Source organism: Bradyrhizobium sp. CAR08 (assembly GCF_052871955.1).
Map to the genome: position 1 here is coordinate 1 of NZ_JBIXJX010000026.1, position 93,114 is coordinate 93,114.

At 64.1% G+C, this 93,114-nt stretch carries 83 protein-coding genes and 1 pseudogene; 35 read left to right on the top strand and 49 right to left on the bottom strand.

The features are described from left to right. Positions 1-250 precede the first annotated feature (250 nt). From ACIPUD_RS34975 to ACIPUD_RS35005, 7 genes are all read right to left on the bottom strand, one after another. On the bottom strand, positions 251-2,956 hold the full coding sequence (locus ACIPUD_RS34975; RefSeq protein ID WP_446482468.1) for a nitrate reductase: 2,706 nt from the start codon (positions 2,954-2,956) through the stop codon (positions 251-253). Positions 2,957-2,971: 15 nt separating this feature from the next. After that, positions 2,972-4,189, bottom strand: a complete 1,218-nt coding sequence (locus ACIPUD_RS34980; RefSeq protein WP_085385885.1) for an NAD(P)/FAD-dependent oxidoreductase — start codon at positions 4,187-4,189, stop codon at positions 2,972-2,974. A gap of 10 nt (positions 4,190-4,199) precedes the next feature. Then, complete coding sequence (locus tag ACIPUD_RS34985) at positions 4,200-4,628, bottom strand: globin family protein (protein WP_026233298.1); 429 nt, start codon at positions 4,626-4,628, stop codon at positions 4,200-4,202. Between the two features lie 119 nt (positions 4,629-4,747). Further along, entirely contained in the window at positions 4,748-6,127 is a 1,380-nt protein-coding gene (locus ACIPUD_RS34990) for an MFS transporter (RefSeq protein WP_018457089.1), read from the bottom strand. Positions 6,128-6,465: 338 nt separating this feature from the next. Then, positions 6,466-7,260, bottom strand: coding sequence for an ABC transporter ATP-binding protein (locus tag ACIPUD_RS34995; RefSeq protein WP_085362269.1), 795 nt, complete (start codon positions 7,258-7,260; stop codon positions 6,466-6,468). 11 nt (positions 7,261-7,271) lie between these two features. Continuing rightward, positions 7,272-8,168, bottom strand: a complete 897-nt coding sequence (gene ntrB / locus ACIPUD_RS35000) for a nitrate ABC transporter permease (protein ID WP_085352122.1) — start codon at positions 8,166-8,168, stop codon at positions 7,272-7,274. Positions 8,169-8,228: 60 nt separating this feature from the next. Then, the gene (locus ACIPUD_RS35005) at positions 8,229-9,548 is read right to left on the bottom strand and encodes a CmpA/NrtA family ABC transporter substrate-binding protein (protein WP_085352121.1); all 1,320 of its coding nucleotides are present in this window, start codon (positions 9,546-9,548) and stop codon (positions 8,229-8,231) included. A gap of 676 nt (positions 9,549-10,224) precedes the next feature. On the opposite strand from ACIPUD_RS35005, the gene ACIPUD_RS35010 reads away from it, so the two are divergent. Both ACIPUD_RS35010 and ACIPUD_RS35015 read left to right on the top strand, forming a co-directional pair. Continuing rightward, a complete protein-coding gene (locus ACIPUD_RS35010) occupies positions 10,225-11,064 on the top strand; it encodes a formate/nitrite transporter family protein (protein WP_018457093.1) in 840 nt (279 codons plus the stop codon). 55 nt (positions 11,065-11,119) lie between these two features. Further along, complete coding sequence (locus ACIPUD_RS35015; protein ID WP_446482469.1) at positions 11,120-12,856, top strand: protein kinase domain-containing protein; 1,737 nt, start codon at positions 11,120-11,122, stop codon at positions 12,854-12,856. Between the two features lie 23 nt (positions 12,857-12,879). On the opposite strand, the gene ACIPUD_RS35020 is transcribed toward ACIPUD_RS35015, so the two are convergent. Together ACIPUD_RS35020 and ACIPUD_RS35025 are read right to left on the bottom strand one after the other, a co-directional pair. Beyond that, positions 12,880-13,554, bottom strand: coding sequence for an NAD(P)-dependent oxidoreductase (locus ACIPUD_RS35020; protein WP_377827721.1), 675 nt, complete (start codon positions 13,552-13,554; stop codon positions 12,880-12,882). Between the two features lie 42 nt (positions 13,555-13,596). Continuing rightward, positions 13,597-14,466 (bottom strand): SDR family oxidoreductase, encoded by an 870-nt coding sequence (locus ACIPUD_RS35025; RefSeq protein ID WP_018457096.1) that lies wholly within the window; start codon positions 14,464-14,466, stop codon positions 13,597-13,599. A gap of 100 nt (positions 14,467-14,566) precedes the next feature. On the opposite strand from ACIPUD_RS35025, the gene ACIPUD_RS35030 reads away from it, so the two are divergent. Further along, positions 14,567-15,460 carry a LysR family transcriptional regulator gene (locus ACIPUD_RS35030; protein ID WP_446482486.1) on the top strand — a complete coding sequence of 298 codons (894 nt, stop codon included), beginning with the start codon at positions 14,567-14,569 and terminating at the stop codon, positions 15,458-15,460. A gap of 31 nt (positions 15,461-15,491) precedes the next feature. Here the strand turns inward: ACIPUD_RS35030 and ACIPUD_RS35035 are convergent, their stop codons facing one another. Next, complete coding sequence (locus tag ACIPUD_RS35035; protein WP_085352119.1) at positions 15,492-16,409, bottom strand: intradiol ring-cleavage dioxygenase; 918 nt, start codon at positions 16,407-16,409, stop codon at positions 15,492-15,494. Between the two features lie 170 nt (positions 16,410-16,579). Here ACIPUD_RS35035 and ACIPUD_RS35040 point away from each other — a divergent pair, with 170 nt between their 5' ends. After that, positions 16,580-17,854, top strand: coding sequence for a serine hydrolase domain-containing protein (locus ACIPUD_RS35040; protein WP_018457099.1), 1,275 nt, complete (start codon positions 16,580-16,582; stop codon positions 17,852-17,854). 49 nt (positions 17,855-17,903) lie between these two features. Here ACIPUD_RS35040 and ACIPUD_RS35045 read toward each other — a convergent pair whose 3' ends face one another. From ACIPUD_RS35045 to ACIPUD_RS35060, 4 genes are all read right to left on the bottom strand, one after another. After that, positions 17,904-19,223 carry a TRAP transporter large permease gene (locus ACIPUD_RS35045; protein ID WP_018457100.1) on the bottom strand — a complete coding sequence of 440 codons (1,320 nt, stop codon included), beginning with the start codon at positions 19,221-19,223 and terminating at the stop codon, positions 17,904-17,906. Further along, positions 19,220-19,735: a TRAP transporter small permease gene (locus tag ACIPUD_RS35050; RefSeq protein ID WP_446482470.1), complete on the bottom strand. Its 516-nt coding sequence runs from the start codon at positions 19,733-19,735 to the stop codon at positions 19,220-19,222. The genes ACIPUD_RS35045 and ACIPUD_RS35050 overlap by 4 nt, the downstream gene beginning before the upstream one ends. A gap of 84 nt (positions 19,736-19,819) precedes the next feature. Beyond that, the gene (locus tag ACIPUD_RS35055; protein WP_018457102.1) at positions 19,820-20,818 is read right to left on the bottom strand and encodes a TRAP transporter substrate-binding protein; all 999 of its coding nucleotides are present in this window, start codon (positions 20,816-20,818) and stop codon (positions 19,820-19,822) included. 374 nt (positions 20,819-21,192) lie between these two features. Beyond that, positions 21,193-21,426: a hypothetical protein gene (locus ACIPUD_RS35060; protein ID WP_026233301.1), complete on the bottom strand. Its 234-nt coding sequence runs from the start codon at positions 21,424-21,426 to the stop codon at positions 21,193-21,195. Between the two features lie 137 nt (positions 21,427-21,563). Here ACIPUD_RS35060 and ACIPUD_RS35065 point away from each other — a divergent pair, with 137 nt between their 5' ends. The 3 genes from ACIPUD_RS35065 (at position 21,564) to ACIPUD_RS35075 (ending at position 24,862) form a co-directional block, all read left to right on the top strand. After that, a complete protein-coding gene (locus tag ACIPUD_RS35065) occupies positions 21,564-21,908 on the top strand; it encodes a DUF1236 domain-containing protein (RefSeq protein ID WP_018457104.1) in 345 nt (114 codons plus the stop codon). Between the two features lie 346 nt (positions 21,909-22,254). After that, a complete protein-coding gene (locus ACIPUD_RS35070) occupies positions 22,255-23,712 on the top strand; it encodes a sensor histidine kinase (RefSeq protein WP_247300326.1) in 1,458 nt (485 codons plus the stop codon). Between the two features lie 13 nt (positions 23,713-23,725). Continuing rightward, entirely contained in the window at positions 23,726-24,862 is a 1,137-nt protein-coding gene (locus ACIPUD_RS35075; RefSeq protein WP_204510576.1) for a mandelate racemase/muconate lactonizing enzyme family protein, read from the top strand. Here the strand turns inward: ACIPUD_RS35075 and ACIPUD_RS35080 are convergent. After that, complete coding sequence (locus ACIPUD_RS35080; RefSeq protein ID WP_083926459.1) at positions 24,859-25,590, bottom strand: cytochrome c biogenesis CcdA family protein; 732 nt, start codon at positions 25,588-25,590, stop codon at positions 24,859-24,861. The genes ACIPUD_RS35075 and ACIPUD_RS35080 overlap by 4 nt on opposite strands. A 206-nt stretch (positions 25,591-25,796) precedes the next feature. Next, a complete protein-coding gene (locus tag ACIPUD_RS35085) occupies positions 25,797-26,063 on the bottom strand; it encodes a hypothetical protein (protein WP_018457109.1) in 267 nt (88 codons plus the stop codon). Positions 26,064-26,578: 515 nt separating this feature from the next. On the opposite strand from ACIPUD_RS35085, the gene ACIPUD_RS35090 reads away from it, so the two are divergent. From ACIPUD_RS35090 to ACIPUD_RS35110, 5 genes are all read left to right on the top strand, one after another. Beyond that, complete coding sequence (locus tag ACIPUD_RS35090; protein WP_446482471.1) at positions 26,579-27,625, top strand: LysR family transcriptional regulator; 1,047 nt, start codon at positions 26,579-26,581, stop codon at positions 27,623-27,625. 29 nt (positions 27,626-27,654) lie between these two features. After that, a complete protein-coding gene (locus ACIPUD_RS35095; protein WP_026233304.1) occupies positions 27,655-28,026 on the top strand; it encodes a helix-turn-helix domain-containing protein in 372 nt (123 codons plus the stop codon). Between the two features lie 374 nt (positions 28,027-28,400). Further along, positions 28,401-29,750 carry a L,D-transpeptidase family protein gene (locus ACIPUD_RS35100; protein ID WP_018457113.1) on the top strand — a complete coding sequence of 450 codons (1,350 nt, stop codon included), beginning with the start codon at positions 28,401-28,403 and terminating at the stop codon, positions 29,748-29,750. 111 nt (positions 29,751-29,861) lie between these two features. Continuing rightward, on the top strand, positions 29,862-30,683 hold the full coding sequence (locus ACIPUD_RS35105) for an enoyl-CoA hydratase (protein ID WP_446482472.1): 822 nt from the start codon (positions 29,862-29,864) through the stop codon (positions 30,681-30,683). Positions 30,684-30,827: 144 nt separating this feature from the next. Further along, a complete protein-coding gene (locus ACIPUD_RS35110) occupies positions 30,828-31,112 on the top strand; it encodes a hypothetical protein (protein WP_085352111.1) in 285 nt (94 codons plus the stop codon). A gap of 33 nt (positions 31,113-31,145) precedes the next feature. Here the strand turns inward: ACIPUD_RS35110 and ACIPUD_RS35115 are convergent, their stop codons facing one another. From ACIPUD_RS35115 to ACIPUD_RS35125, 3 genes are all read right to left on the bottom strand, one after another. Continuing rightward, positions 31,146-32,225: an isocitrate/isopropylmalate dehydrogenase family protein gene (locus ACIPUD_RS35115; protein ID WP_085352110.1), complete on the bottom strand. Its 1,080-nt coding sequence runs from the start codon at positions 32,223-32,225 to the stop codon at positions 31,146-31,148. Positions 32,226-32,356: 131 nt separating this feature from the next. Next, complete coding sequence (locus ACIPUD_RS35120; protein WP_446482473.1) at positions 32,357-33,424, bottom strand: alcohol dehydrogenase; 1,068 nt, start codon at positions 33,422-33,424, stop codon at positions 32,357-32,359. A 184-nt stretch (positions 33,425-33,608) separates the two neighbouring features. Continuing rightward, the gene (locus ACIPUD_RS35125; protein WP_317244789.1) at positions 33,609-34,805 is read right to left on the bottom strand and encodes a CaiB/BaiF CoA transferase family protein; all 1,197 of its coding nucleotides are present in this window, start codon (positions 34,803-34,805) and stop codon (positions 33,609-33,611) included. Between the two features lie 195 nt (positions 34,806-35,000). On the opposite strand from ACIPUD_RS35125, the gene glgA reads away from it, so the two are divergent. Continuing rightward, positions 35,001-36,416 carry a glycogen synthase GlgA gene (gene glgA / locus ACIPUD_RS35130; RefSeq protein ID WP_039799962.1) on the top strand — a complete coding sequence of 472 codons (1,416 nt, stop codon included), beginning with the start codon at positions 35,001-35,003 and terminating at the stop codon, positions 36,414-36,416. Positions 36,417-36,544: 128 nt separating this feature from the next. On the opposite strand, the gene ACIPUD_RS35135 is transcribed toward glgA, so the two are convergent. The 3 genes from ACIPUD_RS35135 to ACIPUD_RS35145 all read right to left on the bottom strand — a co-directional run bounded on the left by ACIPUD_RS35135 (position 36,545) and on the right by ACIPUD_RS35145 (position 39,609). After that, entirely contained in the window at positions 36,545-37,543 is a 999-nt protein-coding gene (locus ACIPUD_RS35135; protein WP_249799825.1) for an oxygenase MpaB family protein, read from the bottom strand. Between the two features lie 36 nt (positions 37,544-37,579). After that, entirely contained in the window at positions 37,580-38,725 is a 1,146-nt protein-coding gene (locus ACIPUD_RS35140) for a patatin-like phospholipase family protein (RefSeq protein ID WP_446482474.1), read from the bottom strand. 68 nt (positions 38,726-38,793) lie between these two features. Next, positions 38,794-39,609, bottom strand: coding sequence for a 3-hydroxybutyrate dehydrogenase (locus ACIPUD_RS35145; protein WP_018457122.1), 816 nt, complete (start codon positions 39,607-39,609; stop codon positions 38,794-38,796). A 177-nt stretch (positions 39,610-39,786) separates the two neighbouring features. Between ACIPUD_RS35145 and ACIPUD_RS35150 the strand changes: the two genes are divergently transcribed. Then, positions 39,787-40,674, top strand: a complete 888-nt coding sequence (locus ACIPUD_RS35150) for a LysR family transcriptional regulator (protein WP_018457123.1) — start codon at positions 39,787-39,789, stop codon at positions 40,672-40,674. A 24-nt stretch (positions 40,675-40,698) separates the two neighbouring features. Here the strand turns inward: ACIPUD_RS35150 and ACIPUD_RS35155 are convergent, their stop codons facing one another. Further along, positions 40,699-41,415 carry a peroxiredoxin-like family protein gene (locus tag ACIPUD_RS35155; protein ID WP_085362251.1) on the bottom strand — a complete coding sequence of 239 codons (717 nt, stop codon included), beginning with the start codon at positions 41,413-41,415 and terminating at the stop codon, positions 40,699-40,701. Between the two features lie 80 nt (positions 41,416-41,495). Further along, positions 41,496-41,780, bottom strand: a complete 285-nt coding sequence (locus ACIPUD_RS35160) for a hypothetical protein (RefSeq protein ID WP_018457125.1) — start codon at positions 41,778-41,780, stop codon at positions 41,496-41,498. Positions 41,781-42,022: 242 nt separating this feature from the next. Between ACIPUD_RS35160 and ACIPUD_RS35165 the strand changes: the two genes are divergently transcribed. Together ACIPUD_RS35165 and ACIPUD_RS35170 are read left to right on the top strand one after the other, a co-directional pair. Beyond that, positions 42,023-42,505 (top strand): cupin domain-containing protein, encoded by a 483-nt coding sequence (locus ACIPUD_RS35165; RefSeq protein ID WP_018457126.1) that lies wholly within the window; start codon positions 42,023-42,025, stop codon positions 42,503-42,505. Between the two features lie 100 nt (positions 42,506-42,605). After that, on the top strand, positions 42,606-43,808 hold the full coding sequence (locus ACIPUD_RS35170) for an MFS transporter (RefSeq protein WP_085352100.1): 1,203 nt from the start codon (positions 42,606-42,608) through the stop codon (positions 43,806-43,808). Here ACIPUD_RS35170 and ccoS read toward each other — a convergent pair. The 10 genes from ccoS to ACIPUD_RS35220 all read right to left on the bottom strand — a co-directional run bounded on the left by ccoS (position 43,805) and on the right by ACIPUD_RS35220 (position 53,216). After that, on the bottom strand, positions 43,805-43,972 hold the full coding sequence (ccoS, locus tag ACIPUD_RS35175) for a cbb3-type cytochrome oxidase assembly protein CcoS (protein ID WP_007594007.1): 168 nt from the start codon (positions 43,970-43,972) through the stop codon (positions 43,805-43,807). The two genes, ACIPUD_RS35170 and ccoS, sit on opposite strands and share 4 nt — an antisense overlap. Continuing rightward, complete coding sequence (locus tag ACIPUD_RS35180) at positions 43,972-46,164, bottom strand: cation-translocating P-type ATPase (protein ID WP_446482475.1); 2,193 nt, start codon at positions 46,162-46,164, stop codon at positions 43,972-43,974. Before ACIPUD_RS35180 ends, ccoS begins: the two co-directional genes overlap by 1 nt. A gap of 11 nt (positions 46,165-46,175) precedes the next feature. Next, a complete protein-coding gene (locus ACIPUD_RS35185) occupies positions 46,176-46,661 on the bottom strand; it encodes a FixH family protein (protein ID WP_085352098.1) in 486 nt (161 codons plus the stop codon). 15 nt (positions 46,662-46,676) lie between these two features. Continuing rightward, positions 46,677-48,143: a cytochrome c oxidase accessory protein CcoG gene (gene ccoG / locus ACIPUD_RS35190; RefSeq protein ID WP_446482476.1), complete on the bottom strand. Its 1,467-nt coding sequence runs from the start codon at positions 48,141-48,143 to the stop codon at positions 46,677-46,679. A 110-nt stretch (positions 48,144-48,253) separates the two neighbouring features. Further along, the gene (ccoP, locus tag ACIPUD_RS35195) at positions 48,254-49,129 is read right to left on the bottom strand and encodes a cytochrome-c oxidase, cbb3-type subunit III (protein WP_247300295.1); all 876 of its coding nucleotides are present in this window, start codon (positions 49,127-49,129) and stop codon (positions 48,254-48,256) included. A gap of 6 nt (positions 49,130-49,135) precedes the next feature. Further along, a complete protein-coding gene (locus ACIPUD_RS35200) occupies positions 49,136-49,300 on the bottom strand; it encodes a CcoQ/FixQ family Cbb3-type cytochrome c oxidase assembly chaperone (RefSeq protein ID WP_018457132.1) in 165 nt (54 codons plus the stop codon). Positions 49,301-49,313: 13 nt separating this feature from the next. Next, complete coding sequence (ccoO, locus tag ACIPUD_RS35205) at positions 49,314-50,048, bottom strand: cytochrome-c oxidase, cbb3-type subunit II (RefSeq protein WP_247300297.1); 735 nt, start codon at positions 50,046-50,048, stop codon at positions 49,314-49,316. 10 nt (positions 50,049-50,058) lie between these two features. Further along, positions 50,059-51,708: a cytochrome-c oxidase, cbb3-type subunit I gene (gene ccoN / locus ACIPUD_RS35210; protein ID WP_446482477.1), complete on the bottom strand. Its 1,650-nt coding sequence runs from the start codon at positions 51,706-51,708 to the stop codon at positions 50,059-50,061. Positions 51,709-51,918: 210 nt separating this feature from the next. Then, positions 51,919-52,344: a CBS domain-containing protein gene (locus tag ACIPUD_RS35215; protein WP_085362242.1), complete on the bottom strand. Its 426-nt coding sequence runs from the start codon at positions 52,342-52,344 to the stop codon at positions 51,919-51,921. A 38-nt stretch (positions 52,345-52,382) separates the two neighbouring features. Further along, on the bottom strand, positions 52,383-53,216 hold the full coding sequence (locus ACIPUD_RS35220; protein ID WP_446482478.1) for a universal stress protein: 834 nt from the start codon (positions 53,214-53,216) through the stop codon (positions 52,383-52,385). Between the two features lie 205 nt (positions 53,217-53,421). Between ACIPUD_RS35220 and fixL the strand changes: the two genes are divergently transcribed. From fixL to ACIPUD_RS35240, 4 genes are all read left to right on the top strand, one after another. Beyond that, entirely contained in the window at positions 53,422-54,939 is a 1,518-nt protein-coding gene (gene fixL, locus ACIPUD_RS35225) for a sensor protein FixL (protein ID WP_446482479.1), read from the top strand. Between the two features lie 3 nt (positions 54,940-54,942). Then, positions 54,943-55,560 (top strand): response regulator FixJ, encoded by a 618-nt coding sequence (gene fixJ, locus ACIPUD_RS35230; protein WP_446482480.1) that lies wholly within the window; start codon positions 54,943-54,945, stop codon positions 55,558-55,560. A 59-nt stretch (positions 55,561-55,619) separates the two neighbouring features. Further along, positions 55,620-56,042, top strand: coding sequence for a response regulator (locus ACIPUD_RS35235; RefSeq protein ID WP_018457138.1), 423 nt, complete (start codon positions 55,620-55,622; stop codon positions 56,040-56,042). Positions 56,043-56,145: 103 nt separating this feature from the next. Beyond that, positions 56,146-56,844, top strand: a complete 699-nt coding sequence (locus tag ACIPUD_RS35240; protein ID WP_026233309.1) for a helix-turn-helix domain-containing protein — start codon at positions 56,146-56,148, stop codon at positions 56,842-56,844. Between the two features lie 38 nt (positions 56,845-56,882). Here ACIPUD_RS35240 and ACIPUD_RS35245 read toward each other — a convergent pair whose 3' ends face one another. Genes ACIPUD_RS35245 through ACIPUD_RS35260 form a run of 4 tightly spaced genes read right to left on the bottom strand, consistent with a single transcriptional unit; the run spans position 56,883 to position 62,788 of the window. Further along, entirely contained in the window at positions 56,883-58,196 is a 1,314-nt protein-coding gene (locus ACIPUD_RS35245; RefSeq protein ID WP_446482481.1) for an MFS transporter, read from the bottom strand. A gap of 23 nt (positions 58,197-58,219) precedes the next feature. Continuing rightward, complete coding sequence (locus ACIPUD_RS35250; RefSeq protein ID WP_026233310.1) at positions 58,220-58,741, bottom strand: PRC-barrel domain-containing protein; 522 nt, start codon at positions 58,739-58,741, stop codon at positions 58,220-58,222. A gap of 22 nt (positions 58,742-58,763) precedes the next feature. Then, on the bottom strand, positions 58,764-60,968 hold the full coding sequence (locus tag ACIPUD_RS35255; protein ID WP_446482482.1) for an amylo-alpha-1,6-glucosidase: 2,205 nt from the start codon (positions 60,966-60,968) through the stop codon (positions 58,764-58,766). A gap of 56 nt (positions 60,969-61,024) precedes the next feature. Beyond that, the gene (locus ACIPUD_RS35260) at positions 61,025-62,788 is read right to left on the bottom strand and encodes an ABC transporter ATP-binding protein (RefSeq protein WP_026233312.1); all 1,764 of its coding nucleotides are present in this window, start codon (positions 62,786-62,788) and stop codon (positions 61,025-61,027) included. On the opposite strand from ACIPUD_RS35260, the gene ACIPUD_RS35265 reads away from it, so the two are divergent. Both ACIPUD_RS35265 and ACIPUD_RS35270 read left to right on the top strand, forming a co-directional pair. Next, positions 62,711-62,956: a hypothetical protein gene (locus ACIPUD_RS35265; RefSeq protein WP_446482487.1), complete on the top strand. Its 246-nt coding sequence runs from the start codon at positions 62,711-62,713 to the stop codon at positions 62,954-62,956. The genes ACIPUD_RS35260 and ACIPUD_RS35265 overlap by 78 nt on opposite strands. 110 nt (positions 62,957-63,066) lie before the next feature. Continuing rightward, positions 63,067-64,137 carry a glycosyltransferase family 4 protein gene (locus ACIPUD_RS35270; RefSeq protein ID WP_018457145.1) on the top strand — a complete coding sequence of 357 codons (1,071 nt, stop codon included), beginning with the start codon at positions 63,067-63,069 and terminating at the stop codon, positions 64,135-64,137. Between the two features lie 133 nt (positions 64,138-64,270). Here ACIPUD_RS35270 and ACIPUD_RS35275 read toward each other — a convergent pair whose 3' ends face one another. The 5 genes and pseudogenes from ACIPUD_RS35275 to ACIPUD_RS35295 form a co-directional block, all read right to left on the bottom strand. Beyond that, positions 64,271-66,202 (bottom strand): alkyl/aryl-sulfatase, encoded by a 1,932-nt coding sequence (locus ACIPUD_RS35275; protein WP_204510562.1) that lies wholly within the window; start codon positions 66,200-66,202, stop codon positions 64,271-64,273. A gap of 124 nt (positions 66,203-66,326) precedes the next feature. Then, complete coding sequence (locus ACIPUD_RS35280; protein ID WP_409363702.1) at positions 66,327-67,619, bottom strand: TRAP transporter large permease; 1,293 nt, start codon at positions 67,617-67,619, stop codon at positions 66,327-66,329. Positions 67,620-67,826: 207 nt separating this feature from the next. Next, a pseudogene (locus tag ACIPUD_RS35285) lies at positions 67,827-68,387 on the bottom strand (TRAP transporter small permease); the annotation flags it as partial. A gap of 67 nt (positions 68,388-68,454) precedes the next feature. Further along, entirely contained in the window at positions 68,455-69,456 is a 1,002-nt protein-coding gene (locus ACIPUD_RS35290) for a DctP family TRAP transporter solute-binding subunit (protein ID WP_018457148.1), read from the bottom strand. Between the two features lie 210 nt (positions 69,457-69,666). Then, positions 69,667-70,437, bottom strand: a complete 771-nt coding sequence (locus tag ACIPUD_RS35295; RefSeq protein ID WP_018457149.1) for a methyltransferase domain-containing protein — start codon at positions 70,435-70,437, stop codon at positions 69,667-69,669. 163 nt (positions 70,438-70,600) lie between these two features. On the opposite strand from ACIPUD_RS35295, the gene ACIPUD_RS35300 reads away from it, so the two are divergent. Continuing rightward, positions 70,601-71,344, top strand: coding sequence for an SDR family NAD(P)-dependent oxidoreductase (locus ACIPUD_RS35300; protein WP_085352088.1), 744 nt, complete (start codon positions 70,601-70,603; stop codon positions 71,342-71,344). A 110-nt stretch (positions 71,345-71,454) separates the two neighbouring features. Here the strand turns inward: ACIPUD_RS35300 and ACIPUD_RS35305 are convergent, their stop codons facing one another. Together ACIPUD_RS35305 and ACIPUD_RS35310 are read right to left on the bottom strand one after the other, a co-directional pair. Beyond that, positions 71,455-71,808: a UBP-type zinc finger domain-containing protein gene (locus tag ACIPUD_RS35305; protein ID WP_081747934.1), complete on the bottom strand. Its 354-nt coding sequence runs from the start codon at positions 71,806-71,808 to the stop codon at positions 71,455-71,457. Between the two features lie 237 nt (positions 71,809-72,045). Beyond that, on the bottom strand, positions 72,046-73,107 hold the full coding sequence (locus ACIPUD_RS35310; RefSeq protein ID WP_204510560.1) for an isocitrate/isopropylmalate dehydrogenase family protein: 1,062 nt from the start codon (positions 73,105-73,107) through the stop codon (positions 72,046-72,048). Positions 73,108-73,276: 169 nt separating this feature from the next. Here ACIPUD_RS35310 and ACIPUD_RS35315 point away from each other — a divergent pair, with 169 nt between their 5' ends. Further along, positions 73,277-74,665 (top strand): MFS transporter, encoded by a 1,389-nt coding sequence (locus tag ACIPUD_RS35315; RefSeq protein WP_018457152.1) that lies wholly within the window; start codon positions 73,277-73,279, stop codon positions 74,663-74,665. A 4-nt stretch (positions 74,666-74,669) separates the two neighbouring features. On the opposite strand, the gene ACIPUD_RS35320 is transcribed toward ACIPUD_RS35315, so the two are convergent. Further along, on the bottom strand, positions 74,670-76,289 hold the full coding sequence (locus tag ACIPUD_RS35320) for a B12-binding domain-containing radical SAM protein (protein WP_018457153.1): 1,620 nt from the start codon (positions 76,287-76,289) through the stop codon (positions 74,670-74,672). Positions 76,290-76,546: 257 nt separating this feature from the next. Here ACIPUD_RS35320 and ACIPUD_RS35325 point away from each other — a divergent pair, with 257 nt between their 5' ends. From ACIPUD_RS35325 to ACIPUD_RS35370, 10 genes are all read left to right on the top strand, one after another. After that, positions 76,547-76,996 (top strand): (2Fe-2S)-binding protein, encoded by a 450-nt coding sequence (locus tag ACIPUD_RS35325; RefSeq protein WP_007594050.1) that lies wholly within the window; start codon positions 76,547-76,549, stop codon positions 76,994-76,996. A gap of 11 nt (positions 76,997-77,007) precedes the next feature. Then, positions 77,008-79,194: a xanthine dehydrogenase family protein molybdopterin-binding subunit gene (locus tag ACIPUD_RS35330; RefSeq protein ID WP_085352085.1), complete on the top strand. Its 2,187-nt coding sequence runs from the start codon at positions 77,008-77,010 to the stop codon at positions 79,192-79,194. 54 nt (positions 79,195-79,248) lie between these two features. After that, positions 79,249-80,520 (top strand): FCSD flavin-binding domain-containing protein, encoded by a 1,272-nt coding sequence (locus ACIPUD_RS35335; RefSeq protein WP_446482483.1) that lies wholly within the window; start codon positions 79,249-79,251, stop codon positions 80,518-80,520. Continuing rightward, positions 80,513-80,965: a sulfur oxidation c-type cytochrome SoxX gene (gene soxX / locus ACIPUD_RS35340; protein ID WP_247367075.1), complete on the top strand. Its 453-nt coding sequence runs from the start codon at positions 80,513-80,515 to the stop codon at positions 80,963-80,965. The genes ACIPUD_RS35335 and soxX overlap by 8 nt, the downstream gene beginning before the upstream one ends. An 8-nt stretch (positions 80,966-80,973) precedes the next feature. Further along, positions 80,974-81,441, top strand: a complete 468-nt coding sequence (locus tag ACIPUD_RS35345; RefSeq protein ID WP_026233314.1) for a SoxY-related AACIE arm protein — start codon at positions 80,974-80,976, stop codon at positions 81,439-81,441. Continuing rightward, entirely contained in the window at positions 81,441-81,758 is a 318-nt protein-coding gene (soxZ, locus tag ACIPUD_RS35350) for a thiosulfate oxidation carrier complex protein SoxZ (RefSeq protein WP_018457158.1), read from the top strand. The genes ACIPUD_RS35345 and soxZ overlap by 1 nt, the downstream gene beginning before the upstream one ends. Beyond that, complete coding sequence (gene soxA, locus ACIPUD_RS35355) at positions 81,755-82,534, top strand: sulfur oxidation c-type cytochrome SoxA (protein WP_446482484.1); 780 nt, start codon at positions 81,755-81,757, stop codon at positions 82,532-82,534. Before soxZ ends, soxA begins: the two co-directional genes overlap by 4 nt. A 78-nt stretch (positions 82,535-82,612) precedes the next feature. Next, entirely contained in the window at positions 82,613-83,935 is a 1,323-nt protein-coding gene (locus tag ACIPUD_RS35360) for an ABC transporter substrate-binding protein (protein ID WP_026233315.1), read from the top strand. Beyond that, positions 83,932-84,870 carry a carbohydrate ABC transporter permease gene (locus ACIPUD_RS35365; protein ID WP_018457161.1) on the top strand — a complete coding sequence of 313 codons (939 nt, stop codon included), beginning with the start codon at positions 83,932-83,934 and terminating at the stop codon, positions 84,868-84,870. The genes ACIPUD_RS35360 and ACIPUD_RS35365 overlap by 4 nt, the downstream gene beginning before the upstream one ends. After that, the gene (locus ACIPUD_RS35370) at positions 84,867-85,691 is read left to right on the top strand and encodes a carbohydrate ABC transporter permease (protein WP_204510551.1); all 825 of its coding nucleotides are present in this window, start codon (positions 84,867-84,869) and stop codon (positions 85,689-85,691) included. Before ACIPUD_RS35365 ends, ACIPUD_RS35370 begins: the two co-directional genes overlap by 4 nt. Here ACIPUD_RS35370 and ACIPUD_RS35375 read toward each other — a convergent pair whose 3' ends face one another. The 3 genes from ACIPUD_RS35375 to ACIPUD_RS35385 all read right to left on the bottom strand — a co-directional run bounded on the left by ACIPUD_RS35375 (position 85,692) and on the right by ACIPUD_RS35385 (position 89,222). After that, positions 85,692-87,347, bottom strand: a complete 1,656-nt coding sequence (locus ACIPUD_RS35375) for a regulator (RefSeq protein ID WP_085362231.1) — start codon at positions 87,345-87,347, stop codon at positions 85,692-85,694. 10 nt (positions 87,348-87,357) lie between these two features. Then, positions 87,358-88,059: a cysteine hydrolase family protein gene (locus ACIPUD_RS35380; protein WP_085352077.1), complete on the bottom strand. Its 702-nt coding sequence runs from the start codon at positions 88,057-88,059 to the stop codon at positions 87,358-87,360. 197 nt (positions 88,060-88,256) lie between these two features. Then, positions 88,257-89,222, bottom strand: a complete 966-nt coding sequence (locus ACIPUD_RS35385; RefSeq protein WP_446482485.1) for a hypothetical protein — start codon at positions 89,220-89,222, stop codon at positions 88,257-88,259. Positions 89,223-89,397: 175 nt separating this feature from the next. On the opposite strand from ACIPUD_RS35385, the gene ACIPUD_RS35390 reads away from it, so the two are divergent. Next, positions 89,398-92,874: an indolepyruvate ferredoxin oxidoreductase family protein gene (locus ACIPUD_RS35390; RefSeq protein WP_085352076.1), complete on the top strand. Its 3,477-nt coding sequence runs from the start codon at positions 89,398-89,400 to the stop codon at positions 92,872-92,874. The last annotated feature ends 240 nt before the right edge of the window (positions 92,875-93,114 follow it).

Below are 93,114 nucleotides of genomic sequence, written 5' to 3' on the forward strand. Positions count from 1 at the left end.
GACTGATCCCGAACCGCCGGCACAACTCCCGCCGGTTCGCCCCTTCCTGCAACGCAAGCCGCACAAACTCCCGTCGCTGATCCATCACCGACACCTCGTTCCAGGGCATGGAAGGCCTCCCGAATCGACCATTCCAGCCCAGTTTGAAGTGTCAGCTATGTCTCCGAACACCTGTCAGTGATCTGTCCGGTCTAAACATCAAGCCCGGCGATGACGGCGGAGCATGCAGCGGCGACCGAGAAAGTCGCGGCTACCCGGCAGCGCCCGCGACCTTCGCCCGCATCGCCGGAGCCACCTCCGTTGTCGCGATCAGGCGCTTCAGCTCGGGGATGCAGGAGCCGCAATTGGTGCCGGCCTTGAGCTTTGCGCCGATCTCGGCGGCTGTGCGCGCGCCTGCGGCGATGGTGTCGCAGATGGTGCCGCGGCCGACGCCGAAGCAGGCACAGACGACAGGACCGGTCGAAGCCGCGCCCTCGCTCGACTTGCCGGACAGCAGCATGCGCCGCTGCTCATCGGTGACGTGGTCGGCCACGAACAGGCTCTTCACCACCTCCCAGTCCCCGGCATCATGCGCGGGGCCGACGAACAGGCAGGTTTCGATGCGGTCGCCGGCAAACGAGGCCGCGCGATAAACGCCGCCGCCGAGGTCGCGATAGTCGGCGACGTCCTCGCCGGCAACGCCACCGAGCCAGGCCGGCCAGCGCGACAGGTCCGCATTGTCGGCGAAGAGGTAGCCGAAGCCGCCGGTAACAGTGACGCGGGTCCACATCAGGTTCGGCGGCAGCTCCAGCTGCTTGCGCGACAACGCAAAGCCGCGGAAGACGTATTCATAAGGCGAAATCGCCGCCGGTGTCGCCTTCGACTCCGGCTGCCCCGAGAACGGATCGGTGAACGGTGCGACCAGCGCCCCCACGCGACCGTGCGAGGCGTTCATCGCACTCCAGTGGATCGGCGCGAACAGCGTGCCGCGCTGCTGGCGGTCGCTGACGACGACCTTGAGGGTGCACTGGCCGTAGTCAGTGGTGATGCGGGCATAGCCGTCATGAACGACGTTGTATCTGCCGGCGTCATCGGGATGAATCTCGACGAACGGCTCGGGCAGATGCGCGCCGAGCCGCTGGCTGAGGCCCGTGCGCGTCATGGTGTGCCACTGGTCGCGGATGCGCCCGGTGTTGAGCCGCAGCGGCCGCGACGGCCCGGTCTCGCCGCGCAGCGCCGGCACCTCCGGCGCGACGAAGCGGCCCTTGCCGTCATTGGTGAAGAACCCGCCGGCCGCGAAGAAGCGCTCGCCGGGCGCCTGGCCTTCGCGCGCGGGCCACTGCACGGGCTTCAACGCGTCGAAGCCCTCGTCGGACAGCGAGGTCAGCGCGCCGATATCGAAGTCGCGGCTGCCATCGTTCTCGAACGCCGAGAGCGCGGCGTGCTCGCGAAAGATGTCGGCTGCGGATTTGTAATTAAAACTGTCGCCGAAGCCGAGGCGTTTTGCGGTTTCGCTCAGGATCCACCAGTCCGGCCGCGCCTCGCCGGGCGCCGGCAGGAACGAACGCTGGCGCGAGATCCGGCGCTCGGAATTGGTCACGGTGCCCGACTTCTCGCCCCAGGCCAGCGCGGGCAGCAGCACGTGCGGCCCGGCATCGACCGTGTCGTTGGAGAGCACGTTCTCGGAGACCACGAACAGCTCGAGCTTCTTCAGCGCCTCGCGCACGAAGTCCGCGTCGGGCAGCGACACCGCGGGGTTGGTGCCCATCACCCACAGCGCCTTGACCTCGCCGCGGTTGATGGCTTCGAACAGCTGCACCGCCTTCAACCCTTCATGGGTCGCGATACGCGGCGCCTTCCAGAACCGCCGCACGCGATCGATGTCCGGCGGCGTGAAGTTCATGTGTGCGGCGAGCTGGTTGGCGAGGCCGCCGACCTCGCGGCCGCCCATCGCGTTGGGCTGGCCGGTGAGCGAGAACGGCGAGGCACCGGGCTTGCCGATGCGCCCCGTGGCGAGATGGCAGTTCAGGATCGCGTTGACCTTGTCGGTGCCCTGCGCCGACTGATTGACACCCTGCGAGTACAGCGTGACGACGCGGGGCGTGTCACGGAACATCTTGAAGAAGGTGGCAACGTCCTGCTCGGAGAGGCCGGTCGCCAGTGCGGTCGCGGTGATGCTGCCGGCGATGCTGCGTGCGCGCGCCAGCGCGTCGTCAAAGCCCGACGTGTTTTGCCCGATGTAGTCCTGATCCAGGGCACCATTGTCGGCGAGGTGAACGAACAGGCCGGAGAACAACGCCGTGTCGGTGCCGGGCTTGAGGCCGAGGAACAGATCGACGTCGGTCGCGGTGTCGGTGCGGCGCGGATCGATCACGATCATGCGCGCGCCGCGCTCCTGCCGGTTCTTCAGCATGCGCTGGAACAGCACGGGATGGCACCAGGCGGCATTCGAGCCGACGAACACCAGAAGATCGGCCTGGTCGAGATCCTCGTAGCAGCCGGGCACGGTGTCGGCGCCGAAGGCGCGGCGGTGACCGGCGACCGATGACGACATGCAGAGCCGCGAATTGGTGTCGACGTTCGCAGTGCCGACAAAGCCCTTCATCAGCTTGTTGGCGACGTAATAGTCCTCGGTCAGCAGCTGGCCCGAGAGATAGAATGCGACCGCGTCGGCGCCGTCGCGCGCGACGATGTGCTGCATGCGGTGGGCGACGTGATCGAGCGCATCGCTCCAGGCGACGCGTTCGAGCACGCCCTTGCAGCGGATCATCGGATAGAGCAGCCGGCTTTCGAGCCCGACCGTCTCGCCGAGCGCCGAGCCCTTGGAGCACAGCCGGCCGAAATTGGCAGGATGATCGGGATCGCCCGCGATCGCCGCGCCGCCCTTGCCGTCTGGCGTCGCCAGCACGCCGCAGCCGACGCCGCAATACGGACAGGTCGTTTTGGTAGCGCGGAGCGTGGGATCGATCGCCGTCATATCGAGCCGCCTCAATCAAGCCGCTTTGGAGGGACGCGCGAGCGCGCGGCCGAACATCATGTCGGTGCGGATCGCCGCCACCTTGTCACGATTGCGGATCAGCTCGAGATACCAGAGCGCATCAACGGTATCGCCGATCAGCACCGCGCCGGTGAGCCGGCCGTCGGAGATGACGAGCTTCTTGTAGGTGCCGCGCCTGCGGTCTGACAGCACGAGGCTCTCGCTGCCCTCCCCGCCCATGAAGTCGCCCGCGGAGAATACGCTGACGCCCGACACCTTCAGATTGGTCGAGACCACGCTGCCCTGATAGGCCGCGGGACGGCCCGCGAGATGCCGCGCCAGCACGCGCGCCTGCTCGTAGGCAGGCTCGACGAGGCCGTAGCAGGTGCCGCGATGCTCGGCGCATTCGCCAAGCGCGTAGATATCGGGTGACGCCGTCTGCATCTCGTCGTTGACGACGATGCCGCGGTTGACTGCGATGCCGGCGTCCTTTGCGAGCGCAATGTTGGGCCTGATGCCGGCGGCGAAGATCACCGCATCGGCCTCGATGCGGCTGCCGTCGGCAAGCTCGACCGCTTGGACATGACCTTCGCCGTGGATGCGCGCTGTGGATGCATTGAGCAGGATACGAATGCCCTTGCGCTCGACCAGTGTCTTGAGCAGGTCCGCGGCGGAGGCATCGAGCTGGCGCTCCATCAGCCGGTCCATCAGGTGCAGCAGCGTCACCGGCGCTCCGGCCTTGGCGAGGCCGTAGGCCGCTTCGAGTCCGAGCAGACCACCGCCGACCACGACGACGCGCTTCCTGGCGGCCGCGAGCGTCAGCAGCAGGTCGACGTCGCGGGTATCGCGAAAGGTGTGCACGCCGGCGAGATCGGCGCCGGGCACGTTGAGCCGTAGCGGCGTCGAGCCGACGGCGAGCACGAGCTTGGAATATTCCATGCTCTCTTCGCCTTCGATCTTGAGCTCGCGTCGGCCGGTGTCGATCTCGGTGACCCGATAGCCGTAGCGCACCGTGACACCGCGATGGCGCCACCAGTCGGCGGGTCGGAGCTCGATCTCGTGCGAGCCGGTCTCGCCGGCCAGCACGGAGGAGAGCAGAACACGGTTGTAAGCGAGCCGCGGCTCTTCGCCGATGACGGCGACCGCGTAGCGGCCGAGTGCGGTCTTGGCGAGCTCGTCGACCAGACGCGCGGCCGCCATACCGTTTCCGACAATGACCAGCGGTTCACTCACAACGCATCTCCTATTCAGCGGCCTGCGACTGTGCGCCGTAGGCCTCGGACATCATGTAGCCGGACAACACGCCGTAGGCGTCGGTCCAGGCGGTAGCGAGTTCGGGCGTCCAGGCCTCGCCAAGGCCCTTCTCCAGGGTCCACAGCAAGGTCGCGCCGACCACGGGGTAGTGCTCGGCCTTGGCGCCGTAGCCGACGTGACGCTTCGCAAGCGCGGAGGCCGCCGGAAGAATCGAGTCCAGATTCGACAGACCGCCGACGACGGCGGCGAGCATGCCCATCAGCTTCTTGCGCTGCTCGGTCATGTCCTCGGGGAACATCGCGCGCACGGATGGCGCCACCTCGAACAGGCGATCGTAGAACAGCACCGCGGCCTGCGCGGAAATCGGCGCGACCTTGGCAAAGCTCTGCTGCACGAGGGTGATCTGTTCCGGCGTCATGATGTTCTCCTGCCTGTTGGGTTTGCCTTGGTGCGCGCCATTGCGAACCAGGTTCATTGTCAAACTGTCGGGCAATGCTTCTCCCCGCGTATGGGGAGAAGCGAGATTCGTACCAAGTATTAGACACGCGCGCCGGCGAGGCTTGACGCGCCTTCGCCCTGCGGGCTGCGACGCAGATAGAACCACCAGGTCAGCGCGAGGCAGGAGGCGTAGAAGCCGAGATAGATCGCGAGCGCGAGCTGCGGCCCGCCGGTCAGCGCGATCGACTTGCCGAACCCGGTCGGGATCAGATAGCCGCCAACGGCGCCGACCGCGCCGATGAAGCCGACCGCAGCACCGCTCTCGATGCTCGCCGTCTTCAAGGCGACCGCGCGCTCCGCATCGCCCTTGCCGCGCACCCTGAACAAATTCTGCTCGCGGAAGATCGAGGGGATCATGCGGTAGGTCGAGCCGTTGCCGATGCCCGTCGTCACGAACAGGACCAGGAACATCGACAGAAAGCCGATGAAATCCTTGTGCCCGACGAAGTAGAGCACGCCGATCGTCGCGCCTGCCATCACGATGAAATTCCAGAACGTGATCACCGAGCCGCCGATCCTGTCGGCAAGCCAGCCGCCGAGCGGCCGCGACAGCGAGCCGACCAGCGGCCCCAGGAACGCGATCGCAATGGTGACTTGCGGGAACTGGGTCTTGATCAACAGCGGAAATGCAGCCGAGTAGCCGATGAAGGAGCCGAACGTGCCGATATAGAGATACGCCATGATCCAGGTGTGCTTGCGCCTGACCACGGCGAGCTGGTTCTTGATCGACGACTTGGCCGTGGTCAGGTTGTTCATGAAGAACACTGCGCCGAACACCGCGATCGCGATCGGCAGCACCCACATCAGGCCGGCGTTCTGGAGGAAGACGCCGTCGACGGGCGATGCCTGGAACAGGTTGATGACGGCGAGCGTCATCAGGATCGGGGTCAGGAGCTGCACGCTGGAGACGCCGATATTGCCGCCGGCCGCATTCAGTCCGAGCGCCCACCCCTTCATCCGGTCGGGGAAGAAGAACGAGATGTTCGTCATGCTGGAGGCAAAATTGCCGCCGCCGAGACCGGCGGTCGAGGCAATCAGCAGCATCAGCCAGAACGGCGTGTCGGGCTGGCCGACGAAATAAGCCAGCGAAAGCGTCGGAATGAGCAGGATCGCCGCGCTGAAGATGGTCCAGTTGCGCCCGCCGAAGGTCGTCACCGCGAAGGTGTAGGGAAAGCGCATCAACGCGCCGATCAGCCCGGGCACCGCGACGAGCTGGAACAGCTGGTCGGTGGTGTAGTGGAAGCCCGCCTGCGGCAGCTTGGTGGTGACGATGCTCCAGATCAGCCAGACCGAGAAGCCGATATGTTCGGCCACGATCGACCAGATCAGGTTGCGTCGCGCGATAGTCTTGCCAGTCGCATTCCAGAACGCCTCATCTTCGGGGCGCCAGTCTGAAATCCAGGTTGGATTCTTCGTCATTGAGTATCCCTTCTTGCCTCACCGCTGCGTCGTTGCAGGCTCAGCCTCCGGCCACGGAGGCGCGCGCCGAGGCCAAGCCCCGGTGGCGAGTTCACGATGCTGATTGATGATGTTGAGGGACGTCGTCGTTGGCGTCGCGGTCGGTGTTTCAATTTCCGTGCCAACTGCGCGCATTCCGGAAACGCAGGAAATTCAGGAGCTTGTTCGTCGTGCCCCAAATTCTTGCAGCACTATTTCGCACGCAAATTTTGCGATTCGCTCAATCCCTGTGCGCCGCACAAGGATTGAGCTTGATGATTCAAAATTAGGCGTTGCGTGAGCATCTGTTGGTGACGCGCCTACGCGGCTTCGACGAAGCGATGACGCTCATAGAGGAATTCGAGCACGCGCTGCCGGCACTTCAGGTAAGTGACGTTGGTCGCGAGTTCGAGCCGCTTGCGCGGCCGCGCCAGCGGCACCTCCAGCACCTCGCCGATGCGCGCGCTCGGCCCATTCGTCATCATGACGATGCGATCGGACAGCAGCACCGCCTCGTCGACGTCGTGGGTGATCATCAGAATGGTGTTGCCGAGCTTCTGATGCAGCGCCATCACCGAATCCTGCAAATGCGCGCGGGTCAGTGCGTCGAGCGCGCCGAAAGGCTCGTCGAGCAGCAATACTTTCGGCTCCATGGCAAGCGCGCGGGCAATGCCGACGCGTTGCTTCATGCCGCCGGAGATTTCCGAGGGCCGCTTGTCCTTGGCATGGGCCATCTGCACGAGGTTGAGATTGTGCATGACCCAGGCGTCGCGTTCGGCGCGCTTCTTGGTCTTGGCGAAGACCTTGTCGACGCCGAGCCGGACGTTCTCGTACACGGTCAGCCATGGCAACAGGCTGTGGTTCTGGAACACCACCGCGCGATCCGGTCCCGGCGAGTTCACCTCGCGGTTCTCGAGCAGCACGCCGCCCATGGTGGCGTTGGTCAGGCCTGCGATGATGTTGAGCAGGGTCGACTTGCCGCAACCGGAATGGCCGATGATCGAGACGTATTCGCCCTTGTCGATGGTGAGATTGATATCCTTCAGCACCTCCGTGGAGGCTGCGCCGCGGGTGAAAATCTTGTCGATATGGTCGAGCTTCAGATAAGCGGTCATGTGCTTCCCCTTTAATTCAGCGCGGTGCCGCGGGTGACGATCTTGCCGGCGCCCGCGATCAGGCGGTCGAGCACGAAGCCGATGATGCCGACATAGAACAGCGCCAGGATGATTTCGCTGATATGCGAGGAGTTCCAGGCGTCCCAGATGAAGAAGCCGATGCCGACGCCGCCGATCAGCATTTCCGCGGCGACGATCGCGAGCCATGACAGGCCGATGCCGATGCGAAGTCCCGTGAAGATGTAGGGCGCGGCGGCAGGGATCATGATCTTGGCAAAGAACTCGAGCGGGTTGAGCTGCACCACTGCGGCGACGTTGCGATAGTCCTGCGGAATGTTGCGGATGCCGACCGCGGTGTTGATGATGATCGGCCAGACCGAGGTAATGAAGATGACGAAGATCGCCGACGGCTGGCCGTCACGGAAGGCCGCGAGCGAAAGCGGCAGCCAGGCCAGCGGTGGGATCGTGCGCAAGACCTGGAACAGCGGATCGAGCCCGCGCATGGCCCAGACCGACTGGCCGACCAGGACGCCGAGCGCGATGCCGGCGATGGCGGAGAGCGAATAGCCGAGCGCGACGCGCTGGAGACTGGCGGAGAGATGCCAGAACAGACCCTTGTCGATGCCGCCATGGTCGAAGAACGGATCGAGGATCAGCTCCTTGGTGTCCTTGAAGACTTTTGACGGCGGCGGCAGCGCCGAGCCGGCGCGACGGCAGACCAGCTCCCATATCAGCATGAGCAACGCGACCACGACGAGCGGCGGGATAACGCGCACGGCGGTCTCCCGCGCCATCCGCGCGTAAGTCTCCGATCGCGGCGGCCGCTTCGGTGTCATCGCGACGACCGGCGCGGCAGCGCTCGCAGGCTTCGCGGTCTCAACCTCGATCTTCGTGGCGGGCATGTTCATCGCAATATCTCTCCGGCTGCAAAAGACGATGCGGCCGCCCGGAGGCGGCCGCTGGCTCCATCAGACTTCGACGCGCTTGATCGCGAGCGACTTCAGATAGGCAGCGGGATTTTCCGGATCGAACACCTTGCCGTCGAAGAAGGTCTCCTTGCCGCGCGACGTAGAGGCCGGGATCTCCGCACTTGCGACGCCGAGCGTCTTGGCCGCATCGCGCCACATGTCCTCGCGGTTGACCTTGGCGATCAGCGCCTTGGTGTCGAAATTCGCCTCGTACTTGCCCCAGCGGATGTCCTCCGTGAGGAACCAGAGGTCGTGGCTCTGGAACGGATAGGAGGCGAAGTCGCGCCAATACTTCATGATGTGCGGGGAGTTCTCGACCACCTTGCCCGGGATGCCGTAGTCGAACTTGCCAGCGGTGCGGTCGAGCACGTCTTCGACGGGGCAGTTCATCCACTGCCGCTTGCCCATGATGGCGGCAAGCTCGGCCTTGTTCTCGGCCTTGTCCGACCATTGCTGCGCTTCCATCACCGCCATCAGCAGCGCCTTCGAGGCCTTTGGATATTTATCGACGAAGGCGGCGCGCATGCCGAAGGATTTTTCCGGATGCTTGTTCCAGAGTTCGCCGGTGTTGATGGCGGTGTAGCCGATGTTCTGATGGATCAATTGCAGATTCCAGGGCTCGCCGACGCAGAAGCAATCCATGGTGCCGACCTTCATGTTGGCCACCATCTGCGGCGGCGGCACCACGATGGTCTCGATGTCCTTGTCGGGATCGATCCCGCCGGCGGCGAGCCAGTAACGGATCCAGAGGTCATGCGTGCCGCCGGGGAAGGTCATCGCGGCCTTCACGGCCTTGCCTGAGGCCTTCTTCTTCTCCAGCGCCGCCTTGAAGGGCGTGGCGTCGACGCCGAGCTTCAGGTCGGCATATTCGTTGGCGACGGAGATGCACTGGCTGTCGAGATTGAGCCGCGCCAGGATGTACATCGGCGTCGGCTGATTGTTCTGCGTCACCTTGCCGGCCGAGATCAGATACGGCATCGGGGTGAGGATGTGCGCACCGTCGATGCCGTTGCCTTCTGAGCCGAGCACGAGATTGTCCCGCGTGGTGCCCCAGGAGGCCTGCTTCTGCACGTCGGTGTCGGGCATGCCGTATTTGGCGAACAGGCCCTTGTCCTTGGCGACGAACAAGGGGCCGGCATCGCTCAGCGCGATGAAGCCGAGCTTGGCACCCTTGACCTCGGGGCCGGCGTCCTGCGCGAAGGCGCCAGCGGGGAAATTCAGTTTTACGGCGGCCAGGAGTGCGGCGGTCGAGCCGGCGGCCTTCAACAATTGACGGCGGCTGAGGCCAGTGTCCGACGGCCGGCGGGTGCGCTTGGTCATGGGCGATATCGTCCTTTGCGTCGTTGCAGAATGATTGCGTCAGTGCACACGAGCAGCCCATCCGGTCCGGCGACGCCTGAAGCTGCGCATGCGAACGCGCGGCGGGGAGACCCCCGTCTGGTGGCGTCGGCAATTCGGATGAGAAGTCTCGCGGGACGGCTTCAATGGCGTCGGGCTGGAACTATTCAAGCTTCGTGCCAAGCGCCGCAACGTAGAAAATCTCGAAAGATCAGTATGCTACAGGCAGCGCGCCAGTCTGTCGCAGGCCCGTTCCGCTCGCGAAATTTGCGGCTTGCCCAATAATTGTGCGGCGCACAAAAGTTGTGCAGCAGCTCAAGCAAAAAGGCCGCATCAAGCGCAAAAGCCGGGGCAGCCAAAGCTCTATCAGATTGATGTTGCTTGCTTTTTATGAGCCCAGCACACGGCACGCAAATTGCTTCTCCATTTACGTCAATGAAGACTGCGGCTTTGCCGCATTGATGCAGGCGCTGGCGGCTGCATCCCGGAAGCTCAACTGCTTCGCGGCCCTCCTCGGCTCGGTCGTCGTGACGCAATCCCAAAGGCTTCCAACTCTCCATCGCCTCGTGCGCGGCAGGTCAGCCCGCACGGGCAGTGACGTTCAATCGCTCTCGCAGGAGGGCGAGATCTCTTTCTTAGGAAGCAAAAGGAACCATCGATGTCGTATCTCGCGCCTTCGGAATTCGTCACCAAGATGGTGGATGCGGGCGAGTCCAAAGTCTTCATGTCCACCCGGGATACCATCATCCGCGCCTACATGGCCGGCGCCATCCTGGCGCTCGCGGCATGGTTCGCCGTCACGATCAACGTGAACACGGGGCAGCCGCTGATCGGCGCGCTGCTGTTCCCGGTCGGCTTCGTCATGCTGTATCTGCTGGGCTTCGACCTCCTGACCGGCGTGTTCGTGCTCTCCCCGCTCGCCCTGATCGACAAGCGCCCCGGCGTCACCATCGGTGGCGTCTTGCGCAACTGGGGCCTCGTCTTCGTCGGCAACTTCGCCGGCGCCTTCACCGTGGCCTTCATGATGGCTTTCGTCACGACCTTCGGCTTCACGCAGGACCCCGATAAGATCGGCACCGCGATCGGCAATATCGGCGAAGGCCGAACGCTGGGCTACGCTGCGCATGGCGCGGCCGGCATGGCGACGCTGTTCCTGCGCGGCATGCTTTGCAACTGGATGGTCTCGACCGGCGTGGTCGGCGCCATGATCTCGACCTCGGTCCCCGGCAAGGTCATCGCGATGTGGATGCCGATCCTGGTGTTCTTCTACATGGTGTTCGAGCATTCCGTCGTGAACATGTTCCTGTTCCCGTCGGGCCTGATGCTGCACGCAAAATTCTCGATCATGGATTACCTGATCTGGAACGAGATCCCGACGGTGCTCGGCAACCTCGTCGGCGGCCTCGCCTTCACCGGCATGACCCTCTACGCCACGCACGTCATGACCAAGCCGAAGCGCCAGGCCGGCAAGGCCACGTCGCCCCGCGTCGCGGCCTGATACGTCTCGACAGGAGAGCCTCGCCCGATCAGGGTGAGGCTCCCCTTTGCCGGTGATGACGATGACCCGCGGACTTCAGATCTCGGTCGGCCAGCATTCCGACAAGGGTCGCAAGCCCATCAACCAGGATTTTCACGGCGTCCTCGTTCCGGACGAGCCGATGCTCAGCCTGAAGGGCATTGCGGCCGTCCTCGCCGACGGCATCTCCAGCAGCACGGTGAGCCAGATCGCCAGCGAGTCGGCGGTCAAGAGCTTCCTGATGGACTATTATTGCACGTCGGAATCCTGGACGGTGAAGACCTCCGCCCGCCGCGTGCTGGACGCGACCAATTCCTGGCTCCACGCGCAGACGCGCAAGAGCCAATATGCCTATGACCGTGACAAGGGTTATGTCTGCACGCTGAGCGCCATGGTCATCAAGGCGAGCACCGCGCACATCTTCCACGTCGGCGACTGTCGCGTCTACCGCGTGGCCGGCAAGGCGCTCGAACAGCTGACCGACGATCACCGGATCATCGTGTCCTCGGAGCAGACCTATCTCGGCCGTGCGCTCGGGATCAATCCGCAGCTCGAGATCGACTACCAGAGTTTCGAGATCGAGACTGGCGACACGTTCCTGCTGGCGACCGACGGCGCCTATGAATTCGTCGACGCGCGTTTTGTCACGAGTGCGCTCAGCGAGCATGCAGCCGAGCTCGACGGAGCGGCGAAGGCGATCGTCGAGGAAGCCTACCGGCGCGGCAGCGACGACAACATCACAGTCCAGATCCTCCGCATCGATGCAGTGCCGCAGCGCGAGCCGGCCGGCATCTTCAACCAGACCTCCCAGCTGCCGCTTCCCCCGCTGCCGGAGCCGCGGGCCGTCTTCGACGGCTACAGGATCGTCCGCGAAATCCACGCCAGCAGCCGCAGCCACATCTACCTTGCCGTCGACGCGGTGACCGAGGAGCCGGTCGCGCTGAAGCTCCCGTCGATCGATTTGCGCGACAATGCCGCATACCTCAAGCGCTTCCTGATGGAGGAGTGGATCGCGCGCCGGATCGACAGCCCGCACGTGCTCAAGCCGTTGTCACAGTCGAAACGGCGCAGCTACCTCTACGTCGCGACCGAATTCGTCGAAGGTCAGACCTTGCGGCAATGGATGACGGACAATCCGCGCCCCGATCTCGAAACCGTCCGCGGACTGGTCGAGCAGATCGCCGCGGGCCTGCGCGCCTTCCACCGCATGGAGATGCTGCATCAGGACCTCAGGCCCGACAACATCCTGATCGACAAGACCGGCACCGCGAAGATCATCGACTTCGGATCGGTTAAGGTGGCAGGCGTCGCGGAGGCCGCGCCACAGGACGAGACCGACGAAATTCTGGGAACGGTCCAGTACACGGCGCCGGAATATTTTCTTGGGCAAGGCGGCTCGCCGCGCTCCGACATGTTTTCGCTCGCCGTGATCTGTTACCAGATGCTGACGGGAAAGCTTCCCTATGGCACCCAAATCGCCAGGGTCCGGCGCAAGGCGGACGTGCGGAGGCTCAAATACCGCCCGGCCGATGACGACAGCAACGTGCCCGCCTGGGTCGACGGCGCGCTCAGACGTGCGCTGCATCCGGATCCCTACAAGCGGCACGAGGATCTGTCCGAATTCGTCTTCGAGCTTCGCACACCCAATCCGGCCTATCTCGACACGCGGATCACGCCGCTCTTGGAGCGCAGCCCGCTGATGTTCTGGAAATTGACCACGGCGGCGCTCGCCTGCGTCGTCGTGGTCCTGCTAGCGATGCTGCACGCGCGCTGATCCGGGTGTAGCCACGCAAAGCATCACCACGTGATCAGCGGAGACCGATGCAGCCAGGTATCGGCGCGCACCTGATCGAGCACGAATGTCGCAACGTCTTCGCGCGCGATGCTACCGCCATGGAAGCCCGAAAAATCCGTCAGGGCCCGGACCGAGCCGCGGCCGGGCTTGTTGTTCAGGATCGAGGGGCGAACCAGGACCCAGTCCAGCCCGCTGTCTCTGACGATTGCTTCCTGCCGGTCCTTGTCGGCGTACACCTTCTTCAGGAGAAGCGGAAAGATCACATTGTCGGCGATAAAGCCGCCGTGCCCGGCACTGTCGCCGGCGCCCATTCCCGTGATGCAAACGAGCCGCGAGACCTGCTCGGCCTTCATCGCGCTCACGAGCGCGCGCGTCGCGGTCGAGAGAAGCGTCACCTCGCGGAACGGGCTTACCGGTGTACCCAGCGCACTGACCACGGCCTCACGGCCTTTGAGGGCTGCGCGCAGGGCTGTTTCATCGCGGGCGTCTCCGACGATAAGCTTCGCCCCCGTGATGTCACGTGCCTTCTCGGCGGAACGCACCAGCACGGTGACGTCGTAGCCTCGCGCCACCGCCTGGTTGACGATCAGGCGACCGGTGGCACCGGTCGCTCCAAGCACCAATATCTTCGTCGCACCTTGCGGATCCGCCGGAACAGTGGCGATTGAAGAGGTCATGATGGGAGTCCTCGTTGTCGTGATGGGGACGTGCCCATGCCGTCAGGCAGAGGCCGCGATTTCGGAGACGAAGTCGCGATAGGAGCGCAGGGGACGGCCCAACAACGCGGTCAGACGCTCGACGTCGCCGGCTTCGGGGACCATTCCCTCGGTGAGGAAACGCTCGCTCATCAGCCGCATGTCGTAGGCCATCCAGCTCGGCATGAACTGCCGGAGATTCTTCTCGAAGCCGGCGGTATCGTCACCGGGATAGGCGACCGTGCGGCCCAGCACCTCCGACCAGACCGCGGCGGCTTTCGCGCCGGTCAGCGTATCAGGACCGACGAGATTGACGCGGTCGAGCGCAAGCGGCGTTGCGGCGCGCTCACGACGGATGAGCTCGAGGGCCGATATCTCACCGATGTCGCGCGCATCGATCATGGCGAGCCCCTTGCTCCCGATCGGCATCGGATAGATGCCGTATCCGGTCACCACGTCCTTGATCGTGACGTCGTTGTTCATGAAGTACGCCGTGCGCAGGATGGTGGCGTTGAAGCCCATCTGCTCGATCATCCGCTCGACGCCGAACTTGCCGGCAAAGTGCGGGACGTTCACGTAGCGATCGCTGTGGATCACCGAGAGGTATACGACCCGCTCGACACCAGCCTCGCGGGCGACGTTGAGCGCGATCAGCGCTTGCGTGAATTCATCCGGCACCACTGCGTTGAGCAGGAACAGGGTCGAGACGCCCTTGAATGCGCTGCGGATCGAGTCGACGTCGAGCAGGTCGCCCTGCACGACGGTGACGCCTGCCGGGAGGTTTGCCTTGGCTGGATCGCGGGCGAGAGCACGGACATCGGCGCCGCGTTTGGCGAGCTGTTCGACGACGTGGCGGCCGACGGTGCCGGTTGCACCGGTAACGAGGATGGTCATGGAGATCACTCCGGGTTGGTCAGAAGACACCCGGAAATTAGCGATCCACAAACGAACCGATAGCCGCTATATTTGGACGGACTGTCTCACTGGTGGAACGATGTACCTGCTCGCACTGACCGACTTCAATCTCGTCGCCCGGCACGGCGGCTTCGGACGGGCCGCACGCGCCACCGGACGCCCGAAAGCCACCCTGTCCCGGCGGGTCGCCGAGCTGGAAGCTGCCCTCGACCTGCGCCTGTTCGAGCGCGGGGCGCGCACCCTGAAACTCACACAGGAAGGACGCGCCCTTTACGAGCGGACGGGGGCCTTGCTCACCGAGCTCGATGAGACGGCGACAGCGATCGCCTCGGGTGGGGACAGGCCGCGGGGGCGCTTGCGGATCAGCGCGCCCTTGCTGTTCTCGCAGACTGCAATGGGAAACCTCGCGGCCGGGTTCGCGCTCAGATATCCGGAGATCCGTCTTGAGGTCACGACGGAAGATCGCTCCGTCGACATGGTGGAGGAAGGGTATGACCTCGTCATTCGGGTCAATCCCGATCCGGATGACAGCCTTGTCGGACGAATCTTTCTGCGCGATCGGCTGGTGGTCGTGGCAAGCCCGGACCTGAAACGACCGAGGGACGGCATCGCTGTGCCGGCTGTCATGCGCGGAGCGGGCGACCAGCTGACAAGCTGGGAAGTCACGATGCCCAGTGGAAGGTCGCGCATCGCGATTGATCCGGTCCTGCGCCTGTCATCGCTCGTCATGGTTCGCGACGCGGTCCGGGCGGGCGTCGGCGCCACACGCCTTCCGGTATCACTGGTCAGTCACGACCTGGCTGCCGGCACGCTGGTGCATTGGGGCGACATCGACGGACCAGAGATCGCGTTGTGGACGCTCTATCCATCGCGCCGGCTGTTGAGCGCGCGCGTCTCCGCCTTCCTCGACTTCATGAAAGAAGCCTTTCCGATGGGGACGCCTGACGAGCTGGCGGCGTTTATCGGGAGATGAGCGGGTGGCGCGCGCTGCTCGCGCCTGACGGTCAGGCGTGCTCCTCCGCCTTCGTCCCCAGCGGCCTCGGCGCCATGCCGCCGCCCGGCTTGAGGTGGAATTCGTAGCTCATCAGATGCCACTGCCCGTTCGCCTTGCTGCCGTCGGGCATCGCCGCATCGTTGCGCGGCTCGACCTTGGCGACGAGGTCGTCCTTCACGCCGAACACCACGTCGGAATCCAGATATTTGTCGCCGTCCATGAAGACGTGGGTGATCAGCGGCTCGTAGCCCTTGGCATTGACCAGGAAGTGCACATGCGCCGGGCGCATCGGGTGGCGGTTGGTCTGCACGATCATCTCGCCGACCGGGCCGTCGGTCGGGATCGGGTAGCTGCACGGCAAGATGGTGCGGAAGAAGAAGCGGCCATCGCTGTCGGTGATGAAGCGCGCCCGCGCCGAGGCGCCGACCTCGTCATAGTTCGGCTTCTGCGAGTCATAGAAGCCGTCATCGTCAGCGTGCCAGACGTCGACGGGGACATTCGCGAGCGGCTTGCCGTCGAGATCGGTGACACGGCTCTGCACGAACATCCGTTCGCCGGTTTGATTGTTCGGAGAGATGTCGGTTCCGTGCGCCGTCACCTTGTGCTCGCCGACATAGAACGGCCCGAGCACGGTGGTCTGGGTGGCGCCCTCGCGCTCGCGATGGTTGACCGCGTCGACCAGCATGGAGACGCCGAGCACGTCGGACAGCAGGATGAATTCCTGTCGTGTGTCCGTGCATTTCTGGCCGGTGCGGGTCAGGAAATCGATGGCGTATTCCCATTCCGCGAAAGTGAGGCCGGTCTTGCTCACGTAATCGTGCAGCGACTTCACCAATTCCTGGAGCAGGAATTTCGCGCGCGGGTCAGGTGTCTGGTCAAAGCTCCGGACGACGGCTTCGGTGAGTTCGGTTTCGTTGAACTGGGTCATGGTCGTTTGCCTGCGTTTTCTCATTGGCCCGTTGGGGATCTTTTTGGGCTGCTTGGAGGCGTTCCAAAGTGAAGCCTACACCAAACAGCCGGCCGGCGTTAAGCGCGACCGGCTTGGAATAAGACCGCCTTTTCGGCTATCAACGGCGGACAAAACTTTCGGAGGAACTGATGCTCGCCCCCACCCCCGCCTCGCCCGAATCCGTGGGCATGTCCAAGGCCGCGCTCGACCGTGTCGATGCGCATCTGAAGAGCCGGTACATCGATGCCGGTCGCTTCCCGGGCACGCATCTCCTGGTCTATCGCCGTGGCAAGATCGCCCACAGCTCGGTGCAGGGTTTTGCCGACGTCGAACGCAAGCTGCCCGTCAAGGATGACACCATCTACCGCATCTATTCCATGACGAAGCCGCTCACCAGCGTCGCCTTCATGATGCTGGTCGAGCAAGGCCTCGTCGCCATCGATGAGCCGGTCGCCAAGTACATTCCGGAATGGAAGGATCTCGGCGTGTTCGTCGCCGGCACTGCGCCTTCCTTCCTGACCCGGCCGCCGTCGCGGCCGATGCTGATCGTCGACCTCCTGCGCCACACCTCCGGCCTCACCTACGGCTTCCAGCAGCGCTCGAACGTCGATGCCGCCTACCGCGCCGAAAAGATCGGCGAGGTCGAGAAATCCGGCACGCTCCAGACCATGATCGAGAGCCTTGCAAAAATCCCGCTGGAGTTCTCGCCGGGCGAGGCCTGGAATTACTCGGTTTCGACCGACGTGCTCGGCTACCTCATTGGCAAGATCTCCGGCATACCCTTCGAGCAGTTCCTGAAACAGCGCATTCTCGATCCACTCGGCATGACCGACACTGATTTCCACGTGCCGGCTTCCAAGGCCCACCGGTTCGCTGCCTGTTACTCGGCCGACCCGGGTGGCGGCATGACCTTCCATGCCGGCCAGCGCCGCGAGGGCCTGACGTTGCAGGATGATCCAACCAAGAGTTCGTTCCTGTCACCGCCGTCCCTGATTTCGGGCGGCGGCGGGCTGTGCTCGACGACGGCCGACTATCTCACCTTCTGCCGTGCGCTGCTCAATGGCGGCGAACTCGGCGGCGTCAGGTTGATCGGGCCGAAGACGCTGGCGCTGATGACGACCAACCACATTCCGGGTGGACGCTCGCTGCCGGAAGTGTCGCGCTCGCTGTTCGCGGAAGCCGCCTACAACGGCATCGGCTTCGGCCTCGGCTTCGCCGTGACGATGCGCCCGGCCGAGACGCTGGTCGCCGGCAGCCCCGGTGAATACAATTGGGGCGGCGCGGCCACGACTTCGTTCTGGATCGACCCGGCCGAAGAATTGATCACCATCTTCATGACGCAGGTGCTGCCGTCGAGCGCCTACCCGCTCCGGCGCGAGCTGCGCAGCATGGTCTACGCTGCGATCACCGAGAGCAATCTCTGAGAAAAATGCACCGATTCCGCGGCATCAGAGCCGCGGGATCAAGCCCCGCTCATTTCAACATCTCCGGCACGATCAGGCGCGGCAGGAACAGGGAAACGCTGGGCCAAATAATGAGCGCCGCCAGCACGAGCAGCATGGGGATCAGCATGATCACCGTGTCCTTAAGCGCATAGCGCAGCCGTACCCCGGCGATCGAGCAGGCGATCATCAAGCAGAGGCCATAAGGCGGCGTCACCAATCCGAAGGCGAGCGAGACGATCGAGATGATCGCAAACTGCACCGGATGAAGGTCGACCGATTTCGCCAGCGGTTCGAGAACGGTGCCGACGATGATGATCGCCGGAATGGCGTCGAGGAAGCAGCCCACCACCAGAAAGCAGAACGCGATGAAGAAGCCGGCCCCGATCGCGCCCATGCCCCAGGTCGAGACGTTAGCCAGCAGTTCCTGCGGAATCCTGTAATAGGCCAGCAGCCAGCCGAACGCGCTCGCGGTACCGACGCAGAACAGCGCCACGCCGGCAAGGCGCCCGGTATCGAGCAGCGCCTTGTAGAGTTCGCGCGCGCCGGTTTCACGGTAGAAGAACGTCGACAGCGCCACGGAATAGAGCACTGCGACGCAGGCGGATTCGGTCGCGGTGAACCACCCCAGCAGGATGCCGCCGACAATGATGAACGGCGTCATCAGCGCCGGTATCGAGCGCCAGATGGCGCAGCACATCTCCCTCCAGGTGTCCTTCGGATAGGTCGGATAGCCCCGGCGCACGGCATAGATATGCACTGTTGCCATCTGCGCGCCCGCGATTAGCAATCCCGGCACGATGCCTGCGAGGTACATCGCGGCGATCGAGGTCGAGATCAGTCCGCCCCACACGATCATCAGGATCGAGGGTGGGATGATGACGGCGAGCACGGCCGAGACCGCGGTGATGGCGATCGAGAACGAGAGGTCGTAGCCCTCCTTGGTCTGGGCATCGATGAATATCTTGGACTGGCTCGCCGCGTCCGCGGTGGAGGATCCGGAGATGCCGGCAAAGAACACCGACAGCACCACGTTGATCTGCGCCAGCGACCCCGGCCAGTGCCCGACCATCGAGCGGGACAGCGCGACCAGCCGGTCGGTGATGCCGCCGATGCTCATCAGATTGGCGGTGAGCAGGAAGAACGGGACCGCTAGCAGGATGAATGAATTGTAGGCGTTGAAGGTTTCCTGCGCGAGCGTCATCAGCGACAGATGCGGCTCGATCAGCAGGATCGGCACGCAGGCAAGGCCAAGCGCGAAGGCGACCGGGACGCGGATGATGAGCAGGCCAACGAAAGTACCGAACAGGACCATTGCGGCCTGCCCGGCAGAAAGAACATTGCCGCTCATTGATTTGCCCCAAACAAAATCCGCATCTCGTCGACGATCTGTTCACCGGCGAACACGATCCAGGTCACGCCGGAAATCGGCCAGGCGACGTGGATCAGCCAAAGCGGCAGATCGGCCAGCTCCGAAGTTCTGTTCCAGGCAAAGCGGGTGAACTCGATTCCGGCGGTTACGAACACCAGTGCCAGCGCCAGCACGCCGAGCCGCGCGAGAATCCGGACCATGGCTTCGCTTCGGCGTGACAGGTCAGGCCAGACGTCGACTTCAAAATGCTGCGACTCTCTGATGCCGACCATGGCGCCAATGATGATCGTCCAGATGAACATGAACCGCGCCATCTCCTCGGTCCAGATGTAGGACGGAATCAAAGGCGTGTAGCGCGAGATGATCTGCAACGTGACCGGAATGACCAGCATACCGACGGAGGCGGCGAGCAGGATTTCCAGCAGTTTTGCATAGGCCGCCGTTGCTCGGCGCCATGGCGACGGGTTCGGTGGCATCGATATTTCAGTCATCACGACTCCGGGGGATCACAATCACGCAATGGGGCAAGCCGTCTGGCTTGCCCCGACGTCCTGTCGCGTGGGCGGCGACAGTTTTCAGACGACGTTGATCTTCTCGAAAATGCCTTCCGCGCCAATTTCCTTGGCGTAGGTGGCCATCACGGGATCGGCGAGCTTCTTCATGGCGTCCCGTTCTTCGAAGGGAACGCGCTTGAGCTTCCCGGCCTTCTCCAGCGTGTCGAGCTTGACGACTTCTTCACTCGACTCCAGTTGTCGGCCGTAGTCGCCGGCCTCCTTGCCGGCCTTCATGATCGCGTCCTGCAACTCCTTCGGCAAGGTCTTTAGCGTCTTCACCGAGAAGCAGATCGGCCGGATCGACACGGCGTGTTGGGTCAGGTTGAGATGCGGAGCCACTTCGTAGAACTTCATCGCCTCGACGCCGGCCGCCTCGTTCTCGCCGGCCGCAATCACGCCGTTCTGGATCGCGTTGTAGATTTCGTTGTAGGCGATCACCGTCGGGCTCATGCCCACGGCCGCAAAGGTCTTCGACCAGATCGGCGCGCCCTGTACGCGCACCTTGAGTCCCCTAAGGTCGGCGAGAGTCTTGAGCGGCTTGTTGGCGAAGATATTGCGGATGCCACCGCCGGAATAGCCGATCAGAACGACCTCGGCCTTGGACGCGACTTCGTCGGCGATCGGCGCCAGGATATTGGCTTCGACGACCTTGTTCATGTGGTCGATGCCCTTGAACACGAAGGGCGCGTCGATGAACGGGGCCGCCTTGGCGAAGGTCGACATGTGAGCCGGCGAGACGATGCCGTAATCGACGGCTTTGCCCTGCGACATGTACTCGAAATATTGCTTTTCGAGGCCAAGCGAGGAATTCCTGTGCAGTGTGAAGTTGACGGGCTTGCCGTAGTACTTCTTGACCAGCTCTTCGAACCGGAGCAGGGCCCGGTTGAAGGCGTGGTCGTCGTTGAACTGGACCGCGCCGTTCAATGTGATCGGCGACTGTGCCCTGACGATTGACGGCATGCCCATCGCAGCCGCCGCAGTGGTCGCGCCGAGCCCAGCGAGAAATGATCTTCGCTTCATCGTCTCCCCTCCTTTTGATGCTCCGGCCCTGTCGCCGGGCCGTGAGCGCAGCCGGTATGCGGCTTGCGAGTGGGAAGCGTATGGAAAACCTCGGCGGGACGGAAGTCATTTCACGCGCGCGGGAGGCCCTCTTCGTCGCAGGGCCACCCCTTTCGCGAACTGCTGCACTGCAACTTGCGCTCCTGCCGGTGCGTGGCAGGCCGAGGGGAGCAGCCTCTCTTAGCAGACAGACGGCGTGCGGGCCCGTGCGCTGCACGCACAGACCCGCCTTCCACTGCCGCTTAGTGCATGTGGCCGATCAGATAGATGCCGCCGCCGATCACCAGCACGGCCGGCACGGCCCAGAGAATCAGAACTGGCATTTGTCATCCTCCTCAGTTGGACGTGCAGACCTTGACGGTCTTCATGCCGGCTTCAGCTTCGGTGCGCGATTTGTAGATCGCGCCCGATGGGCTGACGACGGTCATGGACGTGTCCGTCGGCTTCTTGTCGACGATTGTGCACTTCTTCGTCTTGACGTCCTGCACGACATAGAACTCGTCGGCCGCGAACGCCGGCAGGGATATTGCGGAAAGCATCAATGCTGCAGTTACTATCTTCAACTTCATTTGTAGTCCTCCTCCAGAGCCCGAGCCGTCAGCCCGGTCATCTACAAACGGGAAAAAGCGGCAATTAGTTCCCTGAGCCGGGAACGCTGTCCGCAATGAGGGGTTGTTGCGGCGCATGTTCAAACGAGGAGAACGAGATGAAGAAGTTGTTCCTGCTTTCCGCCGCGGCGGTCCTGATGTCGACCGGTGCTTTCGCGCAATCGACCGTCGTGACGACGACCGGGACGGGCCACGCGGCGGCCGTCCAGATCGAGCCGCAGTACCGAACCAAGATCAAATCCTACGTCACCGAGCATCGCATTCGCCCGGTGACCACGAAGGAAAAGATCGTTGTCGGTGCGGCGGTGCCGAGCGACGTCGAGCTTGAGGCCGTTCCCGCAGACTGGGGTCCGTCGCTGACGAAGTATCGCTACGTCTACTCCGGCGATCGCGTGATGCTCGTCGATCCCGGTACGCGCACGGTCGTTCAGGAAATTGATTGATCCAGGTGTAAGGGGGCCGCCTTGAGGCGGCCTCCCTCTCTGGGAGTTGACATTATGAAATCGCATCGAGAGGCCCGGATCGCCGGGCTCAGCCTGGCGGCCGTGTACGCCATGTGTCTCCTACTGACCGCAATCAGCATGAGCTGAGGCGCAGCCGCGGACCGCGCTGCAAAATCTTCTTCCTGGGCGGCGCGTCCGAACGCAAAAATTATTGGCGTAGCGCAAATCCCGCCCCTATGGTCTCCCAAAATCATAAATCCGGCGCTCCCCTGCGCTGGAACCGGGACGCCCGCGTTTGTCAAAGCTCACTTTGCCGGTCCGGCTCGCTCTTCTGGTGACGGGAACGATGTTGCCGCTGATCGTCTTCGCGGTCGGCATTGCCGTCTACAATTACAAACAGGACCGCAACGACGCGACCCGCCGCGTGCTGGAGAATGTGCGCAGCATGCGCCTCGTGCTGGACTCCGAAGTGCAGCGGATGACCGGCGGCCTGCAGGTGCTTGCACTGACGAATTCGCTGCGCAACGACGACTTCCAGAGCTTCCGCCGCATCGCGCTCGGCTTCGTCGACCAGTACGGCAAAGGCGGCCTCGTCCTGATCTCCGATCGCAAGGGCCGGCTGTTGTTTTCCTCCGCGACCGAGGACACCGCAAGCCTGCCGCCACGCGGTCATCTTGAGATCATCGAGAAGGTGTTTGCGACCAGGTCGCCGCAATATTCCGACCTGTTCACCGGCGCGATCAACGGCCGGCAGGTGCTTACGGTCGAGGTTCCGGTGCTCCGCGACGGCGAAGTGATCTACGACCTCTGCTTCAGCCCGCCGGTCAGCACCTTTCAGGACCTGGTGGAAAAGCAACGGCCCGACCGGGATTGGACGGTCTCCCTGCTCGACACCAAGGCTATCGTGTTCGCGCGCACGCCGAACCCTACGGAGATCTTTGGCAAACGGGCTACCGGCGCACTGTACGAGAGTATGTTGCGCACGCCGGAAGCCGCACTCTCGACGGTTTCGCTCGACGGCGTCGCGTTGTCCACCGTCTATACGAGGTCGCGGCTGACCGGCTGGACCATCGTGGCCGGCGTCGCCGAGACCTCGCTAATCGCTCCGCTCTGGCGCAACATCGCGATCACCAGTTTTATCGGCGGCGTCCTGCTGCTGACCGGCCTGACCTTCGCGGTCCGGATGGCGACCACGATCGCGCGCGGCGAGATGCTGCACGATCTCCTGATCGACGAGCTCAACCATCGCGTCAAGAACACGCTCGCGTTGATGCAGGCGATCGCGGTGCAGACCTTCCGCAGCGCCAGCCGGGACGAGCGGGTAAAATTCGAGGGCCGGCTCGGCGCGCTGGCCGAGGCGCATAATTTGCTCAGCCAGGAGAAATGGGCGGGCTCCGAGCTGCGGGACGTGATCGCCCGCGCGCTCCAGCCGTTCCTGCTGAATAATCCGGAGCGCATCCGCATGGCCGGACCCGCGGTGCCGCTGTCGCCGCGGCTCGCCGTGGTGCTGTCGATGATCGTGCACGAGATCGCCACCAACGCGGCGAAATACGGCGCGCTATCCAACGAGACCGGCCGGGTGACGCTGGAGTGGCAGGTCGTCGCCGATGCGCCGAAGCCGCGGCTGCGCCTGATCTGGACCGAGATCGGCGGACCGCCGGTGACGGCGCCGGTGCAACGCGGCTTCGGCTCGCGCCTGATCGAGCGCAGCGCGCGCGACCAGCTCGGCGGCGAGGCAACGGTCGACTTCCTGCCCCGCGGCGTGGTCTGCACGGTGATTTGCGCGCTGGACGAGGCGCGATGAACGGAGGCCGGCAATGAAGATCACTAGGGTTCGCACGCACATTCTCGAAGCAAAGCTGTCGCAGCCCTTTGCCTATTCGCGCGCCTGGTACGACACGCGCACCGCAATGCTGGTCGAGATCGAGACCGACAATGGTCTTATCGGATGGGGCGAATGCTACGGTCCGGCACGCATGACGGCGGCGGTAGTTCGCAGCATCGAACCATGGCTGATCGGCGAGGATCCGTTGGGCACCGACGTGCTATGGCAGATGGTCTACGCGCGCTTGCGCGATCACGGCCAGAAGGGCGTCGTGATCCAGGGAATGAGCGGCATCGACATCGCGCTATGGGACATCAAGGGCAAGCATTTTGGCGTACCCGTGCATCAGCTTCTCGGCGGCGCCGCGCGCAAGCAGGTTGCCGCCTACGCAACCGGTCTCTACCGGCGCAAGTCAGGCGATCCGCTGACCTATCTGCCGGAGGAAGCGGCGGGTTATGCCGCCGAGGGATTCCGTGCCGTGAAGTTGAAGGTCGGTTTCGGCATCGCCGAAGATGCCGCAATCACCCGCGCGGTGCGCGAGGCGATCGGCCCCGATGTCGCGCTGATGGTCGATGCGAACCACGCCTATGACGCGGTCGCGGCGATCCGGCTCGGCCGCCTGATCGAGCGCCATGACATCGGATGGTTTGAGGAGCCGGTGCCGCCGGAGGATGTCGCGGGCTATCGCGCGGTGAAATCCGCGCTCACGATTCCGGTCGCCGGCGGCGAGTGCGAATTCACGCGCTTCGGCTTCCGCGAGCTGTTCGTCTCGCACGCGCTCGACATCGCCCAGCCCGACACCTGCGCGGCGGGTGGTTTGAGTGAATGCAAGAAGATCGCCGACATGAGTGAGGCGTTCGGCATCCGCTACAATCCGCACGTCTGGGGCACCGGGATTGCGATCGCCGCCTCGCTCCAGCTCCTCGCGGTGCTGCCCTCGCAAACGCCGACTTCGCTGTCACCGCTCGAGCCGATGCTGGAATTCGACCGCACTGAACATCCGATCCGGCAGGCGATTTTGCAGGAGCCGATCGAGCATGCGAGCGGCGTCGTGCGGGTGCCCGAGGGGCCGGGCCTCGGTATCGAGATCGACCGCGCCGCGCTAGCGCGCTTTGATGCGGAGGCCTAACCGATCGTCTGCAACGTCGGAAACGTCTCCAGCAGCCAGATGCTCACGTTCGAGACCGCGCCGGTGAGGAATCCAATACCGGTGATCACCATCAGGACGCCCATAGCGCGCTCGACATTGACGAGATGGCCCTTCATGCGCGCAAACAGGGTGGAAAACTGCTCGATCATCAGGGCAGCGATCAGGAAGGGAATGCCGAGCCCGGCCGAATAGACCGCGAGCAGGACGGCGCCCTTTGTCACCGTGGCTTCGGCCGCGGCGACCGAGAGGATCGCGGCAAGGATCGGGCCGATGCAGGGCGTCCAGCCAAAGGCAAAGGCCAGCCCCATCACATAAGCGCCCCAAAGGCCGACGGGCTTGGGCGCGGTCAAGCGTCCCTCGCGCATCAACAGGCCGATGCGCGTCAGGCCGAGGAAGTGCAGGCCCATGACGATGATGACGATGCCGGCGAGGATCGAGAGTTCGGCCGACCAGGCCCGGATCAGCGCCCCGATCAGCGAGGCGCTGGCGCCGAGCGCCACGAACACCGTGGAGAAGCCGAGCACGAACAGGAGTGCCGACATCATGATGGCGCGTTTGGAGGCGGATGCGGGCTCTTCGCTTTCGACATGCTCGATCGTCGCGCCCGTCAGATAGATCAGGTAGGGCGGGACCAGCGGCAGGACGCACGGGGAGAGGAAGCTGACGAGGCCGGCAATCAGCGCCGCCGGGATCGAAACATTTTGCATGATGCAGTCGGAACCATCTCTGGCGCCGATGCGGCGCGCGGGGAATGCGCGCGGCCCGGAGCCGAACCGGCTCTGGTGTAGCCGATGCCAGCGAATGCGCAACAGAGGCGCACAAAACCAGGGCTCCTCCCGATGCCGTCTGTGATCACAGATGCGGCACCGGGACACGCACAAATCTCGCCAAAAAGCGAAACTCGGCGGCGCGGCTACTTCACCACGCGGAGCAGCGGACGCCGGGGCTGGTCCTGCGTCTGCTTGGAAGGGGGCTGCGGTTCGCTCGTGGCCGTCCGCAGCATTTCGTCGCACAGTGCCTTGAGATCGGCACTGTCAATTCCTTTGAGCTTCATCCGCACGTCCAGGATGACAATGGACAGCAGCTCGGCCGACTCACGGCTATTGCTCTCGTTGAGCACCCTGCGGCACTCTTCGAGCGTTTCCAGCACCGACTGCAACTGTTCGTCTGAATGCGACACGGCGTTCTTTCCGCTAATTCGGCCTGTGAGACGTGGTTGTGACGACCCCTTTGGCCCCCATGGAGCGTCGAGGATAACACGAGGCCGCTACGCCCCCGAACATGATTTCAGTGTGTTTCTGCCTTGAAACCGCGGTTCCGGCGCGTATCGCGTCGCGCCGCCGGCCGTCGAAACGCTCAGTCGTAAAGCGCTCGATCGTAAAACGCTCGCTCGTAAAACGCCTGGCGTGCTGCAATTGATCCATCGTGGAAGGCACCTGCTCTCGCGCAAGGACGTTCATTGCGGACAATGCCGACAATCCCGCAGGCAAGTCACGGCTCACAACGGAACTCACGCCACACCCCCTCATACGGGCGATGGTTTGCCCGATTCCTAGCCCTTGTTCCTAGGCTTGGCAGCACCCGAATACCACCTGCGGCGTAGTAAGGATGACGTTCAAAACTCGTCGTTCCCCAACCCGCCGTGGTTGTGGTTTGCCCGAGATTCTGCCAGTTTAGCGACCCGAAGGGACTTGTATGCACTCCTTGGCGGAAAGGGGCGTTCCTCTGGAGGAACGCTCAAAGACAAACGTCAGCGGCCTCTCGGACTGGGATGCGGCGCGCATTTTCCTGGAAGTTGTCCGATGCGGAAGTTTCCGCTCGGCGGCCGAGCGCCTGTCGCTGTCGATCAACGCCGTTCGCCGCCGGATCGATGATTTCGAACGCCAGACCGGCACCACGTTGTTCACCCGCGACGTCCACGGCACCCGTCTGACCGACGAAGGCGCGCTGGTGGTCTCCGCCGTCGAGCAAATGGAGGCGGCTGCCTTCGACGTGCTGCGCACCAGCGATTCGACAGCGAACGCCCTGTCCGGCGAGGTCCGCGTCGCCGTCACCGAGGGACTTGGCACATTCTGGCTCGCCCCGCGACTGGTCGAATTCCAGCAGACCTATCCGAAGATCCTGGTCGATCTGCATTGCGCGATGCGTTCGGCCGACGTCTCCCGCCACGAGGCCGACGTCGCCATTCACCTGTCGCGGCCTTCGGCACTCGACGTCAAGCTGGTGCGGCTCGGCCGCATGCATCTGATGTTCTGGGCCTCCGAGAAATACATTTCAAAACATGGCGCGCCGCGCTCGGCGGCGGAGTTGATCAAGCACCGCCTGGTGCTGCAGTTCGCGGACCAACTCGCCGCCAAGCAAACTTTCGAGAGCTTCTTCCCCGGCGTTCCGGAACGTGACCTTCTGGTCATGAAGACCAACGTCTCGAGCGCCAACTACTGGGCGGTCGCGAATGGCGCCGGAATCGGCGTGTTCCCGAGCTACGCCATTGCGCTTGGCGGGAAGTTGATTCCACTGGAGGTCGAGCTGAACAGACCGCTGGATATCTGGTTGTCCTACCATCCTGGTAGCGGCCGGATTCCGCGCGTACGGCACATGATTGACTGGCTGATCGAAGCCTTCAATCCGGCGCGTTTCCCGTGGTTTAAGGAAGAGTTCGTGCACCCGCATGAATTCAAGGACGAGTATATGGGCGAACCCCTGACCCAGCTCTTCGGGGGGTTTTCAACCGAAGACCGATGAGAAAAAAGATGAAGACAGCGGCGAAGAGAATGAAGCAGCGCAGTGCCGGCAAGCCGGACATTGAGCTGGGCAAGCGAATCCGTCTACGGCGCGTCGAGATGAAGGTCTCGCAGGCCGAGCTCGGCGAGAAGCTCGGCGTCAGTTTCCAGCAGGTCCAGAAGTACGAGAAGGGCGTCAATCGCGTCGGCGCGGCCCGGCTTCAGCAGATCGCCACCGCCCTCGATGTGCCCGTGACCTTCTTCTATGACGGCGACAACAAGGCGCGCGAAGTCGAGAGCCTGCTCTTCCTGGACTCGGCCTTCAGCCTCCGCCTGCTGCGCGCCTACAGCAAGATCAAGGACCAGACGGTGCAGCGTCAGCTCGTCTCGCTGATGGAATCGATCGCAGCGAACGAAGCCTGAGCCGATCGGCGTTCGTGCCTTTCCGCCCGATGTTCAATCCGCCGCGTCACGGGGCGCGGCTGGATTGAACGAGACCCGGACGAGATATATCCGGCCCGCGCTTGCGCGGACTTCTCGGGGCGGCATGACCGCCCCTTTTTGTTGACCATTTTTCCCGCCGTCGCCCGCGGTTTGCGCGAACCCATTCCTGCCCTGTCGCGACCCAATCCAGAGACCGCGTGCCTTGCGCATGGGGCTCGCGATGCGCCGTGCTTGAGGGAGCCGCAACCGGGAGACGCTAGCCTCCCGCCGATTTCTCGAATCAGCCCGACGAACCGGGAATTGCCGATGCGAGCGCCCGTCCGGGCCTCGCTCTCATAGGGAAGATGGGACACATGTCGAAGCGCCATGCGATAATCATTGCCGTCGGCATGCTTGCGAGCGCCTCTGCGCTTGCTCAGACCGAGACCATTGGACAGGCCGGGCCCAAGCCGGCGACTGCGGCTGGCACGGTGCCGGCCACCGCCAATCCGGCCCACGCAGCCGCACCGAAAACCGCCGCGCCGGCGGCCGCATCTACGGCGGAGAGCCGTTCGGCCGCAGCGCTCGCGCTGACGCATGAGCCGACCTATGACGAAGGCTCCGCCCAGCGCATCAAGGATGCGGCGCTGAGCTATTCCGATCTGGCCGTGCGCGGCGGCTGGCCGACGATCCCGGCAGACGCCAAATTCGCGCCCGGCGCCCAGGGCGCCAATGACGATCTCCTGCGCAAGCGGCTGATCGTCTCCGGCGATCTTTCCGCCGACAAGGCGAGCGGCGCCTTCGACCAGGATCTCGCCGACGCCGTGAAACGCTTCCAGGCCCGCCACGGCCTCGCGCCGACCGGAACGATGACGCCGCGCACGATCGCGGCGATGAACGTGCCGGTGCAGAACCGCATCCGGCAGCTCGAGGCTTCGCTGCAGCGGCTCGAGAACATGAATTTCGGCTTCGGCCAGCGCTATGTCGTGGTCAACATCCCCGCCGCCTTTGCCGAAGCGGTCGAGAACGACGTCGTGGTAAGGCGCTATCGCGTGATCGTCGGCAAGACCGAAAAGCCCTCGCCAACGCTCACCGCCCAGATCAGCAGCGTCGTCCTCAATCCCACTTGGACGGTGCCCTCCTCGATCGCCAAGACCGAGATCTCCGCGCATATGCGCAAGGATCCCACCTATCTGTCGCGCATGCACATGGAGGTGCTCGACGCTCACGACAATCCGATCGACCCGAATTCGGTTGACTGGTCGGGCACGCATACGCCGAATTTCACCGTGCGCCAGCACAACGGCACGTTCAACGCGCTCGGCGCGGTCAAGATCGACATGCCGAATTCCTATTCGGTCTACATGCACGACACCAACCAGCGCAATCTGTTCAGCGATGATTACCGCTTCGATTCCCACGGCTGCTCGCGCGTCGACAATGTGCGCGATCTCGCCGCCTGGCTACTGAAGGACCAGCCGAAATGGAGCCGCGCCGCGATCGACGCGGAGATCGCCAGCGGCCAGCATCTCGACGTCGCCATGGCGAAGAAGGTGCCGGTGGCCTGGATCTACCTCACGGCGTGGATGACCAAGGACCAGACCGTCCAGTTCCGCAACGACGTCTATCACCAGGACGAGCAGTTGCTGGAGGCGACCGCCGAAGAGGCGGCCTTCTTCAGCAATGCCGGCAGCCACCCGCTGACCGCGCACATGACGCGATAGATCGCGCCATGCAATCGCGGCACAGGCGGCTGCAAAGCCACATCCGTTGTCGCGGTTGACCCTGGCCTCGCCCCGGCCGAACATTGCGCCTCGCCAACGAAAGCGCCCGCGATGTCCGACATGTCCAGCACGACCGAAATTCCCTACGCCGACGGCAAGATCCTCAAGCACACAGCCAGTGGCGTCGGCGTGATCATCTTCAACAATCCCGACAAGCGCAACGCGATGTCGCTGGAGATGTGGGAGGGATTCGGCGAGGCGCTGACAGCCTTACGCGATGACGCTGCCGTGCGCGTCGTGATCCTGCGCGGCGGCGGTGGCAAGGCATTCGTGTCGGGCGCCGACATCAGCCAGTTCGAGAAGACGCGCCATAACGCCGCCGCTTCCGAGGAATACGCAAAACGCAGCGCGGCCCAGCGCGCGCTGCTCGCCGACTATCCCAAGCCAACGATTGCCTGCATCCAGGGTTTTTGTCTCGGCGGCGGCATGCAATTGGCGATGCTCGCCGACATCCGCATCGCCTCCCATGGCAGCCAGTTCGGCATTCCCGCGGCGAAGCTCGGCATCGCCTATGGCTATGACGGCTTGCGGCACCTGGTGTCACTGGTTGGCCCGTCCTGGGCACGGCTCCTGATGTATACGGGCATGCGCATCGATGCGTCGGAAGCGCTGCGCATCGGGTTGGTCGAGCGCGTGGTTCCGGAGGATCAGCTCTGGGGCGAGACCATGGCCATCGCCGAGACGATCTCGCAAAATGCACCACTCGCGATCAAGGCCGCCAAGCTCACCATCGCGCAGGTGCTGAAGGACGAAAGCGCACGCGACATGGAGGCAATTAGGGCCGTCGGCACGGCTTGTATGGACAGCGCGGATTTTCGCGAGGGCCGACAGGCGTTCATGGAGAAGCGCAAGCCACAGTTCCAGGGACGGTGATTCCGTCATTGCCACGAAGCGCAGCAACGACGGCAGGCAACGTGAACATGCATTCAGGAAGATTAAATTCCCACGGCCCCGCAACACCATAGCAACCAGCTGATTTGCTGGAAGTTCTCTCGCCATCAAACGAGGGAGATTGCGATGAAACTGAAATTTGCTGTTGTTGGTCTGGCTGCCCTGGGCGGCGCCGCTCTCGCATCAGGACAGGCACTCGCAGCGATGCCGAACGGCATTCCGCAGGCCGACCGTATCGCGAGCGGCCCGGCAGCCGACGTCGATCAGGTGCGCTGGGTCTGCAACCCCTGGGGTCGCTGCTTCTGGCGTCCGAATTATTACGGCGCCTACGGTTTTTACGGCGGCCCGCGACGCTTCTACGGCGGCCGTCCGTGGGGCTGGGGCGGCCACCGCCACTGGCGTCGCTGGTGAATTGCGAGGGGCCGCGAGGCCCCTCTTCCTTGACTACAGCGCCGCAAGCACCGCCTTCGTGATGTCGGCGGTTCCGTTGCGGCCACCAAATTCCATCGGCTTGAGACCGTCGGCATAGACCTTGTCCACCGCACGCTCGATGGTCTCGCCGGCCTCGGCCGCTCCTTCGACGCCGTGCTTGTCGGCGAGCCAGTCCAGCATCATTGCAGCCGACAAGATCATCCCGGTGGGATTGGCTTTGCCCTGCCCCATGATGTCGGGCGCGGTGCCGTGGCACGGCTGGAACACTGCGTATTTGTCGCCGATGTCGGCCGAGGGCGCCATGCCGAGGCCGCCGATCAGGCTCGCGGTGATGTCGGAGACGATGTCTCCGAACATGTTCTCCATCACCATCACGTCGAAATCCCAGGGACGCTTCACCAGCATCGCCGAGCAGGCATCGACATAGAGCCGGTCGGTCTTCACCTCCGGATGACGCTTGGCGATCTCGTCGAAGATGCCGCGGAAGAACGCAAAGGCCTTGAACACGTTCGCCTTGTCGACGCAGGCCAGCGCGCCGGGCTTGCCGCGCGCCTTGCGCCGCTCGGCGAGGCGAAACGAGAACTCGAACAGGCGCTCGGACGTCTTGCGCGTGATCACCATGGTTTCGCGCGCCTCCTCATGGGTGACGACGCCCTTGCCCATCGAGGCGAACAGGCCTTCGGTGGACTCCCTGATCACGACGAGATCGATGCCGCGCTGGTCGGCGCCGACGATCGGGCTCGGCACGCCCGGAATGAGCCGCGCCGGGCGCACACCGGCATAGAGATCGAAGATGAAGCGCAGCTCGATCTGCGGCGCGATCTCGGTGTTGTCAGGATAGCGCACCGACGGCAGGCCGCAGGCGCCGAGCAGGATCGCGTCCGCCTCCTCGCACAGCTTGATGGTGGTGTCCGGCATCGACTTGCCGGCGGCGAGATAATGATTGGCGCCCGCCGGCCCCTCGGTGAAGCGAAAGCTCAGGCCGGATTTCGTCTCGATCTTGCGCAGGACTTCGATGGCCGGCGCCATGACTTCGGGACCGATGCCGTCACCGGCAAGCACGGCAATGTGGAAGGCATTATTTGCGGACATGGGAAGCCTCAGGAGGAGCGAGCTAAATCGTCATTGCGAGCGAAGCGAAGCAATCCAGAACTGCATCTGCGGAAACACTCTGGATTGCTTCGTCGCTTCGCTCCTCGCAATGACGGAGGATGGAGCGTTGGTTACGGCGTCAGCACCGTGCGGCCAACCACCGCGCCCTGCTGCAGCTGCACCAGCGCGTCGTTGGCCTTGGCGAGCGGCTGCCGCGTCACGGGGATCGGCGCTATGTTCTTCGCTCGCACCAGGTCGAGCAGCTCCTGCGTCTCGCGCAAATTCCCGACATAGCTGCCCTGGATCGTCACCGCCTTGATCGGAATCAGCGGCAGCGCCCAGGTCGCACCGCCGCCGAACAGGCCGACGAGGACGAGCTTGCCGCCCTTGGTCAGGCAGTCGAAGCCGAGTTGCGTGGTGGCGGCGTTTCCGACGAGATCGAGCACGGCGCGGATGGGACCACCGGCTTTCTTGGCAAGCTGCTCCAGGGCGTCGGCCGCCTTGGGATCGACGGTCGCGAGCGCGCCGGCTTGCTCCGCCGCTTCGCGTTTCTTCGCGTCGATGTCGACCATGATCGCGCCCTTGCCGCCCATCGCCTTCAGCAGCGACAGTGCCATCAGGCCAAGTCCGCCGGCGCCGAACATCACGATCGGCGTGTCGAAGTGCTGCTCGAGCTTCTTCAGCGCGCTGTAGGTCGTGACGCCCGAGCAGGCGTAGGGTGCAGCTGACGCGGGATCGAGGCCTTTGAGGTTGAGCAAATAGCGCGGATGCGGCACCAGCATGTGGTCGGAATAGCCGCCGTCGCAATAGACGCCGAGCGAGCGCGGCGTCAGGCACATGTTCTCGTCACCGGCGAGACAGGTCGCGCATTTGCCGCAACCGATCCAGGGATAGACCAGCCCGACATCGCCGATCTTCACGTCGCCCTGGTTCGACGACTTCACGTCCGGGCCGAAGGCGAGCACCTCGCCGACCGTCTCGTGCCCCATGGTCAGCGGCAGGTTGATGCCGCGATCCTTCAGCGAGAGCGGCTTGCGGCCGTGGCCGAGATCGTAGCCACCTTCCCAAATGTGAAGGTCGCTATGGCAGACGCCGGCCGCCTTCACCTTGATCAGCACCTGCGTGCCGGACGGTTGCGGCGTGGCCTCGTCGAACTCCTGCAGCGGCGCCTTGAAATCGGCGACCTTGAAACTTTTCATTGGCGTCCTCCCGGATATTTTTCTTATCGTCGCCACCATGGCATGGGCGGCAGGACGAGACAAACTCGGACCTGTCTAATTTAGGCTGACGGATGATGGCAAGCCGGCCACGCGCAACGCCGCATTGCTTGCCACAGCGTAGTATCCGTCAGACTTCCCGTGAGACTTGCCGTCAGCCTTGCCCTCAGCCTTGCACGGCTGTTTTGCCTGACGGAATTGGCGCATTGTCGGTGAGCCCGATCTCCGCGCGCAGTCCGTCCGTGTGCTCGCCAAGAACGGCCATCGTCTTGCCCGGTGTTGTATCAGCACCGGTCATCCGGAACGGCAGATTGAGGACCTGGAACGAGCCGCCTTCATCCTCGACAGACGAGAGCGCCTCTCGGTGCGCGAGCTGCGGATCGGCCAGTGCTTCGGACACAGTGCGGTAGGCCGAGGCCGGCACGCCGGCCGCACCTAACGCGACAAGACAGACATCGGTCGAGAGCTGCCGCGACCAGGCCTCTACACCGTCCATCAAGTCGGCCCAATGATCGCGACGCGCGGCGTAGGTGGAGAAGCGCGGATCGGAGATCCATTCGGGGCGGCCGATCACTCCCATCAGTCCCTGAAACGTCTTCTCGCTGGCAACCGTGATCATGACATAACCGCTCGCCGTCTCGGTCGGCCCGAACATCGGGCGCGGCGGCGGCTTCACGGTGAACTGCGAGTTCTGCAACTCGATCAATGTCAGCGTCAGCATCGATTCCAGCATGGAAACGTCGATATGCTGGCCGAGCCCAGTCAGGGTGCGCTGGTAGAGCGCCGACGCGATCGCGCCGAACCCGTAGGTGCCGGTGACGACGTCGGCATGGTAGATGCCGCAATAATCCGGGCGGCTGCGGCCGGGCTGATAGGCGAGATGCGCCATGTCGTAGCCCGAGGCTGCATGGATCACCGGCGCATAGGCCGGCAGCTCGGCCGACGGGCCGCTCTGGCCGTAGCCGGAGATCGAGCAGTAGATCAGCTTCGGGTTGACCGTGCGTATTCTGTCATAGTCGAGCCGCAGCCGATGCATCACGCCCGGGCGGAAGTTCTCGACCAGGATGTCGGCAGTCGCGGCCAGCCGGCGGACCGCCTCCTTGCCGTCCTCGGACTTGAGGTCGAGCACGACGCTCTTCTTGCCGACGTTGAGCTGGCCGAACACGGTGCTGCAGCCCTTGCGCAGCGGCGGCCGGGTCCGCATCGTCTCACCGCCGTCGGTCTCGATCTTGATGACCTCGGCGCCCATGTCGGCGAGCATCCGCGCACAATGGGGACCGGCGATGGTGGTCGAAAAATCCAGGACCCTGAGGCCGGCGAAGGCCTTTGTCGTGGTCCCCTCATGCTTATCTGATAGCTGCATGCCTGCTTGCGTCCTTGAGTCACTTAGGAACTTATCGAAGTTCTCTGTTGTTGGTGCGCCGACCCTAGAGGGCGGCGGCTGAGTAGGAAAGTCTTTACCAAACAGACACGTCTCGCGGGCGGGCTTGGGAATTCCAGGGCAACTGGACCCGTTCTTGCATAGCAGCAATCGGGCTCCGGCAGAGGGCAGCAGTTCTTGAGGGTCTTGTTCGTTACGACAGAAATGGACGACTTTGTCCGCGTCGGCGGACTTGGAGCCGTTTCCGCTGCACTCCCCCGAGCCCTTCGTCCTTTCGCCGACATCCGGGTCATGTTGCCCGGCTATCGCGACATCATCGAACAACTCACGCATATCCAGGTCGTTGGCCGCTGTCCGGCGTTCGCGGAGATGCCGGCCTGCTCGCTCGGCCGCGCCGCGACCAAGGACGGCCTGCCGGTCTATGTGCTGTTGTGCTCGCAACTCTACGACCGGCCCGGCAACCCCTATGGTGACGAGTCCGGGCGCGACTGGCCCGACAACGACATCCGTTTCGCGCGCTTTGCCTCGGCCGCCGCTGAGCTGGCGATGGGCACGTTGGACAAGGATTGGGCAGCAGACCTGATCCACGCCAATGACTGGCAGGCTTCGCTCGTGCCGGCCTACCTCGCCTGGCGCGGCTCCAAGCTGCCGTCGATCCTGACCATTCACAACCTCGCCTATCAGGGCCTCTTCCCGAAGGACTCGCTGCGGCGGATCGGCGCGCCGGAGAGCTCCTTCCACATCGACGGCGTCGAGTTCTACGACCAGCTCTCCTTCCTCAAGGCCGGGCTGGTCTACGCCTCGCATCTCACCACAGTCAGCGGCACCTATGCGCGGGAGATCACCACGGATGAATTCGGCTGCGGTCTCGAGGGCCTGCTTCGAGTCCGCTCCGACGCGGCCGAACTCACCGGCATCCTCAACGGCATCGACGAGAGCTGGGACCCGCGTTCCTGCGCCCAGCTTGCCCAGCAGTTCGGCGCCGGCGACTGGGTCGGCAAGAAGGCCAATGCGGATTACGTGCGCAAGCAGTTCGGGCTTGCGGTGTCGCGCGGCCCGATGTTCGGCATCGTCGCCCGGCTGGTGCACCAGAAGGGCATCGACCTCGTGCTGGCGGCGGCCGACGAGATCGTCGATGCCGGCGGGCAGATCGTGGTCACCGGCTCCGGCGAGCCGGCGCTCGAGCAGGCGCTAATCGACGCGCATCGCCGGCGGCCTGACGCGATCGGGGTCGTGATCGGCTTCAACGAGGCCCAGGCGCGCCGCATCTTCGCCGGTAGCGACTTCACATTGATGCCGTCACGCTTCGAGCCCTGCGGGCTCAGCCAGATGTACGCCCAGCGCTTCGGCTCGCTGCCGATCGGCCACCAGACCGGCGGCCTCGCCGAGACCATTACCGACGGCGAAACCGGCTTCCTGTTCTCAAAACCTTCGCATGAATCCTTCCTCGGCGGCGTCCGCCGTGCGTTCTCCGCCTTCATGGCGCAGGACCAGCTCGACACCATGCGTCGCAGTGCGATGGGACGGTCGTTCTCCTGGAGCATCCCGGCCGGCAGCTACAACGCGCTGTACCGGAAGCTGGCGGCGGTGTGAGGCCTGCGTGTCCTCGTCATTGCGAGCGTAGCGAAGCAATCCAGACTGTTTTCCGTGGCAGCAGCCTGGATTGCTTCGTCGCAAGAGCTCCTCGCAATGACGGTGGTTTGTGGCAACGGCGGAGGACTTCACCCCCTCCCGCGCACATCCATCTGCGACCGTCCGATCCAGGCACGGTTGAGGCACCGCGTCATCCAGTCGGGCTGCGGCTCTCCGCGCAGCCGCGCTTGCGCTTCCTGGTAGGGACCGACATAGCGCAGCCGGTCTGGCAACCTTGGATAGACCCGCCGTATCCATCGCAGCGCCTTCTCGGCGGATCTGGTGTCACGCTCGTCAAGCTCGAACCCGAATCCCACACGCAAGCTTTCCGGCAGCAGGCTCGCGGTGAGCGCGCGATACCAGCGCGGCGGACGCAACCACGGGCGCGCTCCACCAAAGATCTGCGCGGCGATATCGCGCGCGGCCGGGCTGACGGTCAGCGTATCCGACTGCGTCATTGCCGCGGTGTAGGCCGCAAAGCCGGACCAGTCCGCCGGCAGATCGTGCGCCGTCAACCCGAACAACGCACCGAACAACCGACTCTCGGCCCAGTAGCGTTCGCGTTCGTCCGCCGAGAGAGGCGGCAAGACCAGATCATGCGCCATCAGCGCGGTCTCGACCAGCGTGGCATGAACCCAGCGCAGCGACGGGATGTCGTTGGCACAGTAGCGCGAGCCTGCCGCGAACGGACCGACGGTCTCGGGCATCTCGCCGACGATCATGCTGTGGCGCCGGTGCAATTGCCGCGACGACAACAGCGCGCGGTCAAGCGAACCGAACACCATGGCAAAGACGATGTCGAAGGTGCGGTGAAATCGTCCGATCGGATCAGCGAGGGTTTTCGAATGCTCGGCGATGGCGGCGGCGACCCAGGGATGCGCGAGTTGAAGGAGCAGCGCCCGGCCGGCGCCGAGAAAGATCACGGCCTCGCGGTCGATTTGCCAGGTCACCGTGTCAGGGCCGAACACGCCGGCGACCGGTCCCGCCGCGTTGGCGCGGACGGTATCAAGGGCAGATTCAAGTTCGCTCCCGGACACCACCTGCAGGGACTTTCGATTGCGGACCAGGACCGACAATCCGCAAGGCATGTGGCAATTCGATGAAGGGGACGATCGCTTGCGGCCCTACTCCGCCGCCATCGGCATCTCGTCCATATGTTCGTGCAGCACCACGCTCGCGAGCGGATCGAACTCGCCAACCCACGGCCTTCGCTCAAGCACTGACTTTGTGTGCGAATAGCCGGCATCCCAGCGCCGCATGATGCCGGACGGACTGAAGTCGATATCCTTGGTGTGGCTCTCGCGGTCGAGCTGCGGCGCAAGCAGGCGCACGACATGCATCCTGGTCGGGCAGCCGTAGTCGATCAATTCCCTCACAGCCGGATTGCTGCGCTCGCTTTCAGGCAGTCGCGCGGCGAGCTGGCTAATGACGTGGCGCAGGCGATGGGTTTGCTGCTGGCGCGTGATCTGGCTCGCGATCCGGCTGGAATATTGCACATCCTTGTGCCGGTTCAGCACCTCCGCCATCGTGGTCGGCTCTGCGCCGGCGGGATTCCACAAATGCACGGCGAGGATCAGCGAATTTTTGCGTGGATTGTCGTCGAAGACGGCCTCGGTCGGCGTGTTCGACAGAATGCCGCCGTCCCAATAGAGTTCGCCGTCGATGCGTACCGCCGGAAACGCCGGCGGCAGCGCGCCCGAAGCCATGACATGCTTCACCGTCAGCTCGCCGTCGCGGCTGTCGAAATAGCGCATCTGGCTGCTGCGGACGTGAGCGGCGCCGATCGTCAACCGTGGCGCGCAGCGGTTGATCCGGCCGAAATCGACAAGCTCGAGCAGCGTCCGCTCCAGCGGCGCCGTCGAATAGAAGCCGGCGTGATCGGCTCCGAGCGGATAGGAATCGCCCGCATGCGCCAATGGATTGGGACGGAAGAAGCCGGGAATGCCGTGGGTCAAGGTCGACCAATAGGCGAGCTTTTCATTGAAGCCGGCAAACGGGGTGCGCAGATTCCAGACCGGATTCTGCTCCATCCGTTTCCAGAACTGCTTCAGGCGCAGCAGCCGCTGGTCAGGCGCGTTGCCCGCAATGAGCCACGCATTGATGGCGCCGATCGAGGTGCCGATGATCCAGTCCGGCTCGATGCCGGCCTCGTGCAGCGCCTGGTACACCCCGGCCTGATAGGATCCGAGTGCACCGCCGCCCTGAAGCACCAGCACCACCTGGCCGGGCAGATCCTTCGACACGCTGGTATCGCGCTTCACATCGTTCATATTCTGCTCCCTGAGAGCCCGTACCCTTGCCATGTTCGCTCCTAGCGATCCTATGTTACGCGCTCGCCTCAATGCGCGGTCCAGCCTCCGTCCACGGGCAACGCAATCCCGGTGATCGTGGCCGCTGCGTTGGTGGACAGAAATACGCTGAGCGCACCGAGCTCCTCGACGGTCGAGAAGCGCTTGTTCGGCTGTTGCGCCAGCAGCACGTCACGGATCGCCTGGTCACGCGAGATTCCATGCGCCTTGGCCTGCCCATCGATCTGCGCCTCGACCAGTGGCGTATAGACATAGCCGGGACAGATCGCGTTGCAGGTAATGCCCTCTTCTGCCGTCTCCAGCGCGGTCACCTTGGTGAGCCCGACGATGCCGTGCTTGGCGGCGACGTAGGCCGCCTTGAACGGCGAGGCGACCAGGCCGTGCGCGGAGGCGATGTTGATGATCCGCCCGAACCCGTTCTGTCGCATTGCGGGCAGCGCGAGCCGCGTGGTGTGGAAGGCCGACGACAGATTGATCGCGAGGATCTGGTCCCATTTCTCGACCGGAAACTGCTCCAGCGGCGCAACGTGCTGGATGCCGGCATTGTTGATCAGGATATCCAGGCGGCCGGCCTGCGCAACCGTCGCCGCGATCATTTCGGCGATCGAATTCGGTCTGGTCATGTCGGCCGGCGAAAACCTTGCCTTGACGCCGAACTCCGCCGCGATCTGCTCGCGCGTCCGGTCGAGCTCGGCCGCCACACCAAGGCCGTTCAGCACGATGTCGGCGCCGGCCGCGGCAAGTGCCCGCGCGATACCGAGGCCGATGCCACTGGTTGAGCCCGTGACCAGCGCAACCTTGCCCGCGAGCGCCCGGGAGGCGGACGTCTGCGGCTTGACGGACATATTCACGGGCAAACTCCTTTGACATGACGACTTGTGCTGAGCCGACTGTGAAGCATCGCCGGGTTTGACGGAAATGCCCGTTGGCTTCCGAAACCATGCCTGTGCGCTATTGCGGTCGGGATGTCATTCTCCGCGCCGATCGGCTAGCTTTCGGCTGATCTTGCCGGGAGCCGATCCATGGAAATGCACCAGGTCCGCTATTTCCTCGCGGTGGCGCAACTCTTGAACTTCACGCGTGCCGCCGAGGAATGCAACGTGACGCAGCCTTCGCTGACGCGCGCGATCAAGCAGCTCGAGGCCGAGCTCGGCGGCGATCTGTTTCGCCGCGAACGGCCCGCGGCGCAATTGACCGAGCTCGGCCAGCGCATGCATCCGCTGCTGAAGCAGTGTTTCGAAGCGGCCACCGGCGCCCGATCGCTGGCCTCCTCGTTCCGGAGCGGCGAGATCGGCGCGCTCCGCGTCGCGCTGACGCATGCGATCGACCTGTCGCTCCTCATTCCGCATCTCAACCAGATCAAGCGGCAGTTCAACCGGCTCGAATTCCGCTTCCTGCGCGGCTCGAGTCGTGAAGTGGCCGAGTTCCTGAAGAAGGGCGAGGCCGAGCTAGGGATTGCCGCGGACATCGACGAGGCCTGGGAGCGGCTCGATGTCTGGCCGCTGTTCACCGAGAGCTTCGAGCTCGTGGTCAGCGACGGACATCGCCTGGCCGGCCGCAGCAGCATCGCACTGGACGATCTGCGCGCGGAGCAGCTGCTGAGCCGGACGTTTTGCGAGCATTCCGCCCGTATCTCGGCGAGCCTGCGCGAGCACGGCATCGCGATCGAGCAGGGTCACGAAATCTCGAACGAGCGCGATTTGATCGAGCTGGTCGAGGCCGACATCGGCGTCGCCATGCTGCCGCACACCTCGCCCGTTCCGGAGACGTTGACGCGCGCTGCGGTCGCCGGGCTGGACGCCCGTCGCACCGTCAGCCTCTACGGGGTGGCCGGCCGGCAGCGCACGGCGGTGGCCAATGCCGTTATGCGCATGTTGCGCGGTGCGGATTGGCGGGAGATTGCGGGGTAGCAGCCACGCTCGCTCCTCACTCTTTCAGGCCTCCCTGCTCGCGCCTTCCAACGCTTCAAGCAGATCATCGATCTCGATTCGCTTGCGGAAATCCGGATCGACGAAGCGGGCTTTCACGAGACCGTCGCGACCAACGACGAACACGGCCGGGATCGGCAGCATCCAGCCATCATTGCCGTGGAATTTCGCCATGTCCTGATAGGACAACAGGTGCTGGATCTCGGCACCGAGCCAGATCGCGAGATTGAGCGACAACGCATAGCCGTTGTCGAGGTCGGTCAGGATCGGAAATGGGGCACCAGCTTCCGCCTTGAGCTGCTGGGTGTATTCCTGCGTCTCCGGCATGATCGCGACTATGCGCGCACCCATGGACTCGACGCGGTCCAGCGCCTGGACCACCGCGCGGACATTGAGCCGGCAATAGGGACACCAATGGCCGCGGAAAAACATCACGGCGACCGGGCCGCTCTCCAGCAGTGAGGACAGCGCGACGAGACGCCCGCTCTCGTCCGGCAACATGAACGGCGGCATCGACTCGCCCGGACGCGGCGCGGTCTCGCCGCCGCCGTTTCCATTCAATCTGGTCACCAGATTGTCGACTGCCTCGCCATAGGCCGGGAACACGTCGCGGCTGGCGTCGGCATAGGCGCGGAGTTGCTCGTTCAGCGTGCCATCCATGTCACGGCAGCGCTGGAAGGCGTGTTTAAGCCGCTCGGCATCGGCCGGCGAGAGAGAGGTCATCTTGCGCTCCAGCGTTCAGGGGACGAATATTAGGTGCCCGATCCGGCCGCCCGCAAGGGGCGGCCGTCATGCGCACGCGATCAGTTCACGTAGAAATTGCCGGTCGGGTCCAGCCGCCCCGAGGTGGAATACAGCGATCCGTTGTCCATGAAGAAGACGGTGTTGTCGGGGACTTTCTTGGCGTTCTTCATCATGGCCTCGTGGTTCTTCTCCGCCGGGGCCATGGCCATCGCCGACATCTTGCCGGGTCCGCCATACAGGTAGGCCATGCCGGCCTTGAAGTCCCATGTGGCTTCCGAGAAGGCCGATGTGGCGATGACCACGAACGCAGCCGTGGCAATCAAGGTCTTGGACAATTTCGTCATGAGATGTTCCTCCGGAGTGACGTGAACGCCCGCCAACCGGGCGCCCCACCATCGAACGCCAGTCGCTCGGGAAGCGGAAATGCCAATCCCCAATCGGTTCGATAGCGAGCGCCTATCGGGCCCGATAGCGCCGGTCTATCGCAGCGAGAGCGAAAGAGCATTTCAGAACGAGCGCCCTCTCGACGAAAGTCCCAACAGAGCCAGCGACCATTGCGGTTGCGGCCAACACAGGAGACGTCCCGATGTTCAAGCATCACACATTGTCGCGTGCGGTCTGGCCCGGCCTGGCCATCCTCGGCGTATTGACACTCTCGGCGCAGCCAGTCTCCGCCGGCGAATGCCCGGCCGACAAGATCAAGCCGAACGCGCAGCAGATGGTCGACTACAAGCCGGTCGGCGTCACCGACGTCACGCTCGGCGCCATCGACCTCGGCAAACAGCCGGCGCATATCGAAGGCCACGAGCTGCGCTTCCGCAAGCTGACCATCGAGCCCGGCGGCATCGTGCCCTGGCACAGCCATGACGACCGCCCTGCCCTGATCTTCGTGCAGCAAGGCGAGATCGTCGAACACGTTTCCAACTGCGTCGATCCGATCGTGCACAAGGCCGGCGACATCCGCCCGGAGGTGTCCGGCACCTCGCACTGGTGGAAGAACCTCGGCAAGGAAACGGTCATTCTCTATGTCGGCGACGTCCGCAAGGACCCGCACGACCACAACATGTAACGGGTGCGCGACCCCAGCGCACGCGTGACGGAATGTGGCGCCCGCGATCCCCATGCTGCCCCGCATGCGGGCGCCACATTCATCACAAGGGAGGCCTGCCATGACCGATCTTTCCGCGCCGATCAAACCAACCGCGATGACGATGGACGCGCATTCACCAGGTCTTGCGCTTCGCTCTCTCGTGATCGGCCTCACTGCCTTCCTGACGGTCGTCGATCTCTTCGCGACGCAGGCGATCCTGCCCTCGCTGACGCGCCGCTACGGCGTCACGCCGGCCGCGATGAGCCTGGCCGTCAACGCCAGCACGTTCGGCATGGCTGTCGCAGGCCTCGTCGTCGGCCTTCTCAGCCCGCACATCGACAGGCGGACCGGCATCCTGCTCAGCCTGACCCTGCTCGCGATTCCGACGAGCCTGCTGGCGACTGCGCCCAATCTTGCCGTCTTCACCGGCCTGCGGGTCGCGCAGGGCCTCTGCATGGCATCCGCCTTCGCGTTGACATTGGCTCATCTCGGCGAGCAATGCAGCGCAATGGATTCCGGCGGCGCCTTTGCCGCCTACATCACAGGAAACGTCGCCAGCAATCTCGTCGGCCGGCTGGTGTCGGCCGCGATCGCCGATAGCCTTGGCCTGGCATGGAATTTCTACTTCTTCGCGGCCCTCAATCTGGCCGGTGCCGCCCTGGTCTATTTCACCATTGCGCGCGTACAGCCGACGCGTGCAACGACGTCGACAGCATCGGCGTTTGCCGCGACGATCGCGCAGTGGCAGGATGCACGGCTGCGTGCCGCCTACGGCATCGGCTTCTGCATCCTGTTCGCATTCATCGGCACCTTCACATTCGTCAATTTCGTTCTGGTTCGACCACCGCTGTCGCTGGGCATGATGGACCTCGGCTTCGTTTACTTCGTCTTCCTGCCGTCGGTGGTCACCACGTTGCTGGCTGGCAAAGTGGCGTCGCGCCTCGGAACGCGTCCGACGATCTGGGGCTCGCTCGCCATCGCCGGGGTCGGCTTGCCGCTGATGTTGGTCCCGCACCTGGGCGCGGTCCTCGCCGGGATGGTTCTGGTCGGAAGCGGCACCTTTTCCGCGCAAGCGGCTGCGACAGGATTCGTCGGACAGGCTGCGGCTGTAAACCGCGGCATCGCCAGCGGCACCTATCTCGCCTGCTATTTCTGCGGTGGGCTCGTCGGCACCGCCGTCCTCGGCCGGCTGTTCGACGCGTATGGCTGGCATGCCTGCGTGGCCGGGGTGGGCCTGGCGCTCGCTGTCGCGGCCCTGCTGACGCTCGCCTTGAAGCGCTAGCGCTTGGCCGGCGCCTCCTGCGGCGGCTCGTCGTCGGCGATGGCGCGCCAGGCGGCGCCGTCGAGATCGTCGTACTGGCCGCTTCGAAGCGACCAAAGGAATGCGGCCAGACCGGCGAGACCGAGCATCAGCGCCAGCGGCACCAGGATGACCAGGATTTCCATCACACGATCTCCCGCGGGGCGCCGCGCGCACGCAGCGAATTCAGCATCACCAGGATCGACGATCCGCTCATGGCGGCAGCCGCGATCAGCGGCGTGACGACGCCGCTGATCGCGACCGGCACCGCGAGGAAATTGTAGCCGATCGCCAGCCAGAGATTCTGCCGCATCAGGTGCAGCGCCTTGCGCGAAGCATCGATGGCGGCGACAACCGGGGCCAGCGGCCGGCCGAGGAAGACGAGATCGGCGGTCGCTTGGCTCAAATGCGCGGCCGAGATCGGCGATATCGAGACATGGGCCGCCGCCAGCGAGGGCGCATCGTTCATGCCGTCGCCGACCATCAGGACCTTCATGCGCCGCTGCTTCAGGACCTCGATCCGCGCGATCTTGTCGGCCGGGGTCACGCCGGCTCGCCATTCGGAGATGCCCAGCGCATGGGCCGCCGCGATCACCGCCGGTTCACGGTCGCCGGAGAGAATCTCGATGCCGATATTGCGCGCCTTCAGCGCCGCGATCACAGCTTGCGCATCGGGGCGGAGGCCCTGGCGCACGGAGAGGATGAATTTTTCGCTGCCCTTGCTGAAACCGACGACCGAGGCTTCGGGATCCAGATTTGTCACGTCCGAGACCAGCGTCTCGGCGCCGCAGAAAGAAGGACGACCGAGGCGAACCTCGATGCCATCGACCACAGCACGCACGCCCTGGCCGGCCTCCTCGACCGCGCCGACGATCGGCGATCTGGCGTCAGAGGCCTGCGCGACCGCGGCGGCGACTGGATGATGGCTCGACAGCGCAAGCCGTCCGGCAAGCTCGAAGATATCAGCGGGAATATCGGCCGCATTCATCACTTCGAGATCGGGCAGCGTCAGCGTGCCGGTCTTGTCGAAGACGACGTGATCGGCTTCCGCGAGACGCTCGATGGCATCGCCGGAATTCAGCAGGACACCAGCCTCGAACATCGCGCCAGAGGCCACGGTCTGTACCGTCGGAATGGCGAGCCCGAGCGCGCAGGGACAGGTGATGATCAGCACCGCGACGCCGGTCACGATGGCATCATGCCAGCCGGCGCCCGCGATGACCCAGCCGAGGATGGTGACGAGCGCGGTGGCATGCACCACCGGCGCGTAGAGTCGCGAAGCGCGGTCTGCGAGCCGCATGTAGCGCGAGCGCGCCTGCAGCGCATTGTCGAGCAGCCGCGTGATCTCGGCGAGCAGCGTCGCCTCGGAGGCCGCCGAGACCCGCACCCGCAAGGTCCCCGAGATGTTCATTGATCCCGCATAGACCGGCGTGCCCTGCTCGGCCGTGACGTAGAGCGTCTCGCCGGTGATCAGGCTCTGGTCGATCTCGGAACGGCCCTCGATCACAGTGCCGTCGACCGCGCAGCGCTCGCCGGGCCGCAGCAGCACGATGTCGCCGGGATAGATCGCGGCCACCGGCACTTGGGATATCTCGTCGGGCCCGACGAACTTGGCCGCGGTCTCCGCCTTAAGCGCGGCGAGATTGCCCGCGACCGCGCGGGTCCGCCGCCGCATGTTCTGGTCGAGGAAGCGACCGACCAGGAGGAAAGTGAGCAGCATGATCGCCGCGTCGAAATAGGCGTGCTCGGCGTGGTTGATGGTCTCGACCACGGACATGCCGAGCGCCAGCGTCACGCCGATCGAGATCGGCACGTCCATGTTGGTGGTCCTGGCCGACAGCGCGCGCCAGGCCGAGCGGAAGAACGGCTGGCCGGCATAGGCCGCCGCCGGCAGCGCGATCAGCGCCGACAGCCAGTGGAAGAAATCGCGCTGCTCCGGCAGCATGTCCGAGACGTTGCCGGACCACACCGGGATCGATAGCATCATCACGTTCATGGTGGCGAACGCGGCGACGCCGAGGCAACGCAGCAGGAAGCGCGATTCGGCGACCTCGGTCGCCTCCGCGCTCTCGGTTTCGTAAGGATAGGCCTTGTAGCCGAGCTCTTCGAGGCGATCGATGAAGCTGATAGGATCGAGCGTGCCCGCCTTCCATTCCAGCGCAACGCGCCGGTCGGTGAGGTTCACGCGCGCCAGCGTGACGTCGGGAATCGCGGACAGCCCGCGCTCGATCTTGGCCATACAGCCGGCGCAGTGCACGCCCTCGACCGCGAGATCGATGTGCTGGACGCCCTCGCCCGCAGTCCGGACGTAATGCGAAAAGTCCCGCGAGACGTGCATGGCAAAATCCTTCAGTTCAGGATCACGCGGTTGCGCGACATGAACACGCGCGTTCCCCGCGCCTCGCCCTGGATCACCAAGTCCCACTGGCCCGACGCGACCGATGCGGCATCGCCGCGATAGAGGCCGATACCGGCCTCCGAGAGCTCGATTGCGAGATCGGCGCGCTTGTCGGTCGGCCGCTCCAGGCGGCCGCCGAATTTCAGTCCGGCGATCGGCTGGCCGCTCGCGTCGCGCGCCTCGACCTGAAGCACGGCGCCGCCATCGGCGCGGCGCTCGACATGGGCGTTGACCTTCCATTTGCGCGCAGCCTGGTCCTGCGCCGCCGAGATCTCGCGGTCATAGGCGAGCCCAGCGGCATAGGGGCTGTCGACGTCCGTCCCTGGCAGCGTCGCGATCGCGAGCTTCATCATGGTCGCGTTGACGCCGATCACGACGCCGAAGAAGGCGACCAGCATCAGAAACACTTTTGTTCCGGTCAGCGGCTTGGTTGCCATGGCGAACTCCTGATCCTAGGGCGCGACGAAATTGTCGGTGGCGCTGGCGACTTCGCCGAGGCCGATATCGGTGACGTGAAAGTGAACCGGGATGGACTTTTCCGGATTGCCCTCCACCGGAGCGGTCACGAGCAGCCGCAGCTCGCTGGTGGAGTCGCGCGGAACCACGATCATCGGCCGGTCCGGCGTCACAGAATCGATTCCGATGACATGGATTGTCGCATTGACCGGGCCGCTCGCGTCGATCGCGATGACCCGGTCGTAACCGCTCTTGTTGAGCAGCCGCACCGTGTAGGCATTGCGGATCGAGCCGTCGCTGAGCTTGACCGCGACCGGGTTGCGGTCGTGCAGCACGTTGACGTCGAGCAGGCTGCGAGTCGCCAGCGTATAGATCATGATGCCGCCGACCGCCGCGATGATCGCGCTGTAGGAGACGGTGCGGGCCCGGACGATGCGGTAGATCGGCGCCTTGCCTTCCTGGCGGCGCTGGATGTTGACGTCGTTGTCATAGCCGATCAGCCGCTTCGGCCGGCCGATTTTCGTCATCACATTGTCGCAGGCATCAATGCAGAGCCCGCACTGGATGCATTCCATCTGCGGTCCGTTGCGGATGTCGATGCCGGTCGGGCAGACCGCCACGCACTGGTAGCAATCGACGCAATCACCAACCTGCTGCCCGAGCGCGCGCAGCTCGGCCGCCTTCTTCACCGACGTACGCTTCTCGCCGCGGTCGTAGCGGTAGGTGACGTTGAGCGCCCATTCATCGGTTAGCGCCGCCTGGATGCGCGGCCACGGGCACATATAGGTGCAGACCTGCTCGCGCATGTAGCCGGCGAGCAGATAGGTCGTCGCGGTGAGAATGCCGATCCAGACATAGGCGAGCATCGGCGCCTGGAACGTGACGAGTTCCTTGACCAGCGTCGGTGCGTCGTTGAAATAGAGCACCCAGGCGCCGCCGGTCCACCACCCGATCAAGAGCCAGATCGAATGTTTGAGCACGATCTCGGAGATCCGCTCCAGCTTCATCGGGTCGGACGATTTGTCCTTCTTCATCCGCTCGCGCCGGTCACCCTCGATCAGACGCTCGACCGCATAGAACAGGTCGGTCCACACCGTCTGCGGACAGAGATAGCCGCACCAGATACGGCCGCCGACCGAGTTCATCAGGAATAGCGCCACCGCGGCGACGATCAGCAGGCCGGTGAAGTAGTAGACCTCCTGCGGCCACAGCTCGATGAAGAAGAAATAGAAGCGACTGTTGGGAAGATCGATCAGCACCGCTTGGCTGGGAGCGCCGAGTCCGCGGTTCCAGCGCACGAACGGCAGGAAGTAGTAGACGCCGAGGCAGAAGGCCATCAGGCCCCATTTGATCCGGCGGAAGGTGCCGGAGGTGCTCTGGGGATAGACTTTCTTCTGGGCCACATAGAGCGGCCCGTTGTCATCGTCTAATGGGAGCTCTTTTGGGTTCGCGGTCCTGTTCATCGCCTGCAGCTTTTCGAGAGGTGCGATAAAACCTAGACCCGACGCCGCCGCGTCAGTTGATCCAGCGCAAGCGGGAGCTTTTTTGTTCGCCCCCGCGTGTCCCGGATTGGCTATTTTCCGCCGCCCAGCGAGTGGACGTAAACTGCCATCGCCTTGATGGTGGCGGGATCGAGCCGCCCTTCCCAGGCCGGCATCACGCCCGCGCGGCCCTGGCTGATGGTCTCGATCAGCGTCGCCTCGTCCGAACCATAGAGCCAGATCTTATCGGTCAGGTTGGGGGCACCCATCTCCGGGTTGCCCTTGCCGCCGCCGCCATGGCAGGCGACGCAATTCTCCGCGAAGATCTTCTCGCCCTTGGCCGCGTCATAGCCCTTGCGGGTCGGAAGGCCCGACAGTGCCCGGACATAGTTGGCGGCCGTGACGATCTCATCCGGCTTCAGCACGCCGTCCTTGCCGAATGCGAGCATCTGGCCTTCATGCGTCTTGGCGTGGCCGGAACGTGCGCCGAACTGGATGGTCTGCATGATCTGGTCGAGCGAACCGCCCCACAGCCAGTCGTCGTCGTTCAGATTCGGATAGCCCTTGGCACCCGCGCCGCCTGAGCCGTGACATGGCGCGCAATTGTCGCCGAACACGGTCTTGCCCTTGGCGCGCGCGAGCGCCAGCAGCGCCGGGTCCTTCTCGATGTCGGCGAGCGAGGCCGCGCCCAGCGCAACCATCTTGGCTCCGCGGATCTTCTCGAGATTGGCGAGCTCGACCGCGACATCGGCGCGTGTCGAGTAGCCGAACAGGCCCGTGGTATTGCTGGAGATCAGCGGCCAGGCCGGATACACGATCCAGTAGCCGATCGACCAGACGATGGTGAGGTAGAAGCTGATCACCCACCAGCGCGGCAGCGGCGTGTTGAGCTCCTTGATGCCGTCCCATTCATGTCCGGTCGTGGACTTGCCGGTGACGGAATCGATGTCGCTATGATGATCGGTCATGGTCTCTCACTCCTCCCGCAACGGCAGGTGTGCTGCTTCGTCGAACGCAGCCTTGTTACGGGGCCATAATGCGTAGGCGATGATCGCGAGAAAGATCGCGACGAACACCGGCGTCCAGATCGTGGTCACGAGACCGGACGCGAGATTGTCGAGTGTCAGGATGGCTTTCATCGTGGGTGCCTTCTCAGCGAAGATTGGCTTTCTCGTTGTAGATCTTGAAATCGACCAGCGTGCCGAGCATCTGGAGATAGGCGATCAGCGCGTCCATCTCGGTCGGCGTGCCGGCCTTGCCGTCGAAGTTGCGCACCACGGCCTTGGCGTAGCGCTTGGTGAAAGCGTCGGAGCCGGCATTGTCAGGATCGGCCTGGGCCTTCATGTCGGCGCCCGCATTGGCGATCTGGTCGTCGGTGTAGGGCGTGCCGACGGTCCGCAGCGTGCGCATGTGGTCGGCGATCGTGTCCGGATCGACCTCGGTCTGGCTGAGGAACGGATAGCCTGGCATCACCGACTGCGGCACGATCGCGCGCGGATTGGCCAGATGGGTCACATGCCAGTCGTCGGAATATTTGGCGCCGACGCGGGCAAGGTCGGGACCGGTGCGCTTCGAGCCCCACTGGAACGGATGGTCGTACATGCTCTCGGCGGCCAACGAGAAATGTCCGTAGCGCTCGACCTCGTCGCGCAAGGGCCGGATCATCTGCGAATGGCAGAGATAGCAGCCCTCGCGGATGTAGACGTTGCGCCCGGCGAGCTCCAGCGGCGTATACGGCCTGATCCCGTCGACCGCCTCGATCGTGCTCTTGAGGTAGAACAGCGGGGTGATCTCGACGAGACCGCCGATCGCGATCACCAGCAGGATGCCGACGATGAGGATGATCGAGTTCTTTTCGAAGATTTGGTGGCGTGTCCAGAACGACATGGAAGACTCCTCATTCCGCCGGCTGAAGAGCGACGGGCATCTGGACTTCCTGTTCGCCGACGCGAACCGTCATCCAGAGATTATAGGCCATGATCAGCGCGCCGATCAGGAACAGCCCGCCGCCGGCGGCGCGGATGATGTAGAAGGGATGCATCGCCTCGACGGTCTCGATGAAGGAATATTCGAGGAAGCCGAGCGAGGTGTAGGCGCGCCACATCAGGCCCTGGAGGATGCCGGACACCCACATCGCCGAGATGTAGAGGACGATGCCAAGCGTCGCGATCCAGAAGTGCCAGTTGACGAGCTTGAGGCTGTAGAGGCCCTTCCGATTCCAGATCCAGGGCACGAGGCAGTAGAGCGCGCCGAAGGAGACGAAACCAACCCAGCCGAGCGCGCCGGAGTGCACGTGGCCGATGGTCCAGTCGGTGTAGTGGCTGAGCGAGTTGACCACCTTGATCGACATCATCGGGCCTTCGAAGGTCGACATGCCGTAGAAGGCGACGGAGACCACGAGCATGCGCAGCACGGGATCGGTGCGCAGCTTGTCCCAGGCGCCCGACAGCGTCATCAGGCCGTTGATCATGCCGCCCCAGGACGGCATCCACAGCATGATCGAGAAGGTCATGCCGAGCGTCTGGGTCCAGTCCGGCAGCGCCGTGTAGTGCAGATGGTGTGGGCCGGCCCAGATGTACAGGAAGATCAGCGCCCAGAAGTGGATGATCGAGAGACGGTAGGAATAGATCGGCCGCTCGGCCCGCTTCGGAATGAAGTAATACATGATGGCGAGGAAGCCGGCGGTCAGGAAGAAGCCGACCGCGTTGTGGCCGTACCACCACTGGAACATGGCATCCTGGATGCCGCCCCAGGCGATGTAGGATTTCGAGCCGAACACCGAGACCGGCAGCGCCGGGTTGTTGCCGAGATGCAAGACCGCGATCGTCACGATGAAGGCGAGATAGAACCAGTTCGCAACAAAGATGTGCGGCTCCTTGCGCTTGATGATCGTGGCAAGGAAGACCAGCAGATAGGTGACCCAGACGATGGTCAGCCACAGATCGGCGTACCATTCCGGCTCGGCATATTCCTTCGACTGGGTGACGCCGAGCAGATAGCCGGTGCCGGCGATCAGGATGAAGAAATTGTAGCCTACGACGACGAACCAGGGCGCGAGATCGCCTGCAAGGCGCACGCGGCAGCTCTTCTGGACGACGTAGAACGACGTCGCGATCAGGACGTTGCCGCCGAAGGCGAAGATCACTGCGGACGTGTGCAGCGGACGCAGGCGGCCGAAGCTGGTCCAGGGCAGATCGAAGTTCAGCGCCGGCCACGCCAGTTGCGAGGCGATGATGAGGCCGACGAGAAAGCCGGCAATGCCCCAGAACATCGCCATGACGGAGGAGAACTTGATCGGCCCCATGTTGTAGTTGGGCCGGCCGTTGATCTCCGCAGGCGGCAGCGCCGCCGGTCGGTCGAGGTAACGGTTGATGATGCAGAAGACCCCGGCCAGGCTCGCCGCCGCGCTCAGCGCGGCATGGAAGGCGAAGGGCGCATCGAGCGCCTTGGCCGAGGCAATCACGCAGAGGAAGGCGGTGACCGCGAACACGACAGCCAGGCCGCTTTCACCTGACGTCATGGACTTGGAGATGGAGGGCTGGCTCATGCGGACTCTCTCTGAAAGAACACAGGGCCAGAAACCACATTCGCCCTCGCGGGGAATTGATTGAAATCAAGCTATGTGGATTTCTGTTAATGTGAGACCGATGTAGATCGCAGAGCGATATCAGTCGCTTGGGCACCGCAGAGCATAAACGGCAGCCCACCGCCTGCGTGACATGGCGGAGTCGAGAATTGCGAATCTGCAGCCGCCTCCTCAGTCGCGTGCCGTCGCCTTGAGCGCCGCGATGACGTCCTCGCGCGCGACGATTCCGATCAGCTTCTGCGCGCCGTCGAGCACGATGATGCTCCTGATGCGGTGCTCGACCATGATCTGGAGCACGCGCGTCAGCCGCGTGTCGGGGCTGACATAGATAAAGTCGGGCGTCATGACGTCGCCGATTTTGCGGGTCATCAGGTCGTGGTAGCGCGGCAGCATCTGGCTCGGCGTGAAGGCGAAGCACTTCAGGATGTCGAACTTGGTGACGATGCCGACGACCTGTCCGTCGTCCTCGACCGGATAGGAATTGAAATCATCGCGCTCGAACATCTCGCTCAGCGCGAGCAGGTCGAGGTCGCGCCTCACTGTCCTGACGTCCTGCGTCATGTAGCTTTCGACGGTCTGTTCAAGGAATCTGTACACGGCGCGTCCTCTTTGATTGGTCTTGTATCGCTCCAGCGTCAGTGCGACAGCAGCACGCAGCGGGCAGATTGAGTGACCAGATATTGGGTGACGCCGCCGAGGATCAGTTCGCGGAAGCGCGAATGACCGTAGGCACCGGCGACGATCATGCTGGCGCCGACGTCGCCGGCAATTTTCTCCAGTTGCCCGGCGACGGTTTCGTTCCGGGCCGCTTCGGAAACGCGCGTGATCGCGGTCACGCCGTGGCGGGCAAGCCACGCCGTCACGTCGGTCGCGCCAGCGACCGCGGTAGTGCGGTCGTCGTCACCTTCGGGAATTGCGAGGACGGTGACATCCCTGGCCTTGCGCAGTAATGGCAGCGCATCGGCGAGCGCCCGCCGCGCTTCCGGCGTATCCTTCCACGCCACCAGGACGCTGCGCAGATCGAGCCAGTTGACCCCGTCAGGCACGACCAGGATCGGTCGGCCGGCTTGCATCACCAGATCCTTTGGGCTCGCGAGCGCGAAGGCGTCGGAGAAGGCCGGGCTCTGCCCGCCGGCGACGACGATGTCGGCGCAACGTGCCTGAGCGAACGTAAGGCGCGCCGGGAAATCCATGGCGCTGCGCCATTCCACATGCCCGCCGCGATTCCTGATCGCGGCGCGGAATTGCGCCTCGAGCCTGCTCAGGCGTCGCTTGACCGAGGCTTCTCCCTCATCGATCAGTCCCTGCGCTGCGGCGCCATCGCTGTAGTAGAGCGGCGGGGCGAACTGCGCCGCAGCAACGCCGATGATCGACGCCTCAAATCGTTCGGCAAGCTCGCCCGCGACCTGAAGCCGCGCCTCGTTGGGCTGATCGAGCGCCAGGCTGACCATCACGGTCGCGTATGTCATCGGAGTCTCCGGGGCAATGAGCTTTGATCCGATCGTAAGCCCACCGCCGCCGGGGCAGGATGAGATAGATCAAAACCTTGGATCACCGCGCCGGCCGGAAATCTGCCGATGGTATAAGACATCGGAACTTGCCTCTGGCCCCTCCTTGGGTACATTGCCAACGGTAACGCTGTGCGGTTCCCCGCATCAGAATGGGAGTGATCGTTTGGCGCCGACCCGCGTGATTCATCCGCAAGATGACGGCCGGGGCGAACATTTCCGCGTTCGAATCGAAGGATTTGGCGTCGGGACCTGGGACCTCGATCTCAAGACACTGGAGTTGGAGTGGTCGGAGACGGCCAGGATCCTGTTCGGAATCGAATCTGGCCAATCGGTGAGTTACGCGCTGTTCCTGTCCCGGCTGGAGCCGAACGACCGCGAGCGGATCGAGAGTGCGATCCGACACGTCTCCGAACGGGGCGGCAGCTTCGACGTGTCGTTCAGGGTCGCGGGGGCGTTGGGCAGAGCGCAGTGGATCCGTGCGCGCGCGGGGCTGATTCGGGACGACGCCGGCGCCGCCCGACATCTCAGCGGCATCTTTCTTGACGTCGATGAAGAGAAGCAGGTCGAGGAAACCCTGCGCACGCGCGAGAGTCACCTCCGCTCGATCCTCCAGACGATTCCAGACGCCATGATCGTCATCGACGGCCACGGCGTCGTCCAGCTCTTCAGCGCGGCGGCCGAGCGCCTGTTCGGCTGGGTCGAGTCGGAGGCGATCGGCCAGAACGTCCGCATCCTGATGCCGGAGCCCGACAGCTCACGTCACGACGGCTACATCGCGCGCTACCGGACCACCAGCGACCCACACATCATCGGCATCGGCCGCATCGTGACCGGCAAGCGCCGCGACGGCACGACCTTTCCGATGCACCTGTCGATCGGCGAGATGCAGTCGGGCGGCGAGCCCTATTTCACCGGTTTCGTCCGCGATCTGACCGAGCATCAGAAAACCCAGGCGCGGCTCCAGGAACTGCAGTCCGAACTTGTCCACGTCTCGCGGCTGAGCGCGATGGGCGAAATGGCGTCCGCGCTCGCTCACGAGCTCAACCAGCCGCTGGCAGCGATCAGCAACTACATGAAGGGGTCGCGGCGGCTCCTCGCCGGAAGCCAGGATCCGAATACGCCGAAGATCGAGAGCGCGCTGGACCGCGCCGCCGAGCAGGCGCTGCGCGCCGGCCAGATCATCCGCCGCTTGCGCGACTTCGTCTCCCGCGGCGAATCGGAGAAAAGGGTCGAGAGCCTGTCCAAGCTGATCGAGGAGGCCGGCGCGCTCGGGCTCGCCGGCGCGCGCGAGCAGGACGTGCAGCTTCGGTTCAGCCTCAATCCAAATGCTGATCTCGTGCTCGCCGACCGGGTGCAAATCCAGCAGGTGCTGGTCAACCTCTTCCGCAACGCGCTGGAAGCGATGGCGAAGTCGCCACGGCGCGAGCTCGTCGTCACCAACACCCGCGCCGCCGACGACATGATCGAGATCGAGGTCTCCGACTCCGGCTCCGGCTTCCAGGACGACGTCATGCCAAACCTGTTTCAGACTTTCTTCACCACCAAAGACACCGGCATGGGCGTGGGACTGTCCATCAGCCGCTCGATCATCGAGGCTCACGGCGGCCGGATGTGGGCCGAGAGCAATGCATCGGGTGGGGCGACATTCCGCTTCACCTTGCCGGCAGCCGACGAGAACTGATCCATGACGACCAAGGGAACCATCTACGTCATTGACGACGACGAGGCGATGCGGGATTCGCTGAACTTCCTGCTGGATTCAGCCGGCTTCGGCGTCACACTGTTCGACAACGCGCAGAGTTTTCTCGATGCCCTGCCCGGCCTCGCCTTCGGCTGCGTCGTCTCCGACGTGCGGATGCCCGGCATCGATGGGATCGAGCTTCTGAAGCGCCTGAAGGCGCAGCGCAGCCGGTTTCCGATCCTGATCATGACCGGTCATGGCGACGTGCCGCTCGCGGTCGAGGCGATGAAGCTCGGTGCGATGGATTTCCTGGAAAAGCCGTTCGAGGATGACCGCCTCGTCGCCATGATCGAATCCGCGATCCGCGAGGACGAGCCGGCCGCCAGGAACGAGGCCATGGGCCAGGACGTCGCCGCTCGCGTCGCGTCCCTGAGCCCCAGAGAACGACAGGTCATGGAGGGGCTGATCGCGGGCCTCTCCAACAAGCTGATCGCTCGCGAGTACGACATCAGCCCGCGCACCATCGAGGTCTACCGGGCCAACGTAATGACCAAGATGCAGGCCAACAGCCTGTCGGAGCTGGTCCGGCTAGCGATGCGCGCCGGAATGCTCAATGATTGAAGTCAACAGGAGTTGAGGCAAGTCAAAACCCTCCGCTCGCCCTGTGCTACCAGATCGGAATGATTGCGATCAGCTCCCATCCCGAGCGGCTCCAGATGTCGTCACCCGCAAAGCCAACTGTCTATGTGGTCGACGACGATGCCGCTGTGCTTGGCTCGCTGAGGTTTTTGCTGGAAACCGACGGTTTTGCCGTACGGACCTTCAGGAACGCCACGGCGCTGCTCAATGCGGCGCGCCCGTCCGGTGCAGACTGTTACGTGATCGACTACAAAATGCCTGACATCAACGGCATCGAGCTGGCCGGGCGACTGCGCCAGTCCGAGGGCGATACCCCCGTGATCCTGATCACCGGCTATCCCGACTCGAATATCTCGGCCCGGGCGGCGGCCGCAGGCGTGAATGAAGTGATTCTGAAGCCGCTTCTGGACGAAAACCTGGTCAAACGCATTCGCCACGCCATCCAGAACCGGGTCCATAGCTGACCTACGGGATTCTACGTAAGGCAATCTCCTTAAGATATCTCGCGAAATTTTCGAGGCACCCGATACCGCGTACCTAAGCGTCATCACAACGGAGATGGCGCAGATGCTGACCCAGACCTTCAACGCCCCGGCGATCAAGACCCAGATCGGCGGCAAGATCGCACCCGCCCATCCCGTCTCCGACCAGTTCGGTGCGATCGCCGGCCATGTCGGCCTCGTTGCCACCGAGTTCTCCTACCGCAAGGAGGAGGAAATCTATGGCGAGGACGAGTCGGCCGAGTATGTCTATCAGGTCGTCACCGGCGCCGTGCGCAGCTACAAGCTTCTCTCCGACGGCCGCCGCCAGATCGGCTCCTTCCACCTTCCCGGCGACGTGTTCGGCCTCGAATCCGGCACCACCCACCGCCTTGCTGCTGAAGCTATCATCGACACCACTGTGCGCCTCGTGAAGCGCGCGAGCCTCGAGAAGGCCGCAGCCACCGACGTCCAGGTCGCCCGCAAGCTTTGGGCGATGACCGCCGGTGAGCTTCGCCACGCCGAGGACCACATGCTGCTGCTGGGCCGCAAGACCGCGATGGAGCGCGTCGCAACCTTCCTGCTCGAAATGGACCGCCGCCTCGCGGTTGCAGGCATGATGGCGCTGCCGATGTGCCGCCGCGACATCGGCGACTATCTCGGTCTCACGCTCGAGACCGTCTCGCGCGCGCTGTCGCAGCTTCACGCCCAGGGCATTCTCGGCTTCTCCGGCGCCCGCCATATCGTGCTGCGCAACCGCGCACGCCTGCACAATCTCGACGCCTGATCTCCCCTCTCCCACCCCCTCATGGCCGGCTGATTGATTCAGCCGGCCATTTCTTTTGCTGCGATCATGCCCTTGCGCCGCGTCTCCGGCATGACAAGCAGAATAAGCAGAAGTCCCGTCGCCGCGACGCCGGACAGTCCGGTGAACGCCATGGCATTGCCGAATTTATCGCTGACATAGCCGCCAAGCGCGGTGCTCAGCGACGCGCCGATGCCCATTGCCGTGCCGACAATGCCCTGCGCGAGGTTGAAATGGCCGCTGCCGAAGGCGACGTCGGCCACGATCAGCGGGATCATCACCGCGAACACCGCCGCGGTGAGGCCGTCGAACACCTGCACCAGCACCAGCAGATACGGATCGCGCACTGTCGCGAACAGCAGACCGCGAATCGTCAGCGCCGCGAATCCGATCAGCAGCAGCGGCCTGCGGCCCCATACTTGCGCCTTGCGCCCGACGCTCGGCGACAGCAGCGCCACGATCGCCTGCGGCACGACGATGCAAAAAGCGACGAGCACCGTCGCCCACTCGCTCGATCGCGCTGTCACCGCGCTTGCCATCAGCGGCATCATCGAGGCGTTCGCGAGCTGCAACAGGAGCACGCTGAGTGCAAAGACAATGAGCGGCCGCTGCCGGATCAGATGCCAGATATTGGTGTCGCCGCGATCCTCCGCCTCGCGCGGCATCTCGCCGTGACAGCGCGCGATGTCGACTTCGTGCTCGCGGATGCGAGAGAGTGCGATCAAGGTGGGAATTGCGAGCAGGAAGGTGACCAGGAACACCGACCGGCTCGACAGCAGATAGCCGGCAGTACCCATCACGGCGGCCGCAACGCCGTTGCCGAGCGAAGCAAAGCGCGCGTTGCGGCCGAGACGCTCGCCGATCGCGAGCGGGCCGACCAGACCGAGGCTGATCGCCGCGATCGCCGGTCCGAGCACGCAGCTCGCTGCCGCGTGCAAGGTGGCCGCAGCCACCACCACGGGGAAGATCGGCATCGCCGCATAGGCGAGCGCGCAGCAGCCGATCGTGGCGATCGCGAGGCCGGCGACCAGCCGCTCGGATTTCGCGGCATCGATGATGGCGCCGCCCGGCATCTGACCGATCAGGGCAACGATGCCGCCGATCGACAGCACGAGGCCGATCTCGACCTGGGTCCATTTCTGGGTCGTCAGATAGACCGCGATGAACGGCCCGAATCCGGTCTGAACGTCGGCAAGGAAGAAGATGAACCAGTCGAGGCCGCGCAGGCTCTGGCGCGACGGCGCCGGAATGCCGGCAGGCGACGGCGCCGCAAATTTGTCCTGCTCAACGCGGCCCTCGCGGTCTGCATCATTCGGCTTCCTCGACAACAGCACCGGCGGCCATCCCTCCCCGCGCCTCACTGAACGGCTTGCAGCGGCTGCAGGCTGCCGGACGCGCCGAGTACCACCATCGGCGTGTCCTCCTTGTATTCCGGCGCGGCTGCGACCTGTGCCTTGGTCAATTCCAGCGTGATGCTGTCCTTCTTGTTGGTGATCTTGCCGAATCGGAGCGCGTTCCAGTCCACCACGATCTTGCGGCTGCCGACGCCGAGGAAGCCGCCGAAATCGATCACGGCGGCGCGCACGTGCCCGCTCCGATCGACGATGACGTCGACGATGCGGCCCATGTCTTCGTTCGCCGCGCTGAGCACGTCACGGCCAAGCACACCGTGCGCATCGCTCGCGCCGATGATCGTGACCGACGGCGGTGGCGCGGCATTCTTTGGCGTGACGGGGACCGATGACGCCGGCGGCTGCGCCGTCGGCGGTGCATTCGCTTCCGTCGAGGGTGCGGGCGACTCCTCCGCGGCGCGTGACACGGCGAGAGTCGTTCCGCAGACGATCACGACGCCCAGAGCCAACCATCCGGCGGTACGCATGCACCCTCCTTCCGGCGCGCCGCTAGCGCGCCAGCACGATCGAGACCTGAATCTGGCCACGCGTGCGCAACACCTCCAGCGCCACGTCGTCGCCATGGCGGCTGACGCGCAGGTCCACGCTGGACTCGCCCAGACGCAGATCGCGCAAGATCACCTCGTGCAGGAACGCCGGCAGATGCGGATTGCGCAGCCGGATCTCGCCGCGCGCCACGTCGAACTCGATGCCCAGCGCCGCCTCCAATAGCGTGAACGCCGTTGCGCTGGCCCAGGCCTGCGGCGCGCAGGCGACCGGATAGAGCGTCGGGCCGCGCCGCTTTTCGCGCCGGAAACCGCAGAACAATTCGGGCAACCGGCGCAGGTCCATGTAGGTCGCGGCGTCGAACAATCCCTTGAAGACATGCGCGACCGAATGCTTGAGCCCATAACGCGCGAGCCCGAGCGCGATCAGCGCATTGTCGTGCGGCCAGATCGACCCGTCATGATAGGACATCGGATTGTAACGCACCTCGCCTTGCGCGACGGTGCGGATGCCCCAGCCCGAGAAGAAATGCGGCCGCATCAAATCGGCGGCGACGAGGCGCGCGCGGTCCTCGCAGATCATGCCGCTGAACAGGACCTGGCCGGCGTTGGAGGTCCGCACCTTGCAGGGCCGCTTCTTGCCGTCGAGCGCAAGCGCATAGGTACCGAGTTCCTCGCACCAGAACGCGGCCTCGAAACGCTCGGCCAGCGTCTTGGCCTCGGCCTCGAGCTTCTTGGCGAGATCAGGCTTGCCCAGGCGGAGCGCGCAGCGCGCGGCGAGCCGCTTGGCCGCAAAGACGTAACCTTGCACTTCGGCCAGCGCGAGATTGCCTTCCGCGAGCTGGCCATCAGCATGGAAAATCGCGTCGTAGGAATCCTTCCAGCCCTGGTTGGCGAGGCCCTTTTCCGTGGCGCGCTGATATTCGACGAAGCCGTCCTTGTCGGGATCACCGGGGCCGTCGATCCAGGCCAGCCCCGCCTCGATCGCCGGCCACAGCTCGGTCAATGTCGCCTCGTCGCCGGTGCGTTCGAAATAGCTTCCTGCCAGCAGGACGAACAAGGCCGTGGAATCGACGCTGCCGTAATATTGCGCGAACGGTACCTCCCGCAGCGCCGCCATCTCGCCGCCGCGCATCTCATGCAGGATCTTGCCCGGCGCGGCATCGGCGAGCGGGTCGACCGCCTTGGCTTGGAAATGGGCGAGCCGCCGCAGCACGCCCTTGGCGATTCGCGGATCGACCCACAGCATCTGCAACGCGGTGATCAGCCCGTCACGGCCGAACGTCGTCGAGTACCAGGGAATTCCTGCATAGGGATAGCGGCCCTGCGGCGTCTCCGTCATCAGCATGTTGAGGTCGGCCATGGCCTGGCACAGCACCTCGTTGAAGATGTTGTTGGAGGTCTCGATGCTGGCCGCCCCCATCGTCGATTGCCGCATCTCGCGGCGATGGGCGAGCAGGCTCCTGAAAAAGCGCGCCGGCTTCTCCGCGACCGGCCGGTTGCAGGACACGGCCACGAACAAGGATTTCGACTCATGCGGGTCGAGTTCGAGCTGCCAGGTCGCGGCATTCACCGACAACTTGGTTGGGCGCGGGTCGAAATGCAGGCCCGTGGTGCGCTCGGCGTCATCGAGACCGCGGTAATCGAACAGCACGTCGGTCGGTCCCAACAGCCGGCTCGAGCCGATCCCGCGGCGCGGGCGCCGTTCGCCGCGGACCTCGAACAGATCGGCGAAATCGTTGTCGAACAGCAGCGTCAGCGCAAAGCCGGCTGGGCGGTCGCCGTGGTTCTGCACGCCGATGCGCTGATACGCGGTGCCGCGCCACAGGAAGATCGTGCGCACGATGTGCAGCAGGTCCTTTTGCAGCACGAGGCTGCCCTGCCGGTAGATGTCCGGATTGGTGAGATCGACGGTCAGGGCTGAGTTGTCGTCGCGCAGGTTGGAGCCCAGCAGTAACGGCTGGAGATCGTCGAGCACGAGCTCGAGCCTCGCAAGGTAGCGCGTGTCGTGATGAAACAGGCCATCGGGCCCGCCGGCCGAAGCGCCGATGTCACCATGGCTGTCGAGCACGATAAAGGTGTCGTCGTGCTTGAGCGAACGCCGCGGCCGCGCTGACGGTCCCGTCATCGGAATATAGAAAGGCTGCTCCGCGACCTGGTCCACGGTCCGCGTCACAGAGACGAATTGGGTAACGGCTTCAGCCGACATCAGCAGCTCCCCTGCGCTTGTTTCGACACGCAACCGACTCGAACGCGACTATTGGTTTACGCGGCGGCTTGGGCGAGCCGGCTCATTTCCTGCGTGACCAGCTCACGATAGGGCCCGTGGCCCTGCATCAGACGCTCGGGCGACCCGTCCTCGATGATCTTACCACCCCTCAACACGACCACGCGATCGAAATTGCGCAGGGTCGCGAGGCGATGCGCGATCGCGATGACCGTCCGGCCGCGCATCAGCCGCGACAACGCCTCGCGGATCGCCTCCTCGGATTCGCTGTCGAGCGCGGCGGTCGCCTCGTCCAGCAGCAGGATCGGCGCGTCCTTCAGGAAGGCGCGCGCGATTGCGATGCGCTGGCGCTGGCCGCCGGACATCTTGACGCCGCGGTCGCCGACCATGGTGTCGAGACCACCAGGCAGACTCTCGACGAAATCGCAGCGCGCCGCAATGGCTGCGCGCAGCACCTCGTCGTCGGTCGCGTTCGGGCGACCATAGCGGATATTCTCGCGAATCGAGCGGTGGAACAAGGAAATGTCCTGCGGCACGACCGAGATGGCCTCGCGCAGGCTCAGCTGCGTCACCTTGGAAATGTCCTGGCCGTCGATGGTGATACTTCCCTCGTCGGTATCGTAGAAGCGCTGGAGCAGCGTGAACAGCGTCGACTTGCCGCCGCCGGACTGGCCGACCAGGCCGACGCGCTGGCCGGGTTGCAGCCGCAGGCTGAAGCGCTCGAAGATCTTTTCGCCGCCGGGATAGCCGAAGGTGACATTGTTGAACGCGATCGCGGCGCCGCTCTTCACCAGCGGCTCGGCCTCGGGGTGGTCGCGCAATTCATGCGGCACCAGCAGTGTGGCGATCGCCTCGGTCAGCCGCGCAACGTGCTGGGTGACGTCGACCAGCGCCACCGCGAGATCGCGCGTCGCGTTCAGTATGGAGAGACCGAGGGTGCAGACCAGCACGACGTCGCCGGTCGTTGCCCTGCCATCCTGCCAGAGCATGATCGCCCATGCCATCAGGGCGATCGTGAGCACGACTGTGACGCCGGCATGGATAAGCCGCAGCTTCTCCAGATAGCGCAGGCTGCGGCCGCGCGCGGTGAGCTCCCGGTTCACGGTCGCGTCGAACCGCTCATGCTCGTGCCCGATGCCGCAGAAGGCGCGCACCAGCGGCATGTTGCTGATGACGTCGATCATCTCGCCGTCGACGACGGCGGCTTTGTCGGCGAAGTCGTCATGCAGCGGTTTCCCTGCGGCCGCAAGGCGGAACATCGCAAGCACCATGCCGCCGGCAATCACCATCAGGCCGAGTGCCATGTAAGGGCTGACGGTTCCAATCAGCGCGATGGCCGCAACTGTTGCGATGCACGGCGGCAACACATTCCAGACGAACATGTTTTCGACCGTGAACACCGCATTGGACGTCGCCGTGATGCGGCTCGTCAGCATGCCGGGCATCCGGTCGGAGAAGTAGCTCGGCGCGTGGCCGGTCAGATGACGAAATATGTCACGGCGTAAATCACCCGTGACACGGACGAAGGTGAAGCTGGCGGTCCAGCTCGCGATCCGCCAAAGGAAATTATCGGCGGCGATCAACGTCATGAGGAAAATGAATGCCAGCCATACGCTCCCACCATGCGAAGCGCCGGCCGACAAGCTGTCGACCAGGGATTTGACGCCATACTGAGTGCCTACTGAGCAGGCAACGGCCGCCACCACAGCGGTCAGGATCACGAGATGCGACGCGAGCCGACGCCGAAGATAGCGCAAAACAAAGGCAAACGGCCGGTGCGCATACCCAGAAAGATGATCCATGTGACTATTGACCCCGTCGTGATGATTCAAACTTTTGTTGTTAGCCGACTGAACATCGACCACTTCGCCTCGGTTCCCGGGCAACGCCATCACGACATGCGGATGCGGGCGTTCTGCGAAGATGTGATGGCAGCATCGCGACAGGCGTCCGACGCGTCGAATAAGTAACGTTCGGAAGGAGGAACTTCGCAAGTGCGGGAACGTTCCCTTGTCTGGCGTGCCGGTGCAGAACAGGCGGGGGCTTTCTACAATCATGATCGCACAGAGGAGATGGTGAGATGCGCATCGCGCAGGTAGCTCCGTTGACGGAGGCTGTTCCACCCAAGCTGTATGGCGGCACCGAGCGGGTGGTGCATTGGTTGACGGAAGAGCTGGTGGCCCTTGGGCACGACGTAACGCTGTTCGCCAGCGGCGATTCGCAGACCTCGGCGAAGCTGGACGCGTTATGGCCCCGGGCGCTCCGCCTCGACGGTTCCGTGCGCGATCCCAATGCGCTGCACATGGTGATGCTGGAGCGGGTGCGGCAGAAATGTGACGACGAGGAGTTCGACTTCCTCCACTTCCATCTCGATTATTATCCGTGGTCGCTGTTCTACCGGCAGCCGACACCGTTCCTGACCACGCTGCACGGCCGGCTCGACCTGCCGGAGCATCAACCGGTCTTCAACACCTTCTCGAAGGTCCCCGTCATCTCGATCTCGAACGCGCAGCGCCGGCCGGTGCCGCAGGCGAACTGGGTGAGGACGATCCACCACGGCCTGCCGGAGAACCTGCTGACGCCGAAGCCGGCGAAACAGGAATACCTCGCCGTGCTTGGCCGCATCGCACCGGAAAAGGGCGTCGACCGCGCCATCAAGATCGCGACGCATTGTGGCATTCCGCTCAAGATCGCCGCCAAGGTTGATCGTGCCGACCAGGATTACTATGACGAGCTGATCCGGCCGATGATCGAGAACAATCCGCTGGTGGAATTCATCGGCGAGATCAGCGATCACGAGAAGTCGGACTTTTTGAGCGGCGCGCTGGGCTTATTGCTCCCGATCGACTGGCCGGAGCCGTTTGGCCTGGTGATGATCGAGGCCATGGCTTGCGGAACGCCGGTCATCGCCTTCAACCGCGGCTCAGTGCCGGAGATCATCGACGAGGGCCTCACCGGCTTCGTCGTCGAGGACGTCCTCAGCGCGGCCGGCGTCGTCGGCCGCCTGCAGCAACTCGACCGCTCCGTCATTCGCAAGCAGTTCGAGACGCGTTTCACGGCGCGTCGCATGGCGCTGGATTATCTCGCGGCCTATCGCAGCCTCGGCGAGGAACAGGCGCCGCGGATCAAGCTGGTGAGCAGCGCGGAGTAGCCACTGTCATGCCCCGCATAGGCGGGGCATCCAGTACCCCGCGGCAGCAGTTTGCTCACGCAACTCCCGCCGCGGAGTACTGGATCGTCCGGTCAAGCCGGACGATGACAGTAGGAACGCGGTGACGGCTGCCCTACCTCACCACGGCCCGCTTCGGCTCGACGATCTCGAACATGCGCGGGAATTCGTCCATCAGGCCCATCAGCTCGGCGAGGCGCATCGGGTTGCCGGCGAATTTGACCTTGCCGGCGGCCACGGCCTCCGGGAAGCTGGTCAGTTTTGCGATCACCTCGTCGAGCGTCGACCGCGCCAGCGTGAAGCTGGCATCGGCATTGTGCGCCTGCATGCCCTCTGTGTAAGTCAGCGCGCAGTTCTCCAGATTGAGCACGAAGGTCTCGCCGGTGTCGGAGAAGCTCCAGTTCAGCACGATGTGCTTTCCTTCCGCCTTTGGTCCGTTCAGGCGGATGCCGAGCACGTCCCAGAGCTGTGAGGTGCGCAGCGCCGCCAGCGTCTCGCGCGGCATCGGCGGGCGCGCCGGCACCTTCGGCATGCCCTGGCGCAATTCCTGCGCGCCGAACAGATAGGCATTGCGCCAGGTCGCGCTTTCAGCAGCGTAGCCGAGCTGCTCCAGCGTATCCGCCAGCAATGCACGCGCCGCCGCGTTGTCCGGCTGGGCAAAGACGAGATGGCCGAGCGCCTGCGCCACGAAGCGGAATTCGCCCTTGTCGAAATCGGCACGCGCCCGCGCGAGGATGGCGTCGGCGCCGCCCATGTACTCGACGTATTTCTTGCCCGACTCAACCGGGGGCAAAGGATCGAGATTGACCGGATTGGCGTCGTACCAGCCCAGATATTTTTGATAGATCGCCTTCACATTGTGCCGGATGTGGCCGTAATAGCCGCGGCCGTGCCAGGCGCCCTCCAGGCTCTTGGGCAGCTGGATCGTTTCAGCGATCTCGGCCGCGGTGAGGCCGTGGTTCATCAGGCGGATGGTCTGGTCATGCGCGAATTTGTAGAGGTCGCGCTGCTGCCGGATCATCGTGCCGATGCGTTCGTGTCCCCACACCGGCCAGTGATGCTGGCCGCACATCGCCTCCGCCTTGCCATCCCAGAGCTGCAAGGCCTCGCCCAGATATTTCGACCAGGCCAGCGCGTCGCGCACATCGGCGCCGCGGAACGGCAGCAGATTGTGGAAATTGTGGGTGCAGTTCTCGGCGAGGTTCAACAGCTTGTAGCGCGGGATGAAGAAATGCATCTCCGCCGGCGCTTCGCTGTTCGGCGCCATCTGGAATTCGAATTCAACGCCGTCGATTACGCGCCGGTCGCCGGTCGCCATGATCAGGTCAGTCGGTCGCAGCAGCGCCACCGAACCTGCCGCCATCGACTTGCCGAGGCCGCAATCGACCTGCCCGCGCGCGCCCTTGGCGAGGAGCGGCCCGAACTGGTACTGCGCCCGGCGCAGCATCGCAGGTCCCGCGATGATGTTCTCGGAGACGGCATGCTCCATGAACAAGTTCGGCGCGATGATCGGCACGCGGCCGCTCGCGAGTGCATCCTCCTCCAGCACGCCGCGCGCACCACCCCAATGGTCGGTGTGGGTATGGGTGAAGATCACGGCCGCGACCGGCCGCTGGCCACGATGCCTGTAGTAGAGATCGAGCGCGGCGCGCGCGCCCTCGATCGAGGTCAGGGTGTCGACGACGATGACGCCGCTGTGGCCTTCGATCAGCGTCATGTTGGCAATGTCGAGCCCCCGCACCTGGTACACGCCGGGCACGACCTCGAAAAGGCCGTGCTGCATGTTGAGCCGCGACTGCCGCCACAGGCTCGGATTGACCGTGGTCGGCGCCTGCTCGGCGGCAAGAAAGGCGTACGGCTCGAGGCTCCAGACCGTCCGCCCTTGCGGATTGGTGATCTCCGCGTTCTCGATCGTGCCGAGGAAGCCGCGCGCGGCGTCGTCGAAATCGCGCGTGTCGGAAAACGGCAGTGCATTCAGCATCGCCGTTTGCTGCGCGATGACGGACGGCGTTGCGCCCTTCGGCTCGTTGCTGGACGTGTCCGTCATCTCGATCTCCTCCCCGCCTGTTGCGCGGCATCTAACCGCATCCCGCGGCCGATTGCCATGACGGGAGGGCGCAGCAATGCGTAGCCCCGCGCCCACAGGTGGAGAGAAGCAGCGTGTTCGCGGGCTACATGCCCAACAGCCTCGGCAGCCACAGCGACAGGCCGGGCCAATAGGTCACGACCACCAGGAATCCCAACATCGTCAGCAGCCATGGCCACACCGCGACCGTGAGCTCGGTGATACCCATCTTGGCGATGCCTGAGGCCACGTAGAGATTGAGGCCGACCGGCGGATGGCACAGCCCGACCTCCATGTTGACCGTCATCAGGATGCCGAAATGGATCGGATCGATGCCGAGCTTGATCGCAACCGGAAACAGGATCGGCGCCATGATCAGGATGATCGAGGATGGCTCCATCACGTTGCCGGCTAATAGCAGCAGGAGATTGACGACGAGGAGGAAGCCGATCCAGCCGAGGCCCTGGTCGATCATCCATTGCGCGAGCGCTTGCGGCACGTTCTCGTAAGTCATCAGGAACGAGAACAAGACGGCGTTGGTGATGATGTAGAGCAGCATCGCTGAAAGATTTGCCGACGACAGCAGCACCCGCGGCACGTCTCGTAGCTTCAGATCCTTGTAGATGAACACTGCGACGATGAAGGCGTACACCGCGCTGACGGCGGCAGCTTCGGTCGGTGTGAACAGGCCGCTGTAGATGCCACCGATCACGATCACGATCAGCAGGATACCCCAGATCGACTTGCGGAACGCATCCAAGCGTTCGTAGAGGGTTGCTTTCGGCATCCTCGGATAGTCGTTACGCCAGGCCCGGTAGAACGTCGTGGCGCCAAGCAGCATGGCGAGCACCATTCCCGGCACGATGCCGGCGATGAACAGCTTGCCGACGGAGGTGTTGGTGGAGACGGCAAACAGCACCATTGGAATCGACGGTGGAATGAGAATTCCCAGCGAGCCGGAGGTCGTGATCACGCCCGCCCCGAACTTCTTGGGAAATCCCTGCGCGACCATCGCGGGCAGGATCACCGATCCGATCGCCACCACGGTGGCCGGCGACGAGCCGGAAATCGCGGCGAACAGCGCGCAGGCGACCACGCCCGAGAGCGCAAGGCCTCCGTACCAATGGCCGACCAGCGAAGTCGCGAACGTGATCATCCGGCGCGCCACGCCGCCATGGGTCAGGAAGTTGCCGGCAAGGATGAAGAACGGGATCGCCATGATCTCGAAGCTCTCGATGCCGGTAAACAGCTTCAGCGCCACCGATTCCGTCCGTACGTCGGTCAACGTGAACATGAAGCTGAGCACGGTCAGGCCGAGCGCGATGGAGATCGGCATGCCCGTGAGCATCAACGACAGCAGAAGGCCGAAAACCACGGCGACACGCAGGCCCTGCGGCATCGTGATCACGTGCGCCGAATGGGCGAAGCACACGGCGACGATCAGGACCGGCAACAACATCAGGACCCAGCCGAGCGGGCTGCGTTCGTCGCGGACGACCTGACTGCGCGTGACCGGGGCCGGATGGACCGGGTCTATTTCGACGCCCTCGACGCCTGCCATGTCGTGATGCGGCAGTTCGCCGGTGCGATAGAACGACCAGGCGACCTGCAGGAAGCGGAAGCACATCAGCCCGGAGCCGAGCGGGATGGTGAGATACACCAGCCACATCGGTGCTTCCAAGTCGTTGGATTGCTGGCCGGTCTGCCACATCTGGCCGACGAACGCGGCCCCGAAATAGCACACGATGGCAGTGAAAAGGGCGCCGCACATCAGGCCGAACGTGATGACGCGGCGGCGCGATCCGCCGGGAAGGACATTGACCAGGACGTCGACGCCTACATGGATGCCGGTGCGCACCCCGTAGGCCGCACCGAACTTCGCCATCCAGATGAACATGTAAATGCAGAGTTCCTGCGCCCAGGACAAGTCGAGAGCGGCAAGCCAGACGAACGCCGCTCGCGCGGGCGCGGCCAGCAAGGACAGATTGCGCGCCTCCGCCCATTTGGCGATGTCGATCGACAGCCCGGCGCCATATCGGTGCAGCACGGCAACGAAGATGAGCAATGTCGCGGCCGCGATCATCGTCGCGATCAGCCATTCCTCGAGATGATCGAGCACACGATTCAATGCACGCAGCAACTTGGTCCCCTCAGCTTGGCTCATCATTCAAGAGCAACGGCCGGGAGTGCGATCACCCCCGACCGTTCATGGTTGTTCTTCCAGCGCGCCGGCGTCAGTTCATCTTGACGTCGAGTTCCTTGGCGAGGAGATCGAGCACCTCCTGCCCGACCCGCCCCTTTGCCCATTTGTAGGTCGGCTGCATCGCCTCCTGCCACGCCTTGCGATCGGCGTCAGTCAGATAATGCAGCGTGGTCTTGCCCGTCTTCTTGATCTCGGCCAGCGCATCCTCGTTTTCCTGACGCGCGATCGAATTGGTGTAGTCGGTCGCCTCGTTCATCGCCTTCTCGAGCTGGGCGCGGATATCGGGCGGCAGGCCGGACCAGAATTTCGAATTGACGATGACGGCATATTGCAGGTGCGCGTGATAGGACACCGTGATGTCCTTCTGCACCTCGTAGAACTTCTGAGTCAGGTAATTGGACGCGGTATTCTCGCAGCCGTCGACCACGCCCGTCTGCAAAGCCTGGTAGACTTCGGAAAACGCCATTATCTGAGGGATCGAACCCATGATACGGAGATATTGGTCGGCGACCTTCGATCCGGAGATGCGGAATTTGAGACCCTGGAAATCGGTCGGCTTTATCAGGGCACGGTTGGCGGAGAGCATGTGGAAGCCGTTGTCCCAATAAGCGAGCCCGGTGATGCCCTTGGTCTCGAGCTTATCGAACAGCCACTTGCCGATCGTGCCCTTCATCGCGTTGGAATAGGTTTGATCGTCCTTGAACAACCAAGGCAGGTCGAGCGCCTCGAACTCCTTGATACCGAGCGGTGCGAACTTCGCGGTCGAGGGGGCGAGCATGTGCACCGAGCCAAGCTGCAGCGCCTCGATCTCCTCCTTGTCCTTGTACAGCGTGGAGTTCGGGTAGATTTCGACCTTGACCTTGCCGTCGGTGTACTTCTCCGCAAGTTCCTTGAACTTCAGGGCGCCCTTGCCCTTGGGAGTATCGTTGGCGACGACGTGGCTGAATTTGATGACGATCGGGCTCTGGGCCTCGGCAACGGCGGGCCCCACGAGAACAGCTGCGGCGGCGACCGCAAGAAGCAGCTTGCGCATGAACGAACCTCCCAACAACCTCTAAAACCGGGTCTTTTTTGTTTTCCGATTTCAGTACTGACAGCAATCCGCCACCCGAACAACTAGACCTAAGCCCAATTTGCCGCAGCCAAGCAACCTTCAAGCTATCTTGGCCGCTGCTGAATGCGCAACCCGGCACCTGCTGCCGCTCCCGGAAACGAGCGCTTATGTCGCATTGCGGCAGTGCGATCAGCCGTTGCGCTGGGCGACCATGAACAGACGCCGGAACGGAAACAGCGTCTGTCCCGCGGCGTTCTTCGGATAGGCTTTCGCGACCCGCATCCCATAGGCGGCTTCGAACGCGGCCTTCTCGTCGCCCTGCAAGATGTCGAGATAGCGCGTCAGCCAGGTCCCCTTGGTCCACTCCTTCACGGGATTCTCGCCTTCCAGCACCTGCAGATATTCGGTCTCCCAGATGTCGATATTGGCCGACATCGGAGCAAGAAGACCGTGATAATAGGCCGGCGCTTCGACCGGCGGCGGCGTGACGAGATGCTCGACCTTGGACCGCCAGGGACCGTTCAGCGCGGTCTCGCCGATCAGCACATGCGAGGGCGCCAGAAAGTTGCGCGGCATCTGCACAGCGAGCATTCCGCCGGGCGTCACCTTCTCCATGATCGACGGAAACAGGGCCGCATGATTTGGCAGCCAGTGCAGCGCGGCATTGGAGTAGACGACGTCATATTGCTTCGTCGGACGCCAGTGGCCGAGATCCTCGTGTGACCATTCCACGTCCGGCGCCGCCTTGCGGCCGGCGGCGACCATCTCGGCCGAACCCTCGACACCGGTCACCGTCGCGTCCGGCCAACGCTCCTTGATCAGCTTGGTGACGTTGCCGGCGCCGGCGCCGAGATCGGCAATCGCACGCGGACCAGAATCCGGGATCCGCATCAAGAGGTCGACGGCGGGCCGGAGCCGGTGGCCGGAGAATTTCAGATATTGCTGCGGATCCCAGACCATCGCTCGGCGCCTTTTCTTTTTCGTGTTCCCTTCAACGCGGCTCTTGGTTACCACTGCTCCTCCCGGTCGGGCAAATCAGGCTGACGGGGACAGGGCAGGAAAACGAACAGAAGAACGAACAGCCCAGCGACAAGCAGAAAAGCGAACAAGAGGGCGTGTCACCATGGATCTCGGGCTCAAATCGAAAACCGCCGTCGTCACCGGAGCGAGCGTCGGCATCGGCCGTGCCATCGCCAAGGGCTTGGCTGCCGAAGGCGTGCGCGTCGTCGGCGTGGCACGGCGCACCGACCTGCTCGCCGAGCTGGTAACGGAAGTCGGCTCCGGTCTGATCACGCCATTCGAGCAGGACGTGATGGCCAAGGACGCGGCCGAGAAGATTTCGGCGTTCGCGCTCAAAGAGCTCGGCCATGTCGACATCCTGATCAACAATGCCGGCGGAAGCCGCCCCCTCCCCGTCGATGCGCCTGACAGCCAATGGGACGAGGCGATCGCGCTGAATTTCACCAGCTACCGCCGCATCGCGCATGCGCTGCTGCCGCAGATGATCGAGCGCAAATGGGGCCGCATCGTCAACATCACCGGCAAGTCCGAGCCGGAAGGCCTCAACGCCGCGTTTGCCGCCAAAGCCGCCGTGCACGCCTGGGCCAAAGGCCTGTCGCGCGAGATCGGCGAGCACGGCATCACCATCAACTGCATCCCGCCCGGCCGCATCATGAGCGAACAGATCCGCCGCAACTACGCGCCTGATTATCGCGAGCGCTTCGCGGAAGAAGAGATCCCGGTCGGCTATTGGGGCGAGCCGGAAGACCTCGCCGCGCTCGCGGTGTTCCTGGCATCACCCGTGGCGCGCTACATCACGGGCACGGTGATCCCGGTGGATGGGGGGTTGCGGAGGTATCAGTTCTAGAACCGATTGGACTTCGTAGGATGGGTAGAGCGCAGCGAAACCCATCGACAGCATACGACGTGAACCTGATGGGTTTCGCAAGTGCTCTACCCATCCTACGGCCTACCGCCTTACTCATGCAGCAGCGTTTGCCAGTCCGGAGGCACCGCGCCGTCCGGTCCGGGCACCGGCTGATCCAACGGATGCGCGTGAGGACCTTGAAGCTTCGGGCCGGCGAAAGCCTCTCCCGTGCGATAGTCGTAAAACCATCGTTCGCCCGGCTCGAAGCTCGTGATGATCGGATGACCTGTCGCCGCGCTGTGTTTCGTTGCGTGCTGATTTGGTGACGCATCACAGCAGCCGATGTGACCGCATTCGACACATCTGCGAAGGTGAAACCACCACCCGCCCGCAGCCGAGCATTCCACGCACCCCGTTCCGCTTGGTTTGGCCGCGAGATTGATGCCACCCCTCTCAGACTTCATAGGTCAGCTCACTGAAATTGCCCGCAGCCACCACCGATGCATTCACGCCGCGATCTCCGCCACGATCGCATTTTGCCAGTGTTTTGCCCGACGGGTCAACGTCATGGCAGCGGCGAATGCCGCCGCTGCGCGGTTCGGAAATCCCTTATTAATCAAGGGGCCTTCTACTGTGCATGGGGTTGTTTTCGCGCTTTTTTGTTTTGAGCCCTTAAAAAAAACAAGGCCCCGCATAACCACTCACCCGGCCTGCAGGATTTCCGCAATCGCCGCCCCCGCGGCGATCGTGCCGAGCTTTCCGCCGACATCGCGCGTTGCCCTGCCCTCGCCGATCGCTTTTGCCACCGCCGCCTCGATCGCACGTGCGGCTTCCTCGTAGCGCACCGCGCCGCTATTCTCGCCGTGCCATCCGAGCAGCAGGGCCGTGGACAGGATCAGCGAGACTGGATTGGCAACATCCTGTCCGGCTATGTCAGGCGCCGAGCCATGCGCGGCCTGCGCCATGGCGAAGCTGTCGCCGACATTGAGCGAGCCGCCGAGACCGAGGCTGCCGGAGAGTTCGGCGGTGAGATCGGACAGGATGTCGCCAAACATGTTGGTGGCGACGATGACGTCGAAGCGGTCGGGGTTGCGCACCACATGCGCCATCATGGCGTCGATGAGGATGTCGTCGATCCCAAGGCCGGGATAGGCCTTCGCCGTCTCGCGGCAGATCTCGAGGAACATGCCGTCACCGAGCTTGAGCACATTGGCCTTGTGCACGATGGTGAGATGCTTGCGCCGCTTCATCGCCAGCCGGCACGCCGCGTGCGCGATGCGCTCGCAGCACAGGCGCGTGATCCGGCGCAGCGAGATCACGACGTCAGGCGTGACCAGCATCTCGCCATTGCCCTGCTCCATGTTGCGGTCGGCGTAAAACCCTTCTGTGTTCTCGCGCACCACGACGAGGTCGAAATCGCCCACCCGGCCGGACCGCCCCGCATAGGTGCGTGCGGGCCTGACATTGGCGTAGAGGTCGAGGTTCTTGCGAAAATATCGCGACGGGTTGATCTCGCCATGGGCCTCGTCCTTGAAGTCGAAGGTCGCGGTCGGCCCGAGGATCAGGCCGTCGGCGGCGCGGACGATGTCGAGCAGCTCGGGGCGCACCGTCGTGCCAAATTGTTTGAGGCTCGCATGCCCGACCGCGTGCTCCTCCAGCTGCAGATTGAGCTGGAAGCGTTCGGAGGCCGCGCGCAACACGCCTGATGTCGCGGCCGTGATCTCGGGCCCGATGCCGTCACCGGGCAAAACGACGATGTGCATGGCGGTCCCCTGACATTGCAGCAGTTCGCGCGATCATACGCCGGCGCGCAGGTTCATCGCCCAGCCTTCGCGCATACACAGCATGCAAGCATATGCCTGTGGAAGGCGGCCGCGCCGTAGTACATGCCGAGTCCCCTGGAGCCGGCCGCCGGAGCAACGCGCTAACGCAATGACAATCACGTTACCCGCCGGCGCGCGCGAGCCCGACCACACCATTTCCGACGGCCTTCCAGCCGCACAGCGGCGCTGGGCCATTGCCGCGATCTTCACCGCGCTGGCGATGGCGTCGCTCGACACCGCGATCGCCAACATCGCGCTGCCCGCCATTGCCGGCGACCTGCATGTGAGCCCGGAGCAATCGGTCTGGGTGGTCAACGTCTACCAGATCGCGCTGGTGGCGACGTTGCTGCCGTTGGGAGCACTCGGCGAGATCGTCGGGCACCAGCGCATCTATCTCGGCGGCCTGATCCTGTTCACCATCGCCTCGCTGTTCTGCGCGGTGGCCTGGTCGCTGGAGAGCCTGCTGGTTGCGCGCACGCTGCAAGGGTTAGGTGCGAGCGGCATCATGAGCGTCAACACGGCGCTGGTGCGCTTCGTCTATCCCGGCCGGATGCTCGGCCGCGGCTTCGGCCACAACGCGCTGGTGGTCGCGACCGCCTTCACCTTTGGTCCCTCGATCGCTTCCGCTATCCTCGCGCTCGGCCCGTGGCCATGGCTGTTCGCCGTCAACATCCCGTTCGGCCTGGTCGCGATCGGCATCGGCTTTGCGATGCTGCCGAAGACGCCGCGCGCCGATCACGGCTTCGATTTTCTCGGCGCGGCCCTGGCGTCGGCCTGTCTCGGGCTGTTCATCACGGGCATCGGCAGTGCCGCGCACAATCTCTCACCGATGGTCGTGGGCATCGAGCTGGTCACTGCCCTCGCGCTCGGCTTCATCCTGACGCGCCGCCACGCCGACCATCCGGCGCCGATGCTGCCGATCGACCTGTTCAGCCGGCCGATGTTCGCGCTGTCGGCGGCGACCGCGGTGTGCTCGTTCGCAGTGCAGGGCCTCGCCTTCGTCTCGCTGCCGTTCTATTTCGAGGACGTGCTGGGGCGTTCGCAGGTCGAGACCGGCTTCTTCATGACCCCATGGCCGCTGGTGGTCGGCATCATGGCGCCGATCGCCGGGCGCCTCTCCGACCGGCACGCGGTCGGACTGCTCGGCGGCATCGGGCTCGTGCTGCTCGGCCTCGGCACGGCGCTGCTGGCGATGCTGCCTGCCAATCCTGCGATTCCCGACATCATCTGGCGGATGGTGATCTGTGGCATGGGATTCGGCTTCTTCCAGGCGCCGAACATGAAAGCGGTGATGTCGAGCGCGCCGCCACATCGCAGCGGCAGCGCCTCCGGCATCGTCGCCACCGCGCGCCTGACGGGGCAGACGACAGGGGCGGCGCTGGCCGCGCTCTGCTTCTCGCTGGCCGGTCACGACGGCGCAGTCGTGGCATTGGCACTCGGCGCCGGCTTCGCCGTACTCGGCAGCGTGATGAGCTTTTTGCGGCTGGCGGTGGAGTAGACGGTCAAGCCAGATGTCGGGCCGCCGTCACCTCGACTGTCGCGGCCGGAATGACAGTCTCCTCGTCGAGCGCAGCGAGGCGCTCATCGATGGCAGCGATGACCTTGCGCGAGAACGGCCCGAGATGCGCATAGGCAGCGATCATCTGCACGGCGATCCGCGCCGATGTTGTGTCGCGCTTGGCGCAGTTCATGAAGGTCTGCCACAGCGGCCCGCGCGCCTCGGGAAGGGCTGTGACCACCTTGTGCACCGTTTCCATCGCGCCGATCCGGGCACGGATATCGCCTTCCGCGAGCTCCTGGCGCTGGCGAGAGCGGTCGAGCAGCGTCATCAGTCGGTCGATACGCCTTGCATAGGCGGCCGGGCTGTAGATGTGCTCCAGCACGCGCTTGTAGTCCGTCAGAATGTCGCGCAATGGACGCACCGGATCGAAGTTGATCCCGGCGGTGCACTGATCCGCGCCGATGGTCGGCGCCAGGTCGTGGCCCGGATGCAACCGGCCCTCGCGCTCGAGGCGGCGCGTCAGCTGCGTGTTCGGCAAGGCATAGAGCAGGCCGACCATGCTGACCGGGATCGCTGCCTCTTCGATGAAGTCGATCATGGCATCCGCCATCGAGAGCTTCTCATTGTCGAAGCCGACGATGAAACCCGCGGTGACGAGCATGCCCGCGGCGTAGATCTTGTGGATGCTCTCGGCGATGTTGCGCCGCGTGTTCTGCTTCTTCCGCATGGCGACCAGCGTCGCCGGATCCGGACTTTCGATACCGACGAAGATGGCGAAGAAGTTCGCCTGGCCCATCAGGTTCAGGAGCTCGGGATCGTCGGCCAGATTGACCGAGGCCTCAGTTGACAATTCAAAGGGATAGCCGTGAGCACGTTGCCATTCGGCCAGCTGGGGCAGGAACAGCCGCAACGACTTCTTGTTGCCGATGAAATTGTCGTCGACAAAGTCGAGATGGCCGCGGTAGCCCATGGCATAGAGCCTGTCGAGCTCGACCAGCATTTGCTCGTTCGTCTTGGTTCGCGGCACCCGGCCATAGAGCTCGATGATATCGCAGAACTCGCAGGTGAACGGGCAGCCGCGGGAATACTGCACACCGAGATAAAGGTAGTCCTCGAACTTCAGCAGATCGAAGCGCGGCACCGGCGTCTTGGTGACGTCGGCCTGGAATTTCGGCGCAATGAAGACGCCGGAGCGTGCGCCACTGTCCCAGGCCGCGACGAATTCGTGGAGAACGCTTTCGGCCTCTCCGAGCACCTGGAAGTCGGCCCTCTCATAGATATGGGGGCTCGAGGTGGGATCGGGACCGCCCACGACCACCGGCTTGCCCGCGGCACGGCAAATTTCGATCAGGCGCAGCGTGTCGGCCTGCTGCGGCATCATTCCGCCGGTGAAGACGACGTCGGCCCAGGAAAGATCCTCGTCGCTGAAGGATTCCGTGTTGCAATCGATCAGCCGGACCGTCCAGCTCTCGGGCAGCATCGCGGCAACGGTGATCAGCCCCAAAGGGGCCGCGGGCCGCTTCACACCCAACACTTTGCAGGATTCGCCAAAGCTCCAGAAGGACTCTGCCGAGAACAGCGGATAGAGCATCAGGACTTTGCAAGGCTGCGGTACGTTCATGGAACCCCTTTTTGGCTGATTCCACTGTAGCAGAGCATTCTCGACTTGCACCCTGCCAAAAGGGACAAACTGTCGCTCTCGGTTCCGGGGGCGTCGGCGCGGAAGCCAGTAGACGTCGCTCCAAGCCATGCCGCGGGCGCCCGGGGAAGGAATCCCCGCCGGTTACCCCTCGGACTATTGATTTGAACGTTTCCAATTTGCCGGACACATTGCGCCGCTGAGTCCAGTCGGTGGATTGGGCCAATCAGGGGACTGCGATGGCAAACCTAACAATCAACGGAAAAACCTTCACGCTCGACGTCGAGCCGGATACGCCCCTGCTCTGGGCGATCCGCGAGAATGCCGGCCTCACCGGCACCAAATATGGCTGCGGCATTGCACAATGCGGCGCCTGCACCGTTCACATCGACGGCGTCGCCACCCGCTCCTGCGGGGTTTCGGTCGGCGAAGCCGCAGGCAAGAAGATCACGACCATCGAAGGGCTCGCCTCCGGCAACGCGCTGCACAAGGTGCAGGAAGCCTGGATTGCCCAGGACGTTCCGCAATGCGGCTATTGCCAGAGCGGCATGATCATGGCGGTGGCGGCGCTGCTGAGCGAGAAGCCGAAGCCGACCGACGCCGACATCGACGAGGCCATCACCAATATCTGCCGCTGCGGCACCTTCCAGCAGGTGCGCGAAGCGATCCACACGATCGCAAGCGCGTAAGGAGCCGCCACATGAACAAGCATGTCTCTCCCAGGATGAACCGCCGTGCCTTCGTCATCGGCACCGCCGCGGTCGGCGCAGGTCTCGCAATCGGCCTCGATATCCCCTTCGGCGGTCCCGCCGTGGTCCGCGCGGCCGACGGCTCCCCGGAGATCGGCGCCTGGGTCGTGGTCAGGCCCGACGACACCGTCGTCATCCGCATCGCCCGCTCCGAAATGGGCCAGGGCTCCCTCACCGGCCTTGCCCAGCTCGTCGCCGAGGAACTCGAATGCGACTGGTCGAAGGTCTCGACCGAATATCCGACACCGGGCCAGAGCGTCGCCCGCAAGCGCGTCTGGGGCGATTTCTCGACCGGCGGCAGCCGCGGCATCCGCTCTTCGCAAGACTACGTCCGCAAGGGCGGTGCCACTGCACGCGTGATGCTGATCCAGGCCGCCGCCGAGGCGTGGAAAGTGCCGGCGTCCGAATGCACGGCCGCCAACAGCGTCATTACCCACACGCCGTCCGGCAAGACCACGACCTACGGCAAGGTCGCCGAGGCCGCGGCCAAGCTGACGCCGCCGGCCGAGGTCAAGCTGAAGGACCCCAAGGACTGGAAGCTGATCGGCAAGGGCGTGAAGCGGCTGGACACCGCCGAGAAGACCACCGGCACCATGGTCTACGGCATCGATGTCAAGCTGCCGGGCATGCTGAACGCCGCGATCAAGGATTGCCCGGTGTTCGGCGGCAAGCTGAAAAGCTATGACGAAGCCAAGATCACCGGCATGAAAGGCGTCAAGAAGGTCGTCAAGGTCGGCGACACCGCGGTCGCCGTCGTTGCCGACACCTGGTGGCACGCCAAGACCGCACTGGAGGCGCTGCCGATCGTCTGGGACGAGGGCGACAACGCCAAGGTCTCGAGCGAGTCGATCGCGAAATGGCTGACCGAGGGCCTCGATAACGGGCAGCCGGCCTATGTCGGCAACAAGAACGGCGACGCGAAGGCGGCGATTGCCGGTGCCGCCAAAAAAATCGAGGCCGTCTACAGCTATCCCTACCAGAACCACGCCACCATGGAGCCAATGAACGCCACGGCGCTCTACACGGCGGACAAATGCGAGGTCTGGTGCGGCACGCAGAATGGCGAGGCAGCCTTCGCGGCCACGTTGGAAGCGTCGGGCCTGCCGGCGGAGAAGTGCGACGTGCACAAGGTGATGCCGGGCGGCGGCTTCGGCCGGCGCGGCCAGACCGACTATGTCCGCCAGGCCGTCTTGATCGCCAAGGAGATGCCGGGCACGCCGATCAAGCTGTTGTGGTCGCGCGAAGAGGACATGGCGCACGGCAGATATCACCCGATCACCCAGTGCAAGATGACCGGCGCGTTCGATGCCGACAACAATCTGGTCGCGCTGCACTACCGCCTGTCCGGGCAATCGATCCTGTTCTCGCTCCGCCCCGAAGCGCTGCAGAACGGCATGGATCCGGCCGCATTCCAGGGCGTCGCCCAGTCCGGCGAAGCCGCGTTCGGTTACTCCGTGCCGAACCTCCTGGTCGAGCATGCGATGCGCAACCCGCACGTTCCGCCGGGCTTCTGGCGCGGCGTCAACGTCAATCACAACGCGATCTACATGGAATGCTTCATGGACGAGCTGGCCCAGGCCGCAGGCCAGGACCCGCTCGAATTCCGCCGCAAGCTGATGGGCAATCACCCCAAGCATCTGGCGGTGCTCAATGCCGTGGCCGAGAAGATCGGCTGGAGCACTCCGGCGCCACAGGGCATCTATCGCGGCATCGCGCAGGTGATGGGCTATGGCAGCTATGTCGCCGGCGCTGCCGAAATTTCGGTGACCGACGGCAACAAGATCAAGGTGCATCGCATCGTCGCCTCCACCGATCCCGGCTACGTCGTCAATCCGGCCCAGGTGGAGCGGCAGATCGCGGGGTCCTTCGTCTATGGCCTCTCCGCGCTGTTCTACGGCGGCTGCACCGTCAAGGACGGCAAGATCGAGCAGACCAACTTCGACACCTACAATTCGATGCGCATCAACGAGATGCCGAAGGTGGAGTCGGTGATGGTGCCGAGCGGCGGGTTCTGGGGCGGTGTCGGCGAGCCGACCATCGGCGTCGCGGCGCCGGCGGTGCTCAATGCGTACTTCGCGGCGACGGGCAAACGCATCCGTTCGGTGCCGCTGCGCGACCAGAACATCACCTTCGCCTGAGAAACGCCGCGGCGGCCGCAATCGCCGCCGCGGCACACTTTCCGGACAAGACTCATGAATGCGCCGGTGACACGGCGGGATGCCGTCCTCGGCATCGCCGCTGCGGCCACATCATTCGCCGCCCCTACGATCCTGCGCGCGCAATCGGCGGGCCGCGTCGTCGTGGTCGGCGGCGGCTTCGGTGGTGCGGCGTGCGCGCGCGCGCTGAAGCGCGCGGAGGCAAACTTGCAAGTCATCCTGATCGAACCCAGTACCGTCTTCACCTCCTGTCCGTTCAGCAACGAGGTGATCGCCGGTCTGCGCGAGATCGACACGCAGCAGTTTGGCTATGACAAGATCGCCGCCGAGGGTGTCACCGTGATCAGCCAGGCCGTGACCACAATCGAGCCGCAACTACGCAGCGTCGTGACGGCCGATGGCGTTGCGCTGCCCTATGATCGTCTCGTCCTCTCTCCCGGCATCGACTTCCATTTCGAAGCTCTGCCCGGCTACGACGACGCCACATCCGAAAAGATGCCGCACGCCTGGAAGGCCGGCGCGCAGACGCTGTTGCTGCGTCGGCAGCTGGAGGCCATGCCGGACGGCGGCACCGTCGCCATTACGATCCCCGCCAATCCCTCGCGCTGTCCGCCGGCGCCTTACGAGCGCGCCAGCCTGATCGCGCATTACCTGAAAACGAAGAAGCCGCGCTCAAAGGTCTTGATCCTCGATGCCAAGGACAATTTCTCCCAGCAGCGACTGTTCGAGAAGGCGTGGAAGGAGCTTTACGGCGATATGATCGAACGCATCGGGCTGTCGCAAGGCGGCCGCGTGACCTCGGTCGACCCCGCGACCAGGACCATCGTCACCGAGTTCGGCAATTACACCCCTGACGTCGCCAACGTCATCCCGCCGCAGCGAGCGGGACGCATCGCCGAGGTCGCGGGCGCTGCGGATGCCACCGGCTGGTGCCCGATCGATCCCGTCACCTTCGAATCGAAACTCGTCCAGAACATCCACGTCATCGGCGATGCCTGCCTGGGCGGGGGCATTCCCAAATCGGCATCCGCGGCAAGCGCACAGGGCAAGGCCTGCGCTTCCGTAATCGTGAACCTCCTTGCCGGCCGCGCACCAGAAACGCCGCGATTAACAGGCGTCTGCTACAACATTGTCGCACCCGGCTACGGCTTTTCACTCGCCGGCAATTACCAGCCCAGGGGCGACATCTTCGCCGAGGTCGAGGGCGGCACGTCCAGCCCGGTCGATGCGCCGCGCGAATTGCGCGCCCGCGAGGCGACCGAAGCCGAGCACTGGTTTCAAACCATCACGGCAGATACCTTTGGCTAGAGCATTGGTCCATATCGCAGCGCTGATCGCCGCCAGTGTCGCCTTCGCCTGCCATGCGGGAGCCGAGGAGCTCCTGCCCTACAACGTCGCCGGCGACGGCATCGCGGAATCGCTCACCGGCGCGCCCGGCGATGCCGCGCGCGGGCGCGCGCTGGTGCTCGCGCGCACGACGACCTGCATCCTGTGCCATTCCGGCCCCTTCCCGGAGACCCGGTTCCAGGGCGACCTCGCGCCTGACCTCTCGGGTGCGGGGAACCGCTGGACGGTGAGCCAGTTGCGGCTTCGACTGGTCGATGCGGCGCGCTTCAACCCGAAGACCATCATGCCGTCCTATTATCGCACCGATCACCTCGTGCGGGTCGGGCGAAACTTCGTCGGCAAACCGATCTTGTCCGCCGCCGAGATCGAGGACATCGTGGCTTTCCTTGCAACGCTTCGGGACTAGGACTGTTCATGCCGACCACGCGACGACAATTCCTGAACCTTGCTGGAAGCGTGACGGTCGCCGGGACGCTCCCGATCGTCACGCTGCGGCCGCTCGAGGCGACACCGGCGATGCTCACCGCCGCGATCCGCAACGTCGTCGGCGAAGCACCTGTACGCTCCGGCAAGGTGAAGCTCGACATTCCGCCGCTGGTCGAGAACGGCAACACGGTGCCGCTGACCGTGAGCGTCGCGAGCCCGATGACGGCGGACGACTACGTCAAGAGCATCCACGTCTTCAACGAGAAGAACCCGCAGCCGAACATCGGCAACTTCCATCTCGGCCCCTCCTCCGGCCGCGCCCAGATCTCGACCCGGATTCGGCTCGCGGATACCCAGAAGGTGGTGGCGATCGCGCGTCTTTCCGACGACACGTTCTGGCAGGTCACGACGGAAATCGTCGTGACGCTGGCCGCCTGCACCGAGGAGATGAACTGATGGCCGCGCTCATCAACGTTCCCGCGAAAGCCAGACGCGGCGAAATCGTCGAGATCCGCACGTTGACCTCGCACATCATGGAAACCGGCTTCCGCCATACGGCGGACGGCGCGCTGGTGCCGCGCGACATCATCACGAGCTTCACGTGCCGCTACAACGGTACCGAGATTTTTCGCGCCGATCTCTTCCCCGCGATCGCGGCCAATCCCTATCTGTCGTTCTTCACGGTCGCGAAGGAGAGCGGCAAGTTCGAGTTCGAATGGATCGGCGACAACGGCTATTTGTCCAGCGCATCGGCGTCGATCACGGTCGAATGAGTTTTTGGCGCGCGATATCGGCCGCGGCGTTCCTCGCCACGGCCCCTGCCCTGCTCGCCGGCGAGATTCCGCCGGACTCGCGCCGCTCCGGCTATTCGTTCATGGGGCCCGACACCCGCGCGATGCAGGATGACGACACCTCAAATCCCGGCATGCTGTTCGTGCTCGACGGCGAGGCGTTGTGGACGAAGAAGACCGGCAGCGCCGACAAGGCCTGTGCGGATTGCCATGGCGATGCACGCGGCAGCATGAAAGGCGTCGCGGCGCGCTATCCGGCCTTCGACAAGGCGCTGGCGCGGCCCGTCACGCTCGACCAGCGCATCAATCTGTGCCGCAGCAATCATCAACAAGCACCGGCGCTCCCCTACGAAAGCCGCGACCTGCTGGCCCTGTCCGCCTTCGTCGCGCATCAATCGCGCGGCATCACGATCACGGCCGGCGACGATCCGCAATTGAAGCCATTCGTCGAGCAGGGCCGCGACCTCTTCATGCAGCGCGAAGGGCAGCTCAACCTTGCCTGCACCAATTGCCACGACGACAATTTCAACAACCGGCTTGCCGGCGCGCCGATCACGCAGGGACAGCCGACCGGCTATCCGCTTTATCGGCTGGAATGGCAGACGCTGGGATCGCTGGAGCGCCGGCTACGCAGTTGCATGACGGGTGTCCGCGCCCAGGCCTATGATTTCGGCGCGCCCGAGCTGGTCGCGCTCGAACTCTATCTGATGTCGCGAGCGCATGGCTTGCCGATGGAAACGCCGGCCGTGCGGCCCTGAATTCCACAGATTAGGACTAGGCAGATGCGCAACGGCCGCTAGTATCCGCCCAAATTGAGTCACAGGGAGGGACCTCAAGTGGTCAACCACAAAATCTCGCGTCGTACGCTATTGACCGGCACTGCCGCAGCTGGCGCGCTCAGCCTGACGGGATTGCCGGCGCGCGCCGAGGTGAACTGGAAGAAATACGCAGGGACCAAGCTCGAGGTGATCCTTGCCAAGGGCCCCCGCGGCGACAACCTGCAAAAATACGTCAAGGAGTTCACCGAACTCACCGGCATACAGGTCGAAGCGGAGCAGATTCCCGAGCAGCAGCAGCGCCAGAAGGTGGTGATCGAGTTCACCTCGGGCCGTCCGAGCTTCGACGTCGTCCATCTCAGCTACCACGTGCAGAAGCGGCAGTTCGAGAAGGCCGGCTGGCTCGCCGACTTGACGCCCTTCATGAAGGACCCGGCGCTGACCGCGCCCGATCTCGTCGAGAGCGACTTCTCGGCCGCGGGCCTGCAATATGCCAGGAACGACAAGGGCCAGATGCTGTCGCTGCCCTGGTCGGTCGATTATTTCATCCTCTATTACAACAAGGAGCTGTTCGAGAAGAAGGGCGTCGCCGTTCCCAAAACCCTCGACGAGATGGCTGCGGCCGCCGAGAAGCTCACCGATACCAAGGAAGGGATTTACGGCTTTGTCGGGCGCGGCTTGCGCAATGCCAACATGGCGATGTGGAGCAACTTCTTCCTCAATTATGGCGGGGAATTCCTCGACGCCAAGGGCAACATCCTGACCGATGGTCCGGAAGCGATTGCCGCGACCAAGCTGTATCAGACGCTCCTGACGAAATCGGCACCGCCCGGCGTCGCCGGCTTCAACTGGATGGAGTCGATGGCCTCGTTCACGCAAGGCCGATCCGCGATGTGGATCGACGGCGTCGGCTGGGCGCCACCGCTGGAGGATCCGGCCGCCTCGCGCGTTGTCGGCAAGGTCGGCTACACCGTCGTGCCCGCTGGCCCCAAGGGCCAATATTCCTCGACCTATGGCGACGGCATCGGCGTTGCCGCTGCGAGCAAGAACAAGGAAGCCGCCTATCTGCTCTGCCAATGGGTGGTCTCGAAAACCCAGGGCGCGCGGCTGCTGCAGGCCGGCGGCGGCGTACCGTTCCGCAATTCGATCCTCGGCGATCCCGAGGTCCAGAAGGGCGTCAAGACCAAGGAATGGCTGCAATCGGTGATCGATTCCGGCAAGATCAGCAAGCTGGGCCTGCCCGTCGTGATTCCGGTCGCCGAATTCCGCGACATCGTCGGCGCCGCGGTCACTGCGACCTTGTCCGGCGCCGATCCTGCCGCCGAGCTGAAGAAGGCCAACGATCAGTACCGGCCGATCCTGGAGCGTAGCGAGAAGGCGTGAGTGCGTTGACACAATCGACTCCGGGCGCGGCACAGTCTGATGCCGCGCCGGAGAAGGAGTTGCGGCCGCCGTCCTACTGGCCGTTCGTGGTCCCGGCGCTGGTCGTCGTGATCGCGATCATCATCTTTCCGTGGGTCTTCACGATCTGGATGAGCCTGAACGAATGGAAGGTCGGCTCGTCGACCACCTTCGTTGGCTTGTCCAATTATCTGCGGTTGACGAGCGATCCCCGCTTCATTGAGGCCATCGGACATACACTGGTCTACACCGCACTCTCCGTGCTGCTGCCGCTCGTGCTCGGCACGTTTGCGGCCGTAGTGTTTCACCAGAAATTCCCTGGCCGCGGCTTTCTGCGCGGCGTCTTCATCATGCCGATGATGGCGACGCCGGTGGCGATCGCGCTGGTCTGGACCATGATGTTCCACCCGCAGCTCGGCGTACTGAACTATCTGCTGTCACTGGTCGGAATCCCCGCGCAGCTCTGGGTATTCCATCCCGCGACCGTCATTCCCTCGCTGGTGCTGGTCGAGACCTGGCAATGGACGCCGCTGGTCATGCTGATCGTGCTCGGCGGCCTGGCAGCGATCCCGACCGAGCCTTACGAAAGTGCACAGATCGACGGCGCCAGCATCTGGCAGGTGTTCCGCTTCATCACCCTGCCGCTGATCATGCCGTTCCTGTTCATCGCCGGCATGATCCGCATGATCGATGCCGTGAAGAGCTTCGACATCATTTTCGCGATCACGCAGGGCGGTCCGGGATCGGCGTCGGAGACGATCAACATCTATCTCTACAGCGTCGCCTTCTCCTATTACGACCTCGGCTACGGCTCGGCGATCGCGGTCGTGTTCTTCCTGCTGATCGTTCTGCTCGCGGCGGTGATGCTTTATGCACGCCAACGCATGCTGTGGACCGAGATCGCGAGCGGCACATGAGTCCAAGGCAAATCATCGGCAAGATCGGCCTGTGGTTCTCGGTGTTCCTCATCGTGTCGCCGGCGATCCTGTTCTTTCTCTGGATGCTGTCGCTGTCGCTCAAATTCGAGATCGACAACGCCGCCTACCCACCGGTGTTCTTTCCCGAGCATGTCGCCTGGAAAAACTATGCCGACGTGCTCGCCTCCAACCGCTTTCTGACCTATTTCATCAACAGCCTGATCGTCACCGGCAGTGCGACGCTGCTTGCCCTGCTCGTCGGCGTTCCCGCCGGCTACGGCATCGCACGCATGGCCGCGCATAAATCCGCGATCGTGATCCTGATCGCCCGCATCACGCCGGGCCTGTCCTATCTGATCCCGCTGTTTCTCATGTTCCAGTGGCTGGGACTGCTCGGCACGCTGGTGCCGCAGATCATCATCCACCTCGTGGTCACGGTGCCGATCGTGATCTGGATTATGATCGGCTATTTCGAGACGACGCCAATGGAGCTGGAAGAAGCAGCCCTCATCGACGGCGCCACGCGCTGGCAGGTCTTCCGCCATGTCGCGCTGCCGATCGCCAAGCCTGGCATCGCGGTCGCTTTCATTCTCGCCGTGATCTTCTCCTGGAACAACTTTGTCTTTGGCATCGTGCTGGCCGGACGCGAGACACGCACCTTGCCAGTCGCGGTCTACAACATGATCTCGTTCGACCAATTGAGCTGGGGGCCGCTCGCGGCCGCCGCGCTGATCGTCACCCTTCCGGTGCTGCTGCTCACGGTGTTCGCCCAGCGACAGATCGTCGCCGGGCTCACCGCGGGTGCCGTCAAGGGCGGGTAGCTACTCCGCCGGTGCCGCGTGCATGTCCGCGTGCGGCATGTAGGACTCGCTCGCGCCGAGCCGGCTGGCCGCGAACAAACCGGCGGCCATCACGGCATAGGCGAACGCGACCGCGGGCGTGACGCCAAAGCCGCCGCCGATGCCGACGGCTTCGCCGTGCATGAAGCCGAAGTAGGTCAGGACCGCACCAACCAGGGCAAACGCCGAGGCCTTCTCGAAGTCGCGCTCGATGATGAAGACACCGATCGCACCCAGGATCAGGCCGCCGAGGATGGAGCCGCCGCCCATCACTTCGAGTCCGTGATAGAACACGCCCTGCTGAGGCAGTGCTGCGATCGCCGCAGCCTTGACCGCGTCGGCCTTGTCGGCGGCCATTCCGCCGACGGTCGCAGCCGCGTTCATGGTCGAGCCCAGCATGGTGTCGATCTGGAGCTTGGCCCAGGCGGCCAGATGCGGCGTCAGCGCCAGCACGATCGCGGGCGCGTGCTTGACCGGCGTGGTCTGGAACGCCTGCGCGCCGATCAGCATGCCGATATAGAGCAAGATTGGCGAGATCGCGACGACAGGGACCAGCGCCAGCAGCACCGAGATGATGCCGAACCAGGCCAGCACCACCACCATGATGCCGGTCGCAGCCGAGTAACCGATGCGGCCGCCCATCGCCTTCCAGCCGGGATGGCCGATATAGACGGCGTTGATGAAGGGATTGCCCATCAGGCAGCCAATCAGGCTGACGATTCCGTCGGCGGTGAGCACGCGCGTGGTCGGATATTCGTCGCCGGCGGCCTCCGCGCTCTCGACATTGTCCATGGCCTCGACGAGATCATAGATGCCGAACGGAATGGCGGTAACCAGAATGATTCCGAGGAATTCGAAACCGGAGAAAACGTAGCCTACCGCCGGGATCGGCACCGAGAAGCCGAAATTGGCAAAGGCATCACCGACGCCTTTGACGCTCAGTCCACCGAGACCGAGGCCGAACAGGTTCGAACCCCATGCGATGACCATGCCCACCGCGATCGCGACGAGACCGGCGGGAATGCCGCGCCAATATTTCACGCCACCGAACCAGCTCACCAGAATGATGGCGAAGCAGACCAGGCCAATCTGCGGAGTCATGTACATTTCGAGCGCCGGCCGCATCGAGATGAAGGTGACGGATACGCCGGCGAGCGTACCGAGCAGCGCCGCGCGCGGTGTGATTTTTCGAATGAACGGCGCGATGAAGCCGCCGATCATCAGGATGAAGCTCTGGAAGAACACCCAGACCAGGCCCGCCGACCAGCCCTTGAGCGGATCGCCGGTCTTGATCGTGATCGGCAGCATGATCACGAAGGTGACGATGAACATGTGCGGTACGCTGACGCCTGACGGTAACGCACAGACGTCGTTGCGGCCGGTCGTCTGTGCCAGACGATAAGCGAGGAACGCGTAGTAGAAGGTGGAAAGGCACATCATCAGCCCGAGTGCGGGAAGGATGCGGCCGAACACCAGTGAGTCGGGCATCTTCAACACGAAGCGCAACAGGCCTGTGAGCACCAGCATGTTGACGAGGATGTTGGTGCCGAAGCCGAAAAACGCGTTCCAGTCGCCCGGTGTCCATAGTGCTGGCTTGAACTCGGAGGTGCCGGCCGTCCCTGTCGTGCCTGTGCTCATCGTGATGCCCCTACGCTGATGTGGAAATCTTCATCGCCTCCAGAACCGCGGCTGAGCTTGCAACCCAGCCGAAGATGCCGCCCTGGGCCTTGATCATCTTCAAGCCCATCTCGTGAAATTCGGGGAAGTAGGATGCGCAGCCGTCCGAGATGACGATGCAGCGATAGCCGCGGTCATTGGCCTCGCGCACGGTGGTGTTGACGCACACCTCGGTGGTGACGCCGCACACCAGCAGATTCTCGACGCCGTATTTCTCCAGCACGTCGGTGAGCTCGGTGGCGTAGAACGCGCCCTTGCCGGGCTTGTCGATCACGATCTCGCTGTCGAGCGGGTAGAGCTCCGGGATGATGTCGTGGCCGGCCTCGCCGCGAATGAGAATGCGGCCCATCGGACCGGGGTCACCGATGCGCAAGGATGGCGCGCCGCGCTCGATTTTCGCCGGCGGCGCGTCGGAGAGATCGGGCAAATGGCCCTCGCGCGTGTGGATCACCAGCATGCCGGTATCCCGCGCCGCCTTCAGCACCGCACCGATCGGCTTCACCGCGCGCGCGAGCTGGCTGACGTCGTTGCCGAGCGTCTCGCCGAAACCGCCGGGCTCCATGAAATCGCGCTGCATGTCGATGATCAGAAGCGCGGTGGCCGACCACTCGAGCTTGACCGGCTCCGGTTCGGCGCTGATGACACCCAGTGTCGGCTTGGTCGAGTTCAACATGACTCAAGGCCCCCCACGAGAACTCCCTCTGCAGGAGTTCTGCAAGCGCCATGCCATTGTGTACAATGACGATTGGGCGCGGGCGGCCGAGAAAATTGCTGTGGTGTCAGGAAGTTAGGAAATGGACCGACGCCTGCTCATTCGCTGTGCGACGGCTTTGCGACGCGCAATTGCCTAGAGGATGAGCGGCGGCAACCCTATCCGCCGTCATTCCGCCCGGCCCCGTACAACTGCCGATACTCCTCCTCATACGGCGCGTAGGAATCCTTCAGCGTCGCCATGTTCAGCAACATGGTCGCCACCACCGAATTCGTCTTGTCGAACACGCGCGTCTTCACCCAGGCGCTCTCGGTGCGTCGGCTGCCAGAGAGCGCGACAACCTCGCGCTCGACGTCGTACTCCTCATCCACAAAAAGCGGGCCCCTCACCAGCCTGATCTCCTGGTCGGCGAACAGGCCGACGGCCGGGCCCTTGGCCGGGAGAGGATCGTCCTTGGAGCGGTATTGGAACAGCACGCTCAGCATCTCCATCGGGATGATGGGCTTGCGCCACGGATTGTCGCCGCTCGAATAGTAAGGCGAGGTCTCGGTGATCACCGCGAGCTTCTGGCGCAGAGAAAACGGATAGAGCTCGCCCATGGTCTGGTCGAACGCCATCCGCACCGCCTGCCGCCGGCTCGTCTGCGCCACCTTGACGTCGCGCAGGATCACGGGATCGGTCAGAGGCTTGAGTTCGCCAAGGCGCGCCTCCAGCGCGGTTGCGGCCTGCGGTTCTCCGACCGAAGCCGTGCCGCGCAGCACCTCCGTGCCGTCGCGCTTCATCATGTGGATCTGGCACTGGCTGGTGCCGGGCAACGGCTTCGACAGGATCGCCTGCACCGCCTCGCCTTCGTAACAGACGCTGCGGTAGTGCGCGGAGAGGCATCCGCTCTCGAACCAGACCTGTCCCCACAAACGCGCGCCGAGCGGAGCAAACTGGCTGAAATGGGTCGGGCCCTCGATGGTGCCGCCCTTGAAGCCGAGCTTCTGCGCGGTGGCGTCGTCGTGGATCGAGGCGTGCGCGTCGTAGGTTTGGGATTGCAGCATCTGACGCGGCTGACGCCACGGCCCGATCAGAGCGCCGTCGGTCTCCGTGATCTCGGTATCGAACACTTGTGCCGTCATGGTGTCCTCCGCAAGCAAGCCATGACTAGCAGGAGCGCCACGGATGCGGCCAGCGATATTGACTTCGCCTGTGCATGCCCTTGACTGTCACAATTCGCGTCGCGCAGCCGCTCCTCCCTCCCGCAGCGCAAACCCCAAGTCGAATAAGAGCCGACCAAGAGACGAGGACTTCCGAATGACGCTGATGCAGGTCGAGCTGGACGACAAATACCGGCTCGAATCGAAGCGGATCTTCCTGTCCGGCACGCAGGCGCTGGTCCGGTTGCCCATGTTGCAGCGCGAACGCGATCGACTTCAGGGCCTCAACACCGGCGGCTTCATCTCGGGCTATCGCGGCTCCCCGCTCGGCATGTACGACCACGCGCTGTGGCGCGCGAAGTCATACCTCCAGCAGCACGACATTGCCTTCGTCCCCGGCCTTAATGAGGACCTAGCGGCGACCGCCGTCTGGGGCAGCCAGCAGGTCGGCCTGTTTCCCGGCGCCAAGGTCGATGGCGTGTTCGGCATCTGGTACGGCAAGGGGCCCGGCGTCGATCGCTCGGTTGACGCGCTCAAGCATGCGAATGCCGCCGGCACCTCGCTGAATGGCGGCGTACTCGCGCTTGCCGGCGACGACCATGGCTGCCAATCCTCGACACTGGCACACCAGAGCGAGCAGGTCTTCGCAGCGGCGCTGATCCCCGTGATCAACCCGGCGACGCTGCAGGATTATCTCGACCTCGGCCTTTACGGTTTTGCGCTGTCGCGCTTCTCCGGCTGCTGGGTCGGCTTCAAGGCGATCAGCGAAACCGTGGAGAGTTCGGCCTCGATCTACAGTGATCCCGAACGCATCCAGATTAAGCTCCCCGACGATTTCGAGATGCCGCCCGGCGGCCTCAACATCCGCTGGCCCGATCCGCCGCTGGACGCAGAGAGGCGCCTGTTCGGCCCGAAGATGGCGGCGGTGCAGGCCTTTGCGCGCGCCAACCAGCTCGACCGCATCGTGCTCGACTCCAGGCCGGCACGGCTCGGCATCGTCGCGACCGGTAAGGCTTATCTTGATCTGCGGCAGGCGCTGGCCGATCTGGGCATTTCCGACAAGGACGCGGAGGACCTTGGCCTGCGCATCTACAAGGTCGCGATGACCTGGCCGCTGGAAGAAAGCGGGGCCAAGCGCTTCGCCGAAGGGCTTCAGGACGTGCTGGTGGTCGAGGAGAAGCGCGGTTTCATCGAAGACCAGCTGATGCGCATCCTCTACAATATCGATGCGTCCAGGCGCCCAACCGTTACCGGGAAGCGCGACGAACGCGGCGCGCCGCTATTGCCGAGCGAGGGCGAGCTGACGCCGACCATCGTTGCATCCGCACTGGTGGCGCGGCTGCGCAAGCTCGGCCACCACAGCCCAGTGCTGGAGCAGCGCCTCGCCCGGCTCGAGGCCTTCGACACTCCTGTTCCGGCTTCCGGGCAAATCAAGCTCGCGCGCACGCCGTTCTTCTGCTCGGGTTGCCCGCACAACACCTCCACGCGCGTGCCCGAGGGAAGCCGAGCCATGGCCGGCATCGGTTGCCACGGCATGGCTCTGAGCATGCCGACGCGCCGCACCGATCTGATCTCGCATATGGGCGCCGAGGGCGTGAACTGGATAGGACAAGCGCCCTTCACGACCGAGCAGCACATTTTCCAGAATCTCGGCGACGGCACCTACACCCATTCCGGGCTGCTCGCCCTTCGCGCGGCATCGGCCGCCGGCATCAGCATCACCTACAAGATCCTCTACAACGACGCCGTCGCGATGACCGGCGGCCAGCCGGCCGAGGGCGGCTTCAACGTCGCCCAGATCGCGCATCAGGTCTGGGCCGAGGGCGTCAAGCGGCTCGCGATCGTCTCGGACGATCCGACCAAATACCCTGACACCAACTACTTCCCGCAAGGCGCGACCGTCCATCATCGCCGCGAGCTCGACGCCGTGCAGCGCGAGCTGCGCGACATCAAGGGTCTTACGGTCGTGATCTACGACCAGACCTGCGCCGCGGAAAAGCGCCGCCGCCGCAAGCGCGGGCTCTATCCGGATCCCGCCAAGCGCGCTTTCATCAACGAGCTCGTCTGCGAAGGTTGCGGCGATTGCTCGCAAGCGTCGAACTGCGTCTCGGTGCAGCCGCTGGAGACCGAGTTCGGCCGCAAGCGCCAGATCGACCAGTCGAACTGCAACAAGGACTTCTCCTGCGTCGAGGGTTTTTGCCCGAGCTTCGTCACCGTGCACGGCGGCACGCTCAAGCGGATCAAGACCTCGGCGGTGGATTCAGGCCAGTTGTTTGCCGACCTGCCGCTGCCACCCGCGCGTGAGCTGGACGCATCCTACAACATCCTCGTCACCGGCATCGGCGGCACCGGCGTCATCACCATCGGCGCGCTGCTCGGCATGGCCGCCCATGTCGACGGCCGCGGCTGCTCGGCGCTGGACTTCACCGGCCTGTCGCAGAAGAACGGCGCGGTGATGAGCCATGTGCGCATCGCCGCGAAGCCGGAAGACATCTCCGCGGTCCGGATCACGACGGGCGGCGCCGACGTCATCCTCGGCTGCGACATGATCGTCTCGGCCGGTCCCTCCGCGCTCAGTCGCGCCGAGCGCGGAACGACGAAAGCGTATATCAACGCCGACCTGCAGCCGACCGCGAGCTTCGTGCAAAACCCCGACCTCGATTTCGAGATGGGGACGATGCAGACCGTGCTGCGCGACGCCGTCGGCGACAAGAACCTCGACATCATCGATGCCACCGGCATTGCCTCGGCACTGATGGGCGATTCGATCGCGACAAATCCCTTCATGCTCGGCTTCGCCTTCCAGAAGGGCGCAATCCCGCTGTCGCTGGAAGCGCTGCTTCGCGCCATCGAGATCAACGGCGCCGCGATCGAAATGAACAAGCTCGCCTTCACCTGGGGACGCCTCGCCGCCCACGACATGTCGCGGGTGCGGAGCGTGCTGCAATTCAGGAGCCGAACCTCCGCGCCGACAAAGTCGCTCGACGACATCATCGCAACGCGCGCGGAGTTTTTGACCGGCTATCAGGACAGGGCCTACGCCGATCGCTACCTCGCCGCCGTCGCCAAGGTGCGCAAGGCGGAAGCAGCAACCTCGCCTGCTAGCACGGAGCTGACCGAGGCTGTCGCGAAAAACCTGTTCAAGCTGATGTCCTATAAGGACGAATACGAAGTCGCGCGGCTTTACACCGATGGCAGCTTCTCCAAGAAAGTCTCGGAGAAATTCGACGGCGACTTCAAGCTGAAGTTCTATCTGGCCCCGCCGATCTTCGCGCAGCGCGACAAGACGACGGGACACCTCCAGAAGAAGGAATTCGGCGGCTGGATGATTCACGCCTTCCGCCTCCTCGCCGGGCTGAAGTTCCTGCGTGGCGGCGCGTTCGACCCGTTCGGCCGCACCGAGGAGCGCCGCACCGAGCGGAAGCTGGTCGCGGATTATTTCGACATGATCGATCAGCGCATCGCCGGGCTGAAAGCGGAGCAGATCCCGCTGCTGACGAGGCTCGCGCGGCTGCCGGAGACGATCCGCGGCTTCGGGCATGTCAAGGAAGCCAACATCAAACTGGCGGCGGCGGAGAAGGCGCGGCTGGAAGCAGAACTGGAGAACAGCCGCTTTGCTGCGGCTGCGGAGTAGCGGAAGACTGGCGCTACATTCTCGGTGTCATCGCCCGCGAAGTGTTTAGACCGGACAGATCACTGACAGGTGTTCGGAGACATAGCTGACACTTCAAACTGGGCTGGAATGGTCGATTCGGGAGGCCTTCCATGCCCTGGAACGAGGTGTCGGTGATGGATCAGCGACGGGAGTTTGTGCGGCTTGCGTTGCAGGAAGGGGCGAACCGGCGGGAGTTGTGCCGGCGGTTCGGGATCAGTC

Excerpts from the sequence above, each read along its gene's own strand:
- ACIPUD_RS35145 (WP_018457122.1), bottom strand. The coding sequence starts at position 39,609 with ATGTCCGTCAAGCCGCAGACGTCCGCCTCCCGGGCGCTCGCGGGCAAG.
- ACIPUD_RS35030 (WP_446482486.1), top strand. The coding sequence starts at position 14,567 with ATGTACCTGCTCGCACTGACCGACTTCAATCTCGTCGCCCGGCACGGC.
- ccoO (WP_247300297.1), bottom strand. The coding sequence starts at position 50,048 with ATGTCGTTCTGGACACGCCACCAAATCTTCGAAAAGAACTCGATCATC.
- ccoN (WP_446482477.1), bottom strand. The coding sequence starts at position 51,708 with ATGAGCCAGCCCTCCATCTCCAAGTCCATGACGTCAGGTGAAAGCGGC.
- ACIPUD_RS35260 (WP_026233312.1), bottom strand. The coding sequence starts at position 62,788 with ATGGATCATCTTTCTGGGTATGCGCACCGGCCGTTTGCCTTTGTTTTG.
- ntrB (WP_085352122.1), bottom strand. The coding sequence starts at position 8,168 with ATGAACATGCCCGCCACGAAGATCGAGGTTGAGACCGCGAAGCCTGCG.
- ACIPUD_RS35275 (WP_204510562.1), bottom strand. The coding sequence starts at position 66,202 with ATGACGGACACGTCCAGCAACGAGCCGAAGGGCGCAACGCCGTCCGTC.
- ACIPUD_RS35370 (WP_204510551.1), top strand. The coding sequence starts at position 84,867 with ATGAGTCCAAGGCAAATCATCGGCAAGATCGGCCTGTGGTTCTCGGTG.
- ACIPUD_RS35090 (WP_446482471.1), top strand. The coding sequence starts at position 26,579 with ATGCACTCCTTGGCGGAAAGGGGCGTTCCTCTGGAGGAACGCTCAAAG.
- ACIPUD_RS35025 (WP_018457096.1), bottom strand. The coding sequence starts at position 14,466 with ATGACCATCCTCGTTACCGGTGCAACCGGCACCGTCGGCCGCCACGTC.
- ACIPUD_RS35080 (WP_083926459.1), bottom strand. The coding sequence starts at position 25,590 with ATGCAAAATGTTTCGATCCCGGCGGCGCTGATTGCCGGCCTCGTCAGC.
- ACIPUD_RS35315 (WP_018457152.1), top strand. The coding sequence starts at position 73,277 with ATGACAATCACGTTACCCGCCGGCGCGCGCGAGCCCGACCACACCATT.
- ACIPUD_RS35335 (WP_446482483.1), top strand. The coding sequence starts at position 79,249 with ATGAATGCGCCGGTGACACGGCGGGATGCCGTCCTCGGCATCGCCGCT.
- ccoG (WP_446482476.1), bottom strand. The coding sequence starts at position 48,143 with ATGAACAGGACCGCGAACCCAAAAGAGCTCCCATTAGACGATGACAAC.
- ACIPUD_RS35185 (WP_085352098.1), bottom strand. The coding sequence starts at position 46,661 with ATGGCAACCAAGCCGCTGACCGGAACAAAAGTGTTTCTGATGCTGGTC.
- ACIPUD_RS35290 (WP_018457148.1), bottom strand. The coding sequence starts at position 69,456 with ATGCGCAAGCTGCTTCTTGCGGTCGCCGCCGCAGCTGTTCTCGTGGGG.
- ACIPUD_RS35265 (WP_446482487.1), top strand. The coding sequence starts at position 62,711 with ATGCGACGCGAGCCGACGCCGAAGATAGCGCAAAACAAAGGCAAACGG.
- ACIPUD_RS35105 (WP_446482472.1), top strand. The coding sequence starts at position 29,862 with ATGTCCGACATGTCCAGCACGACCGAAATTCCCTACGCCGACGGCAAG.
- ACIPUD_RS35310 (WP_204510560.1), bottom strand. The coding sequence starts at position 73,107 with ATGCACATCGTCGTTTTGCCCGGTGACGGCATCGGGCCCGAGATCACG.
- ACIPUD_RS35325 (WP_007594050.1), top strand. The coding sequence starts at position 76,547 with ATGGCAAACCTAACAATCAACGGAAAAACCTTCACGCTCGACGTCGAG.
- ACIPUD_RS35045 (WP_018457100.1), bottom strand. The coding sequence starts at position 19,223 with ATGAGCGGCAATGTTCTTTCTGCCGGGCAGGCCGCAATGGTCCTGTTC.
- ACIPUD_RS35375 (WP_085362231.1), bottom strand. The coding sequence starts at position 87,347 with ATGAGCACAGGCACGACAGGGACGGCCGGCACCTCCGAGTTCAAGCCA.
- ACIPUD_RS35280 (WP_409363702.1), bottom strand. The coding sequence starts at position 67,619 with ATGCCGCAGGGCCTGCGTGTCGCCGTGGTTTTCGGCCTTCTGCTGTCG.
- ACIPUD_RS35070 (WP_247300326.1), top strand. The coding sequence starts at position 22,255 with ATGTTGCCGCTGATCGTCTTCGCGGTCGGCATTGCCGTCTACAATTAC.
- ACIPUD_RS35200 (WP_018457132.1), bottom strand. The coding sequence starts at position 49,300 with ATGAAAGCCATCCTGACACTCGACAATCTCGCGTCCGGTCTCGTGACC.
- ACIPUD_RS35255 (WP_446482482.1), bottom strand. The coding sequence starts at position 60,968 with ATGTCGGCTGAAGCCGTTACCCAATTCGTCTCTGTGACGCGGACCGTG.
- fixJ (WP_446482480.1), top strand. The coding sequence starts at position 54,943 with ATGACGACCAAGGGAACCATCTACGTCATTGACGACGACGAGGCGATG.
- ACIPUD_RS35170 (WP_085352100.1), top strand. The coding sequence starts at position 42,606 with ATGACCGATCTTTCCGCGCCGATCAAACCAACCGCGATGACGATGGAC.
- ACIPUD_RS35220 (WP_446482478.1), bottom strand. The coding sequence starts at position 53,216 with ATGACATACGCGACCGTGATGGTCAGCCTGGCGCTCGATCAGCCCAAC.
- ACIPUD_RS35320 (WP_018457153.1), bottom strand. The coding sequence starts at position 76,289 with ATGAACGTACCGCAGCCTTGCAAAGTCCTGATGCTCTATCCGCTGTTC.
- ACIPUD_RS35160 (WP_018457125.1), bottom strand. The coding sequence starts at position 41,780 with ATGACGAAATTGTCCAAGACCTTGATTGCCACGGCTGCGTTCGTGGTC.
- ACIPUD_RS35135 (WP_249799825.1), bottom strand. The coding sequence starts at position 37,543 with ATGCCTTGCGGATTGTCGGTCCTGGTCCGCAATCGAAAGTCCCTGCAG.
- ACIPUD_RS35075 (WP_204510576.1), top strand. The coding sequence starts at position 23,726 with ATGAAGATCACTAGGGTTCGCACGCACATTCTCGAAGCAAAGCTGTCG.
- ACIPUD_RS35390 (WP_085352076.1), top strand. The coding sequence starts at position 89,398 with ATGACGCTGATGCAGGTCGAGCTGGACGACAAATACCGGCTCGAATCG.
- ACIPUD_RS35050 (WP_446482470.1), bottom strand. The coding sequence starts at position 19,735 with ATGACTGAAATATCGATGCCACCGAACCCGTCGCCATGGCGCCGAGCA.
- soxZ (WP_018457158.1), top strand. The coding sequence starts at position 81,441 with ATGGCCGCGCTCATCAACGTTCCCGCGAAAGCCAGACGCGGCGAAATC.
- ACIPUD_RS35305 (WP_081747934.1), bottom strand. The coding sequence starts at position 71,808 with ATGAAGTCTGAGAGGGGTGGCATCAATCTCGCGGCCAAACCAAGCGGA.
- ACIPUD_RS35180 (WP_446482475.1), bottom strand. The coding sequence starts at position 46,164 with ATGCACGTCTCGCGGGACTTTTCGCATTACGTCCGGACTGCGGGCGAG.
- ACIPUD_RS34985 (WP_026233298.1), bottom strand. The coding sequence starts at position 4,628 with ATGACGCCGGAACAGATCACCCTCGTGCAGCAGAGCTTTGCCAAGGTC.
- ACIPUD_RS35015 (WP_446482469.1), top strand. The coding sequence starts at position 11,120 with ATGACGATGACCCGCGGACTTCAGATCTCGGTCGGCCAGCATTCCGAC.
- ACIPUD_RS35120 (WP_446482473.1), bottom strand. The coding sequence starts at position 33,424 with ATGAAAAGTTTCAAGGTCGCCGATTTCAAGGCGCCGCTGCAGGAGTTC.
- ACIPUD_RS35300 (WP_085352088.1), top strand. The coding sequence starts at position 70,601 with ATGGATCTCGGGCTCAAATCGAAAACCGCCGTCGTCACCGGAGCGAGC.
- ACIPUD_RS35065 (WP_018457104.1), top strand. The coding sequence starts at position 21,564 with ATGAAGAAGTTGTTCCTGCTTTCCGCCGCGGCGGTCCTGATGTCGACC.
- ACIPUD_RS34990 (WP_018457089.1), bottom strand. The coding sequence starts at position 6,127 with ATGACGAAGAATCCAACCTGGATTTCAGACTGGCGCCCCGAAGATGAG.
- ACIPUD_RS35295 (WP_018457149.1), bottom strand. The coding sequence starts at position 70,437 with ATGGTCTGGGATCCGCAGCAATATCTGAAATTCTCCGGCCACCGGCTC.
- ACIPUD_RS35155 (WP_085362251.1), bottom strand. The coding sequence starts at position 41,415 with ATGACCTCTCTCTCGCCGGCCGATGCCGAGCGGCTTAAACACGCCTTC.
- ccoP (WP_247300295.1), bottom strand. The coding sequence starts at position 49,129 with ATGACCGATCATCATAGCGACATCGATTCCGTCACCGGCAAGTCCACG.
- ACIPUD_RS35010 (WP_018457093.1), top strand. The coding sequence starts at position 10,225 with ATGTCGTATCTCGCGCCTTCGGAATTCGTCACCAAGATGGTGGATGCG.
- soxA (WP_446482484.1), top strand. The coding sequence starts at position 81,755 with ATGAGTTTTTGGCGCGCGATATCGGCCGCGGCGTTCCTCGCCACGGCC.
- ACIPUD_RS34995 (WP_085362269.1), bottom strand. The coding sequence starts at position 7,260 with ATGACCGCTTATCTGAAGCTCGACCATATCGACAAGATTTTCACCCGC.
- ccoS (WP_007594007.1), bottom strand. The coding sequence starts at position 43,972 with ATGGAAATCCTGGTCATCCTGGTGCCGCTGGCGCTGATGCTCGGTCTC.
- ACIPUD_RS35100 (WP_018457113.1), top strand. The coding sequence starts at position 28,401 with ATGTCGAAGCGCCATGCGATAATCATTGCCGTCGGCATGCTTGCGAGC.
- ACIPUD_RS35235 (WP_018457138.1), top strand. The coding sequence starts at position 55,620 with ATGATTGCGATCAGCTCCCATCCCGAGCGGCTCCAGATGTCGTCACCC.
- ACIPUD_RS35385 (WP_446482485.1), bottom strand. The coding sequence starts at position 89,222 with ATGACGGCACAAGTGTTCGATACCGAGATCACGGAGACCGACGGCGCT.
- ACIPUD_RS35110 (WP_085352111.1), top strand. The coding sequence starts at position 30,828 with ATGAAACTGAAATTTGCTGTTGTTGGTCTGGCTGCCCTGGGCGGCGCC.
- ACIPUD_RS35380 (WP_085352077.1), bottom strand. The coding sequence starts at position 88,059 with ATGTTGAACTCGACCAAGCCGACACTGGGTGTCATCAGCGCCGAACCG.
- ACIPUD_RS35250 (WP_026233310.1), bottom strand. The coding sequence starts at position 58,741 with ATGCGTACCGCCGGATGGTTGGCTCTGGGCGTCGTGATCGTCTGCGGA.
- ACIPUD_RS35060 (WP_026233301.1), bottom strand. The coding sequence starts at position 21,426 with ATGAAGTTGAAGATAGTAACTGCAGCATTGATGCTTTCCGCAATATCC.
- ACIPUD_RS35095 (WP_026233304.1), top strand. The coding sequence starts at position 27,655 with ATGAAGCAGCGCAGTGCCGGCAAGCCGGACATTGAGCTGGGCAAGCGA.
- ACIPUD_RS35150 (WP_018457123.1), top strand. The coding sequence starts at position 39,787 with ATGGAAATGCACCAGGTCCGCTATTTCCTCGCGGTGGCGCAACTCTTG.
- ACIPUD_RS35345 (WP_026233314.1), top strand. The coding sequence starts at position 80,974 with ATGCCGACCACGCGACGACAATTCCTGAACCTTGCTGGAAGCGTGACG.
- ACIPUD_RS35005 (WP_085352121.1), bottom strand. The coding sequence starts at position 9,548 with ATGACCAAGCGCACCCGCCGGCCGTCGGACACTGGCCTCAGCCGCCGT.
- ACIPUD_RS35140 (WP_446482474.1), bottom strand. The coding sequence starts at position 38,725 with ATGAACGATGTGAAGCGCGATACCAGCGTGTCGAAGGATCTGCCCGGC.
- ACIPUD_RS35020 (WP_377827721.1), bottom strand. The coding sequence starts at position 13,554 with ATGACCTCTTCAATCGCCACTGTTCCGGCGGATCCGCAAGGTGCGACG.
- ACIPUD_RS34975 (WP_446482468.1), bottom strand. The coding sequence starts at position 2,956 with ATGACGGCGATCGATCCCACGCTCCGCGCTACCAAAACGACCTGTCCG.
- ACIPUD_RS35055 (WP_018457102.1), bottom strand. The coding sequence starts at position 20,818 with ATGAAGCGAAGATCATTTCTCGCTGGGCTCGGCGCGACCACTGCGGCG.
- ACIPUD_RS35040 (WP_018457099.1), top strand. The coding sequence starts at position 16,580 with ATGCTCGCCCCCACCCCCGCCTCGCCCGAATCCGTGGGCATGTCCAAG.
- ACIPUD_RS35330 (WP_085352085.1), top strand. The coding sequence starts at position 77,008 with ATGAACAAGCATGTCTCTCCCAGGATGAACCGCCGTGCCTTCGTCATC.
- ACIPUD_RS35035 (WP_085352119.1), bottom strand. The coding sequence starts at position 16,409 with ATGACCCAGTTCAACGAAACCGAACTCACCGAAGCCGTCGTCCGGAGC.
- ACIPUD_RS35115 (WP_085352110.1), bottom strand. The coding sequence starts at position 32,225 with ATGTCCGCAAATAATGCCTTCCACATTGCCGTGCTTGCCGGTGACGGC.
- ACIPUD_RS35240 (WP_026233309.1), top strand. The coding sequence starts at position 56,146 with ATGCTGACCCAGACCTTCAACGCCCCGGCGATCAAGACCCAGATCGGC.
- ACIPUD_RS35270 (WP_018457145.1), top strand. The coding sequence starts at position 63,067 with ATGCGCATCGCGCAGGTAGCTCCGTTGACGGAGGCTGTTCCACCCAAG.
- ACIPUD_RS35125 (WP_317244789.1), bottom strand. The coding sequence starts at position 34,805 with ATGCAGCTATCAGATAAGCATGAGGGGACCACGACAAAGGCCTTCGCC.
- ACIPUD_RS35165 (WP_018457126.1), top strand. The coding sequence starts at position 42,023 with ATGTTCAAGCATCACACATTGTCGCGTGCGGTCTGGCCCGGCCTGGCC.